Raw genomic sequence first — 115343 nt, 5'->3', positions numbered from 1 at the left:
AGGACTTAATGTTTAGCACGAAAGTCATTTTTGACAAGAAAGAGGACTTTTACGAGTTCTTAGAAAGCCTTGTGGAGAACGGCTTTTATGAAATGTCCATCTCCTACATTGAGAACATGCGCGAGCTCTTGTGGTATGATGAGCGCGTGAGTGCGATTTTACAAAAAGCCCTAGAGTTAGAAAAGCAAGCCGCAAAATGAAACACTTTCACCCCCTCACCCACAACGCCCGGAACTTCACCCACTTAAGCGAGGACACAAGAGAGCTTGACAACAGCACCCTCTTAGTGCAAACCCCAAGCAACGCTCCCTTCGTGCAGGCGCATTTAGCCAAAGAGCCCAAAACACCCACCATACAAGCCCTAGAACTCTATAGGCTTTTAAATTTATCGCTTCAAATTGTGGGCGTTACGGGCACCAATGGCAAGACCACCACCGCAAGTTGTATTTACTCACTGCTCTTAGATTCGGGGTGCTCTTGCGCTTTGCTTGGCACAAGGGGGTTTTTCATCAACGACAAGCGGGTGAAAGAAAAGGGTTTAACCACGCCTAGCCTACTAGAAATTTACATGGACTTAGTCACAGCACAAGCTCAAGGGGTGGAGTATTTCATTATGGAGGCAAGCTCACATGCCCTCGCCCAAGAGCGCATTGTGGGCTTGGATTTTGTGGCAAGGGTACATACAAATATCACCAGCGACCATTTAGACTATCACAAGGATCTAGAGACCTATAGAACCGTGAAAAATTCCTTTTTTCAAGGCGAGGGACTAAAGATCATCAATCGAGACGACCCTGTGGTGCGCTTCAACCCCAGCAACGCCTATGGCTATGGTTTGGAGCATAAGAGCCATTTAAGCGTGGATGCTTACAGCCTGAATCCGACTTTAAGCGCACATCTAAACTTCAAGCTAACCCCCAAAACCCCGGCTGAAAACTCTTTACTGCACTCCCCGCTTATCGGCCGACATAACCTTTACAACCTTCTAGGGGCTGTGCTTTGTGTGCGCTTACTCACCGATAAACCTCTAGAAGACATTTGCGCCCTTGTGCCAAACTTCTTAGGCGTGAAGGGGCGTTTAGAAGTGGCGCACACAGACCCCCTTGTAGTGGTGGATTTTGCCCACACCGCCGATGGTTTCACGCAGATTTTTAACAGCTTTAGCGGGCAGAAAATTAAAGTTGTCTTTGGCGCAGGGGGCAATCGGGATAAAAGTAAACGCCCTTTAATGGGGCAAGTCGCCACCACCCACGCCCTTAAAACCTACATCACCAGCGACAACCCAAGACACGAAGACCCCCTAGACATCATCAAAGACATTTTAGGGGGCATTGCTGAAAATAAACGCCCCAGCGTGGTGGTGGAGGCAAACCGCCAAAAGGCGATTGAGCTAGCCCTAAGTGAGCTTAAAGCAGACGAGATTTTGCTGATTTTAGGCAAGGGGGACGAGAACATGCAAATCATCGGCGACAGCTTACACCCCTTTGAGGATTGCCAAGTGGTGCGGGCATTTTACAAGGATAAAACATGAAAGACTTTTACTTATGGTGTGATTTTATTGAGCGGGATTTTTTAGAAAGCGGGTTTCAAACTCTCCTAAAAAAGGGGCAGATTGTGGGGGCGACCTCTAACCCGTCTATTTTTGCTAAGGCTTTGGAGTCTCAAGCCTACCAAGCGCAAATCACGGAGCTTAAAAACGCCAAAATGGGAGCGAAGGACATTTACGAGCATTTAGTCATCGCCGACATCAAAAGGTGCGCTGAGATTTTACTGCCCTTTTGGGAGAAAAACAAAGCTACGGGCTACATCAGCCTAGAGATCGACCCCTTTTTAGCCGACAATGTGGGGGCAAGCGTGGCGGAAGCGCGGGCATTGTTTGGGCGCATTGGCATGCCAAATGCCATGATCAAAGTCCCCGCCACCCAGGCAGGGCTAGAGACCATGGAGCATTTAGCCAAGGACAAGAACATCCCGCTGAATGCAACTTTAGTCTTTGATCCTAAGCGCGCTGGGGATTGCGCCCTTGCGCTTAAAAAAGCTCCCATGGGTGTGGTGAGCATCTTTGTCTCTAGGCTAGACACCTTAGCTAACCGGCTTTTACAAGACAAAAACAACCGTCTAAGCCAAAGCACCCAAGCCACGCTTTTAAACCAATTTGGCATCGCCAACGCCCTAGAGTGCTACCATAGAATCCAAAGCGTGGGGGCAAGCCGTGTCTATCCGCTCTTTGCCAGTGTTGGCACAAAGGACCCCAATTTACCTAAAGACTACTACCTACAAGCCCTAAAGCTAGAGCACAGCATCACCACCGCCCCCCTAGAGGCTCTAAAAGCCTACCACGAAACCCCCAGCGCGCCCACAACCTCCATCAAGCACATCAAAGAAACCATGCAAGATTTGGGCTTGGACTTAGAAAAAACGCGGCCAAACTCAGGTTATAACCCGGGCAGACATTCTCTTTTATTGCCGGGACTTAAAGCCTTTGAGGACGCTTTTAGCAAACTCTTAAAGGCTTTGACTTAATAGAGCTTCTATCAAAGCCATCCGCATTGCCACGCCGAGTTTCACCTGCTCTAGGATTTGACAGCGCGGATCGCTTAAAAGCTTGTCTTCTATGTCAATGTTTCTATGCACGGGGCCTGGGTGCAACACCACGATTTCTTTTTTGAGCATGTCCGCCTTGAGGCAATATTTATAGGCGTAGTCTTTCAAAGAGCCATAGGTTTGCAAAGAATGCCGTTCGGTTTGGGTGCGTAAGCTCATCACAATGTCCGCCACTTCTAGGGCTTCTTGCAGTTCGTGGGTGTAGTCAAAGGAAGTCTTGGGCAAGAAGTGGGGCGGAGCGACTAAAAGGGGCTTTAGCCCAAATCTAGGTAGAAGTTGTAAATTGCTGTTAGCCACCCTTGAGTTTTTAATGTCGCCCACAAAGGCAATGGTTTTGCCCTTAAGTTGCCCTTTAAAATGCCTATGTAGAGTGAGTAAGTCTAGGAGAGCCTGCGTTGGGTGGGCAAACGCTCCACTACCCGCATTGATTAGGGGGGTTTCTAGGTGCTTGGCTAAATAGGGCAGGGCACTAGAGTGGTGGTGGCGGATGATGAATAAATCGATCCCCATCGCCTGCAAGTTATAGAGCGTGTCTAGCAGAGTTTCGCCCTTTTTGGCAGAGCTGGTTTGCACGCTAAAGGCGTTGAAGTGGGCGTTTAGGCGGGCTGTGGCGGTTTGAAAGCTCGCCACCGTGCGGGTGGAGTGCTCAAAAAAGAGGGCTGTAACGCTCTTGTGGCTGAAATTTGGGGCTTTAACACTCTTGTCTAAAAATCCATTTGCCCGATCTAGTAGGGCTAAAACCTGCGCATTATCTAAATCCTGTGTGCTGATGAGGTGTTTTAACATAGGAGTAATTGTAGCAAAAAAGCAATGAAAGCACAGATCACCGATACAGACACAAAGCGTTTACAAGTTCCATAAAAGGCAAAATCTTTTTGCAAGGTTTCTTTATACAACAAGCCTTGCATACAAGAGGTGTAGGGGGCTTAGGGCTCTAATTTTAGCTTGCAGTTTGCCTAAGGTGTCCTTTTAAGTTTTCTAGCCCATCTTTAAGCGCACCAAATTTGAGTTGGTAAGCCTCTCTGCTAAGCCCCTTGCAAAGCTTTGGTTTCCCCTCTTCTATCCCGTTGGAGCACATAAGTTTGTTCTATATAGAGAACTTGCAAAACTTGTAAAATGTGTTTAAGAGTGTGGTATTCATCTCTTGTTGGCTTGGCATGTCGGTGCAGTGGGTGAAGTGTGGGTCTAGCTCCCTAGCCATGACCTCTGGGGTTCTTGCTATACCTAAGTGGGAGTATTTTACAAAGCTCGCCTCATCGGCTAGGCCGATGATGGCAACTTTGCTTGTGGTGCTGTAGGTGGTGGGCGTTGTGTGGCGGATTTTATCTTGGCATGGGATGGATGGGGTTTCCAATGCATACCCCTACCTTACACAGCGTGCCCAATGGTGTGCCATTTAGATGTGGAAAGCATGCGACCTTTTGCCCCGGGCAAAATTGCGACACCACGGCGGTGCTCACTGCAAGCCATAAGACGTTGCTTTGCTTAAGGCACGCGGCGATTTGGCTAGGGACTTGTTTTTTTGTGAAAAGCAGGTTTTTAGTGGTCTGTGAGTTTGCCTGGCACGCTGACAACCCCCTTTGGATGGCAAGATACCTCTTATAAGGCCGTTGGTAAACTACAAGGAGCAAAAGTTAATGGCGGATTACACCCGCCAAATATTAAGATAAGAGGGTGTAAAAAATGAGGAACTTTAAGCGTAGTGTTTAAGCGTTTCTTAGAGATTTTTATATTAAAGTTCTAGCCGTCAATGAAAGCTTACCATGAAATCTAAAACCACTAAACCCACCGGTTCTATCCAAAAGGCCTTTAAAGAACTCCAAAGAGACAATGTCAAGATCACTCTGGCTGTTGTGTTTGTCGTGGCGGCGGCGGGCTTGGCGCTCATCTGTAGCCACACGCCCATACACCTACCCTTGCTCGCTTTAAGCGCAGTTGTGGGTGGGTATATGGCGATGAACATCGGGGCGAACGATGTCGCTAACAATGTCGGTCCGCTGGTGGGCTCTCAGGCAATCACCTTAGGCATGGCGCTTTTGACGGCGGCTCTGTGCGAAGTGCTAGGCGCAGTGTTAGCAGGCAGTGAAGTCGTGCAAAGCATTAAGGGCAAGATCATCGATCCCGAGCACATCCAAAACACCACGGTTTTTGTGGGGATGATGTTTTCAGCACTGCTCTCGGGGGCGATTTGGTTGCATTTAGCTACGGCCATTGGCGCGCCGGTTTCTACCACACACTCCATTGTGGGGGGTGCTTGGGGCGGGGCTGGTGGCTGGGGGGCTGGGGCTGTGGATTGGCCCTTTTTGGGTGGGATTGTGGCTAGTTGGGTCATCTCGCCTGTGATGGGCGGGGGGATTGCGATGGGGCTTATGGTCTTGTTTAAGCAGAGCATCAGCGATCGAGAAGACAAGAAAAACGCCGCCCTAAAGGCGATGCCCCTAGTGGTGGGGGTGATGGGCTTGGCGTTTAGCTGGTATATGCTGGCAAAGGTTCTACGCACGCCGCTAGGCTTGGTTAACGAATTTCTCTTAAGCGTGGGGGTGGGACTACTCGCCTACCATGTCTTTAAAAGTTATGTGGCTTCTAAGTTAAACAGCCTAGAAAACACCAAAGAGAGCGTGCACACGCTTTTTACCCTGCCCTTAGTCTTTAGCGCCGCCTTGCTTAGCTTTGCCCACGGGGCTAATGATGTGGCTAATGCTGTGGGGCCCCTTGCGGCGATTGTGCAGAGTTTGCAAGAGTGGGGACACCACGCCATCCCCACAAAGGCGTATGCCCCCTTGTGGATCATGTTGGTTGGGGGGCTTGGCATCGCCACGGGGCTTAGTTTATATGGTCCCCGCTTGATTAAAACCGTGGGCAGTGAGATCACCGAGTTAGACAAAATGCAAGCCTTTTGCATCGCAATGGCGACTGTGATCACGGTCTTGCTCGCCTCAAAGCTTGGCTTGCCCGTGAGCTCCACGCACATCACCATCGGGGCGGTGTTTGGGGTGGGCTTTTTGCGCGAGTTCTTGCAAAAACGGCTCTTTGAGATGAAACAAATGATCTTGGATGCGCACCATGGCGAAGATGCGGGCGTGATTAAAAACTTCCTAGATCGCTTTGAAAAGGCCAACCCCAAACAGAAAAAAGAGATGCTCACCTACTTAAAGACCTTGCAAAAGGAAAACAACACCCTAGAGTACACCGTGGGCCTTAGTAAAAAAGAGCGCAAGCACCTAAAGAAGGCTTATAAAAGTGAGCTTGTCAAGCGCTCGGTGATCAAAAAGATCATCACCGCATGGCTCATCACCGTGCCTATTTCCGCCCTACTTGGAGCTTTAGGATACTATTTAATAGACACCTTTAACATTGTTGAGAGACTTTAGGCTGGTTGTCCGTTAATTATTCTTTGTGGAATAGACTATAGACTAGGGTTTATTAGGCTAATTTTAAGGAGAGTAGTTGGAAGTTTATGAGTCGCTTGCGATGTGCGCTCTCGCCCTTGTTTTGGTGTTGTGCAACGCCTTTTTTGTGCTCTCTGAATTTGCCATTGTCAAGGTCAGGCGCTCCAAACTTGAAGAACTAAGCCTTCATAACAACCCCAATGCCACCCTTGCCCTAAAAATCAACGCTTCAGTGAATACCTATTTAAGTGCCACGCAGCTAGGCGTTACTCTAGCTTCTTTGGGGCTGGGCTGGCTGGGTGAACCCGCCCTAGCACATTTAATCACGCTTATGCTGCATAAATGGGTGCATTTTTCCGCCCTGCACGCCATTGTGCATGTCCTAAGCGTGGTGCTCGCCTTTTGTTGCATCACTTTATTGCATGTGATCTTGGGCGAAATTGTGCCTAAGTCGGTTGCCATTGTGCGGGCAGAGAGCGTGGTTTTGTGGATAGCTCGGCCCTTGCATGCCTTTTGGATGCTCTCTTATCCCATCGTCAATCTCTTTGACTTCTTGGCGCGCTTGGTGCTCAAACTCTTTGGTATTGAGCCGCAAAAGGACAGCGCACACTCGGAGGAAGAGATTAAAATCATCGTGGGGGAGAGTTTAAAAGGGGGGGTGATCGACTATGTGGAGGAGGAGCTGATTAAAAACGCCGTGGATTTTTCAGACACAAGTGCCAAAGAGATCATGACCCCGCGTAGCGACATGGTTTGTTTAGACACCAAGCAGACCCATGAGCAGCACCTGCAAACGATTTTAAAGCACCCCTTCACCCGCTACCCTTGTTGCGAGGGGCATAAGGACAATATTTTAGGCGTGGTGCACATCAAGGACATTTTATCCACCCCCCTCTTGGAGCGTAAAGAACCTGACCTAAAGCATTTATTGCAAGAGGTGTTGATTGTGCCCGAGAGCGCGTCCATTTCGCAGATTCTCATTAAAATGAACCAACAGCAAAGGCGCATGGCGTTGGTGGTGGATGAGTATGGGGGGACTTCGGGGGTTTTAACGATGGACGACATTTTTGAGGAAATCATGGGCGACATTTTTGAGGGACAAAATGAGAGCAAAGAGGGGATTAAAAAGGTCGATGAATACACCTTTGAATGCGACGGGCGGGTGGATTTAGAGAGTGTGGAGGAGCTGTTGGGCTTTCGCTTTGAGCATAACTACGAGCAGGTAACTTTGGGGGGGTATGTTTTTAGCTTGCTAGAGAGGTTACCCGAGGTGGGCGATGTAGTGGGCGATGAGCGGTGTATTTTTGAAGTGTTGGACATGGACAAGACGCGGATTCGCAAACTCAAGCTCGTAAAAAAGGATTTATGATGCGCAATGATCGGTTTGGGGTGTTGGTGGGGCTACTTAGCGGCGTGCTGGCGGCACAAACGGAGCTCAGCCCCTTGCAAATAGAAGCTAAAAACTCTACAAGTTTAAGCACTCTGCAGACGGATAAATCCACGAAAATCACGCTCAAGCAGGCGTGGGGTATGGTGTTGGCCAACTACGATGGCATCAAGGCGCAGGACTACGCCGAGAAAAAAGCAAAAAAATTAAGCACAGCCGCCAAGCTCTCTTTCTTACCTGAAATTGATTTGAGCGCCTTTTATGTGCACTTAGGCAAGACCATTGAGATCCAGCCTGTGAGTGCAGGGCAACGCACCCAAATCCAAAACAATATTAACGGGTTGGAAAATTCCCTAAAACCTTCACTCGAACAGATCGCCCAAATGGGCGCACCTTTCCAAAGATTAGCGGGCACGCTGAGCGGGGTGATGGCACAGGGGACGGCGGGGCTAATGGGGGCGTTGAATCAGCCTTTTTTGTTCTCTAAACAAAACATTGTGATGGGGGCTTTGAGCATCATTTATCCGCTGTATATGGGCGGAGAGCGTTTTTATATGACTAAATTAGCGTCTTTGGCACATAAAGAGTCGATGGAGGTGTCCCGGCTTAAAAGGCTCTCCACCTTTCAAGAGTTGGTCAAAATTTACTATGGCTTGGTGCTGAATATGGAGGTGGATGAGGTGCTTAAGGGCGTGCAAGCGGGGCATTTAAAGCACTACCAAAATGCCCTCAAACGCCTAAAAGCGGGGCAAATCGCCAAAGTGGAGGCCTTAAGCGCGCAGGTGGCGTATGAAAAGAGCAAAACCAAGTCTATGCAAGCTGATGATGCGCTAGAGGTGGCGACTTTGGCGTTTAACACCATTTTAAGCAGCCAAAACATTCCCGTGGCCAAAGCCCACTTTGCCCCCACAGCGCATTTAAACATCCGCCCCAAAGCCCTGCCTAGTTTGGACTTTTTTGTGCAAGAAACCTTGAGCTCTTACCCTGTGTTAAGAAGTCTGGCGATCAAACAACAGAGTGCACAGCAAATGACAAAATTACAAGTAGCAAAGTTTCTCCCCCATTTTAATTTTTTTGGGGCGTACTTGATGAAAGAGAACAACTCCACAATGATGAATATGATCCCCGAGTGGTTTGTGGGCGTGGGCGCGAGGCTGCCCATTTTAACCCCCAATGGGCGCATCATGCATTACCAAGCCGCTAAGATTGACGAGCTACAAACCTCCGCCTTGCAAAGCCAAGCCAAAAAGGATATGGAGCTGTTGGTGCATAAAACCTACCTGCAATGCCAATCCTTGCTCAAAGAGTATAAAAGTTTAGATACGAGCGTGGAGCTGGCTAAAGAAAATTTAAAATTGCAAGAAGAGGCGTTCAACCAGGGCATGGCGACCAACGCGATGGTGGTGGACGCGCGCAACTCTTTGGCGGGCATTTTGGTAGAGCAAAAGACCCACGCCTACAAATACATCAGCGCATTGGTGGATTTAATGGTGCTTAGCGGCCATACAGACCTATTTTACGACTTTGTTTACTAAGGAAGTGGAGTGAAGACAGCAAGAACCCCGGTTATTGTGGTTGCTTTGGCAGCGGTGGGGATTTTAATTTGGCTCGGGCAGGTGTATTACAGCGCCTACAACCACAAACAGCAACGCCTACAAGGCTTTATAGAGGCTAGAGAGTACAGCGTGAGCTCCAAGCTTGCCGGGCGGGTGGAGAGCGTTTTAGTCAAAAAGGGCGACTTCATTAAAAAAGGGGATTTGGTTTTTACGATCGACAGCCCCGAAGCGGAGGCAAAACTACTACAAGCCAGCTCCAGCCACAAAGCCGCCAAAGCCTTGAGTAATGAAGTGCTTAGGGGTAGCCGCAGCCAAACCATTAAGAGCGCAAAAGATGTTTACCAAGCTGCCAAGGCGCAAAGCGATTTAGCCGAAGAAACCTATAAACGTATCCAAAGCCTATATGACAAGGGCGTGGCGAGTTTACAAAAGCGCGATGAAGCCTACGCAGCCTTTCAAAGCGCAACCTTTAAGAAAAACGCCGCTTACGAGCAATACCAACTCGCTCTAGAGGGTGCGTCCAATGAGAGCAAGATCGCCGCTAAAGAGAAAGAGCAGGCCGCTTTAGGGCAACTCAACGAAGTGCAGGCGTTTTTAAGGGATAAAAAGGCCTACAGCCCTATCGATGGCGAGGTGAGCAATGTCTTGCTTTATGGTGGAGAGTTAAGCCCCAAGGGCTTTCCTGTGGTGCTGGTTACCGACACTGCGCATGCGTGGTTGGATTTAAGCGTGCCTGAAAAGTATTTGAGCCGCTTTAAAAAAGGGGCGCGCTTTACAGGCTACATCCCCGCCTTGAAAGAGAGCGTGGAGTTTAAGGTTACGCATATTGCGGTGATGGGCGATTTTGCGACTTGGAAAAGCACGAACAGCAGCCAAAGCTACGACATGAAAAGCTTTGGGATTGAAGCCACGCCCCTAAAGGACATGCAGGCTTTGCGGGTGGGCATGAGCGTGTTGGTGGACATCCCTAGCGACTAAGATGTGGGCAAAGTTTTTCCAATCGCGCTTTGCAATGGCGGTGTGCGTAGCCCCACTTTTCTTTGGGCTTCTTATGATCGCCTTGTTTTATCAACAAATCCCTACACAGCTAAACATCGGGGTGGTGGACTTGGATAACAGCCAACTAAGCCACGAAATGGTGCGCTCGCTTAATGCCAGTAGTGCGCTTAATGTGGCGCATTTTTACAGCAATTTAGACCAAGCCAAGCCTTTTTTGGCCTCTAAAAAAATCTATGGGGTGGTGGTGATCCCTAAGAATTTAGAGCGTCAGGTCAAACTGGGCGTGCAAACCCCCATAGCCCTATACTACAACGCCACCTATGTGCTGGTGGGCAAGACCTTGCTAAACGCCTTTTTATACACTCTCTCCGCCCTAGAAATCAAGCAAGATGTCGCCACGAATTTAAAGCTGCACAGCGATTTAAACACCGCCAAAGCCCTAGCCTTCCCCATGTATGTCGATTTACACACCCTATTTAACGAGCACAACAACTATGCGCAATTTTTGCTGATGGCGATCTTGCCTTGCATGTGGCAGATCTTGGCGGCTTTGGGGATGTTTAACTTTGTGCAGATGTGCCAAAATGGTCGTGAAGTGTGGGTGGCTTTGGGGCTCAACACGCTCATTTTTAGCGCATGGGGGGCGTTGATGCTCTTTTACTTGAAGCCTTACAACGCCCACTGGGGACTATTACTGTTCTCTTGTGTACTGTTGGTTTTGGCGATCTCTAGCGTGGTGGTGGGTTTCTTTTTCTTGCTGAAAGAGCCGATGCGCGTGGCCTCTTTCATCGCCCTTTATACCGCCCCCTCTTTAGCGTTTGTGGGCGTCACCTACCCCACAGACAACATGCCCGCCCTAGCGCAATTTTGGAGCGCGCTCTTGCCCGCCACTTACTTCATAAAAGCCACCATTGCCCTAGACTATTACCAAGCCCCCCTAGATTTAGCCTTAAAAGCCATCGCCCACTTGCCGGTCTTTTGGCTCTTTTATGTACTAGGGCTTGCCCTTTTTGCCAAAAGAGAGCGGGCATGCTAAAGGTATTTGCAGACGAACTTAAGGGCATTTTTAGCCACCTTGGGGTGCTGATGGTGATCATCGGTGGGCCGCTCTTTTATGCCATGCTCTACCCCCTGCCCTATAAAAACGACATTGTAACACGGCAAGCCATCGCCCTAGTGGATCACGACCACAGCCACTTGTCCTATAGGTTTACCCAAATGCTAGAAAGCACGCAGGGGGTGAGGATCACCTACCGCCCAAGCTCCATTCAAGAGGCCAAGAAACTCTTAGAAGAAGAAAAAGTCTTTGGGATCGTGCTGATCCCTCGATTTTTTGAGCGGCATGTATACACGAGCGTTCCTGCAAAAATTGAGCTGTATGCCAACGCCAACTACTTTCTCATCTACAGCACCATCGCCCACGCCACGCTAGAGACTCTGCAAGCCCTAAGCCAAAGGGTCAAAATCTACAAGGATTTATACCTAAGCGAGCGCACCACTGAGCACAATCTCTTTGATCTGCAAACCATCCCACTTTACAACCCCTCCCTTGGCTATCTTAACTACGCCATCGCCCATGTCTTTATTTTCATCTTGCACCAAACGCTTTTGATCGGGGCGGGGGCGATCACCTGTGCCAACCCTAGACGCTTTAAGGGCTTTGGGGAGGCTCTAAAAATCTGCTTTGTGCGTGTCTTGTGCTTCACCTTGATCTACATTTTCCATTTACTGCTCTACTTTGGAATGCTCTTCCCCTACTATGGCGTGCACATCCACGCCAACCCCACACAATTACTGATCTTTGGCGTGGTCTTTCTCTTTGCGGTGGCAAGCTGTGGGGTGTTCTTTGGCTCGTTCTTGAGTAAGCCTGCCCAAGCCACGCAAATTGTCCTTTTCAGCTCTTTGCCCTTAATTTTTATGATGGGCTTCATTTGGCCCACCGAGCTCATCCCTGCTTTTTTGCGCCTGCCTCTGCAGCTCATCCCTGCCACGCATGGCATCTCGGGTTTTGTGATGCTCAACCAATTTGCCGCTCCCTTTAACGCAGTGCGTTACGACCTGTGCGCCTTGGTTATTTTAGCCCTTGGCAGCCTAGTGGCGGGGGCGTGGCGGCTTGCAAGGGCAGATTTTGCTACAATGAATCAACTTAAATTAAAGGATTAAAATGTCTAGGCGTATCGCTTTCATCTTAGCTAGTGCATTCATTTTAGGAGCGTGTAGCTCAGGCCCCAAACAAGCAGTCTTTTTACAAGACATGCCCAGTTGGATGGTGCAGGACATGAGTGGGTACACCACACAAGGGATCGACAGCTCCCATGTGATCGATGGACAGGTGCAGCGATCGGAGGTGATCGCTAGAGATCGCGCCCGCTTTAGAGTGGCGATCCACATTGCCGACAAGCTCAAGGCAACTTACACTGCTAGCCAAAACGCCCACCAAAAACCCTATGATGATGCGATCTTTAATCAAATCATCCAAGCCATTGCTGCCAGCTTAGGGCATGGGGTGCAACTGGGCGAGTATGTCAACCCCAACAATGAAGAGGTCTTCATGTTGGTGCAAGTGAACTTCTACGACCAAGCCAAACTCCAAGCGGCCCTAGAGAAGATCAAACCCTTAGCCTCTGAAACCATCCAACAAATCGCGGCAGGTATGAAAAAGATTTTTGATGAATTGAATTTAGAGAACGCCACAAAAAACCATCACGATTTCACAAAAGATCGCGGGGGGCGTTAAAAACGACTAGGGGAAAAGAAGGGTTTAAGGAGCACTTCTAAAGGGGTTTTAAAATACGCCTCCAAGCGGAGCGTAAAGGGGTTTATTTCACCTTTTCGAGGTATTCGCCCGTTTGGGTGTTGACTCTAATCACCTCGCCCTCGAGCACATGGAAGGGCACTTGCACCACCGCCCCAGTTTCAAGCGTGGCGGGTTTTTTGCTGGCACTGGAGGTGTCGCCCTTGAAATTGGGGGGGGTCTCTGTGATCTTCAACTCCACCACTTGGGCGACCTCCACAGAAATTGCCTTTTCATTATGAAAGAGCACCTGTACTTGGGAGCCATCGAGCATCCATTTGGGCGCGTCCCCCACTTGATCCTCGCTCAAAGCGATTTGCTCATAGGTTTCTGTGTCCATGAATTGGTAGCTGCTGCCGTCAAAATAGAGAAATTGCATGGGTTTTTGCAATAAATTGGGCTCATCGCATTTGTCGCCGGCGTGGAAAGTTTTTTCAATCACCTTGCCGTCTAAAAACGATTTGATTTTCGCCCGCACAAAGGCCGCACCCTTGCCCGGTTTGACATGCTGGTATTCCACGATGCGGTAAGGCACGCCCTGTATTTCAATTTTCAAATTCTTTTTTAATTCGCCCATGCCAATGGCCATTGAGTTCCTTTAATCCTTAAATTTTACCCGCACTGCCAAGCACACGCATGCGCTCCACAATGACGGCTTTCACCGCCTCTATGCCGGGGGTGAAGTATTTACGCAAGTCAAACTCGCTGGGGTTTTCGTTTGCCATTTTACGCACTTGGCCGATGAAGGCTAGGCGTAAATCTGTGTCGATGTTGATTTTATTGATCCCACCCTTGATGGACTGCTCGATGAAGTCAAAGGGCACGCCTTTAGAGCCCTTTAAATCCCCGCCCGTGCTTAAAAAGGCTTGGCGCACGCTTTCAGGGATGGAGCTTGCCCCGTGCAAGACTAGGGGGATATTGGTGCGTTTTTTCACCTCCACAAGGCGATCAAAGTCTAGTTTGGGCTCGCCCTTGAACTTAAACGCCCCGTGGCTCGTGCCAATAGCCGGGGCTAAATAATCCACTTGGCTCACTTTCACAAACTCTTCAGCCTCATTAGGATTGACCAAGACTGCGTCTTTTTCATCTACGGAGATATTATCCTCAATGCCCATCAGCCGTCCTAGCTCTGCCTCCACGCTCACCCCCTTGGAGTGGGCGTAATCCACCACTTCTTTAGTGAGATTTAGATTTTCTTTGAAGGGGTGATGCGAGGCGTCGATCATCACAGAAGTGAAGCCCGCATCCACCGCCTTTTTACAGCTCTCAAAGCTGGTGCCGTGATCAAGGTGCAAGGCGACGGGGATGTCCGAGTAGCGTTTGCTCATGGTATAGACCATGCTAAGCACCATGTCAATACCCAAATACTTGATCGCCCCCTCGCTGGCTTGCACGATGAGGGGCGATTTGGCGGTGTCGGCTGCCTCAAAGATCGCGCGCAACATTTCAAAATTGACAAAGTTAAACGCCCCAACTCCATAGCCCTCCTTATGGGCTTTGCTTAAAATCTCAATGCCCGTAACTAGCATGTAAGCCCCCTAATCTTTGGTGATGTTTATTTGTACATGTTTGCGCAACTTCTCGAGCTCTCCCTTGACATATTCTTGAAACTTGTGCTCTTTTAAGATACCGATGATGGTTTGCCTAGCTTGCTCAAAAGTAGGGGTTTTTGGCTCATTTTTGCTATTAAGATAAATCACATGGTAGCCAAACTCAGTTTTAACGGGGGTTTTTGTGTAGGTGCCAGGTTTGAGCGCAAAGACAGCGTTAGAAAACTCGGGTGCCATTTGGCTTTTTTGGAATTTGCCCAAATCCCCGCCATTTTTGCTGTTTTTAGTGTTGGGGTCGATGGATTCGCGGTTGGCAATTTCGATAAATTCTTTTTCTACACGGGTTTTAGGCACTTTGTTGAGCTCGGAGATCACCCGTTTGGCATCCGCTTCGGTTTTTACTAAAATGTGGCGGGCGTGGGCTTCTTGTTGCACGAATTGCGCTTTATTTGCCTCGTAGTATTGTTTTAATTTAGCTTCGGGGATGTCCTCTTTACCGATCGCCTCAGCTTGGCGTTTTGCCCAAGTTTCAACCAAAAGTTGTTTTTTATAGCTCGCCATCCTTTTGGCAAAGTCAGCGGTTTCGTCTAGTTTCTCTCTTTTAGCTTCTCTTTCAATCAACAAATTGTTGATGGCTTGTTCTAGCAAGGCTTCTTTTTGCTCGGGTTTGAGTTTGTCAAAGTCAAAGTTTGGGTTGCGCTGCTTAATCACATTAAAATCGCTCTCTGTGATGTCCACCACTTCGGGTTTAGCAGGGGCTTCTTTGTGTTTTCTGTGGTGTTTACCCTTAGTGGGTGTGTCTTGAGGGGCGGGGAAAGTCACGGTGGCTAAAGTCTTTGCCCCCACAAAACCCACACCTAACGCCCCCATCAAAACCAAACTCACGATGCTTCTCTTAACCATAAAACTCTCCAGACTATTGTAGAATTGAAACTTTGCATTTGCAAAGGCATGAAAGGATTATTTTAGCATGCTAAACTTAATATAACCACTAAACCACAAAGTGAACTATCTTAACAATGGAAAAGGAAAATGGAAACACCGCTACAAAACATCCATAAAAGCTGGAAAGACTTCTTAAGCTGGAAAATGTTGTTTTTAAACTTAGGACCCGTATTCTTAGGGGTGCTGTTTTGGGGAGTGATTTTGTTCCACTTCGGGGGCAATATGGTGCGCATCATTGAAGGCTTTTTACCCACGAGCTGGGATCACTACGCCCACACCAATGGGCTTTTGCCCGCCATGTTCTTGCTCGCCATTAAGATTTTTGCCTATGTGCTCTTGTTGCTCTGCGTCTTAATGTTGAGTTTGATCGGCAATCTCTTCATCTCGCTCTTTTACACCCCTGTGGTGATTTGCTACTTACACAAGCGCGATTACACAAACCTACCCCTAGAAAACTTCGGAGATTTCATGGGCTGTATCCAGCATTTCTTAAAGCAACTCGCCTACTTGTGCATGTTCTTGGTGGTGTGTATCCCGCTGTACTTCATCCCCTTCGTGGGGGTGTTCGTGTCCCTGATCCCGCATTACTTTTTCTTTAAAAACACGCTCTCTTTTGACATCGGTAGTTCCATTTACAACCAAGAAACCTATCAAGAAGTGCTCAAGGAATACAAAGTCCCCCACCACAAAGTCGCCATTGTGGCTTACTTATTCTCTTTGATTCCTATATTTAACTTTTTTGCCACGCTTTTACAGACCATCATCCTTGCCCGCTTCTTCTTAGACATCAAAGCCCAAAAATCTAATGCACGAGTTTAGCTAAACCCCAGCCAGCCACTACGCAGAGCAACCCTAGTAGGTTGCTTCCCACCACATAGGCGATCGCCTCGCTAAAGGCTTGCTTTTGTAAGAGCTTTAAAGTGTCTAGCCCAAAAGAGGAAAAAGTCGTAAAACCCCCCAGTACCCCCGTGATAAAAAACACGCTCATTTTATCGCCCAAGATGGATTTAGCCGCCAAATGCCCCGCAAAGCCGATCACAAAGCAGCCGATCAAATTCACGCTAAAAGTGCCTACAGGAAAACTCTGCCAAATCCATAACTTCGTGGGCGCGATCTTGCCCACAAAATAGCGCAAACTAGCCCCCACAGCCCCGCCCAGTGCCGCTAATAAAAACATCAAATGCATGCCAATCCTTTAAATTTTTAAAAATGTTAGCAAAGATTTAAAGCGTTTTGGCTAACTCTAGGCAGGCTTCAAGGCTCGTTTCTGGGCTTAAATGGGCGCAAATATGCGGATCAAGAGCGTTTAAGGTGCTTTGCCCGATGGCTACGGCCACATAGCTAGAATCCCAAGCAAAATTTTTTAAAAAATGCCTATAACTGCTAGGGGCAGTGAACACCAGCACGGAGTGGGGCTTGGGCTTTTGCGTTTGCGCTAGCATTAATGGGATGTTTTTGTAGGCAACCAAAGAGGGTAAAAAGTCTAGGGCATTTGTGGCGACACTTTGAGCGCGCACGAAGAGCGTGGGCTGTGGCAAAAGGTCTTTAATTTCTTTAACAAAGCCCTTGGCATGTCCGCTTTGCCCCACAAAGGCAACATTAAAGCCTAGACTTTTTGCCATTTGTGCGCTTTTTGGGGCGAGCACAAAGGTGGGCAAGCTTTTTAGAAAGGCGAGGGTATTGGTGTTTTTTAAATTGTGCTCTAAACTCAAGGGGGCGTGTTTAGAAGTAAAAAGCAAAGCTTTTAAAGAAGGCAAGGGAGGGGTTAGATTGTCCAAATTTAGGGGCAAATAGACAATTTGACTACAAGCTAGGTAGCTGACACGGGGCCCTAGTGCTGCTTTTGCGTCCCCTGTGATCGCACTGCCGATCACAACAATCGGGCGCACTAATTTTCTAGAACTTCTAAGCCCGAAGCCTTAAAGTCTTCAAAATTTGCTTTCAAAAAGTAAATGTTGGATACACCCACGCCGTGTAAAGCGTTGGCATACTGGGCGGCGGTGTTACCTCGCCAGCATTGCAACAAAACCTTATCTTGGGGGTGTTCTAGGGCAAACCTTTTAATGGCGTTCAGGTCGTCCATATGGATCGCCTCTTTTAAATGCGATTTGTGGTAACTCTCTGCATCCCTGACATCAATCACGCAATAATCTTTGGGATTGAAATGTCCAAGCTCCACGAGCTGGTGTGTGTAAGCACTTTCCATAACTATCCTTTAAAAATTTTGAGGGGATTTTAGCACATTTTCACACACAAAGATAAACAACCAAGAAAAGTAGTAAAATGCTTTTTGTATTTTGAAAAGCTTAATTTGAGGATATTTTATGTCACACAATTACACCGCCTTTTACCAAGAAGCCCGAGAGTTTTTAGGCGATCGCGTCTATAAGGATTATTTACGCCGTGTGGTCTATGGCATCGATGCGTCATGCTATCGCTATGTCCCCGAATTGGTCGTAAAGGTGCGCCACGAGAGCGAGGTCATGCGCCTTTGTGATCTAGCCAAAAAGCACAACACTCCTCTAACCTTTAGAGCGGCGGGCAGCTCTTTGTCGGGGCAAGCATGCGGCAGTGGGGTGCTTGTCATGGCAAATTTAGGCTGGCAGGAGATCACGCCCCAAGATGCGGGGGCGAGTGTGCGCCTTGGCTGTGGGGTGATTGGAGCACAAGCCAACAACGCCCTAAAAGTCTATCAAAAAAAGATCGGGCCTGATCCGGCGACCATTGCGACCGCCATGGTGGGGGGGATTTTAGCCAACAACGCCAGTGGCATGTGCTGCGGGGTGGCGCAAAACAGCTATAAAACCTTAAAATCGATTCGTGTAGTTTTAGCCGATGGCACGCTCTTAGACACGAGCAAACAAGAGAGCGTGGAGGCATTTAAACAAAGCCACGCCCCCCTTTTAGAGGGGTTATTGGCTCTGCGTGAGGAAGTGCTAGAGGACAAAGAATTACACGCCTTGATCCAAAAGAAATACAAAATCAAAAACACCACGGGTTATAGCCTAAATGCCCTCATAGACTTTGAAGATCCCATAGATATTTTAAGCCATTTATTCATTGGCTCGGAGGGGACTTTGGGCTTCATCTCTAGCTGTGAGTTGCATTGTGTGCCCGACTACCCTTATAAAACCTGCTTCTTGCTCTTTTACGAGACTTTGGCAGAGGGCTTAAAGGGGGTGCAAATTTTGGCACAAAATGCGGATAAAATCAGCGCCGCCGAGTTAATGGACTATGCGTGTCTAGCCAGCGTGAAGGGGGCGGAGGGCATGCCTAGCGTGCTAAATGAGGTGAAGCCGGGGTATTCGTGCATTTTGGCGCAGCTTGAGAGCACCAATCTAAGCACCCTTGAAGCCAACAGCGCCTTTGTGCTCGAAAAACTGCAAGCCGTCCCCACCGTTTTACCCCTAGAGCAAAGCACAGACCACAAAGTCTACAACGCATGGTGGAAAATTAGAAAAAGCATTTTCCCCATTGTGGCGGGGCGGCGGCGCAGTGGGGCGAGTGTGATTACAGAGGATTTATGTTTTGACATGGAGCATTTACAAGAGGGAATTGCCAACTTGCAAAGCTTGTTAGAAAAGCATGGCTTTAAAGAACATAGTGTGATTTTCGGGCATGCTTTAAGTGGCAATTTGCACTTTTTAATCACCCCCCTACTAGAAAACCCCACTGAGAGGACGCAATTTAGTGCGCTCATGGAGGATTTGGCCCAAATGGTCGTGTCCTTGCAAGGTTCGATCAAGGCCGAGCATGGCACAGGGCGCATGGTCGCCCCCTTTGTCAAATTAGAGTGGGGTGAGAAGGCCTATCAAATTTGCGAGCGCATTAAAGCCTTGTTTGACCCGGACAAACTCTTAAACCCCGATGTGATTCTCTCCAACGACCCGCAAATCCACGCCAAGAACTTAAAAGAGAGCGTGCCCATTGCCCCCGAGATTGAGCCTTGCATGGAGTGCGGGTTCTGTGAGCGCATTTGCCCTAGTCGGTATTTGTCCTTAACCCCCCGCCAGCGCATAGGTTTACAGCGCGAGATCGCCTACTTAAGCCAAAGAGCAGCGCAGGGACTAGCCACGGATAAAGTTTTACTAGAAGAGCTTTTGGAGGGCTATAAATACCTGAGCGATGAAACTTGTGCGGCGTGCCATATGTGCTCCACGCTCTGCCCTTTAGGCATTGACAGCGCCACGATTGCACTCAAAACCCGCACCAAAGAAAAAGCCCCCCTAGTGGCAAAAGAAATTTTAAAGCACATGGATGTTGTGGTGGGAGGGCTAAAAGTGGGGCTTGGCGCGGTGCAAGTGGGGCAAGTAGCATTAGGGGCAAATTTTATCCACAAGTGCAGCCAAAAGTTGCACACCAAAATCCACACGCCCATTGCCCCAAATTACATGCCAAGAAGGAATAAATTTAAACTCACCAGCAAGCCTAGCGACCAAAACGTGCTGTATTTTTCCACTTGCATCAACCGTGCCTTTGCGCCTTCAAAACTCATGCCCGATCCGCGTAGTTTGCAAGAGGTGTTCGAGTCGCTGTGTCAAAAGGCAGGCTTTGGGGTGATTTATCCTAAAGAGTTGCCCAAGTTTTGTTGTGGCAAGGCGTTCATTGACTATAAAGATTTAAGTGTGCAAAACACCGAGAAAAATGCCAAACTTCTAAAAGAGTTGTCTAATAATGGCCAAATCCCCATTGTGCTAGACCACAGCGCATGCAGCGCGTATTTGATCGAGCAATTAGAGCACACGGGGCTAAAAATCTATGACATGCCCATTTTCATCCAAGAGTTTTTACTGCCCCATTTAAAAATCACGCGCTTAAACGAGGATATTGCGCTTTACACCATGTGTGCGGCCAAACGCTTAGGCTATGCGCAAAACATGCGGGATTTGGCTAAGGCATGCGTGAGCGGCAAGGTTGTGGAGCACACCGACACGGGTTGTTGCGGTTTTGCGGGCAACAAGGGTTTTTTAACGCCTGAACTCAACGACCACGCCTTGTTAGACTTCACTAGCTTTTATCAAGATAAAAAACTTAAAAAGGGCTTTTGCAGCTCCAGCACCTGCGAAGTGGGCTTAAGCCAACACTCTAACATCCCCTTCCAGCACATTGCCTACTTGGTTGATTCGTGCAGCGATGAATAACTTAGCGCATTTGGCCATCATCATGGATGGCAATGGGCGGTGGGCAAGATTGCAGGGCAAGCCTAGAACGCACGGACACCAGCAAGGAATCAATGCTTTAAGAAACATCACCATTTGGTGCGCCAAAGAACACATCGCCTATCTCACGCTTTACGCTTTTTCTACTGAGAATTGGAGTCGCCCTAAAAGCGAAGTGGATTTTTTAATGCGGATGCTCAAAAAATACCTCGTGCAAGAGCGCCCCACTTACTTAGAGCATAAAATCCGCTTCAAGGCGATCGGCAATTTAAAAAAATTCAGCCCCGCTTTGCAAAAAACCATTTTAAATTTGGAACAAGAAACCGCCAGCCACACCGCCCTAACGCAGGTGTTGGCCCTGAACTATGGGGGACGCGATGAGATCGCTAGGGCATGTGGGCAGGTGCTGGAGTTGGGGCTAAAGGGGGATTTGCAAGAGCTCATCGGGGCGCATTTAGATACGGCGGGGTTACCCGATGTGGATTTGTTGATTCGCACAGGTGGGGAGATGCGCTTGTCTAATTTCTTGCTGTGGCAATCCAGCTACGCCGAGCTGTTCTTTAGCCCGGTGCTCTGGCCCGATTTCACGCCCACACATTTGGCCAAAATCATTGCTTCGTTTAACCAAAGACAGCGTAAATTTGGTAGGGTGTAGCAGAAAGGGGCTAGCATGGCGCTAAAAGTTGTGGTGTGGGATTTTGATGGAGTGGTGTTTGATAGCATGCACTTAAAGGGGGAGGGGTTTAAGGAATTGTTTAGGCGGCACACCAAGGCAGATGAGACTGCCCTAAAGGCGTTTGAGGATTACCATTACGCTAATGGGGGGGTGAGCCGCTTTGATAAAATTGCGCACTTTTACACCCAAATTTTAAAGAAAACCATAGATGCGGACAAGATCAACGCCCTAGTGGAGGAGTTCGGGCACATCATTGAAAAGGACTTGTTCTCAAAAGAGCATTTAAATTTAGAGGTGATGGACTTTGTGAAAGCCAATCACGAAAAGTATATTTTCCATATCGCCTCGGCGGCTCTGCACACTGAGTTGCAGGCACTCTGCGCGTTTTTGGGGATTTCGCCCTATTTTAAGAGCATCGAGGGTGCGCCCCCGTCTAAGGCTAAAGTCTTAGCAAATCTTTGCACCAAGTATGGCTATAAGCCTAGCGAAATGGTCTTGATCGGAGATAGCAAGAGTGACTATGAGAGTGCAAGGGTAAATAAAATCACCTTTCTAGGCTACAACAACCCCACCTTACAAGCTCTCTTGCCACAAGCCTATATTAGTCGCTTCGCCAACTTAGATTTAGATTATATTTGCCAGCATAATCAAATAAACTCAATTTAAACAAAGTGGGTGGTTTAGATGTATTAGGGGTAGCCACCGGCAGTGTGGGCTTGGCTACTATCTAGCTTAGCAAAATGGGTAAATGCCATCGCCCTCGCACGCACACCAAAGGGGACATATTGGCAAAGTCTTGGCAAGAATTTAAGCATTTCGCGCTCTACAGCTCATCTTCGGGCAAAATCTTAGACCAATTTTTAATGAAGCGCAAAAAGGGGGAGGTGTCGGGGGGGTTGGTGTGGCGCACCACCTGCCCATCCTCCACGCCCTCCCAAATCAATTTAGAGTGCAAGGCGTGCCTTTCTAAAATCAGGTGCCAGCTATCGCGCATTTGCTCTTGCATGCGGCGTTGCAAGTAGGTGGCAAAGGCGGGGTTATCAAAGACCACGACCGACTCAGTGTTGATTTGCGCCGAGCGTGCGTCTAAGTTGAAACTGCCAATCCAAGTCAGTTGGCTATCAAAGATTAAAATCTTGCTGTGCAGAGAGTTTTTAAGCCGACCCTTGATTTTAAAGTGCACCCCCCCCTTACGGGTGTATTTAATGTAGCGGGAGAGTTCGCTCTTGGTTTCGTAGACATTAGCCCCTGCCTTGACTAACTTTTTGGCGTATCTCTCCCACGCCCCATAAACCACAATTGCATCTGTGGAGGCGAGCGAGTTGGTTAAAATGCTAAGCTCTAGTCCCTCGCTTAGTTTCTGTTTAAAGGTTTTAAGCAGGGCGGGGCCGGGGATTAAATAAGACGAGGCAATGTAGAGGCTGTTTGTGGTGTGCTTTAAAATCTCTTGCAGGGCGTGGTTGATGGGGGATTTAGGGTTTAGGGCGTAGATTTTTTCAGGGCGATCGGCAACAAAGTAAGCCCGCCCTAGGTAGCCCTTGTTTCGTTTATTGATGAACTTTTGGATGAAGGCTTGTACTTCCTTGTCATAGGTGCTCTGATCGTTTAGTAAGAGTTTAGAGAGGCTCTTGGCGTAGGTTTTGGCGTATTTCTTTAGTTTTCTGTGGCTAGGCAGTAAATTAGCCGGGATCGCGCCTTTAAAGTTCCAATATTCTAAAAAACTCTGCTTGGCTTTTAGGCTCACCGCCCCCAAAAAGAGCGCGTCCGTGTCTAAAAAGTTTTCTTCTAGGTCGTTGTCAAAGTAGACATCGGCGATGTTGCGCCCCCCAATCACTAGAGCTACATTATCCACAATGAAAATTTTATTGTGCATGCGCTTTTTAATGCGGTCGTAGCACGCCATCATTTCTAAATAGCGTAGTCCCTTATTGCGGACACGATAGGGGTTAAAGATTTTGACATCAATATTGGGGTGGGTGTTTAGCATGATGATGTCGGACATGTCCGAATCTAGCCCATTGTCATCAATCAAAAGGCGCACCTTCACCCCCCGATTGGCCGCCTTGTAAAGCTCCGACATCATCACCCGTGAAGAAATGTCGTTCTTGTAAAGGTAGGTCTGTATGTCTATGTTGTGCGTGGCTAGGCGGATTAAGGCGATGCGTTGTAACAAGGCTCTGTCCCCATCTTGCAAAATGAAGCCCAAACTCTGCTTAGGATTTTGGTTCAAGGTTTGGGCGTACACCTGCCCTAGGGGGGTTTTTAGGGGTTGGTAGCTTTCTAAAAGGTGGATGTGATCGGGGCGTTTTTTGGCAATGGTGGCAAGACACCCGCTGAAAAACAGCGGGCATACAAGCAGACAAATGCACAAAAAGCGTTGCAAAAAAACCCTTAATCAGTCCAAAATGGGTTTTTTAGGCAAACACATGGCGGCGGCAAACATGCACGCCATCATCACGGCAACATAGACAAAAAAGCCGTTTTCTATGTGGTAGTGCTTGAATTGCAGAGCAATGTAGGGAGTAGAGCCCCCAAAGATCGCATTGCCTAGCGCAAAGCTAAAGCCCGTGCCAAGCGCACGCACATGCTCAGGGAAGAGCGAGGCTTTAAAGATCCCAGATACCGAAGTGTAGAAACTGAGGATTAAAAAGAGAGCGAGCACGGCTAAAAAGGCGATCGTGGTGTTGTGGGCGTACATAGACATGACCCTAAAGAGCGGAGCGATGCCAAAGAACGCCAAGATTGAAAAGGTGATGACCGCCCGTCTGTGGCTGATTTTATCGCCAATGTAGCCAAAGAGCGGCTGGATGAGCATGAGGATTAAAAGCCCAAAAACAAAGACATCATTCACCACAGGTTTAGCCATGCCGGCATTTTCTAGGTAGGTTTTGGCGTAGGTGGTGATCGTGTAAAAGGCGAGCGACCCGCTTGCGCTGATGACAAACACAATAAAACAAGTCTTAAAGTGGGGTAAGAGTGCCTTTAAAGTCCCCCGATCTTGATGCTCTTCTAACTCGCTCGAGCTCTCATCCATTAAACGCCGCGCTACTAAAGAGCCCAAAGCGAGTAACCCACCCAGCACAAATAAAATCCGCCACGCAAAGGCACTCACCTGCGCTAGACTAAAGAACATCATCAAGACGCCAATGCTCGCCACCGCTAAAAACTGCCCCCCGATTAAGGTGCTGTATTGAAAGGAGCTGTAAAAGCCCCGATTGCCCTTAGAACTAAGCTCAGACAAATAAGTCGCCACAATGCCATACTCCCCGCCCACGCTAAGCCCCTGCACCATGCGCGCCAGCAGTAAAAATAAGATCGCCAAATCCCCCACACTATCCTTAGTCGGCAGGGCGGCGATCATAAAAGAGCCAATGGACATCAAAACCACGGACATGATCATGGACTTTTTGCGCCCGACTTTATCGGCTAGAGAGCCAAAAATCCACGAGCCCAAGGGGCGCATGAAAAAGCCCACTGCAAAAATCCCAAAAACTTGGATTTGTTGGATGATGAGGTTGTTCGACTCGCTAAAAGAGTGGGCGAAGTAGGTTGCGCTAAAGGCATAGATATAAAAGTCAAACCATTCTACCAAGTTGCCGCTTGCCGCTGCGATGACTGAGCGGATTTTCTTACTCTGTGTCATTAGCGTTTCCACAACCCTTTCGCTTTGTCAATCAAACTCGGCTTTTGCTTTTTGGCAAAACGCCTAAGCGTGGCTAGGAAGTGGTGCCACTCGTGGATCTCCATTGCCGGAATTGCCCCTGCGTAGTTGGTGTGCGGGGGTAAGTCTTTGCCCACCGCCCCCTTGCCCCCAATTTGGGTAAATTCCCCGATGTGCATATGCCCCCCTGTGCCCACCTGTCCGCCCAAAACCACATTGCGCCCCATAGTGGTCGAACCTGAAAGCCCCACTTGAGACACGATGATCGAATGCTCGCCCAGCACGCAATTATGCCCCACTTGCACCAAATTATCGATTTTCACGCCTTGTTTAATATGGGTTGTGCCAAAAACAGCGCGGTCGATCGTGGTGTTTGCCCCAATTTCCACGAAGTCGTCGATCTGCACAATGCCCGTGTGCTCAATCTTGATGTGTGCGCCTAGCTCGGTATGCGCGTAGCCAAAGCCATCGCTGCCGATCACGCTGTTGGCGTGGATGATCACTTCATTGCCAATTTGCGTGTTTTGATAAATGGTAACATTGGGGTAAATCTTGCAATTCTTGCCAATTTTCACCCCGTCTCCTAAAACCACATTTGCCATAATAATCGTGTTGTCTCCAATCTCAACCCCTTCGCCCACCACGACATGGGGCATGAGCGTTACATTTGCGCCCAAATTGGGGGGGGTTTTGGTGCTGGGGGTTTTGAACATATCCACCTTAAAGGCGTGCGAGATTTTAGCAAAGGCTAAATGGGGGTTTTGTGTGATGATGGCTTGGCTCGCACTTGGGACCTTGCTTGCATATTCGGCACGGATGAGCACCCCCCCAGCTTTGGTGTCTTTGAGTTTTTTGACATAGGATTTTTGATCCACATAGCTTAAGTGATTGGGAGTGGCTAGCTCTAGGGGGGCAACCCCGACAATCTCAAAATCCTTAAAATTTGGGGGCAGGGTGGCTTCGATGGAGTAGATTTCTTTTAAAGTGTTGAAAGTCATGCAAACTCCTTTGTACTGCTGATTTTAATAATATCCAATAACACTTGAGGGTCTAGGCACGCCTTGCCAATGAGCACACCATCCACTTCTGGTAGGCTTAAAATAGCCTCAGCATTGCTTGCTTGCACGCTCCCCCCATAGACTACACGCACACGGGACTTTAGGGCTTGTTTTAGCCCGCCTATGGTGCTAGCAATGTCGCTATCTCGTGCACTCACCCCCGTGCCAATCGCCCAAATCGGCTCATAGGCGACAATGAGCTTAGGATACTCCAAGTCGATCCCCTCAAGTTGTGTTGAAAGGTAATCCAAAGTCGCCTTTTGTCCTAAATTTCTTGTATCCAGCGATTCGCCAATGCAAAAGACAATTTGAAAACCCTGTTCTCTAAAGAAATGAAACTTTTCTAAACAAAAGCTAGGCGTTTCGCCCAGCAACAAACGCCTCTCGCTATGCCCAATTAAAAGTGAGCTAATCCCCCACTCTTGCAGGGCGTGCAAAGTAACTTCGCCCGTGAAAGCCCCCTCAAGAGCAGGATAGGCGTTTTGTGCGCCCAAAGCCACACAAGAGATTTTGCCCGCTCCAAGGGCACTTAAAGAGGGAAAAAGCGTGATGAAAGGGGCTAATTCTTGAGGTAGATTTTTCTTTAAACGCTCCAAATAGGGCAATAAATCAAGCGCATAGGATTTAAAATTAGCCAAGATAAATTTCACGATGTACTCCCAAAATTTGCTATATCTTAGCAAAACATGGCAAAAATCGCTAAAAAGTTACCATAATTTTGCTATCATTTTTCAATCGTAATCATCTTAGGAGTGTTGCATGCAACAAGAGGAAATCATTGAGGGTTATTATGGCGTGGGGGCGGAGCGCAAAAAAAGCGGGATGTATGCCAAGCTCGACTTTTTGCAAAGCGCGACAGGGCTCATTCTAGCCTTGTTTATGATTGCGCACATGTTTCTAGTCAGTAGTATTTTAATCAGCGATAAAGCCATGCTTGCGGTGACAAAATTCTTTGAGGGAAGTCTGTTTATCAAAGCAGGCGAGCCGGCGATTGTAAGTGCGGTGGCGGCAGCGGTGATCATCATCCTAGTCGCCCACGCCTTTTTAGCTTTGCGCAAGTTCCCCATCAATTACAGGCAGTATAAAATTTTCCAAACCCATAAGTATCTAATGAAACACGGCGATACGAGCCTATGGATGGTGCAAGTGGGGACGGGCTTTGCGATGTTCTTTTTAGCCAGTGTCCACCTATTTGTGATGCTCACCGCCCCGCATAGCATCGGTCCGCACACCTCTTCTTACCGCTTTGTGAGCCAGCATTTTTGGTTACTTTATATTTTCTTATTAATTGCTGTAGAGCTGCACGGCTCGATCGGGCTTTACCGCCTCGCCATTAAATGGGGTTGGTTTAAAGACTTAGGGATCGATCAATTACGCAAAATCAAATGGGGCATGAGTGTGTTTTTTATCGTGCTAGGGCTGCTCACCTATGGCTCTTATGTCAAACACGGGATCATGCAAAAGGGCGAGATTGCTAGCATGCAACAAGCCGTGCAAGCGGACGAACAACTCCATAAAGACTAAAGGACAAAAATGAAAGTAGTTTATTGCGATGCGTTGGTTGTGGGCGGAGGGTTGGCGGGACTGCGCGCTAGCATTGCGTGCCGCCAAGTGGGCTTAGATGTGATCGTGCTCTCCTTAGTGCCTGTTAGGCGCAGCCACTCAGCAGCCGCCCAAGGGGGCATGCAAGCCAGCCTTGGCAACGCCAAAATGAGCGAGGGCGATAACGAGGATTTGCACTTTTTGGACACAGTGAAAGGGAGCGACTGGGGTTGCGATCAGCAAGTGGCTAGAATGTTTGTCACCACCGCCCCCAAGGCGATTAGAGAATTAGCTAGCTGGGGTGTGCCTTGGACGCGCATTAAAAAGGGCGATCGCCCCGCAGTGATCAATGGCGAGCATGTGACGATCACCGAGCGAGAGGATCGGCACGGCTATATCCAAAGCCGCGACTTTGGGGGGACAAAAAAATGGCGCACCTGCTTTACTGCGGACGCGACCGGGCACACCATGCTTTACGCCGTGGCCAACGAAGCCCTGCACCATAAGGTGAAAATTGAGGATCGCAAAGAGATGATCGCCTTGATCCACCACGGGGGCAAGTGCTACGGAGCGGTGGTGCGCGACTTGATCACCGGCGAGCTCGTGGGTTATGTGTCTAAGGGCACACTTTTAGCCACAGGCGGCTATGGGCGGGTGTATAAGCACACCACCAACGCCGTGATCTGCGATGGAGTGGGCATTGCGACCGCTTTAGAAACGGGCGTGGCAAAACTGGGCAACATGGAGGCGGTGCAATTCCACCCCACTGCTTTAGTGCCTAGCGGGATTTTGATGACAGAAGGGTGTAGGGGCGATGGGGGGATTTTGCGCGATAAATTCGGGCGGCGTTTCATGCCCGCTTACGAGCCAGAGAAAAAAGAGCTAGCCAGCCGCGATGTGGTGAGCCGCCGCATTTTAGAGCACATTAAAAAGGGCTATGGGGCAAATTCGCCCTATGGAGACCATGTGTGGCTAGACATTGCGATTTTAGGGCGTGCGCATGTGGAGAAAAACCTACGGGATGTGCACGACATTGCCCACACCTTTGCGGGTATTGACGCAGCCGATGACAGCCTAGAGACCGAAGAAAACATGAAGGGCATGCCCGCTGATGAGCCGGATTTTGGCCCCGGTGCGCCCAAACAAAAAGGTTGGGTGCCTATTAAGCCCATGCAACACTACTCTATGGGGGGGCTACGCACCGATTACAAGGGGCATAGCCACCTAAAAGGGCTATTTTGTGCGGGCGAGGCGGCGTGTTGGGATTTGCACGGCTTTAACCGCTTGGGGGGCAACTCCGTGAGCGAGGCGGTTGTGGCGGGCATGATCATCGGGGATTACTTCGCTGAGTATTGTAAGGGTGCAGAGTTAGATATTAGCACCCACATTGTGGAGCAGTTCATCCAAAAAAGCCACGATCATATCCAAGAGTTGCTCCACAACGATGGAAAGGAAAGCGTCTATGAAATCAGGGAGCGCATGCGCGAGATCATGGATGAGAAAGTTGGGGTGTTTAGAGAGGGGCACTCCCTAGAAGCCGCTGTAAATGAGTTAGAGGAACTTTATAAACGCTCTAAACATATCCATGTGAAAAACGAAAAGACGCATAACAACCCCGAGCTTGAGGACGCTTACCGCACCCAAAAAATGCTCAAAATCGCCCTTTGCATCGCTAAGGGGGCATTAGATCGCACCGAAAGTCGGGGCGCACACACCCGCTTAGACCACCCCAAAAGAGATGATGCAAATTGGTTAAACCGCACCCTAGCCTCTTGGCCTGATCCTAACCAAACCTTGCCCACCCTAGAGTATGAGCCCTTAGACATCATGAAAATGGAGCTCAGCCCCGACTTTAGGGGCTATGGGGCAAAGGGTAACTTTATCCCCCACCCGCTTAAAGAGCAAAGGGACGCTGAGATCAAAGAAATCACAGAACGCATCCAAGCTCAAGGGGGGATCGCTACGCCTTGCAAGAGGCTTTAATGCCCTTTGATTTACAACCCAAATACAAGGCGCGCAATGTCCGCCTAGACGACCAAAGAAAAGGAGAATAAATGGGACGCCAGATCACCATCCGTACCTTAAAATTTGACCCCCAAAGTGCGGTGTCTAAACCCCACTTTAAGGATTATCAGCTAGAGGAAATCCCCTCAATGACGCTCTTCATTGCCCTAGGGATGATTAGAGAACAGCTAGATCCGGACCTTAGCTTTGACTTTGTGTGTCGGGCGGGCATTTGTGGCAGCTGTGCGATGATGGTTAATGGGAGACCCCGTTTGGCGTGCAAAACCTTAACCTCGAGCTTTAGCGAAAATGTCATCACACTCATGCCCATGCCCTCTTTTCCCTTGATTAAGGATTTGAGCGTGAATACGGGCGCGTGGTTTGCGGGGATGAACGCAAGAGTTGAGAGTTGGGCGCACCATAAAAAGGAAGTGGACATCACCAAGCCCGAAGAGCGCATTGATCCCGATGAAGCGCAAAATGTCTTTGAGCTCGATCGTTGCATTGAATGCGGGTGTTGCATTGCGGCTTGTGGAACAAAGCTCATGCGCGAAAACTTCATTGGGGCGGCGGGGATGAACCGCGCCATGCGCTTTTTGATCGACTCGCATGACGAACGTAGCGATGACGATTTTTATGAATTAGTGGGCGATGATGACGGGGTTTTTGGATGCATGAGCCTCATTGGTTGCCACGACACCTGCCCTAAACAAATCCCCTTGCAAGGCACTTTAGCTGAGCTACGCAATAAAATGGTGAAAGTGGGTAGAGCCCGCTAGACTGGGTCTTTGCTCGTTGTGGCAAGCAGTTGCTCTGCGGGCAATTGCTTTGCGATTGCTCCCATAACCACCATCCCCACAAAAAAGCTGCCCTCAATGAAAAAATCAAAGGGGTCAAAACCGATCCCCAAGACAATATAAAAGACCAGCATGGCGCAGATGAACACCCCGATGTTGTCTTTTCTCTTGGCAAAAAAGCGCCACAGCACGCATAAAAACCACAACAACGCCACTAGCCCCAAGACCCCCCTATGCGCTAGGGTGTTGAAAAACTCATTGTCGTATTTTTCCCGACAATCGATTTCACTCGCTTTTCTATAAGAGTGGGAGAGGCTCAAAATCTCATCTAGGCGTTTGCACTTCGTGCTAAGGCTCATGCCAATAAGGGGCGAGAGCTTAGCGATAGCTAGGGCTTCTTGCCAGCGGGCAAGGCGCGCACCAATGCTCGAATCGGGGTTTTTTTGGGCATAGAGTTGCAGGTCTTGGCTAAAGCTCTCGTCTTTGGTCCTTGCTGCATGTAAAAGGGCGTGCTGCTCTAGGGCTTGGTTTAACAAGAATAACCCCCCAAAGCACAGCGCCATAAACCCCATGTAGCGCCATTTCTTGGTGCGCCTTAAGAAGAAGCAGAGGGCTAAAAAAGTAACCACAAAGGCGATCAAGGCACTTCTAGTGGCGCTAAAGAGCACCACCAAAAACCCACAAAGCATGGCAGCGCTAAAGAGCCGTTTTTCTTGGCGTTTGTCTGTCTGCAAGGCGTAGATAAAGCAGCCAAAAAGCGCCATAGAAGTGAGCGTTACAAAGCCCACAATCGTGCTAAAGCCCATCACCCGTGCCATGTCTAAAAAGACCTTTTGCACGAGCGCAAACCCCCCATTGAAAAAACAGGCAAAGGCCATGCTGTAAAATAAAATTTTGGTGTTGAGGCGCACTTGGGTGCTGCTTAGGCAAACAATCGCAACCACACCCAGCACATAGACTAGGGGCATGTTTAAAGAGCGCAAATTGTAATGCCACGCTTCCAAATCTTCACCCACAAATAAGTTGGGCAACACCACCAAGAACATGGCGAGCATGGAGGCGATGAGCCATTTAAAGGGTTTTAGTTGCAACGGGGGTTTGTAGGCCTTGTAGTAGAGTAGGGCTCCCACTGCCAGCACCACCATTAAAATTTGGGGGCTTGGCTTTTTAAAAGAAAGGATGAAAAAAAGGGAGAAAAAGAGGGTCGCTAGCTTGTGGCGATCGAGTGAGAGCCACATCGGGGGCTTAACGATTCTTAATACCTAATGCTTCAATAAGCACTACATAGCGATCATGCTGGGTTTCTTTGAGGTATTTGAGCAGGTTTTTGCGGTGCCCCACGAGTTTTAAAAGCCCCAAACGGCTAGAGTGATCCTTGGGATTGTTTTTTAAATGAGCGGTTAAATCCGCAATCCTTTGGCTCAAAAGGGCGATTTGCACCTCGCATGAACCTGTGTCGTTGTCTTGTCGGGCGAAGCGTTTAATGATCTCTTGCTTCTTCTCCGTACTTAAAGCCATGAAGACCTCCTAATAGGAAATTTTTACATAAGCTCGCATTATAACCTAAAAAAGTCAAATTTTACATGAAAAATTGTAAAATGCTAGGATTTTAACGCAATTTAATTCAAGGCAGTTAGTGGCGCGTAACAAGCAAAAGAGCATTTTAAAGCGGACTTTCCCTTTTTTAAGGCAACTCACCCAGTCTAAGGACTTGACCGTTGTCGCCTTTGTGATCGCAATTTTGGCGATCATCATTGTGCCCCTACCCCCCTTTTTGCTCGACTTCTTGCTGACAATTTCTATTGCCTTATCAGTGTTGATTATCTTAATCGGGCTTTACATCACCAAGCCCACAGACTTTAGTGCCTTCCCCACTTTACTCTTGATTGTGACGCTTTACCGCCTTGCGCTCAATGTCGCCACCACCCGCATGATTTTAACGCAGGGCTACAAGGGTCCCAGTGCCGTGAGCGACATCATCAGTGCCTTCGGCGAATTCACGGTGAGCGGGAACTATGTCATCGGCACGATCATTTTCAGCATTTTAGTGTTGGTGAATTTATTAGTGGTTACCAATGGTTCGACCCGTGTTACTGAAGTGCGCGCGCGTTTTGCTTTGGACGCGATGCCCGGTAAGCAAATGGCGATCGATGCGGATTTAAATTCGGGGCTGATCGACAATGAAGAGGCCAAAAAACGAAGGGCAGCGCTTAGCCAAGAAGCGGATTTTTATGGCGCAATGGACGGGGCAAGCAAATTCGTTAAAGGCGATGCGATCGCGTCCATCATCATCACCCTAATCAACATCATCGGGGGCTTTTTAGTCGGGGTGTTCCAAAGGGACATGACGATGGCTTACAGCGCATCCACCTTCACCGTCCTAACCATTGGCGATGGGCTGGTAAGCCAAATCCCCGCTTTGATCATCGCCACGGCTACGGGCATTGTCGCCACCCGCACCACCCAGCACGAGGAAGAAAACTTCGCCAGCAAGCTCATCACCCAGCTTACCGACAAGAGCAAAACCTTAATCATTGTGGGCTTTATTCTCTTGCTTTTTGCTAGTGTGCCCGGGCTGCCCACCTTTTCGCTGTTCTTTGTGGGGAGCTTGTTTTTATTCATCGCATGGCTCATCTCCAGAGAGGGCAAGGACAATTTATTTTCTAAGTTTGAGGCGTGGCTGAGTAAAAAAACGGGCATTGACTTGAGCCACAAGCCCACCGCCACCGCCGATCAAGCCCCCACCACCCGCCCCCAAAAGAGTGCAGAAGAGATCAAAAAAGAGGAAGAGCAAGCCATCAATGAAGTGCTAAAGATCGAGTTTTTAGAGCTTGCTTTAGGCTACCAGCTCATCTCTCTTGCCGATGTCAAACAGGGGGGGGATTTGCTAGAGCGCATTCGGGGTATCCGTAAAAAGATCGCCAGCGATTATGGCTTTTTGATGCCACAAATCCGCATCCGCGATAATTTGCAACTGCCCCCCACGCATTATGAGATCAAATTAAAGGGGATCACGATCGGCGATGGGAGCGTGATGCCCGAGCGCTTTTTAGCCATGAACACGGGCTTTGCGGGCAAGGAGATCGAGGGCATCCCCACCAAAGAGCCCGCCTTTGGCATGGACGCTTTGTGGATCGAGCCTAAGGACAAAGAAGAAGCCATTATTCAGGGTTATACAATCATCGATCCCTCCACCGTGATCGCCACGCACACCAGCGAATTGGTCAAAAATTACGCTGAGGAGTTCATCACCAAAGACGAGGTGAAATCGCTTTTAGAGCGGCTGGGCAATGACTACCCGGCGATTGTGGAGGAGGCAAAGAAGATCCCCACAGGGGTGATCCGCTCGGTGTTGCAAGAATTGTTGCACGAGAAAATCCCCATTAAAGACATGCTCACAATTTTAGAAACCATCACCGACATCGCCCCCAGCGTGCAAAACGATATCACCATTTTAACCGAACAGGTGCGCGCACGGCTTTCAAGGGTCATCACCAATATTTTTAAATCTGAGGACGGGAGCTTAAAATTACTTACGCTAGGCACCGCCACCGAGCAGTTTTTATTAAACAAACTCAAGGACCAAGCTTCGGGCAAATTCTTATTGTTAAACGCCACTGAAATGCAACAGCTCATCGAACATGTGTCTGCCGAGTCTATGAAAATCTTACAGCGGGGGATCGCGCCGGTGATTCTCATCGTCGATCCCGAGTTGCGCCGTCCGCTCTCCACCAAAATGGAACAGTTTAAAATCGACATTGTGGTGCTCAGCCACGCCGAGCTAGACACCAACGCTAAATACGAGGTGCTAGGCACCATCAACATTAATTTTTAAGGACCAACATGCAAGTTTTCCACTTATCCCACATTGATTTAGACGGCTATGGATGCCAATTTGTCAGCCACCATTTTTTTAAAGACATTAAATTTTACAACGCCAATTATGGGCGAGAGGTGAGCGCAAGGTTGCACGAAATCTTGGATGACATCAGCAAAGCCCTAGAGCCCAAGCGCAAGATTTTAATTTTGGTAACAGATTTAAATCTAACCCTAAATGAGGCGCAGTTTTTGCAAGAGCAAAGCGATGCCCTGCGTGTGCAAGGGCTTGAGGTGCAACTCTTGCTTTTAGATCACCATGCCACCGGCCAAGATGCAGCAAAAATCTATCATTGGTATCATTTAGACACGGAGCGCAGTGCGTCTAAAATCACCTTTGAAACTTTGCAAAAGCTCTACTCCCCTTTAGAAAACATAGAAAACCTAGCCCCAATGGTAGAGATGATCAACTCCATTGACATTTGGCAAGAGGGGGGCTTTGGCTTTGAATTTGGCAAGGTGTGCATGCGCATGATCTCTAGCACCCACGAGCTCAACCGCTTCATGTTTGACGAGGAGCATAGGGCATATAAATTCGCCCTTTTAGAGAAAGTGCCCGACTATCTGCACCAAGAAAGGGGTGAGGTTGCCTTTGATAACGATTTATTTAGGCTCAAAAAAATCGCTCTAGGGGGCAATCCGGATTTAGAAACGATGGACAACATCGCCTCCAACGCCCAAGTCGCCCTACTCTCACAGAAAAAAGAGGAATGCACCCTGGAGTGTGAGGGCAAAAAGGGGTTTTTGAGCTATAGCATGGGGGGCATTAGCGTGTTGGCCAATCTCTTTTTAGAGCAGAACCCCGAATTTGACTTTTATATCGATGTGAGCCCTAAGGGGTCTGTGAGTCTGCGCTCTAATGGAAAATGCGATGTGAGTAACTTAAGTAAACAATATTTTAATGGAGGGGGGCATAAAAACGCCAGTGGGGGCAAAATTGAGGGCTTTAAAGAAAGTTTTAGCTACTATGACATTAAGGAGCAGTTAGAAAAGGTGTTTCACAAGGAAAAGGGGGCTGATTACAGTTTCTTTGGGAATCGCTTTGAGTTCTAAGCTAAGCCCAAAGAAAATTGAAAGGAGAGTCCATGAAAACCCAATCTGCATCATATTTCCTTGCTCTAAGTTTATTGACAGGTTGTGTGAGCTACCAAGTCAAACCTGAAAAAATCACTAGTTACAATAATGGCATACAGGTTTTAACCTCAGCCAAGCCCGATTCTAAAGTCCAAATTGAGGTTGCCCAAAAGAAATTAAAAGGTTTAGACAATCCACCCCTTGTGATCTATGTGGGTGCACAGATTTTGAGCGGTAACCCCGTGAACTTCGATACCTCTAACATCTCTGTGAGCGAAAAAGGCAACCCTTTACCCGTGCTGGGCTTTCAAGCGATGATGAAGTCTAGCTACGATTTTGAACCTGTGTTGCAAAAATTCAACATCGCCACCCCCAATAGCAATATTGTGGAAGATGGCATCGGCCCCTCGATGTTTTACTATGGGCAGGGCAGCTTCTTGGCCTATGACATGATGTTTGGCATGCCTTTTATGATGATGGACGATGTGCAAACCCAAGAGATCATGCAAGAGGAACGCCAAGCCTTTAAAATCATGGCGATCAACTACCTCAAACGCTCCACCCTAAGACCCAATGGCAAGGCGAAGGGGGGCTTTGTGGTGATCGACCCCAAACCCATTAAGCCGGGCACTCTTGTGGTGAAAGTAACCCTACACAATGAAACCCACACCTTTAAAATAGACATCCAAAACCAACAACCATAGAAAGGCAGGCATGCAGGCATTACAAGCGGCTTTAGAAAAACTAGAGGAGGTAAAGGATTTACACACGCTGGAGGAATTGCGCCTATTAGTGCTAGGTAAAAAGGGCTTGCTTGCCCACGCCTTTGCAGGTCTCAAAGAATTAGAGCAAGAGGAGAAGACGAGATACGCTCAAGAGCTCAACCGCTTTAAAGAAAGCTTTAGCACTCTACACGCCCAAAAAAAGCAAGCCCTGCAAGCTTTAGAATTGCAAGTGCGCCTAGAGGCTGAAAAAATCGATGTGAGTTTAGCCAACACCCATTCAGGTGGGAGCTTAGGGCATCCCTTAAACTACACTAAAGAGCGCATCATCACCCACTTCACCCAAAGGGGCTTTAAATTGCACTTAGGTGCGCTTGTAGAAGATGATTTTCACAATTTTAGCGCGCTCAACATCCCCCCCCACCACCCCGCCCGTGCCATGCAAGACACCTTCTACTTTAAAGACCACAAGCTCCTACGCACCCACACATCCCCTAGCCAAATCCACGCCATGCAAACACAAACCCCCCCGATCAAAATGATCGCCGTGGGGCACACTTTTAGACGCGATTACGACACCACCCACACCCCCATGTTCTCGCAGGTGGAGGGGCTAGTCGTGGATACAGGCGTGCATTTTGGGCATTTAAAGCAAGTCTTAGAAGAGTTTTTAAACGCCTTCTTTGGCTCTGTCAAGGTGCGCTGGCGCTCCAGCTTTTTCCCCTTCACCGAGCCTAGTGCTGAGGTGGATATGAGTTGTGTTTTCTGTCAGCAAAAAGGGTGCAAGGTGTGTAAAAACACGGGCTGGCTCGAGGTGCTAGGTGCGGGGCTCGTGCATCCAGAGGTCTTTAAAAATGTCGGGCTAGAGGGCATGCAAGGTTACGCCTTTGGGCTAGGTATTGAAAGGCTTGCCATGCTCTCTTGTGAAATCAACGACTTACGCAGTTTCTTTGAAACGGATTTACGCATGCTGGAGGCGTTTTAATGTTGCTACACACCGCCCATTTGGCACATTTTTTAGACATCTCTAGCTTATCCATCCCCACCCTTTGCACGGACTTAAGCCGTGTGGGCTTAGAAGTCGAAGGCACACACCCCTTTAATTTGCCCGAAAAAGTCGTGGTAGCCAAAGTGCTCTCTAAGGATAAACACCCCAACGCTGAGAAGTTGAGCGTTTGCCAAGTGGATAGCGGGCAAGGGGTGTTACAAATCGTGTGCGGGGCGAAAAATGTCGCCGCAGGGCAGTTTGTGGCTCTAGCCCTAGAGGGGGCGTATTTGAGCGATTGCAACTTACACATTAAGCCTAGCACACTTAGGGGGGTGGAGAGTTTTGGCATGCTTTGCTCCACCACAGAGCTAGGCTTACCCAAGCTAGAAGAGGGGATTTTGGTACTAGATAGTAGTATCAACGCCCACCAGCCCCTAAAACTAGGCGCGCCCTTAAAAGATTTGCCCTTTTTTGCCGGCACACTCTTAGACATCGGCTTAACCCCCAATCGGGGGGATTGTGCCAGCGTCTTAGGCGTGGCTAGAGAAATCGCCGCCCTTTATGGCTTAAGCTTAAACACCCCCCACACACCACCCCCACAAAGCACACCCCCCCTAAAGTTAGCCCAAAGTGCCCAGCATTTAGCCCTAGCTTACGCTAAATTGCACGCCACGAGCTTAGATTTGCCCCTAGAAATCCGCCTAAGCCTAGCCTTACAAAACGCCTTAAGCCAAGACCCCCTAGACAATCTCTTAGCCTATGCAACTTATCTTAGTGGTGTCATCTTAAACGCTTACCCCAGCACGCCCCTAGAAATCAAAGAGGACAACTTAGGCTTTGTGAAAGTCTATTCTCAAGGCGTGGAGCTTAGTAGCATTGCCCTAAACCCCCCCAAAGATAAGGGGCAAAGAAACCTAATTGAGGCAAGCTTTTTAGACCCCACCTACACCGCCACAAGACTAAGCCAGCACGCCACAAAGCACGCCTCAAGCCTAACGCAACGCACCACTAGGGGGAGCGAACCGCAAGTCTTGCTCGGCTTTGGCGTGTTGCAAGAGGTGTTACAAACCCTAAACGCCCTAGCTTTAGAGATTGAAAGTCTTTACAGCAAACTTGAGCCCCAAAAAGTCGCCTTTAGCTTAGGCGACATAGAGCGTCTTTTAGGGCTGACGCTAGACACGCGTCAAGTTAAGGGCATCTTAGAGAATTTGGGCTTTAGCGTCCAAGTGCAAGCAGAGCATTTTAGCGTCCAAGTGCCCTTATTTCGGCATGACATCGCCAACATTGCCGACATCGCCGAAGAAGTCTTGCGTTTTATCGGCATTGAGAATGTCCCCCCCGTGCTCTTGCCCCTAAATGAGCCCACCAGCCACAACCCCCATTACACCCGCTACAGCTTTGAAAGAACCCTTGCCACCAAAGCCCTAAGCCTAGGCTTTAAAGAAGTGGTGCATTATCTCTTTGCCAAAAAAGAACAGCTAGAAAAGCTCGGCTACCCCACTTTGCAAGACCCCCTAGACCTGCAAAACCCCATCAACAGCGACCTAAACACCCTACGCACCTCTTTAATCCCCGGACTCTTGCAGGCGGTGGTACAGAACAAAAATCTAGGCTTTAAAAGCGTGGCGTTGTTTGAGCTAGGCAGTGTCTATAGTGCTGACAGAGAAGAAAGCCAAAGCCTAGCCTTCATTGCCAGCGGCCTTAAAAACCCCCCACTACCCCCACCCTAAAGGCATGGCATGGGATTTTTACGCCTTTGCCACCACCCTTAGCCACATTTTAGGCTCTTTTAGCTTGCAAGCTCTAAGCCCCAAAGAGCAACAAGAAAACTCCTACTTAAGCACCGCCTACCACCCTTATGCCAGTGCGTGGCTTGTCATGGGGGGGCAAAAAGTGGGGGTGATGGGGGCGATTAATCCTATTTTGGTGCAAGAAGCGGACTTGTTAGAGGGCTTTATCGCCGAAGTACAGGGCAGTGTGTTAAGCCCTAAGCCCTATAAAGCTAAGGAGTTTTCAAAACTCCCCACCAGTTTTAGGGATTTGACCTTGATTTTAGACAAAGATTGCCCCTTTGCTGCCTTACAAGAAGCATTAATGCAGGCACAAATCCCCCATTTGCAAGAAGTCATCGCCCTTGATCTTTATGCCGAAAATGCGAATCAAATCGCCCTAAGTTTGCGTTTAAAAATCCAATCACACACCGCCTTAACGGATAAAGAATTGCAAGAAGTGGTGCAGGGGGCATTAGGCGTTTTAGAAACCCGTTTAAACGCCAAACTCAAATGAAGCTAGAAGTTAAGCCCGCCAAGCCCTTTAGCCTAGAGTTAGAAGGCTTGCCTGCCGATAAGTCCTTAAGCCACCGGGCGTTGATTTTCGCCCTTTTGTGTGAAAAGCCTTGTTTTGTGGGTAATTTATTAATGGGGGCGGATTGTTTAAGCACGCTAAAGATTGTCAAAACTTTGGGCTTAAAGGTGCAAAAGAGCAAGGACAACACCCTAAAACTCACACCCCCTAAAAAGTTTTTACACTTTAATGAGCCTACAAAGCCCCTAAATTGCAACAACTCAGGCACGAGCATGCGGCTATTTAGTGGCCTGCTTAGCTCTAGCCAATGCCAGCAAAACCATTATATTTTAGTGGGCGATAAATCCCTAAGCCAAAGACCTATGGGGCGGGTGGTAAAGCCTTTAGCACAGATGGGGGCAAAAATCCACGCAAGGGTACAAAACTTCGCCCCCTTAAGTGTGCTAAGTAGCCCTTTAAAGGGCTTAGATTATGCTAGCCCCATCGCATCCGCCCAAGTTAAAAGTGCCCTGCTTTTAGCGAGCTTACAAGCCAAAGACCCCCTAAACTTTAGCGAACCCCACTTAAGCAGGGATCACAGCGAAAGGGCACTGCTCGCTTTAGGGGCTTCAATCAAGCTTACCCCACCCAAGCTCACGCTAGAGCCCCTGCAAAAGCCCTTAGAGTCCTTTGCATGGCATATCCCTGCCGACCCATCCAGTGCCTTTTACTTTGCCTTAGCGGTTATGCTAGTGCCGGGTAGCTCTGTGCTTTTAAAGGGGGTGCTACTCAATCCCACACGCATCGAAGCCTTTAAAGTCTTGGAGCAAATGGAGGCAAGTGTGCGTTATGAGTTTAAAGGGCAAATGGGGGCTGAGCCTGTGGGCGATATTTATGTCAAGCACAGCCCACTAAAAGCTCTAAATCTTAGCCAAAACACCGCCAGCCTGATAGACGAATTGCCCGCTTTGGCAGTGGCTATGGCGGTGGCTAAGGGGGTTAGCGTGGTGAGTAATGCTAAAGAATTGCGTTTTAAAGAGAGCGATCGCATCGCCACGACCTTAGCTAACTTAGAAAAAATGGGGATAGAGTGCCACGCTTTAGAAGACGGCTTTAAAATCATAGGGGGCAGTTTAAAACGCCCCAAAGAGCCTTTAGAGAGTTTTAAAGACCACCGCATTGCTTTAAGTTTTGCTATGGCACTGCTCGCCTGTGGGGGGGATTTAAGGGGGGTAGAGTGCGTCAGCGTTTCTTACCCGAATTTTTTAGAGCATTTTAGACACCTCAATTCTTAGAGCTTGACAATCTGCCAAAGTGTGCTAAGATGTTTAAGAGGGGGTCATCAAGGCGTTTTACGCACAACAAGGAGAAATCAATGAAAAAAATATTAGTCATCGTAACCAATGTTTCCAAGTACCCTAACGATGAAAAGCCCACGGGTTTGTGGCTTGGCGAAGCCGTCCATTTTGCCCATGAAATCGAAAAGGCTGGCTACGCCATAGATTACGCTAGCCCCAAGGGTGGTTACACGCCCATCGACCCTAATAGTCTAGCCAAGGATTTTATGAGCCCTATAGATTGGCAGTACTACACCAACCAAGCCTTCATGGATTTACTAGGCAATACGCTGCCCGTGTCCGCGCTCAATCCTAAAGATTATGCCGCCATTTACTACGCTGGTGGGCATGGCGTGGTTTGGGACTTCCCGGATAACACGGCATTAGCCCAAGTTGCCCTAGACATCTACAACCATGGGGGCGTGGTGTCCTCTGTTTGCCACGGTGCGGCGGGGCTTTTAAACATCAAAAACCAAGATGGGAGCTACTTGATTGCGGGCAAAAAAGTCACCGGGTTTTCCAACAGCGAGGAGAAGGCGTTGCAATTAGACAAACTCGTGCCCTATTTGACTGAGGACGTGCTTGTGGCAAGGGGGGCTAAGTATGAAAAAGCAGCGGACTGGGCTCCCTTTGCCCTCAGCGACCAACGCATCGTTACAGGGCAAAACCCTGCTTCTAGCGCCCCAGTGGCTAAACAAGTTTTGGAGTTAATTTAAGGCGGTTATGCAGGAGTGCCTATGCAAGTGAAAATGGCAAAGAATTACGGCTTTTGTTTTGGGGTGAAAAGGGCGATTGAGATCGCCCAAAAGAACAAGAACAGCCTAACGCTAGGCTCACTCATCCACAACCCTAAAGAGATCAAACGGCTAGAGCAAGATTACAATGTGCGGGTGCAAGAGGAGGTGCAAAGTGTGGGGGCGGATAAAAGCGTGATTATCCGCACACATGGCATCCCTAAAAACGATTTGGCTTTGTTGAAAAACAAGGGGGCACATATCATTGACGCAACTTGCCCGTATGTCATCAAGCCCCAGCAAATCGTGGAAAAAATGAGCGACAAGGGGTATCAAATTGTGATTTTTGGAGATGCCAACCACCCCGAAGTGAAGGGGGTGATTAGCTACTCTAGCACCCCCCCTTTGATCGTCAATTCTCTAGCCCAGTTGCAAGACCAAAACTTGTCTAAACGGGTGGCTTTAGTCTCGCAAACCACCAAACAAACCCCCAAACTCTTAGAGATCGCCAGCTTTCTCATCGCTAGGTGCGCTGAGGTGCGTATTTTTAACACCATTTGCAACGCCACCTTTGACAACCAAGAAGCGGTGCGGGAGCTGAGCCAAGAAGTGGATATTATGGTGATTGTGGGGGGCAAGACCTCCTCTAACACCAAACAGCTTTTCAACATCGCCAAAGAGTTTTGCATGGACAGCTATTTAGTGGAGGACTTTAACGACCTTGAAGAGTCGTGGTTTCGCTCTAAAAAACTCTGTGGCATTAGCGCAGGTGCGTCCACTCCAGGCTGGATCATTGAGGGGGTTAGAGAAAAAATTTTGGGGTTTTAGGGGCTTTGGCGCGCCTTATTAGCCGTCCATGAAAAAAGAAGTGCTAGAACACAAGCACATTTTTTAATGGAGGTTTTTATGGCAAGTAAGTTAGAAATGAGCACTTTACAAATGGATATTTTAGACTATTTGTCTAAAAATAAGTTTGTAGTGCCAGAGTATCAAAGAAATTATGCGTGGGGACTAGGGGAGTGTGCGCAGTTATGGGAGGACATTGTGGCGTTTTTTGAGGGGGGGTGGGGGGGTGAAAGCACCGATCAAAACCCCTATTTCTTAGGTTCGGTCGTCTTTTACCCCATTAAAGATAAAAAACACATTGTGGATGGGCAACAACGCACCACGACTTTAATGTTGTTGCTTAAAGCCATGCACGCCAAGCTCATGCGTGAAAATAATGGCAAAATGCAACGCTTGCTAGACAATCTCGCCTCTTGTCTGTGGGAGATTGACGGGGTTACGGGCGAGCCAGACCCCACTAAGCCCCATTTAATCAGCCACGCTATCAGCGATGACAAGCACCAAGTCTTGCAAAATATCCTAGAAAACGGACTAGAGCAAGACGAAGCAGAGGACAGCTCAAATTACGAGAAAAACTACCGCTACTTTGTAACGCAGCTAGATGAATTTAGCGCAAACCACGCCACGACTTTTCACGAGTTTTGTCTGTGTGTGTTGAAATCTTGCATTGTGTTGTCGGTGGAGTGTGGGGGGCAAGATGAAGAGAACCGCCTAGAGTACGCCTTAAGGGTCTTTAATACGCTCAACACTAGGGGACTCCCTTTAGTGGATACGGACATTTTTAAAAGCGTGATTTTCTCTTACAGAACCCCCCAAGAGAGAGAGGCGTTTGTAACGCAGTGGCAGGAGCTAGAACAAGAGTGCGACATTGATTGGCTCTTTAGGCTTTGCATGCATGTCTTAAGGGCACAAAAGGGGGATAAAAGCCGAGAGATCGGCTTACGCCCCTTCTTTTTAAACAAGCACCGCGACCTACTCAAAGACGGCTCTATCATGCAAGAAATTGCAAAAATGCAAGAGTATTGGCATAGCGATGAAGTCAGCTCTAAAGTTTCGCACCGCGCCTACCAGTTTTACAATGTCCTTTATACTTTAGATAGTGGGTATTGGGAGTTCCTAGACGGGGCTTACTACGCCTATTGTCAGCAGAAGGGCAAGGATTATTTTAAAGGGCTTGAGGAGGTTTTAATGCGGACATGCGCCCACTTCTTGATTTATACCATTGCACGCCACCCCGGGCAGATTAAAAACTTGGTGTATAACGCCTACACTTCACTTTACAAAACGGGCAACATAGACTTTAAAGCAGAGAGTCAAGAGATTTTAAAAAGCGTGGTTACTACCCAAAGGCGTGAATACACCTTCCGCACTTTCTTTGAAGCCGCCCAAACCAAAAGGCTCACTAAAACCCTTGTGGCTCTCAACATGTATTTAAAATACCCTAAGCAAGACACAGGGGTTTGTGAAAAACCCGAGATCGAGCACATTTTCCCCAAAAAGTGGCAGACAAATTATGTGAAGCTTGATAAAAAAGAGGCGAATGCCTTAGTCGAGTCCATTGGCAATAAAATCCTTTTAGAAAAACCACTCAACATCAAGGCGAGCAATGGCTACTTTGACGCCAAAAAGCCCAAATACGCTAAGTCCAAGTTTTTAGAGGCGCAGGATTTAGCCAAGTTCCCCAAAAGCGATTGGCTACTAGAGGACATTAAAGCCCGCACAGAGGAGATTTATCAGCGGTTGTATGTGTTCTTTAAAGAATACGCCGTTTGAGGAGGCGCGATGATAGAAAGAGTGGCTTTAGGGTTTAAAGAGAGGCAAGAGCTTGAAGAATGCCTTGATGCCTTTGATAAGTGCGTCAGCAAGGAGGATTTTAGCTCTGCTAAGAACATTGTTAAAAAGTTAAACAAACTCTTAAGGGGGATCGAGTGGGTGGGGGCGTTTTGTGAAAAGCCCTTTAAAATCCTAAACCATAAAGGGGTGAAAGAGGAAATTAGGGGGGTGCTCATCTTTGCCCCCCAAAATCTCTTGCAAGAGGATTTGGTGAATACCAGCAGGCTAGAGAGCGCGCATGGCTTTTATATATGCTTTGCGCCCTTAAGGCGTCGTGAATACCGCTGTTCTTTTTTAATCACCTGCGGGGTGCAAAATCTTAAAGAGGCGCAAGCTTGCCCGGCTTTTAAAAAACTCTTTGAGAACGACAAAGCCAAATACCACAACAAATGTGGCAGAGAATTTTACTTGGATCGCTACGACTATCCCCTTAGTTTGTTAAGGCTGGTGGCGTTGTTTAACGATTTGCCCGTGCAGGATTTTAAAGTGGGGGGTGTTAACTCTAGGCAAGTATTCCCCAAAAAGGCAGATATGCTGTTCTTAAGGGGCACGCAAGCACGCGAGAAAGGATACATTAATGAAGCCATAGAGTGCTATGAAAAGAGCGCAAAATTAGGCGATGTGGAGAGTTTATATGAATTAGGCAAGATCTATGGCGATAAGACGCTGAGGCGTTCTTTTAAGGGGTGTCCTAACTTCACCAAAGCCCTAGAATACCTGAAAAAAGCAGGGGACATGGGGGACACGAGGTCTTATACCTTAACTGGGGATTTTTATTTAAATGGTAGGGGGGTGCCTGTGGATATAGAAAAAGGCTTAGAATACCTAAATCGGGCGGTGGATATGGGTTCTATCAGTGCCTGTTTTGACTTAGCTGACTTTTATCTTGAGGGTATCTGCATGCCCGACCCTAAAAGAGCTGAGGAGTATTACAATAAAGCTCTTAAAATGGGTCAAACCAAGCTAGAGAAGGCGCATATTTGTTATATGGTGTCTCGGCAATACATGAAGCGTAGTGAGGGTTATAGTGAGGGTTTTGGTTCTATCGGTTCTAGAAGAAATCATAAAAAGGCGGTGGCTCATTACAAAAAGGCGATAAGCCTTGCCGAAGAAGTCTTTGGCACAGAGGCTTATGCCCGCTTAGTGTCGCTGGACTGGACGCATAACAACACCCAAATTTTAGAATGGTGTTTAAAAGCCATAGAGCTAGGCAACACACGCCTTTATGGCTATGTGGCAGAAATGTATGTTACGGGCAGTGGGTGCGTCAAGGACGAGCAAAAAGCCCTAGAATACCTTAAAAAGGCGATAGAGATGAATGCTGAGGATTACCAAGCCCACTTTAATTTGGCCGAGCTGTATTTTGATGGCGGCGATGTGGTGCAGCAAGACTACGCCAAAGCCCTAGAGCATTTCACCATAGTTGCCAACGGGGCGCATTGCGAAGAGTCTTGTTATGATGAAGCTTTGCGTCGATTAAGTAAAATCTATGACAAGGGCTTGGGTGTAACACCCGACCCCCTAAAGGCGTTTGAATACTTAAAAAAGGCTTGCGACTCATTCGATTGGGAGGATTAGCCCCCTAGAGCTTTTACAACCGTCCTAAGAGCTCTTGGCTGATGGACTTACGCAAATGCAACAAGGGTTCAGAGCCACAAGCGAGGGCTTTGAGGCATAGGCTAAAGTAGCCGTCTGGCAACTTAGAAGCTAGGGTGCTCACACCCACTTGCCCTTCAAAGCCTTCTAAAAAGCTTAGCAAGCTGTCTTGATCTAGGTGCTTGGTGAAAGCCACTAAATTTAAATAATGGGTGTAATTGCCAAACATGCACGGGTTTTTTAAATCCATTTTGGCTGGCTCTAAAAGCGTGTTATCCACAAACAAGGGGTGTTCGCTGTTTTCTTTGGAGTAAGAGATGCTTAGCGTAGAGTGCAACCGCTTAAAGGCAAAGCTTTCGCCCATAGCAATCCGCCCTGCCGTGATGATTTCGCTGTAAAGCAGTTGGGCGTTTTCGTGCAACACAATATGGCTGTGGTTTTGAAAATGGGCGTTAGCAAAGGGGATGATAGGCAGGGGGCTAAAGTCTAGCAGGGCGTTTTCTTTGATGGCAATGTGCGTTTTGCGGCTCGCATAGCCGTCTTCAGTGTCTTGCACTTTCTCAAAGCTTTGGCTAGAGAGCTTGAGCTGGCAATCTTGCCCCACTTCAATGCCTATCTCGTGTGCGTCCCCTTTTAACATGCCCGGACTTACAGCAATCAGCATAATCTCGGCTAGGCTATCTCTAGCGTAAAAGGGGGGCATGAGCTTAAAGGGGGGGGTGAAATAATTGTCGGCGATGACGCACTTGCCATTGAGCCCCATTTTGGTTTTGAGCTTCAGCCGTGAGGCTTGGGCGTAGCTAGTCTTGTGCTCCATTTTAATCTTCTAACAAGGCGTGTTTTTGAATCCAAGAGATCACGCTGTCTAAGCCGTCCTTGCTTCGAATGTTGGTGAATAAAAAGGGCTTGTCCCCACGCATTTTTTTAGAGTCTCGCTCCATCACGCCCAAATCCGCCCCGACATGGGGGGCTAGATCGATTTTATTGATGATGAGTAAATCCGAGCGGGTGATGCCCGGCCCGCCTTTTCTGGGGATTTTATCCCCTTCAGCCACATCGATCACAAAGATCGTAAAGTCCGCCAATTCGGGGTTAAAGGTGGTGGAGAGATTATCCCCCCCACTTTCAATAAACATTAACTGAATGTCGGGGAAGCGATGTAGCATTTCTTCCACCGCTTCTAAGTTCATGGACGCGTCTTCTCTAATGGCGGTGTGCGGGCAACCCCCAGTTTCTACCCCAATGATACGCTCTCTTGGCATGACAGAGTTTTTACACAAAAACTCGGCATCTTCTTTGGTGTAAATGTCGTTGGTGATCACGCCTATGCTGTAATTTTGGCTCATCGCCCGAGTCAGGGCTTCGATCAAAGCCGTTTTTCCACTGCCCACAGGGCCACAAACACCGATTTTTACCATTCTAATCCTTTATAAAAAGTTGAAATTTAAGACATATACAGGCGGGAGTATAGTTGCTCGTGTTGCATCGCCTTGATGTCGTTTTGGATACTTGCCGCACACAAATAGCTTATATCTAGGTTTTCTAAAGTGCTAAGCAGGTCGCTAAAGGTTTCTTGCAGGGCGAGTAAAATCCTTTGCCCGTCATTTTGGGCTAGGGGGATGGTCTTAACGCAGTTAATCACCATATTCGAGCTTTGGGCGTAAAGGTAGTGCTTTAGAGCGGTCTCTAGGGCAATGTTAAAGCACGCACAAAACACCCCATAGCTGGTGGCGTGTGTGGGCGTGGTGGTGGCTTTAGCATAAGCTCTAAAGAAACGCACAAAGGGCAAATCCAGCTGTAAAATCGTTTTTAAAAAGCGGTTGCCCAGCTTTTGGTTCGCGTTGCGTAATTCTAAGGGGGGGGTGGCAAGGCTTACTTTTTCTTCAATGTCTAAAATATGCCCCAAGTGGGGGTCTTGGCTCTCTAGCCCTGCCTTAGCGTGCTGGTAGCAGAGTTTTAAGCTCAGTAAATCGCTGTATAAAAATTGTGTGCTTAGGTTAGCTTTGAGATACTCTAACGCACTCTCTTTGTCGCAAACTTCTTTGTCTTGGATATAGGTTTCTAGCCCAAAAGAGTGGGTGTAAGAGCCGATGGGAAACATGGCATCGTTGATTTGGAGCAGTAAAAAGTCGGTGTGCATGGAAGTCCTATTTTTTAATCAAAATCTGTAAGTCTGTGCTGTCGGTGAATTTCAATACAGGGGTTTCAGTGTGTGGCGATGCGTTCACAGAAATGCGTTGCAAAGCGTCTAATTTGCTTTTTAAAACCGCATGCTTCACGCCCAATCTTTCAAACAAAACTTGCATGGGCTTGTCATATGGGGTTTTAAAACTCAAATTTTCTTCACCATAGTAAAGCGAGGCGTGGCGGTTACCCACTTCATAGCAGATTTGCGCCACTTCGTGCATGTTAGAAGCGTAAGCACAAAGGACTTTAGTGGGCAGAATGTTGATGGCGATGGTGGTTTGTGCGTCTTGAAACAAAATGTCCCCATCGGCTAGCCCCATCTTTGGGGGGGTTTCTAACTTCATCACCACTTCCTGCCCGCTTCTGGTCTTAAAACGCCCCATGCGCTTTTGGCTATCAAACCATTCAAGGTCGATAAAATCCACCGCCCCTTGCGGGGCTTTGGTATGGAGATTGCCTAGGATAGCCACAGCGCGCATTTTATGCCCAGTGTTGGATAAAGAGCAACCAAGCAGGGATCCAAGCGGTGATGATCCCTTCGATGATGGCAAGCCAAGGCACGAAGTTACCGAGTTTAATTTTAGCCACTTCTTCAATCCAGCCAGTTAACCAGAGCACACCCCAAGCGAGCCAAATGAAAGCCCACCAGTCGCCTTCAGTGATGCCTAGCATTTTGTGATCGTCTAGGACATCGGAGTAGTGAGAAAGAATGGCCGCGGGGATGGTGTTGATGGTTACAAATAAACAATACCAACCATAGGGTTTCCAATCCAAGTTAAAGGTATTGTTGATGGCGGCATAAAGGTAGGTAAAGCCGAATAATAAACCTGTGGCAGGGCCATAGAAGTTAATCAGGTGGTGCGCCACTTGCTGGATATTCTCTGCCCCTTCAACCATAGGGGTGGCGTGGAAAGTGGAGTAAATGATCGCCACCACATTACATACAATGGAGAGCCCACCCACAAAGTAGTTCATGACTGCTTTGCTTTTGGCATCCACGCCTGTGAGCCCACAAACGCCGTTGCTGATCAACACGATCGCAACATACAATAACACAAGTCCTAACATTCCTATCCTTATTGTGAAATAACCAGAGCGTCATCGTTTTATAACGAAAACCCCAAGGAAGCCCCATTATAAAACAATAAAGTAAATCAAACCCCCCCTAAACGACAAAAGCCCCGCTAAAAAGCAGGGCAAAAACCTCCCCCCTTGTATCGGCACTAGAATAGGTTGTAGAGTTGTGCCAAGCTCAATTTGTCCGCAGCGTGGGAGGTAACCTCGTTGCCATCCACTTTCACTTTGTAGGTTTCAGGGTTGACTTCGATGTGTGCGGTAACATCGTTGAATTTGAGGTCTTTTTTGGTGATGTTGCGGCAGTTTTTCACAGGCAACACGATTCTTTGCAAGCCCAACTCGTGTTTAATGCCGTTTTCATAGGCGACTTGAGACACGAAAGTGATGTTGGTGTCATATTTGGCTTTGCCATGGTGGCCGAACATTTCACGGTAATAAACGGGTTGGGGAGTGGGGATAGAAGCGTTGGCATCGCCCATTTGAGAAAGCGCAATGAAACCGCCTTTGATGATCATGTTGGGTTTAATGCCAAAGAACGCAGGGCTCCAAAGCACGAGGTCGGCGAATTTACCCACTTCTACAGAGCCAACATATTCAGAAATGCCGTGGGTGATGGCGGGGTTGATGGTGTATTTGGCAATGTAGCGTTTAATGCGGAAGTTGTCGTTGTCGCCTTTTTCTTCAGGCAAGCGACCAAATTCTTTTTTATTTTTGTCGGCTGTTTGCCAAGTGCGGGTGATGACTTCGCCCACACGCCCCATAGCTTGAGAGTCGGAGCTGGTGATAGAGAAAATCCCCATATCGTGGAGTTTGTCTTCAGCTGCGATGGTTTGAGGGCGGATACGAGAGCCGGCAAATTCCACATCTTCCTTGATGTTTTTATCCAAGTGGTGGCACACCATCAACATGTCCATGTGTTCGGCTTCGGTGTTTTTGGTGAAGGGGATGGTGGGGTTTGTAGAAGCTGGGAGGATATTAAATTCGCCAGCCATTTTGATCACATCGGGAGCGTGTCCGCCACCAGCACCTTCAGTGTGGAAGGTGTGGATAGTGCGGCCTGCGATGGCTTGTAAAGTGTCTTCTACACAGCCGGCTTCATTTAGGGTGTCGGTGTGGATGGCAACTTGCACATCGTATTTATCGGCGATGTTTAGAGCGTGGTTGATAGCAGAGGGTGTGCTGCCCCAGTCTTCGTGGATTTTAAAGCCAATCGCACCGGCTTCTAGCTGGTCAATGAGAGCAGGTTCAAAAGACACATTCCCTTTACCAAGGTAGCCAAGGTTCATGGCGTATTCTTCAGAAGCGCGGAGCATTTCTTTGAGGTTCCAGCGTCCGGGAGTGATAGTGGTGGCGTTAGTTCCATCAGCAGGTCCAGTTCCGCCCCCAATCATAGTGGTGATCCCACTAGCAAAGGCCGTGGGGATTTGTTGGGGAGAGATGAAGTGGATGTGTGTGTCGATCCCACCAGCGGTGACGATCAAACCTTCCCCAGCAAGAGCTTCAGTAGCAGGGCCTACGCAGAGCCTGTTGCAAACGCCATCTTGAAGGTCTTTGTTGCCCGCTTTACCGATGCCGTGGATTTTGCCGTTTTTAATGCCGATGTCGGCTTTGTAAATGCCGGTGTAGTCCACGATCAAAGCGTTGGTGATGACAAGGTCAAGCTCATGGCTGCTGGGGCTGTTGGTTTGACCCATACCATCGCGGATGGTTTTCCCGCCCCCGAATTTGATTTCTTCACCATAAGTGGTGTAGTCGTGTTCAACTTCTAGGATTAGGTCAGTGTCGCCTAGTCTCACTTTATCGCCCGTAGTGGGCCCATACATAGAAACATATTCTTTGCGAGAAATTTTTTTCATCGGTCTTCCTTTCCTTATTTATTGTCGCAACCGCAGTTGATGGTGCCAAAACCATGGGCTTTAGCGTGTTTCAAAGCAAGTTTTTTGCCATCGTGGTCAGCTTGACGATCCACAAGAGCGTTGAAGCCGTAGATGCGTTGGTTGCCACCAATTTGGATCAAATCCACGGTTTTTTCTTCACCAGGTTCAAAGCGCACAGCAGTGCCTGAAGCGATGTCTAGGCGTTTGCCATAGGCTTTTTCGCGATCGAAGTCTAGAAGTTTGTTGACTTCAAAGAAGTGGAAGTGTGAACCCACTTGCACGGGGCGGTCGCCTTTGTTTTTGACTTTAAGTTGGATAGCGTGTTTACCGGCATTCAAAGTGATGTCTTCGTTTTTAAGGATCACTTCACCGGGATTAAGTTTTTCGCTACCGGCTTCTACTGGGGTATGGATGGTTACAAGTTTTGTCCCATCGGGAAAGCCTGCTTCAATCCCCACTTCGTGGATCATGTGCGCCACACCGGGCATCACATCATCGGCTTTAAGAAGTGTCCTGCCTTCTTGCATTAAATCTGCCACGCTTTTTTTACCAGCGCGGGCTTCTTCCATCACATGCGCACTGATCAAAGCCACGGCTTCAGTGTAATTTAACTTAATACCTTTGGCTTTGCGTTGTTTGGCTAGTTCTCCCGCATAGTGGAGCATCAATTTATCTAGCTCTTTAGGGGTAAGCTTCATCCTAAACTCCTCTTGTAAAATGGTGTTATTGAATAGCGCAAGCTATCAACGGGGTAGATTTTAGTATCTTTTGGCTAATGGTTGTTAATATTTTGTTAGCCAAAGATAATATTATTTATTCTTTGTTAATCTTATTCACAAAAAACATAAAAATGGGGGAAAATGGCGGAGAGAAAGGGATTCGAACCCTTGAAGGCTTGCACCTTACACGCGTTCCAGGCGTGCTCCTTCAACCACTCGGACATCTCTCCAAGAAAAACCCCTATTTTAGCACATTTTGCCTAAAAAATCTAAAGTCCTAAAAATGCCCCAAACACCACCCCGTCTATTCTTATTTTCAAAGCTTGCTCGATTTGTTCTTCCTTGTCTATCACCCATAGCACTCGCGCATCGCTCAAATAATCGTCTACTAAACTTTGGTAGGTTTTGGGCTCATTTTCTACCAAAATATAACTAGGTTTGAAATTCACCATCAACGCCCACTCCAAAGGGCTAGCCACCCAAACGGCGTATTTTACCCCGTTTTCACTGCAATGGGCGGACAACTCAAAAGCTTTTTCATCTGTGGCATAAAAATACACAACAACGCTTGCCAAGCTTTGGGCGATTTGGTGGATTTCTGTAGCCCGCACAAAGGGGTTTGTGGGAATTTGTGGATGTCCAAAAATCAACATGCACTTTCTTTCAAGCACGCCCTAGAGCAGTAGACACGATCCCCAGCATACACCGCCTCCTCTGGCGTCACATAGGTTTTGCAATGGGCGCACTCAAGCATGTCTAGCCCTGCATTGGGGTCATTTTGAGGCGGAGCGACTTTCACTTTGGGCCTTAGCCACAAAAACAACCCCACCACAATAGCTAATAAAAATAACAATCTCAATTTGCCCCCTTGCGGTAAAAATACACCCGTTTGCCATAGGTGAAGCACTCCCCGGGCAAACAGGCGATCTCTTGGTTTAAATTGCTCCCCTTGTAAAAGAGAAAATGCCCGCCTTTTTCCAAGAAGTGGGCACTTAAATTCAATAAGTCTTGTGCGTTCATCAGTGCCCTAGAGGTGATTAAATCCACCTTTAAGGGGGGCAGCTCTTGCAAGCGCAAGCGTTTTAAAAGCACATTGTCTAAGCTTAGGCTCGCCTTTAAATGGTGCAAAAACGCCATTTTTTTAGCATTGGGCTCTACAAGGATAAAGCGAGCATTGGGGCATTCTAGGCTTAAGGGGATAGCAGGAAAGCCTGCCCCACTGCCGATGTCTAAACAGCTTTGGAAGGGGGCGATAAAATCCAAAACCTGCAAGCTATCTTGTATGTTGCGCTCAATGTCTTGGCGGCTCTTAGCTCCGCTCAAATTATGCACCCCGCCCCAATCCAAAAGCAAATTAGCGAATAAATCCAATTTTGGACTCATAAGATCAACATCCCATCTCCATAGGAATAAAAGCGGTAGTTATGCGCTATGGCGATTTGATAAAGTTCTAGGCATTTGTCTAGCCCCACCATAGAAGCCACGAGCATGATTAAAGTGGATTCGGGCAAATGAAAATTTGTAAGCAGTGCGTGGGCGTGCTTTACCGGGTTGCCTGCGTGTAAAAAGAGAGTGCATGGCGCATTGCCAAAACCCCTTTTATAATGCTCAGTTGCTCTTAGGGCGGTGGTGCCTACACATAAAATATATTGCGCCCTATCTAGGGCTTGCCTCGCTTTTGGGGACACCTGCACAAACTCGGCGTGCATGGGGTGCTCTCGAATGTCTTCACTCTCCACACTTAAAAAAGTCCCCGCCCCCACATGCAGGGTGATAAAAACATGCTGATAATGCTTAAGTAGGTGGTCCCTTGCGCTTTCTGAAAAGTGCAAGGAGGCGGTGGGTGCGGCGATCGCCCCTAAATTTTTAGCAAACACGCTTTGATAGTCTTGTATGTCTGCGCTTGTGTCGGGGCGTTTGAGATAGGGGGGGATGGGCATATGCCCTAAAAGCTCAAGCATGGCAAGCACCCCGCCCCACTCTAAAACTTCTCCCCTATGTCTAAACTCAAGCACCCTTAAACCATTGTCTAACACTTCTAAAACCTCGCAAGAATAACCCTGTTCTAGCTCTAGTGCCAGCCCGGGGCGCACTTTGCCCTTCATTTGGGCTAGGCAAGTTGTCAAGCTTTGGGGGCGGTGTAATAAAATCTCCACTGAGCGTTTTGTAGGGGTGTGGGCAAATAGCCTAGCCTTCATCACCTTTGTGTCATTCAGCACCACTAAGGCGTCTTGTGGAAAAAAGCTAAAGATTTCTTTAAAAGTGGCGTGGGTGAGTTTATCGCTAGCCCTTTCATAAACCATCAATTTCGCACTCTCTTTGGGCTGTATGGGGTGCGTGGCGATCAAATGCCCTGGTAAATCGTAGGCATAACTTGCGCGGTTAAACTCTTTGGGGATACTAGGCATCTGGGGTTTCTTTGGGTGCGTCATCGGGGGCAATATCGAGGGCTTCTTTAGAGGCGGGATTGACCATTTTAGCGATCAAAATAGAGAGTCCATAGAGCCCAATTAAAGGCAACGCCATCAGAACTTGGCTCATCACATCGGGGGGGGTGATGATCGCCGCCACAATGAAGATCGCCACAATGGCGTATTTGAAATGGGCTTTAAGCGTGGCATCGGTGATTAAACCCACCTTAGCCAAAAAGAACGCCAACACGGGCAGCTCAAAGGCCAAACCAAAGCCCAAAATCAGGCGGGTAAAAAAGCTCACATAGCTGGAGGCTGAAATGTTTGCTTCAAACATCGCCCCCCCGAAGTTTGCCAAGTAGTGCATCACAAAGGGGAAGACCACATAATAAGAAAAACACGCCCCTGCCGCAAACATCACACTCCCAAAGAACACGAAGGGCAAGACGACCTTTTTTTCGTTTTTATAAAGCCCGGGGGCGACAAAGAGCCACGCCTGCCAAAAAATCACGGGCATGGACACGGCTAGGGCGGTTAAAAAGCTCACCTTGATCGCCACCATCACCCCCTCAATGGGCGAGATTTGGATGAGTTTACCATGGTAGGACGCTTTGATCCAACCAAAAATCTCTTGCCAAAAGCTAAAGCACAGCCCAAAAGCAAGCACCAACACCAACACTGAGATCAAAAGGCGTTTGCGCAAATCTTGCAGATGCGGTTTTAAATCTTCAAGCATCGGGGGGGCTTTTTGGGGTTTTTTCTAGGCTCACTTTTGGTTTTTCTGCTTGCTTTATCTCTAGCTCTGGGGCGTTTAGGCTCTCTAAAGGATTGCTCTTGGCAAGGCTTTTTACGCTCTCTTGCAAGTCTTGCACTTCGGGCATTTGGGGAATATTTTCTAGCTCTTGCTTTAAATCCCCGAGGGGCTTGGCTTGTTGTTTCAAGAGCTCTTGGTATTCAAGGGCTTCCTTTTTCAGCTCTTCAATGTGGATTTCTTTATCTAGGCTCTCCTTGGCATCGTTTAGTGTCTTCTTCACCGCCCTAAAAAAGCGGGCTAAATCCAGCATGGCTTGAGGGAATTTGTCCGGCCCTAAAAAGATGATGGCGACCACCACGACCACCACTAACTCAAAAAATCCCATCCCAAACATTTATTGACCCTACCTTAACAAAAGCCCCATTATAGCACAAGCAATTTTTAACCTTTTATACATTTGTAAGCCATATTTTGCTATAAAGCCTTTCCACGAGTAGGTTTCAACCATCTAAAGCGAGGACACATGGAAAACAAAGATAATAAAGCCCCAAACCCCCCCAAGGTTTCTACAAAACAGCCCACTATCCAAGAAGAGTTAGAACAGCTCTTTAAAGCAGAGCAACCCGGTGTTGCTTACGAACGGGTCATTGACATCTTGCAAAAGATCCCTAGTGTTTCTCAACTCAAAAAGCTCAAAGAGTGGGCGCAAAAATACAATAAAACCTTTGTCCACTCATTTGGGTACGCCCACACTTCCTTATCCTCACTTGAGCGTAAAGTGGGTGGGCGTAAAAAATCTAAGCTTGTTGAGGAAGAGCCTGAAGAAAACCTAGACTTTAAAGAAAAAGAATTACCCGAATGGTCTAGGAGCGATAGTCCCGTGCGCATGTATTTGCGCGAAATGGGCGAAATCCCCCTTCTTAGTAAGGAAGAAGAGGTGTATTTAAGCAAACAGATTAAGCTAGGCGAAAACATCATTTTAGATGCGATTTGCTCTGTGCCTTATCTCATCGACTTCATCTACAACTATAAGGACCCCCTAATCAATCGCGAGAGACGGGTTAAAGAGCTGTTTAGAAACTTTGACGATGAAGGGAGTGTGCCCAAAAAGGATGAAGAGGTCGAGATGGAAGAGAGCGAGGGCGAGGAAGAGGACAACCCTGAAATGAAAAAAAATGTATCCGAAAAGGATAAAAAACGGGTAGAAAAAGTCCTAGAGAGCTTTAAAGCCCTAAGCAAGGCGAAAAAAGATTGGCTCAAATTCCTAAACACCCCCAAGGAGGAGCAAGAAGACCCACTTTTGCACGAGTTGACCCTAGCCTACAAATGCCGTGTTTTAAAAGAGAAGCTCTATGACTTGGGACCTACAAGTAAGCTCATTAGCGAACTTGTGAAAGCCATGGAGACTTCTTTAAAAAGTGGCGATGGTTTTGAAAAAGAGTTAAAACGCTTGGAGTATAAGCTGTCTTTATTCAACGAGGCTTTGATAGAGAACCATAAAAATATCTTAAAAAATATCACCACCATGAGCCGTGAAGAAATCGCCACCATGGTGCCTGAAGCCACAATGATCAATATTTATATGGAGATTAAAAAGCTCTTCCAAACCAAGGAAGCGAGCGAGGATGGCTTTAATTTAGAACCTAGCAAGCTCAAAGAGATTTTAAACCAAATCAAACGGGGCAAACTCATTTCCGACAAAGCTAAAAACAAAATGGCACGCTCCAACCTACGCCTTGTGGTGAGCATTGCCAAACGCTACACCTCTAGAGGACTACCTTTCTTAGACTTGATCCAAGAGGGTAACATCGGCTTAATGAAAGCGGTGGATAAGTTTGAGCATGAGAAAAATTATAAATTCTCCACTTACGCCACTTGGTGGATCAAGCAGGCGATCAGCCGTGCGATTGCCGACCAAGCCCGCACTATCCGCATCCCCATTCATATGATCGACACGATCAATCGCATCAACAAAGTCATGCGTAAGCACATGCAAGAAAATGGAAAAGAGCCGGATTTAGACCTGGTGGCTAAAGAAGTGGGCTTGCCCCTTGATAAAGTCAAAAATGTCATTAAAATCACCAAAGAACCCGTTAGCCTAGAGTCGCCCGTAGGTAATGACGATGATGGCAAGTTTGGGGACTTTGTAGAGGATCGCAATGTGGTGGGGTCTATGGACCACATCATGCGCGAGGATTTAAAGGCCCAAATTGATGGTGTGCTAGACCAGCTCAATGAGCGCGAAAAATCCGTGATCCGCATGCGCTTTGGCTTGCTAGAGGACGAGAGTGATCGCACCTTAGAGGAGATAGGCAAAGAGCTCAGTGTTACGCGTGAAAGGGTGCGCCAAATTGAAAGCAGCGCGATCAAAAAGCTTAGAAGCCCCCAATACGGGCGCTCACTAAGAAGTTATTTGCGTATATGAGCCTTTTGTTTCTGTGCCTGGGCAACATCTGCCGTTCCATGCTCGCTAGGGGGATTGCCACTGACATTATCCAAAAACAAAAGTTGCCTTTAGTTGTAGATGGGGCGGGCATTTCTAGCTACCACGAGGGTGAGCTAGCCCACCCACCCATCATTGCCTTAGCCAAGAGTCATGGCATCGATTTAACCCCTTTTAGGAGTAAACCCATCACCCAAAAGCTAGCAAATAAGTTTAATTGTATTGTGGCGATGGATGATAGCAACATTAGATCTTTAAAAGAGTTGGGTATTTCACATCCTAATATCTGTAAACTTGGGGATTTTGGTCTAGGGGGTGTGGACATCCCCGACCCCTACACCTATACACAGGAGAAAGATTTTGAGGAGGTTTATGCCTTGATCGATTTAGGGGTGCAAAATCTCTTAACCAGTTTGCATGCTTAAGGTGTTTCTTGCCCCTTTAAGCCTTATTGTTCTTTTACCCGCCAACCCCCCAAGTCTTCTAGGTTTACCCCAAGAGGCGAGTCGCTACTTGCCAAAATTTAAACTCCCCATTCCCTCAAGAACTAAGCTCAAAAAAGCCTATTTAAAACAGTGGTATGCTCCTTGGATGGGCATGCAAACAATGGAGGATTTAGACAAGGTCTTTTGGATACAAGAGACTTTGCATGAGCCAGGCTACGACAAGCACCTACAACCCTACACCAACGCTAAATTACAAGAGATTTTGGCGGACATGGACATCGCCCATTACCCAAGCGTGGGGATTAGAGCGGTTGTGATCGCTGATGCCAATGTGCGGGCTGTGCCTACAGATGCACCCTATTATTTAAAAGACGGCTACCCCTTTGATCGTTGGCAAAACTCTATGATCTTTGCGGGCACGCCCGTGCTCATCACCCATTACAACAAGGCAAAAACCTACGCCCACATCCAAAGCTCTTTTGTCTTTGGCTGGGTGCGTTTAGACAAACTCGCCGCCGTGAGTTCTAAACAAGTGCAAACTTTCTTGCACTTCAGGCACTATTTAACCCCCACAAGGGACAAGATCCCTTTGGCTAATAGGGGTGTGGCGCACATGGGCGAGATTTTCATTAAAGTCCCTCACCACTTTAGGCAGGTCTACACCTATGCTAAGGATACTGAGGGCTTTGTAAAATTAATCCCAACCCCTTTGCACTCCCCCCACTTCACTCCCTTTCCTCGCCCCTTCACCCAAAGAGCGATGGCGGTGGTGATCGACACTATGCTTGGCCAACCCTATGGTTGGGGCGGGGCAGATCAAAAGCGTGACTGCTCGGCTTTTACAAGGGATAGCTTTGCAAGTTTTGGGATATTGCTCCCCCGCAACTCTTTAGCCCAAGTGCGCTATGCCAACAACATGGTGGATTTAAGCCACCTACCCCCAAGAAAAAAGGAAGCCTACATCATCAGGCACGCCACCCCCTTTGCCACGATTTTGTGGCTAAAAGGGCACATCATGCTCTACTTGGGCGTAAAGCACCATAGGGCGATCGTGGCGCACAATGTATGGTCTGTACTGGTGTCTAAGAACAACACTTACAACATTAAAAAAGCAGCGATCACGACCTTAGACATTGGGTATAAAAACGCCAAACATCCCCCCGCCTTTTCGCTCTTAGCACGGATTTTGGGCATGTCGGATTTATACCGCTATGCGCTTAAACTACCCAACAAATTTTAAAGGGCTTAAAGGTTTTCATAACTAAATGTGCTAAAATCGACCTTTACTGCTGGTAAAAAAGGACAAGAATGAACCATGAATTTGATGTGGCAATCATCGGGGGCGGGGTGTCTGGCTGTGCTGCCTTCTGGGTGCTTAGCCAATACACCGACCTTAAGAGAATCGCCATTGTAGACAAAAGAGAGGCTTTGGCGAAGGTGAGTTCTAGCGCAAAGGCCAACTCCCAAACCATCCACGATGGCTCAATTGAAACCAACTACACCGCCCAAAAGGCGCGTAAGGTTAAGCTCTCAGCCGATAAAGTCCGCCACTACGCCTTTAACAAGGGCTTGCAAAACAAGGCGATCTTTGAGTGCCAAAAAATGGCGATCGGCGTGGGCGATGTGGAGTGTGCCTTCATCACCCAAAGGCATGAAGAGTTCCAAGAGATCTATCCGGGCCTTACCTTCTTTGACAAGAAAAAAGTCAAAGAGATCGAACCACAGGTGATCTTAGAAGACCACGGGCTAGAACGCCCTGAAAATGTCGTGGGGAGTGGGTTTGAAAAAGATTGGTGTGCGATGAACTACGCCCTGCTGAGCGAAAACTTCGTGAGCGAAGCGATGGCGATCAAGCCCCATAACCAAGTCTTTTTAAACTTCCATGTAGAAACCATTGAAAAACGGCTAGGCGACTGGGCGTTGATCTCCGATGAAACCGATGAGATTTACGCCAAATATATTTTGGTCAATGCCGGCTCTTACGCCCTGCCTCTAGCGCAATCGCTAGGCTATGGCTTGGATTTGGGCTGTATGCCTGTGGCGGGGAGTTTCTACTTTGTGCCCGACTTGTTGCGCGGCAAGGTCTACACCGTGCAAAACCCCAAACTGCCCTTTGCCGCTTTGCATGGCGACCCCGATGTGGTGATTAAAGGGCGCACCCGCATAGGGCCCACCGCTCTAGCCATGCCCAAGTTAGAGCGCAATAAAAAACTGCTCAAGGGCATCAGCTGGGAGTTGATGAAAATGGACTGCAACGCCGATGTACTGAATATCGTCTTTGACTTGTTTGTGGAGCGCGACATCCGCAACTATGTCTTTAAAAACATGATCTTTGAAGTCCCCTACATCGGCAAGCGCAAGTTTTTACACGATGCGCGAAAGATCATCCCCTCCCTCTCTCTTACCGATCTGCACTACGCCCATGGCTTTGGCGAAGTGCGCCCGCAGGTGCTCGATCGCACCAAGAGAAAGCTCGTGCTAGGCGAAAAACGCATTAAAACCAATCAAGGCATCACTTTTAACATGACCCCCTCCCCCGGGGCGACCAGCTGTTTACAAAACGCCTTGATTGATGCACAAGAAATTGCTAAATACTTGGGTGTGGATTTTGCGCTCGAGCGCTTTTATGAAGATTTGTCCCCCGAAGAGCTAGACACGCTTTAAGGCTTTGAGGGCTAGTGGTAGATACAAACCTCTTCCTCTAGGGCGATGCCAAAGGCGTTAAACACCCGCTCTTTGGCTAGGGCGATGAGCTTTAACGCCTCGTCAAAGTCCCCTCCCCCAAGATTGATTAAAAAATTGGCGTGCTTTTGGCTAAAGCCCACACCCCCTAAGCGAAAGCCTCTAAGCCCCACCGCCTCTAACAGCCGGCCAGCAAAGTCACCCACGGGGTTTTTAAAGCAACTGCCAAAGCTAGGTTTTTTGGGGTGAAAGCGCAAGCGCTGACACTCTTGAAAAACGCTTTCTCTAAAGCCCTTCACTTTTTTAAGGCGGGCTTTAAACACCACGCCTTGGATATTGCTGGTGCGGTAAGCAAAGCCCAAATCCGCCGCTTCCACCCACTGCCCATTGATGTTCAACGCCTCCACCACTTCCTTCATCTCATAGGCTTTCATGCCTGCGTTCATTTTCATAAGACCGCCCACGCTGCCGGGCAGTGCGTTTAAAAACTCCAAGCCCTGCAAATCGTGGTTTTTGTAGTAGCTAAAGAGCTTTTGGGCGTTTGTCCTTGCCCCCACTTCTAAATGCGTGCCCAAGTCGGCAATGTAATCAAAATTCTTAGATAGAATGGCTAGGTTTTTTGCCTCTGGGGCGACTAGAAGGTTGTTTGCCAAGCCCACCATCTGCACGCCCACATAAGGGGCGCACTCATCCAACACTCGCACCTGCACGGGTCCGCCGATCTTCACGCTGGAGTAGCGGGAGAAGTCGATCAACACTAAGAGATCACCTTGGGGATCAGTTTAAAAAGGGTGTGTGTGTAATCTAAGAGCATGTTGAGCATCCAAGGCATGGTAAAGATGATCACGGCGATCACGGCTAAAATCTTAGGCACAAAGGACAAAGTCATCTCATTGATTTGGGTTGTGGCCTGAAAGATGCTCACAAGTAGCCCCACCACCAAGCCCACCAAGAGCACAGGCAAAGAGATCATTAAGGTGATTTTATAGGTTTCAATGGCAAGTTTCATTAGTTGCGCTTCCATTAGATCCCCTTACATAAATTCTTGCAGTTGATTCGCACGCCCCATCCACGCCTCTAACGCCTCCCAATCCTCGCTCTCAAGCAAGCCCTGCACAGCCCCCATTTCCTCCAAAAACGCCCCCATTGCCTTTAACACTTGCTCTTTGTTCTGCTTAAACACACTGCGCCACATCACGGGCGAGCTTTTAGAAAGGCGGCTCATGTCCTTAAAGCCCCCGGCAGCTAAAGATAAAATCGTCTGTGGGCTCTTTTGCGACAAAACGACATTGGCTAGGGCGTAGCTAATGGCGTGGGGCAGGTGGCTCACAAAGGCAATGTGCGCATCGTGGCTTTTGGCGTCCATTTTGACAAGTTGCATGCCAATTGCGCTAAAAATTTCTTTTGCCCTCTCGACATGTTCGGGCGCACTCTTGTCGCAATCCACGAAGATCACGATTTTATGTTGGTAAAGCCCCCTAAGGGCGGCTTTGGGACCATAAAACTCCGTCCCACACATCGGATGTGTGGCGATGACTTGGGGGCGTAGGCTTAAGGGGATGGCGCTCACGATCTGCTCTTTGGCGGAGCCAACTTCAATGATGGTGGTTTGCAAGCTGGGCTTGAAACTTTGCAAGACTTGGACAATGCCATCTAAGGGGATCGCCAAAAACACCACGGCGCAATTCTGCAGGGCGTGCAAATCCACGCACTCCTCCACAAGCCCTAAGCTGAGTGCCATTTGGGCGTGCAAGGGGTTACTATCACAGCCTAAAATGCGCTTGATGCCTAGCTCGTGGCGCACCTCTTGCAAAGCAAGCCCCAAGGACCCGCCCATAAGCCCTAACCCAACAATGCCTACCTGCATTAGGGCACCAACGCCACGCCGAGCACATCTTCGATCGTCTGCACGGCTTTGATTTCCATGTGCTCTTGCACCTCTTTTGGGATGTCTTTTAAATCCCTCTGGTAGTTTTTCTCAGGGATCAAGGCGGTTTTAATGCCTGCCTTAAAGCTGGCAATCAATTTCTCTTTAAGTCCGCCAATGGGCAAAACCCGCCCACTTAAGGTGAGCTCGCCCGTCATCGCCACATCGGAGCGTACCTTTTTTTCACACAAGATCGATGCAATGCTAGTCGCCATCGTGATCCCCGCACTGGGTCCGTCTTTGGGGGTCGCCCCCTCTGGGACATGTAGGTGTATGTCGTAAAGATTGTAGATTTTCTCTTTTTCTTTGTCCTTCTCTTTGGGGCGCTTTTTCTTGGCGATCAGCACTTCCTCATCTAAAAGGGTTTTGACCACCGAGTGGGCGATTTGGGCGGACTCCTTCATCACCTCGCCTAAACTTCCCGTGAGTTTTAAATTTCCCTTGCCCTTGATTTTCACCGATTCGATTTTGAGCACATCCCCACCCACGCTTGTCCACGCTAGGCCGTTCACGATGCCCAACGCATCCTCTTTATCCACAGGGTCGATCTCAAACACGATTTTTTCTAAAAAGTCGGGGATTTTCTCAGGGGTGATCGTGGTTTTGCGGTTGCGTTTCTTGCCATCCTCTTGGTTGTTGACAATGTTTTTAGCGCATTTACGCATGATTGTGGCGATCGTGCGCCTTAAGCCCCGCACCCCCGCCTCTCTGGTGTATTTCTCAATGATGAGCTGCACCGCCTCGGGCGTGAACATCACTTCGCTAGGCTTTAGGGCGTGTTTTTTCAACTCTTGGGGGATCAAGTAATTGATAGCGATTTGCTCTTTCTCTTGGGGGGTGTAGCTAGACACACTGATAAATTCCATGCGATCCTTCAAAGGTGGGGGGATCGTCGAAATGTCGTTGGCGGTGGCGATGAAGATGATCTTAGAGAGGTCAATGTTGAAGTTGGTGTAATAGTCCCTAAAGCTGGTGTTTTGCTCGGGGTCTAAAATCTCTAAAAGTGCACTGGCTGGATCCCCGCGCATGCTCTTATCCACCTTGTCAATCTCATCTAGCACCATCACGCAGTCCATTTTTTTAGCCTCAATCAAGCCTTGCACGATGCGCCCGGGCATAGAGCCCAAATAGGTGCGCCGATGCCCCCTAAGCTCATTGACATCCTCTAGCCCGCCTAGGGCGATGCGCACAAGTGGGCGTTCTATGGCTTTAGCAATGGAGTTAGCCAAACTCGTTTTACCCACCCCGGGGGGACCATAAAAGCATAAAATTGTGCCCTTGGTCTCTTTGTTCTCTTGCTTGCGTAGGCGCATCAGCTCCATAGTCGCAAAATACTCCACAATGCGCTCTTTGGGCTTTTCTAGGCTGTAGTGGTCGGCGTTTAATTGCTTCTCCACCTCTTTAATGGAAAGCTTTTTATCGCTGTATTGCCCAAAGGGGATGTCGAGCACCCATTCAATGTAATTTTGCAAAATCCCCACATCCGAGCTGTCTTGGTGCACACGGCTTAGGCGTTCGATCTGCTTTTTGATCTCTTTATGCACTTCTTTGGTGATGAAGGGCTCAATGGCACTCAATTTTTGGAAGTACTCTTGGATTTCCTCATCTCTTTGCTTGTCAATGCCCAACTCTTTTTGGATTTGCTTGAGTTGTTCTTTTAAAAAGTACTCTTTGTTGACCTGCTCCATTTTGCTATGGACTTTGCTTTTGATCTCTTTTTGGAGTTTTTGGGTTTTGATCTCCTCCATGACCAGGTCGATCAGCCCTAATAATCTCTCTTCGGTGTCATCGCTTGCAAAGAGTGTGTAAGCTTGGTCTTTTTTAAGGCGCAAGGCAGATGCGACTAAATCTACAATGCGGTTGGGGTCGTTATTGTCCTCAATTGCCTTTAGCAAATCGGGGGGGAAAAGCTGACTGATGTTTGCCAAGCTCCCCACTTTTTCTTTGAGAATATCTACAACGGCGTTGATTTTGTCGCTGTCTTGTTCTTTGTAAGTAATCACATCCACCATCGCCTCTAGGGGGTCAGTGGATTCAATGTTTAAAATCCGCCCTTTGCAAATGCCTTGAAAGAGGATTTTCATGCGGTTGTCGGGCAGGACCACTTTACGCACAATTGAGCCAATCACCCCCACATCATAAAACTTATCTTTGTCGGTTGTGTTGGAATTTGTCTTAGCACAACTCACAAAGATCAAGTCGTTTCTTTCTTGCGCAGCTTTGTTTGCCGCTCTAATGTTTGCCTCGCTGTTGATGAAAATAGGCACAATCATAAAGGGATACATAAACGAATCTTCCTCTACGATCACAGGTACGACACTTGGAAACTTATCTGTCATTTTGACCCTTACCAGTTAAAGATAGCTACATACCAAGGCATGTAGGATTTTTTGGGGTGGGTTTCTTTCTCTAAAACCTCATCCACCCTCTCTAAATAGCGTTTCACGCCCTCTTTTTGGTGGCGTTTTCTGTACACATTGGCGATCGCCCGATTCAACTCGTTTTGCCCCAAAATGAACTTGACTTGCATGTACTCCACTTGGTTTAAAAAGCGACTGCTAGGATATTTGTCCACAAAGTCATTGAGCATGCCGATGGTGTTGGACATGAACTCTTGGTCCTTGCTGTGGTTTTTAAAAGCGTAGTAACGGGCTTGCAACTTCATGAACTTCAAATAGTCGATGTTGTCTTGATTGCCAAAGCGTTTAATGTATTCATCAAAGTAGTATTCTGCCAAAACAAATTCTTTTTTCTTTAAATGGGCTTGCCCTAAAGCAAGCATGGCATCGGGCACTAAAGGCGAGTTGATGTGCTCGCTTTGCAACGATGAATAATAATTATCCGCTGTTTCTAAATTTAAAAACAAAATCTCACGCAAAATCCCTTGATACCAAAAGATCGCCGGTCGGTTATAAATGGACTCTTTTGTCTTTTTAGCACATCCAAAAAACAAGGCTAAAACAACAGCTGAGAGTAAAACTACACGCATCCTGATCCTTAAAGCTAAAACCGCATTATACCAAAAACCCTAAATTAATTAAATTGATTTTTTGGAGTAGTTTTAGTAGAATCAAACCCTTAAGTTACACAAATTCAAGGGTTGGTATGGTTTTTAGTGTAAAATCCCCCATTTTGGGGTTTGAAGAAGTCTGCCAAATGGACTTAGAAAAGATCGATGAAGTGTTCATGCGCTTGCGCAACGCCGATGCGCCCACGCCCACCTTTACTCTAGTGAACCCCTTTGCCTTGCGCCCTTATGAATTTGAAATCCCTATGCCCTTACAAACGCTCTTAAACCTAGACCAAGCCCAAAATATCCTTATCGCCAACATCATGGTGATCCAAAGCCCCCTTAAAGAATCCACCATCAATTTTCTAGCCCCTTTAGTCTTTAACTTTGATCACAAACTCATGGCGCAAGTGATTTTAGACAGCACGAAATACCCCCAATACAAAATCTCAGAAAAAATCTCTGGTTTCTACCAAGAAAGGCAACCCGTCCATGACAAGTAAAATTTTATTCATCGGCTATGGTCAAATCACTAAGGCAATTTTAAAGGGCATGCAAGGTGCACTAGTGGGGCGAGTAGTCAGCATTGTGGGCAAAGACCCGAGCAAAATCGCCCCCTTTTTAAAGCAAGAGGGGTTAGACTTTGTCAACCTACAAGCCTGCGACAAAAGCATTGACATTACAGATAGCGTGGTGTTTCTCACCCTAAAGTCCCATGCCCTAAGCGCATTCACCTACATAGGGCAAGCCAGCGCCGTTTTAAGCGCACTTGCCGGCATGTCCCTTGAGATTTTAAAGGCCCACTTACAAGCCCCCCATTTTGTGCGCTTCATGCCAAATGTTGCCGCCTTTTTGGGGCTCTCAGCCACGACCTACTACAGCCCCAACCCCACTCCAAAGGAACTCATAGACCTACTCGCGAGCTTTGGCACAGTCGTACAAGTGGATAAGGAAGAGTTGGTGAACGCTTCTATGGTTACTAATGGGAGTGTGCTCGCTTTTTTGAGCCTATTTACCCAAGCCTTGATCGACTCCGGTGTTCGGGCGGGCTTAAAACACACCCAAGCCGAAGAACTCATCATCCAAAGCTTTAAGGGCTTTAGTGCCTTGCTTGCCACCCAAAGCCCTCAAGAAATCAGCCAAAACATCTGCACCCCTGCGGGCGCGACCATCGAGGGCTTAAGCGTGCTTGAGGAAAAGGGCGTTAGGGGGGCGATCATGCAAGCTTGCCACGCCATAGCCCAACGCTACAAATCTAAATCTTAACCCGCTATCTGTTACAGAATGTAAAACTCTGCGTCTTTTTTAAGTAAAATTTTTACTTTCGTTAGCGTAATGCGTACTTTTTGTGTGTAATAATGCCCCCATAATAACACGAGGAGCAAACATGCACGAAGTCCACATTTACAGCGCCAAGCGCACGCCGATCGGGTCTTTTAACGGCACTCTAGCCAGTGTCCCCGCCACAAAGTTAGGTTCTTTGGTGGCCGAGCAAGCTCTGCACGCAAGTGGGTTTGATGCCAGCTTTGTAGACAGCTGCATTGTCGGCAATGTATTAAGCAGTGGGCTAAAGCAAGCCCCCGCTAGACAAGTCGCCCTGGGGGCGAACTTGCCTAAGTCTATTGCTTGTTGGCTAGTCAATGAGGCTTGTGGATCGGGCTTAAGGGCTGTGATGCTGGGGGCTAATGAAATTGCTTTGGGACGCAGTCGGGTCGTCTTAGTGGGGGGCATGGAAAACATGAGCCTTGCCCCACACTTGTTGATGAAAAGCCGGGCGGGTTTTAAAATGGGTGATACTGCCCTAGAGGATAGCATGCTCAAAGACGGCTTGCAAGATGCCTACAAAAAAGTGCGGATGGGCGACTTTGCGGAAAATTGCGCTCGCTTGAACCACCTCAGCCGTGCCGAGCAAGATAACTTTGCCAAAAATAGCTACGAAAAAGCCCTCAAGGCCATTGAAAACCATGTCTTCAAACCCGAAATGATCAGCGTGTCCATGCGCGGACGTACGGGCGAAATCGTGGTGAGTGTGGATGAAGAGCCTACGAGGGTGAACTTTGACAAGGGCTTAAAGCTCAAACCCGCCTTTGACCCCGAGGGCACCATCACCGCCTTTAATGCCAGTAAAATCAGCGATGGGGCGAGTATGTTAGTCTTAGGTTCAGCCGACTTGTCTAAAGACACGCATACAAAAGCCCTAGCTAAGATCGTAGATTATACATCCTTTAGCCACGACCCCCACCTTTTCACCACTACCCCAGCCCCAGCCATTAGAAAACTCTTAAAGAATAACAATAAACAGCCCGGCGACATTGACTTATACGAAATCAGCGAAGCATTTGCGGTGGTGGGGGTGTTGACCCAAAAAGATTTAGGTTTGAAAGATAGCCAAGTGAATGTCAATGGGGGGGCGATCGCTTTAGGACACCCCATTGGGACCAGTGGGGCTAGGATTTTAACGACCTTGGTGCATGCCTTGCACACTTATGATAAACAGCTGGGTGTGGCGTGCTTGTGTGTGGGCGGGGGCGAGGCGTTGGCGATGCTCATCGAGCGGTTGTAAAAGGTTTGTCTGTGGATAAGGTCGTTAAGAGCATAGGAGAGGCGATCGCGGGCGTGCAAGATGGCATGACTCTCATGTTTGGGGGCTTTGGGCTGTGTGGCATCCCTGAAAATGCCATTTTAGCCTTGAGCCAAAGTGGGGTGAAAAACATCACTTGCATTTCTAACAACCCCGGGGTCGATGATTTCGGTTTGGGCCTACTCGTAAAAAACAAACAGATTAGAAAAATGATCGCCAGCTATGTGGGCGAAAATTCTGCGTTTGAGCAGCAATTTTTAGCCGGAGAGATCGAGGTGGAGTTTAACCCGCAGGGCACTTTAGCCGAGCGCATTAGAGCGGGCGGGGCGGGTATTCCCGGCTTTTACACGCCCACGGGGGTGGGCACAATCATCGCCGAAGGCAAAGAACATAAGGACTTTGAGGGGCGCACCTACATTTTAGAAACAGCCCTAAAGGCGGACTTTGCCTTCATCAAGGCGCAAAAGGCGGACACCTACGGCAATTTGATCTTCAACAAAACCGCCATGAACTTCAACCCAATGATGGCTAAGGCGGCAAAAGTTACGGTCGTTGAGGTGGAGGAGATTGTCCCTTTAGGTGCTCTTGATCCTAACTTCATCCATGTCCCCGGAGTATTTGTGGACCGCATTTTTAAAGGGCAGTTTGAAAAACGCATTGAGCAACTCACGCTAAAGAAAGGGGAATGAATGCCAAGCGGTTGGAGCAGAGAAGAAATGGCTAAAAAGGCGGTAGAGGACATTAAAGACGGCTATTCTATCAATTTGGGGATTGGCATCCCCACTTTGGTTGCCGACTACATCCCCAAGCACATCAATGTCATGTTGCAGAGTGAAAACGGCTTGCTTGGCATGGGTCCATTTCCTACCAAAGAGCAGGTGGATGCGGATTTGATCAACGCAGGCAAGCAAACCATTACAGAGAGTTTAGGGGCGAGTTACTTTAGCTCGGCTGAGAGTTTTGCCATGATTCGTGGGCAACACATCGATTTAACGATTTTGGGGGCGATGGAGGTTTCGGCACAGGGGGATTTGGCTAGTTGGATGGTGCCGGGCAAATTAGTTAAGGGCATGGGGGGGGCGATGGATTTAGTGGCGAGCGCAAAAAAGGTCATTGTGCTGATGCAACACACCGATAAAAAGGGTAACTGTAAGCTGGTTAAAGAGTGCTCCTTGCCCCTGACCGGCCCTAAATGCGTGTCTAAAGTCATCACCAATTTAGGCGTGTTTGCCTTGCAGGGGGGCAAGTTTGTCCCCCTAGAACTAGCCCCCGGGGTTTCTAACCCCCCCCTGCCTTAAGTAGGTGTGCGTGATGCATAAGTTTTTGGGCGCAAATAAGCTAAAAAATTGAAAGGATACCCAATGAAATACTTAATCAATCTAGACAATGGCGGGACACTCACAGACATTTGCGTGGTGCAGGGCTCTGAGGTGCGCTACACTAAGACCCTAACCACTCCTGTGGATCTTTCTGAGTGTTTTTTTAAGGGAATCACCAAGGCGAGTGAAGAGATTTTTGGCCCCGATGGCTTTGTCAAACTCTTGCACAGCACGGATTTGATCCGCTACTCCTCCACGCAAGGCACAAACGCTTTAGTGGAGCGCAAGGGGCCTAAACTAGGCTTAATCACCAACGATGCCTCTTTAGAAAACAAGCTCACCAAAAGCGCACAGCAGCAAGAGTTATTTAGTAGTTTGGTGGGCGATCGGGTCTTTGTGATCGCCGATTTGGCGGGTGAGGACTTTGAAGCAGATTTGGCCAACGCCGTGAACACGCTCACCAACAAGGGGGCGGAGCGGCTCGTGGTTGCCATTGAAAACAAGGATGATGAAAAGGACTTTAAACATGCCTTTTTATTGCAATTTCCTAGACACCTACTAGGCTCTGTGCCCGTGCTCTTTTCGTGGGAGTTCACCAACGACACGAGCCGCACTAGACGCATTTGGTCGGCTCTTTTAAACAGCTTTTTACACCCCACAATGGAGCGCTTTTTATACTCTGCCGAACACCGCTTACGCGCCCACAAGGTAAAAAACCCACTTTTGATCTACCGCAACGATGGCGCGTCTTCTCGGGTGGCTAAATCGGTCGCCTTAAAAACCTACTCTTCGGGTCCTAGAGGGGGGATTGAAGGCACCAAAGCCCTAGCCAAAGCCTATGGCTTTAACCATGTGCTGATGGTGGATGTGGGGGGCACAACTTCGGATGTGGGCGAAGTGGAGGCGCATAAGATCAAAACCGAAAGACGCGGCCACATTGGGGGGGTGCAAATCTCATTTGAGCTCAGTGATGTGAAATCCTTTGGCGTGGGCGGGGGGTCAATTTTTAGGCTAAACGACAGAGGCGAGATTTTAGTGGGGCCTGAGAGCGTGGGGGCAGCCCCTGGCCCGGCATGCTTTGGCTTTGGGGGCAAGGAGGCGACCATCACCGATGTCAATGTAGCTTTAGGTATCATTGACCCCGACACCTACTTAAACGGGCAGCAAAAGCTAGATAAAGAGCGTGCCATCCAAGCCATCACCGAGAACATTGCCAAACCTTTGGGCTTAAAGTTTGAGGAGGCTTTGTTTAAAATGGAGGAAGCCTACGCCGAAAGGCTTGCTGCGTGTTTGAAAAAACAGGTGCAACAGGACACGGTCCTAGCTGCCTTTGGGGGTGGGGGACCGATGAGCGCGTGCTTGGCCGCTAAAAAAGCGGGCATTAAGCGGGTGATTGTGCCTAAGCTTGCGGCGGTGTTCTCTGCCTATGGAATCAGCTTTTCGGATGTGGCGCAGACCTTTGAGCACGACATCACGGGTTTAAATAAACACGAGATTGAGAAAATCAAAACCCAGATACAAGAGCGCGCCAAACGGCACATGTTCCAAGAGGGTTATAATTTTGAAGATTGCAAGGGTGCGTGGCGGGTGATTGTGGAAAACACCGATGGCTCTGAAAGCCACAGCACCACCCTAGAGGACACCGCCCAAATCAATAAAGACCAAAAACGCATTTTAGCCTACCACATCCGCTACGAACTCTCACACCCGAACTTGCGGGCGAGTTTACCTAAACGCAAGATCGGGGCGAAAGTGAGCGGGACAAGAAATGTTGTGGGCTTGGATGGCATGCACCAAGAGGTGGTGTTGGTATTAGAGAAACAAGAAATGGGGGCTTATATGGAGGGTCCGGCGATTGTGGAGGGACCCTTTTTCACCGCTAGGGTGCCAGAAGGGTGGAGCCTAGCCGTGACCGACAATGGCGATTTGATTTTAGAAGACTTGAAAGCATAAGGAGAAAACATGCGCGTTCCTATGACCGAATACCTGATGATCGATTTAAACAGCGAGCGGTGGCTCTGCCGTGTGTGTGGGCATGACTTTGGCGATGCTAGAGATACTTACAAAAAGGGCACTCTTATTTACGACAGAAACCCCGAGGAGATCCATCCGCCCATTTTAGACCCCAAACGCTACCAATACACCTTTTCGCCCGACCCCAAGTTTTGCCGTATTTACGAATACTATTGCCCCACTTGTGGGACACAGATTGAAACCGAGTATGTCCCCCCAAACTACCCCCCACCGTTGACATGCTTTGGGACATTGACGACCTTAAAAGGCGTTGGAAAGAGATCGGGCAAGACCCCGAAACCAGCGTGCATTATGGACCCGGTGAGAACGCCCAAGCCGATTTGCGGGCTAAGTTTGACAAAAAGTAAGGAGAGAGCATGAAGCGCATTTCTGTAGACATTGGCGGGACTTTCACGGATTGCTTCTTTGCGTGGGATGGCAAATACATTGAATCCAAGTCCTTAACCACCCACCACAACTTGTCCTTGGGCTTTAACGCCGCCTTGGACAATGCTTGTAAAATCGCAGGGCTCACTAGGGAACAGGTGCTAAAAGAGGTGGATAGCGTGCGTTACGCCACCACTTTAGGCACAAATGCCTTGATCGAGGGCAAGGGGCCTAGAGTGGGGGCGATTGTTACACATGGCTTTGAGGACACCATCCACCTATCACGGGGCAAGGGCTATGGTGAGGGACTAGATGTTACCGAGCAAGGCAATATGCCAAACGCCCAACGCCCCGATCCCATCGTGCCTAGGCGTATGGTGCGCTCCGTCAAAGAACGCGTGGATAGCGTGGGCGAAATTTTAGTGCCCTTGCAAAAAGAGGATGTTAGAAAGCAGGTGCGCGACTTGGTGGATAATGGGGCGCAGGCGATTGTGGTTGCGCTCACCAATGCCACCGAAAACCCCAGCCACGAGCAGCTCGTGCTTGAAACAATCTTAGAGGAATACCCCGCCCACGAACTTGGGGCGATCCCCGTGATCTTAAGCTCGCAGGTTTCGGGGCGCAAGGGCGAATATGTGCGCGCCAACACCACGATCATAGACGCTTTTTTGTATGAAATCATGTTCCACGCCCTAGGGCAGCTCAGCTCTAACCTGCGTGATAGTGGGTATGGCAAGCCCATGCTCGTGATCCACAACAGCGGGGGGATGGCGCAGAGCAACTCCACAGATAGCCTACAAACCATCCACTCCGGACCCGTTAGTGGCGTGAGCGCATCCCAGCACTTGGCCGAAACCACGGACATTGGCAATGTGGTGTGTATGGACATGGGCGGAACTTCCTTTGACATCGGGATTTTGCCTAAGGGTGGGGTCAAACACTACGACTTCCAGCCCGTGATCTGCCGCTGGCTGGTAACCCTGCCTATGATCCACCTAAACACCCTAGGGGCTGGGGGTGGGTCGATTGCCACTTACGATCGCATCCACCAAGCGGTGAAAATCGGGCCTGAGAGTGCGGGCTCAGATCCGGGCCGGCGTGTTATGATCGGGGCGGGTTAAACCCCACGGTTACCGATGCCGACTTACTCTTAGGTTACCTTGATCCGGACAACTACGCCAACGGGGTGATCAAGCTCAACCCCAAACGCTCTAAATTCGTGATTGAAGACAAGCTTTGCGACCACTTGGATTTGGATGTGATCGAAGTGGCTAAGGTGATTAAGCGCACTGTAGATGAGCAAATGGCGATCGGCATTGAAATGGAGCTACGCAAAAACGGGGGCAATGTGGATGAATTCACCATGGTTGCCTATGGGGGCAATGGGCCTTTGCACGCTTGTGGGATCGCCTACCATGCAGGCATACAAAAAATCCTATTCCCCCCCTTTGCCTCTGTCTTTTCGGCTCTGGGCGCGGGCAACATGAAGCCCCTACATATCCACGAGCGCAGCGGCTATATTGTGCTGTATGAACCCATTGAGCGCAAACTCTTTGATGAATACGAGCGCATGAACGAATACATTGAGGAGTTGGAGCGCAAGGGCAAGGAGGATTTGAAACGCCAAGGCTACGACACCACCCATGTGCAGCACCGCCTAGAAATGGACATGCGCTATGGCAACCAACGGGTAACAACTTCTGTGGTGCTTGACATCAACCGCTTTAACCATGTGGGCGATGTTTTGCGTGCGATCCGCACCTTCTCGGATGTGTATGCCAAACGCTACGGCAAGGGGGTGGAAGCTCCAGAAGCGGGTGTGCGGGTGCAAACCGTGCGGGTGGCGACCTTCATTGACACAGATGTGGTGCATTTTAAAGAGCTCTACACCAATCACAAACGCACCATCCCCCCGGCTAAAAGCCACCGCAAGGTCCATTTCGTGGATGAAAACGAGCCCATTGAAACACCCATTTACGATGAGAGCGTGCTGAGTGCGGATTATGTGATCCACGGACCTGCCATTGTCACGACCAAAAGCACAACCTACCTCGTGGAGAAGAATTGGCGGATCGAGCCCACCCCACAAGGGGCGGTTTGGTTGCTTAAAGAAAATGTCAAAGCCAAATAAGGAGAACACGATGCCAAAGAACAATCAAGGGACGCATGTCCACGCCCACAACCACCCCCACGCCCACAACCACCACACCCATGGGGGCGATAAAAAGGTGCTCAGTGCTGAAGAGCAGGCGTGGGTGGATGATTTTATGAACGAAACCACGCTCTTTTTAGGGCCAGACCCGGCGATCATGCGCCACCACTCGATCGCCACGCGCACGCCTTTAGAGGAAGAGGTGCTTAAAAAAGGGGGCGATCCACTTTTATACGATAGGATTCGTCGCCGCCTGAGTGGCTCGCTCGATGAGGCCTTTGAAATGTGCGAGAGCATGGGCGCAGCCCCCGGGGCGAAGTGGGCGGACTTGTCCGTGGCGGTTTATACAGCCAGCGGGGATGTGTGCTACATGTCCAATCGGGGCGTGATCGCCTTTGCCGCCGTCTTGCACCACCCGATCCGCTACATTATGAAGTATTGGAAAGATGAACCCACCGTGGGGATCCACCCAGGCGATGGCTTCTTCCATAACGATGCGCGCTTTGGGTGTGTGCACAACACGGACCAGTCCATGCTCACCCCCGTGATTAGAAATGGCGAAATCATCGCATGGGTGGGGGCGACGATCCACGAGGGCGAAAACGGGGCGTGTGAGCCCGGCGGGATGCCCTCTGGCTCTGAAACCCCCTTTGACGATGGTCTCAGGGGCAGCCCGATGAAAATCGTGGAGAGGGGCAAGTTGCGCCGCGACTTGTTGACTTTCTTACAGCACTCCACGCGCGATCCTAAACTCATGCTCGCCGACATTAAGGTTAAAATGGGGGCGGTGCGCCGTGTGATGGACATTGTGGATCGCATGATCGATGAGTATGGGATCGATGCCTTTGTGGGGGCGATCCGCATGACTGTGGAGGATGTGGAAAACGAGGTGCGCCGCCGCATCGCCGCCATGCCCGATGGCATGGTAACTGTGGAGCAGTTTGTGGATTCCACGCTCAAAGAGAATATCTTGATCAAGTTTGCTTGTAAAATCACGGTCAAGGGCGATCACATGACCGTGGATTTAAGGGGCTCGGGCAAAGAGATCATCAACCGTGCGATCAATTCACCCCTAGCTTCCACAAAGGCATTCTTTGCCCAAGCGATCTTAAACCACTGGTGGCCCGATCTGCCCCGCTCCACAGGCGCGCTCTCTCCCATTGAGATCATCTCCGATGAAGGCACTTGGGGATTGCTCTTATGACGCGCCTAACGGACAGAATTTGCAAGCTTCTTTCCGCGCCTTTAGTGCCTTGCAAATCGCCTATGCCAAATTGCAATTTTCCATGCACACCAAATACGCCAATGTGCTCGCTCCGTGGTTTAACCAAATCAACGACTTCTTATGGGGCGGAGAGACGCAACATGGCGAGCAGGTGGGGAATTTATGCGCCGACTTGAATGGCATGGGTGGAGGGGCGAAAGCCTTTAGAGATGGCGAGGACGCGGTTGCTCCCCTATTTTGCGCCATGGCAGACATCGGCGAGCAAGAGGTGATGGAAGAAGAAGTGCCTTTCTTGCAATTAGTCAGTAAGCGTGTGGTGCGCGATAACCAAGGCTTTGGCAAATATCGAGGGGGCATGGGCTATGAAATGATCGTGGCGGCACGCAACACGCCCGAGTGGGGCTTTATGACCGTTACCTCTGGGGCAAAATTCTCTAGTGTGCCCGGGCTCTTTGGGGGCTATGGGTGTGCCACTTATCCGCTGGCAATGGTGAAGGGGATCAACATCTTTGACATCATCAAGAAAAATCCCGAAGAGTTTGACTTGTCTATGGAGCGGGTGATGAATGAGCGCCCATTTAAAGGCGGAGTTTATACAACCTACCATATGGGCTTGCAATTCGACCGCTCCCAAGAGGGTGAGCTGTACATGATCGCGCAGGGGTGCGGGGGGCTATGGCGATGTCTTAGAGCGCGACCCTGAGCTGGTGATGGAGGATTTACAAATCGGGCGCATCTCTGAGCATGTTGCTTCAAATATTTATAAAGTCGTGTGGGATAAGGAAACCTTTGTTGTGGATGAGCAAGCCACCGCCAAGTTACGCGCCAATGAGCGCAAAGCCCGCTTGAAAAGGGGCTTACCCTATGATGAGTTTGTAAAAAAACATGTCAAGGACGAGCCACCCAAAGACCTTTACTACTACGGCTCTTGGGGCGAGGAAAACCCCGAGGAGCTCATCGCCACCGTGTGGGATCACCACGGGCCCAAGCGCGTGAAGGGTAAACTTGAGGACATTCCCCTTGTGGTGATGCCAAATCGCCATGTGGTGAAAATCGCCCAGCTTGAAAAACGGGTGGAAGAGTTGGAGATCAAATACGAGGGGGGGGTCAAACCTAAATTAGTCTAGCCCTCTTTGCCAAGCCACCTTGCTTGGCTGGCCCCAATTTAATTGCCTCGACTGCCCGGCTTAATGGGTTTGCTGTGCTGACATAGGGGGCAGGTCTCTGGCGGATACATTTCAAAGTTAAAATCCGCTAGGGCAAAAAAGGGCAAATTTGGCAATTTGCACGCCCCCTTATGTGTGGGCTTTAAGCCTCTTTCACAAATACCCCGATTGGCAAGGCTGGCAAAGCCCACGACTTTTGCCCCTAAGCTTTCCACGCACGCCTTAGCCTCCATCGCCGATCCGCCCGTAGTGATAATATCCTCACAAATTAAAATCTTTTCGCCCTCTTTAACGCTAAAGCCCCGTCTTAAAACCATCGCCCCTTGCACCCTCTCGGTGAAGATAAAACGCACGCCAAGAGCCCGTGCCAGCTCATAGCCGGCTAAAATCCCCCCCAAAGCCGGGGAACAAATGGTTTCAGCCCCTAATTTTGCTTTTTGGATTTCTTGGGCTAAAGCTTGGGCTAATTTTTCGGCAATTTTAGGCTCTTCTAAGACTTTGGCAGATTGCAAGTAAAAATTAGAGTGGTTGCCGCTAGAGAGCAAGAAATGCCCCTCTAAGAGTGCGCCGCAATCGGTGTAGATTTTACGAATATCCATAGCCTTACACCTTTAGCACTTCTTCTTCTTTGGCTTTGGTGTGCTCGTCTATTTTTTTAATGAAGTCATCGGTGTATTTTTGCACCTCAGCCAAAGCCCGTTTGTTCTCATCCTCGCTAATGGCTTTGTCTTTCTCTAGCTTTTTGATTTGGTTGTTCGCCTCTTGGCGGACATTGCGGATCGCCACCTTCGCCTTTTCGCCCATCGCCTTCGCGTCTTTGGCGATCTCTTTACGCTGCTCCATCGTCATAGGGGGGAAGAAAAGTTTGACATTTTCACCATCATTGCTAGGATTAACCCCAATATTTGCTTCTTGCAATGCCCTTTCAATGTCTTTAAGCAGCCCTCTCTCCCAAGGGGTGATTGTGATTGTCGAAGCGTCTGTGGCGATCACGGAAGCGACTTGGTTTAAGGGCGTGGGGGTGTTGTAATACTCTACGCGGACATGATCGACTAAGCTGATTGAAACCCTGCCACTTCTTAGGGTGGTGAAATCCTTACTCAAGGCCTGCAAACTCTTTTGCATTTGCTCTTTGGTGTGCTTGTAAATGTCTTCTAACATGGCTAGTCCTTTTTCTCTTTTTTAGTTTCTTTGCTGTCTTTCTTGCTCTCTGTGTGTGGCTTGTGCTCGGGTAGGGGGATCACATTGTGTTTTTCGTGCTTGTAGGGTACGGCTAGGGGGTGGTTTTCGGTTTTAGGCAACAATAAGGGGTTGCTTAGGGGGTTGTTCTGTGTGGGGTTTTTAGGCACTAAGGGCACAAGGGGGGCAGATTTAGGGGCGTTGTCAATCAAACTAATGTTGTATTCTTTATTGTAGAAATAGCCCAAAGTGATGGTGTTTGTGAGAAACAAAAAGCCCAAAACCATAGTCGCCTTTGCCATGAAGCTTGCCGGGCCCTTCGCCCCAAAGAGCGACTCATTGCTCCCACTATACGCCCCCAGCCCAATGCTTGAGCTTTTTTGCAACAACACCACAATGACAATCAACACAGCCAGCACAATCTGTAAGACCAAGAACAGACTACTCAACACACGCTCCAAAGTGCAAGGATTAAATGGCGATTTTAGCAAAATTTTATTAAAATTAGGGTTTTAGCCATGAAAGGGGGCTTTGTGGGTGAAGCGGTGTGCCACTCTTTTAGCAAGAGTGCCAAAACTTACGCGCGCTTTTCAAGCGTACAAGATCGCATGGTGCAAGCTCTGCTTACCCCTTTGGCTGATAGGTTTTACGCTAAGGTTTTAGATTTGGGCTGTGGGAGCGGCAATGTGTTAAAAGCCCTGCCATCTTTGGGCTTAAAAGTGGGCGAATTTGTGGGGCTAGACATTTCTAGCCAAATGCTCGCCTTACACCCCACAACCAGCCCAAACGCCAAGAGTGTCCGCCTAGAGTGTGGCGACTTTGAGAGCGTTAAGCTCACCCAAAGTGATTTAGCCATTGGGGCATCGTCTTTGCAATGGGCGGACAATCTAGGCAAGTTGTGTCGGCACTTGTCGTGCTGTTGCCAGCGTGTGGCGTTAGCCATACACACCGCTGCCAGTTTGCACGAGTTGCACGCCTTCTTAAACACCCACTCGCCTTTAAGGGGGGCTAAAGAAGTGCAGGACATTTTAAAGCAAAGTTTTAAGGGGTTTAAACAAACCATGTGGGTTGAAACATTCAAACAAGAATTTAACGACAGAGAGAGCTTTTTACAACAGCTCAAAAAAGGCGGACTTTTAGGCGGCGGTAGCTTGCCCTTTTCTAAGGCGAAAGCTTTAAAATTGCATGCCCCCTATGCCAGCCTAAGCTATGAAGCTATATTTTTTATTGGGGAGCTTATATGAGTAAGGCCAGAGTGTTTTCAGGCATTCAGCCCACCGGGGGGGTGCATTTAGGCAACTATCTAGGGGCAATCAAGCAATGGGTAAAAGCCCAAGATATTTATGAAAATATCTTTTGTATTGTTAATTCACATGCCATCACCATCCCCAAAGACCCCAAAGAATTGCACGCCCAAAGCCTAGAAATGGCAACTTTACTTTTAGCTTGTGGCATTGAGCCTAGCAAGTCTAGTTTATTTATCCAAAGCCAAATAGACGAGCATGGGGCTTTAGCGTGGCTGTTAAACTGCATAGCAGGCATGGGCGAGCTTAATCGTATGACCCAGTTTAAAGACAAGAGTGCCAAGCAAGAGCAGGTGAGTGCAGGGCTCTTTGCCTACCCTGTGTTAATGGCTGCGGACATTCTGCTTTACCAAACCAACGCCGTGCCTGTGGGCGAAGACCAAAAGCAACATTTAGAGTTGGCAAGAAATTTAGCCCAACGCTTTAATCGAGATTATGGCGCGTGCTTTGTCGTGCCTGAGCCTTTGATCGCTGCAAGTGGGGCTAGGGTGATGGGGCTAGATGACCCCAGCATTAAAATGAGTAAATCACATAAAGCCCCCTTGCACGCCCTGTTCTTGCTAGACACCCCGGATTTAATCGCTAAGAAAATCAAAAAAGCCACCACCGACTCTATGGGTGTGGTTGCCTTTGATGCCACAAGGGCAGGGCTGTATAATTTACTTGGCATTTATGAGAATTTAAGCGGGCAAAGCCGAGCACAAATAGAAAATGACTTTCAAGGCAAGGGTTACGGGCATTTTAAAAATGCCTTGATTGAGCTTTTGATTAGCACCCTAACGCCCATACAAGAGAATTATAAACGGCTACAAGAAAGCCCTGATTATGTCTTAAAGGTGCTAAATGATGGGTGTGCAAAAGTGCGCCCCCTAGCACAAGCGACCTACGGCAAAGCCAAAACGCTCATGGGCTTGGTGTGAAATTTTTAGCGTTTGTGCTATGTGGGGTGTGGCTTTGGGCTAGCCCCTTTATCGCTCTAGGCGAAAAAGCCAAATACCAAAGAAACTTCACGCATTTTGACTACGCCAACCCCAACGCCCCCAAAGGCGGACTACTCAAAAACTACGCTTTAGGGACTTTTGATAGCCTAAATCCCTTTTTACTCAAAGGCACAAAGGCAAGCGGTTTAGAGCTCGTCTATGACACGCTACTAGCCCAAAGCCTAGATGAGCCCTATGCTGAATACGCTTTAATCGCCAATGACATAGAAGTGGCTAAGGACAATTCGTATGTGATTTTTGGGATCGACAAAAGGGCGAAGTTCAGCGATGGCGTGCCGATTTTAGCCAGCGATATAAAGTTTAGCTTTGACATTCTCATGCAAAAGGGCAGCCCCGTTTTTAGGCAGTATTACAGCGACATTAAAGAAGCCATTGTGCTGGATAAATGGCATGTCAAATTCAGCTTTAAAAACACCCATAACCGCGAATTGCCCCTAATCTTGGGGCAGTTGCAAATCCTGCCTAAACACTTCTTCACCACCCACGATTTCAACAACCCCCTTTTAGTACCCGTGTCTAGTGGCCCTTACACGATTAAAAACTTTGCCATTGGTAAGCAAATCACCTATCAACGCAACAAAAACTATTGGGCGAAGGATTTGCCCGTGCAAAAGGGTTTTTATAATTTTGACTTGGTGCGTTTTGACTATTACAAGGACGACTCGGTGGCTTTGCAAGCCTTTTTAAGTGGGGCGTATGATTGGCGGTTTGAGAGCACGGCGAAGGTGTGGGCTAGGGGGTATGTGGGTAAGGGGATTTCTAGCGGGCGTATCCATAAGGTGCTTTTTAAACACGCCCTGCCTTCTGGCATGCAAGGCTTTTTTATGAATACTAGACGCGAGCTTTTTAAAGACATAAGAGTGCGCGAAGCCCTATTTTACGCCTTTGACTTTGAATGGGCGAATAAAAATCTCTTTTTCTCACAATACAAACGCACCACCAGCTATTTTAGTAACTCTGTCTTTGCGTCTAGCGGTTTGCCTACAGGGCAAGAATTGCAAGATTTAGAGAAATTTAAACCTGAGCTAGAAAAGTACAACCCAAGGATTTTCACCACGCCCTATTTAGTACCACGCACAAACGGGGCGGTGAAACTCGGGCAAAATCGGCGGGAGAATTTAAAATACGCCCAAGCCCTTTTAAAGCAAGCCGGTTATGTGGTGCAAGACAACCAACTCATCAACGCCAAAACCAAAGAACCCTTTGTTTTCACCATGCTTTTAAATAACGAAGCCTTTGAGAGATTAGCTTTAGCTTACGCCAAGAATCTAAAGGTTTTGGGGATTAATATGCAAGTGCAAAGGGTGGATTTGAGCCAGTATATGGGGCGGGTGAAGAAGTTTGATTACGACATGGTGGTCGGCAGTATCGGGCAATCGCTGTTCCCGGGCAATGAGCAACGCTATTTTTGGGGGAGTAAGAGTGCCACACAAGCGGGTAGCCAAAATTACGCCGGCATTGCTAACCCAGCGATCGATGGCTTGATTGACATGGTGATTAAAGCCAAAGACCGCCAAAACCAAATATCCGCCGTGCGTGCCCTAGATAGGGTGCTTTTGTGGGGCTTTTATGTGATCCCCCACTTCCACGCCCCCTTTTGGCGCATCGCCTATTGGGATAAACTCGCCATGCTTAAAAACCCCCCCTATGGCTTTTCGCCCTATCTGTGGTGGGATAAAAACCTAGAGAGAAAGCCCTAATGCTCTTTTACACCCTAAAACGGCTCTTGCTTTTAATCCCCACTCTCTTCGGGATCATCACCCTAAATTTTTTCATTATCCAAAGTGCCCCGGGCGGTCCCGTGGAGCAGATGATGGCAAAGCTCACAAACGCCACCAACCAAGAAAGCAAGAGTCTAAGCCTAAAAGAAGCCCAACTGAATGAAAGCCGTTACAAGGGGGCACAAGGCATGGACAGTGCCCTTTATAAGGAGCTTACTAAACTCTATGGCTTTGACAAACCCCTTTGGCAACGCTATGTCCTCATGCTTAAAAAATACCTATGCTTTGACTTCGGGCAGAGTTTTTACCGCCAAATCAGCGTGGTGGATTTGATTAAAGAAAAACTGCCCGTGTCGATTTCTTTGGGTTTTTTTAGCACGCTACTCATTTATCTCATCTCTATCCCGCTAGGGATTTTAAAGGCAAGACGCAACAATTCGGGCTTTGATATTGCCAGCAGTGTGGCGGTGGTGGTGGCTAATGCGATCCCCTCATTTATCTTTGCCCTTTTATTGATTGTGCTTTTTGCGTCCGGCACTTATTGGCACATTTTCCCCCTAAAGGGGCTAGTGAGCGACAACTTCGACACCCTAAACACCTTTGGCAAAATCAAGGACTATCTATGGCACATTGCCCTGCCCGTGCTGTGTATGAGTATCGGGGGCTTTGCAAGCTTGACTTTGCTTGTGAAAAACTCGTTTTTAGATGAAATGGGTAAGTTGTATTTAATCACCGCAAGGGCAAAGGGGGCTGGTGAAAACCGCATTTTTTACGGGCATGTCTTTAGAAATGCCATGCTCTTAGTCATTGCAGGTTTTCCTAGTGCCTTTTTGGGGGTGTTTTTCAGCGGGAGTTTATTGATTGAGATTATTTTTAGTTTAGACGGGCTAGGGTTGCTTAGTTTTGATAGCTTGATTAATAGAGATTACCCCGTGGTCTTTGGTTCTTTATATATTTTTACGCTACTTGGGTTATTGGTTAATCTTATTAGCGACTTGACCTATGCCCTTGTTGATCCGCGCATTGACTTTGAGAAACGCTAGTGCAAGTTAGGACTTACCAGCAAAGCGGGGTGGATTTAGACAGGGCACAAGCCCTAATCCGAGCCATTGCCCCTTTAGCCAGCCAAACCTATAATGAAAGCGTTTTGCAGGGCGTGGGGGGGTTTTTTGGTGCTTATGCCATGCCTAGTGGCTATAAAGAGCCCGTGTTGATCTCTTGCACCGATGGCGTAGGCACAAAATTAAAACTTGCCAAAGAAGCAAGGCAACTTTACAACTTAGGGCTGGATTTGGTGGCTATGAATGTCAATGATTTGATTTGTGCTTTTGCCAAACCCCTATTTTTCTTAGATTACTTTGCCACCAGCAAGCTAGAGCCAAGCCAAACCTTAGCCTTGATTGAAGGCATGGCAAAAGGGTGCAAAGAAGCGGGTTGTGCGCTCATAGGCGGGGAGAGCGCACAAATGCCGGGGGTGTATGCCCCTAGGGAGTTTGACTTGGCAGGCTTTTGTGTGGGCGTGGCGGAGAAAAGCGACTTAAATAAGAAAGATAACATACAAGCAGGGGATATTTTAGTGGGTTTTAAAAGCAGTGGTCTGCATAGCAATGGCTTTTCTTTGGTGAGAGAAATTTTAAAGAGCAAGCCCAAGAGTGCTCCAAGTTTAGACACCTTGCTAACCCCCACAAAACTTTACACCCCCCTACTTGCCCTAAAGGACAAAATCCATGCCCTAGCCCACATCACTGGGGGCGGATTAAGGGGTAATTTAGAGCGTGTTTTGCCCCCGACTTTAAGCGCGCAAATAGAGTTAAAAGCCTTGCCAGATATGCCCGTCTTTAGCTGGCTTAAAGAACATTTAGAGCTTGCCGAGTGTTTAAAGGTTTTTAATATGGGTGTGGGGATGGTGGCGATCGCCCCTTGTGAAAACTTAAAGGTGTTAGAAAAGGCAGGGGGCTTTTACTTAGGCACACTTAAAAGTGGGGCGCAAGAAATTATATTTTTGGAGTGAATATGGCAGTGAGATTTTTTAAATTGTATGGCTATGGTTTGGGGGTGGTGTTGCTTTGTTTGGGCATGTATGTGGGGGTGTTTGTGGCTGAGGTCAAACCCAAAGGCACAGAGCAGGCGCAAATAGAGCCATCCAAAGTACAAGAACAAGAGAAAAGCATAGAACAGGCTAAAGAAGCCTCTAAAGGGGCAACCCCCATGGGGGGCACAGAGAGCAAAGAAAACAAGGAGGCAGCAGCCCCCAAAAGCGAAACAAAAACCCTAGAGAACAAAGAGGCGAGCAAAGAAGCTAAAACCATAGAAAACAAAGAGGCGCAAAAAACCACCACCCAAGAGCAAGTCCCCAAAGAGCATGCTAAAGAGGCAAAAGAGGGGACAAAAGAGCCCCCCTACACACTTTATCGTGCGAGTGTGAGTGTCATCAATGTCCGCATTAAGCCGAGCACCCACGCCCCTGTGGTGGCAAAAGTTCTAGGAGGTCAAGAGGTGCGTGTTTTCGAGGTAAAAGAGGGTTGGGGTCGGATAGAAAAAGGTTGGGTGTATTTACCACTTTTAAAAAAGGATCAATAAATGCGCCTTTACGCCGTCTTTGGTAACCCCATTGCCCACTCCAAATCCCCCCTTCTTCACAATGCTGTGTTTGGGCACTATGAAAAAGAACTTGGCTTTAAGGGGGAGTACCGCCCCATTTTGCTAGAAAACCCTGCAGAGTTGAAACATCGTTTTTTAGAGCTCGGGCTCTATGGGGCAAACATCACCACGCCCTTTAAAGAAGCGGCGTTTAGTTTAAGCGACAAGGTGGAGGGGCTCGCCCAAGAAATCCAAGCGGTGAACACTTGGGTGTTAAGAGAGGGGCTAGTGGTGGGTTACAACACCGACATAGAGGGCTTTTTAGCCCCCTTAAAGGGGCTTAAGCTTGCTAGGGCGTTGGTTTTTGGGGCTGGGGGCAGTGCGCGGGCTGTGGTGTGCGCCTTACAATCAAGGGGCGTTGAAGTGGTGGTGTGTAATAGAAGTGCAGAAAAATTAGCCTATTTTCGAGCCCAAAATGTGCCTTGTTTTTTATCTAAAGATTGCCCCTCTGCTGCTTATGATTTAATCGTCAACACCACAACCGCCGGGCTAAAGGACAATAGTTTACCCTGCGAGAAGAGTCTATTAAAAGCCTTGTTTAGGCAGGCTAAATATGCCTACGATCTCATTTACCACCAAACCCCCTTTTTAAGCCTAGCACAAGAGCACAACCTACAAACCTTTGACGGCAAGGCGATGCTCATCGCCCAAGCGGTGCTGAGTTTCGCCCAATTTGCCCCCCATTTAAACAGCTCCTTAGTGCTAAAAACCATGCAAGAAACCCTTGCTTGAGCCCTTTAAGCCCGCTTGAGAAAATCAATTTAGGCAGTTTTTACACCCCCCTTTCTTGGTGCAAGGGGCGTTTTCTATGCTTAACGCCCATTTACAGCCTAAAGAGCATTGCCTACTAGATAGTGCCTGTGGGGCGGGGGCGTTTCTCACTCAAGGGGGGTTTAAAAAGGTGATCGGGGTGGATAGGGATTTAATCGCCCTAGCACAAGCCAAAATAAACGCCACAACCGCCATTTGATCCACACAAATGCCCTAAAGGGGTGCAATCGTGCCTGCTTGGAGTTAATAGAAAGTGAGAATCTCGCCATTATAGTCAACCCCTCCACAACGACACCACCTCCCAGGTATGCCAAGCTCTAAAAACCGCCCCCCAAGTATAGCCCCCTCTTTAAAAATCTAGGGATTTGGAGCTTAGTTTTTTGCGCTCTTATGATTTGTTAAAAGTGGATTCTGTCTATATCTTGCACCCTTATATCTTATCTCATCAAAAAGGCAAATTTTAACCCTACACAATCCCCCTTTACCAAAGGGTGTATTCGTGGAAAGAAAAGCACTGGAAACAGTTTTTAGTGGATTTGGAGGAAGCCACAAAAAGGGGACAACCCTTATTTCTTTGGCAGTGTCTTGCTAGAAAACATGCAAGATCACCCGCACATAGATATCATTGATGGGCAACAACGGATCACCACGATTTTAATTTTTATCTGTGCCATGCACCATGTGCTCAGCAACAAGGCTAAAGATGGGGCATTGAGCGAGGGGGCTACAAATGAAGAGTTTTTGCAATACCTCAAGGAAGATTTTCTCATTTTTAGGCAAATCCCAAGACTGCAGGCGGTGGAATACGACCGCGATTACTTCCACGATGCGATCATCCGCAACGATGATAACAAACATGCCCCCCAAACCCCATCTCAAGAGCGCATCAAAAACGCCAAAGCGTTTTTCATTAAAAGCTTGGATGCTTGCCCTCTTTCTAAGCTCTTAGAAATGGTGGACACCCTCAAGAAAGCCAGGTTGCTCTACATGGATTTTGGCAATAAAAAAGATTCTGTGTTGATGTTTGAATTGCAAAATAACCGCGGCGAACACCTGACTCATATGGAGAAACTTAAAAGTTATCTCACCTACCAAATCTACAGCTACAGCGACTCGCAAGGTGCAGAAATCAGACTCAAAGAAATGGCAGGCATTTTTGAAGAAATCTACCGCATCCTCAATGGCATGGCAAATGCCGATGAAGATAAAATTTTAGATTATTTTAATGTGTCTCGCTCGGGACTTGGGTTTAATTACCGCGAAAATGAGGATGATCAAAACTATAAACAGGAATTGAAGGGCATTGAAGCGGGCGAGAAAAAACTGGAGTGGATTTCTAATTACACTAAGGAACTCAAAAACGCCTTTTTTGATTTAAAAGAGTTTTACCAACAACCAAGTGTGTATAAAAATCATCTCTTGGAGTTAGGGGTTACCTTCCCCTATCCCTTTATCCTCAAAGCCTACCGACTCTTTAGAAATGAGGGGGATAAGGCGCAAAAGCTAGAACAGGTTTTTAGAGCCTTAGAAATCGTGGCTTTTAGAGATGAAGTCGTGCGGACGAGAGCCGATTTACGCTCAAAACTCAACTGGGTTTTAAAAAGTTTTACGAGTGTTGCGGATTTGGTGGCGGGGATTAAAAATGTCTATGAAAACATGGGTTATTGGACAGACAATGCCATGCGCTCCGCCCTCATGCCAGATAGCTACAAACTAGGCAACATTGCCCCTTATATCTTCAAACGCTATGAAAACCATTTGCGCCAAAGGGATGTGCGTGCAAAAAACCACACCTTGCAGATCACAAAACCCGAGATCGAGCACATCGCCCCACAAACTGAAACCAACCAATACCCAGCTAGTGGTTATTGCGCCTACGATGAGGCGTTTGTTGCAGGGCGTTATCTGCATAAAATAGGCAATCTCATGCTCATCGGCGAGTCGCATAACATCTCCATAGGCAATCAACCTTTTGAAGAGAAATTAGCCAGTTATGAAGCCTCTCCCCTCTTGCAACACCAAGAAATCAAAAACTTTGCAACCAACAGCACTTGGGACAAAGAAACCATAGACAAACGCCACGAGGCGTTGCTAGAATTTATTTTCCAAACTTGGAGCTTGGCTTAAATCAACCCCAACACTTTTTGGGCATGCCCTTTGGCGTGGACATTGTAGAGAGCGTGGGCGATTTTACCCTCTTTGTCAATAACAAAGGTGGAGCGCAAGATGCCTAAGCTCACCTTGCCATAGAGATTTTTCTCCCCATAAGCCCCGTAAGCCTTTGCCACTTCTAGGTTAGGGTCGCTCAAAAGTTCAATGTTTAATTTTTCACTCTCTATAAAGTGACAATGGCTTTTAGAATCGTCCGCACTCACACCTAAAATCACCGCCCCCTTTGCCTCAAATTCAGGTTTTAAGGCGGTGAAGTCTTGCGCCTCAATGGTGCAACCCGGGGTGTTGTCCTTGGGGTAAAAGTAAAGCACCACGACTTTACCTAAAAAGTCTTGTAGGTGGATTGTTTGCCCTTTGGCATTTTTTAAAGTAAATTGGGGAGCTACGCCCCCTTTGTCTAAACGCATATTTGCCTCCTAGTATAAGATGACATGGGTTGCCATGGGTCCATGCACACCAAAGACGGTTTGTAGTTCAATGTCCGCCGTGCGGCTAGGTCCGCCCACAAAAAGCATATTGGTAGGCAAACGCCCCTCCCCGGCATTTTTAAGAGCCTCGAGCCCTTGGGCTAAATTCTGCACGATTTTAGATTTGTCTAGCAAAATCACGCATTTAAGGGTGATGAGAGAAGTTAGGCGGGGAGCAAATTTTGAAGACGCGATGCCGACAATGCCTAAGTTTGCCACGCCACAAGCCGCCTCTAAAATGGCGGTGTCGATGTTGAAAATCTCTTGTTTAAAGTCCTCCACGGGCTTATTGTAGGGGATTTTGGTGTAGAGATTTTGGGGGTCTAGCTCCTCTAAGGAGCAGGGTAAATTCGTGGCACACAAGAGTTTTTGGGTTTCAAAGCCCTTTAATGCCTCTTGGATGGCTGTGGCTAAGTCCTCTTTGGCACACTCGGTGAGTTGGGAGCGGTTGAGCTCTTGTAGGTGCTTGTACTGCTCGATTAAGTCCGCCTTAGCGTCTGTAATCATGTTTTGGTAAGGCAGATTTTCATGGGCTATTGGGTGCCGTTTTAAGGCGTTTTGAATCCGCTCAATCACCACTTGCTTACTCATAAATCACCCCCGGTAAATTTTTAATTTTAGCGTGCAAATTGCCCTGCACTTTAGGCATTTCTCTATATCTTAGCCACTTTTGCAACACGGGCGTGTAATGCCCGAAAAGCTTGCCAAGGGGGGCAAAAGTCCCACTCAGTGCCATAACAGCCCGCCATAGCGTGCCATTGCTGGCGATTTTGGCAAAGGCTTTCATGCCTAGCTCTTCTAATTTGCTGTGCTTGGTGTCCTTGTAGCCTCTCACCACCCCTCGCCCCTCGTGGGTTTTCTCCGCCCTTAAGTCCCTGATGAGCTCAGGCAAGGGGATTTTCACGGGGCAAACCTCGCCACAGCGCCCACAAAGGCTACATAAATTGGCGATGTGGGCGTAATTGTCTAGCCCAAACAGCTGGGGGGTGATGACAACGCCGATAGGCCCGGGGTAGGTCGCCAAGTAGGCGTGTCCGCCAATTTTGTCATACACGGGGCAGTGGTTTAGACAAGTCCCACAGCGGATACAGCTTAGGGCTCTGTAGTATTTTTCGTCTGCTAAAATGTTACTGCGGTTGTGATCTAATAAAATGATGTGTGCCTCTTTAGGCCCGTCTAGCTCGCCCTCTTGGCGGGGGCCCGTGATGATGTTTTGGTAGCAGGTGATTTGTACGCCCACGGCACTAGGGCAAAGCAGATTGTTTAAAATGGATGCGTCTTCAAAGCTTTCAACCATTTTTTCAATCCCACAAATGGCGACATGGATGTCGCAAGCAGTGGTCGTCATACGCCCATTGCCCTCATTCTCCACAAGCCAAATCGCCCCCTCATTGGCAATGGCAAAATTCACCCCAGAAATCCCCATTTTAAAGCCCTCAAACTCGCCTCGCATGTGTTTTCTCGCAATGCCATTTAATTTTTCAGGCTCGCTTTCAAGGGGGGCACCTAGCTTTTCTTGAAAAATCTTACCCACTTGGTGGCGGTTTTTGTGGATGGCGGGCACCACAATATGCACGGGGTGTTCGTCAATGAGCTGGATGATGAGCTCGCCCAAATCCGTTTCTTTGGCGACAATCCCCTTTTCTTTCATGTATTGGTTCAGCCCGATTTCCTCGCTTGCCATAGATTTGCCCTTTAAAATCCGCTCCACGCCCCGCTCTTTGGCTAGGTTGTAGATGATTTCATTGGCGTCTCTTGCTGTGCTAGCGTAATGCACCACAAAGCCGTTTTTCGTGGCGTTTTCTTCGAATTGTTGCACGAAGCTATCTAGCTTGGATAGGACTTTTAATTTGGCGTTTTGCCCCATAGTGCGTAATTGCTCCCACTCGGGGTAACGCTCTTTTAATAAGTCTTTGCGTTTATGGATGAGCGTATCCATAGCGGAGCGTAAATTTGTGCGTAGCTGGGCATCGTTTAGCTTTTCGCCGATGACTTGTTCGTAATCGTGGTCGGTGTGTGTGTGTGTCATGTTAAGCTCCTAAGCCCACTCTTTGGGCTAAAAAGTCGTAAAAGTGCATAGATTTGGTCTTGCTTCTCATCTTCGCCATTGCCCCGCTGATGTTTAACAAACAGCCCGCATCGGCGGAGAGGATATACTCCACTTGGCGGCTCTCGATGTCGTGGATTTTCTCTTGCACCATAGCGTTAGAAATCTCGGGCTCTTTCACCGCAAAAGTCCCCCCAAACCCGCAACACTCCTCCTCTCTTTGCAAGGGCACTAGCTCTACATTAGAGAGTTGAGAAATGATTTTTTTCGCACTTTCAATCACCTTAGACACCCGCAAGGCGTGGCAATTAGAGTGCCAAGTAACCTTAATGGGGGCACCTAGGTCGGTGTAATGCACCTCTAGTTTTTTATCCAAAAACTCGGCAAGCTCATACACTCTAAGAGAGAAGTTTTTCACTTCATCGTATTCCTTGTGTCCCTCAAAGAGTTCTAAATAATCATGCGCCATCATGCCCACACAAGAGCCGCTAGGCACAATCACAGGGTAGTCCTCTTTAAACAAGCGGACATTGTGGAGCACAATCTGGCGGGTTTGATCGTAGTAGCCGGAGTTGTAGCTGGGCTGTCCGCAACAGGTTTGGTCTTTTTTAAAAACCACCTCCACCCCCTCTCTTTGCAAAAGTTTAATGCAATTTAATGCCGTTTGGCTAAACACCGCCCCCCCCAAACAAGTGGCAAAAAAATAGACTTTCATAGGTATCCTTACAAGCTCAAATCAAAAGCCGTATTATACAAAATTCCCACAAATATACCGACAATAATAAAGCTAAAAACGCTTGTTTAAGGCGGGCTGTGTTTAAAAAACTTAGCCACCACCTCCCCCTCTCTTGGCGTGGGGAAGAATATGTCTAAATTGGGCGAGATAAACACCCGTGAACCCTCCCTAATGATGATAATGGGCTTTAAATTGCTCTTATCTTTTAGGATTTGGGTGATGATTTGGTTTAAGCCTAAACCCGTTTGGCGTGTGAGTTGCATGAGTAAAAAATCGCCAAAGAGATTATTTTTACCCGTTTTGTTGGCAAGGGCAGAAGTTAAAGCGATTAAAAGCCCATTAGAGAGCGTAGAAACAAGTAAGGGCATGCCATAGCGTTGGAAGTTGTGTGTGATCATTTGCCCCACAAGTCCGCTATAACCCTTAATGTCCGCCCCTTTGGCGTTGGTGAGCGTGATATTCACACCTTGCGGGGTGATGATACGGCTCCACACGATGTCTAGGCGATATTCGCCGATTTTATTGTTATTGCTGTAATAGCCGATGACCTTTGAGCCTTTGGGGATCAAAACCGCCCGCCCCATGTTGGCGAAAATGTCGCTCTCCACTTGTGCCACGACTTTACCCGCCAGTTGGGAGCTAATGGGTGTAACTAAAAACGCCGGGATCATTTTATCGGCGGTGATGGTGCGTAATAAGCGGTTTTCATGTGTAGCGGTGTCGTGGGTTTTTAAATTTTCAAAGTGGCTTGCCCCGTAATCGATCTCTTGCTCTTGGGGCTCTTCAAAGCCTTGAATACGCTCACTTAAAGCGTCTTTGGCGTCTAGCTCCTCTTGGGTGGGCTCTTGCTCTTGTGGGGGCTGGGTTTCTTGTGGGGGTTCTTGCACCTGTGGCTGGGGTGGTGGGGCTTTTTTAGCTTCCTCTAATTGTGCCTTTAGGCTGGCGATCTCTTTGGCGTTCTCTTGTAAGAGGGCTTGCAAATGGGCGAGCTCGGGGTTCTCTTTAGGTGGGCTAACTTTTGGTGGGGTGAAGAGATAGTCGGCTAGAGGGTAGTTGGTGGATTTAAAATCCAAGACTTCGGGGACTTTTTTGGGCTTGTTTAGCATTAAGGAAGTGATAAAAATACCAACCATAGCACCCCCAAAGAGTAGGGCTTTTTTAACAAAGGGCTTCATGGGGCTTTGCTGACTCTACGCACACAAGCGTGCACCTTGCCCTCCCTTAAAGTCCATTTGGCGGAGATGTCCTCAGCGATTAAATAATCTCCCACAATGCGGGTGTTGATCGGGTTATCATAGCCATCCACGACTTTATAGGCTACGGGGAATTTCACGCTGGAGCGGTGGCTGTCAAACTTAAAGTAAGTGAAATGCTTGTCGTTAAAAATGTCAAGGGGTTTAATGGGGGCTTTAAAGGCGATCTTACACAGCCACAGACAAAACCACGCCCGCCTCTTGCCCCCAAGCACCTTATAGCCCCTCTCAATTTGGCTTTTATCCACTAAAAGCACATTGCCCCCCGTGCCGATCTTTAAAAATTGCGTGGGGGTTGTAGAGATTTGGGATTTGTTTTCAAGCGTGGCTAGGGGTTGGTTTAGGGCTTGTTTGTCAGTAAAGAAGTGCTTGTTAGACACATAGACATTTAAAATAGGGTTTTTAGGGCTGGTAAAAGTCGTGGAGAAAATATAAAAGGCATAAATTTTACCGCTTGTGCCGATGACATTTAAATTCGAGTCGATGCCCACTTCTAGGGGCTTGATTAAAAGCACATTGCGCCCTAGGGTTTTGGTGCTAAAACCGATGTCATCGCCTAGCACCACCTCAGCAATCGGCTCGCTAAAAATGAGGGTCGTAACCATGGCGTAGCGTAGGCGCAGTTTTGGCATTTGCCCGAGTTTGTAGTCAATAAACAAAGTGTTGTCCAAGGCGTTGCGCTCTTTGTTGAAAAAGCTGTTTTGGATGGCGTGTAGGTCTTGGATAGTGTGCTCTTGGGGGGTGTCCTCTTGCGTGGCTAGCTCGTCCACCTCCTTGGCTCCCAAAGCGCACACAAGAAAAAGCAAAATGAAAAGCCTAAAAGCCCACATAGAGGGCATTATAGCAGAGTTTAGATCCAAGAGCGCACCAAAGATAGGACACTTCACATGTAACGAATATAAGGGATGTGTTTACAACGCTACACACCTTAATCACAAGATTTCTAAAAGGTTACAAAAATTTTAACAAATCGTTGGATGGCTGGGATGTCTCCAGTGTGGAGACTATGAGATAATTGTAAAAACTCCAACCAACCCCTGGATGATTAGGATGTTTGATAGCTGTAAGCGTCTTTAACCAACCTTTGGATGATTAGGACACTTCCAATGTTATAAATATGCCGCAGATGTTTAGCGGTTAGAGCCGTTTTAACTAAAATACCGATTGCTGGAAAATCTCTAAGGTTAGAGAGGCACATTCCATGTTCTCTGTTATGATAGCCCAGCCAAACGACCCCGCTTGTATCCAAACTAAAACTTAAAGGGCTTGGGTGGTGTTGACATGCTCCCCACAACTAAAGTTAGGGGACTCTAAGTGGAGATCGCGGCTTCAAATAGGACAGCGTCCGCCTAGCTAGACTTTAGGCTTTAGGGTGGGGGTGGTAAATTTAAGCCTTTTTAGAACCTTTAAGCTACAATACCCTATTTAATTAAAGGGACTTGGTGATCACAGAACATAACTTAAAAGACATCTTAAAGACTCTAGGCTTTAAAACACCCGAGGGCGAAGTCTTTGAATGCAATTACCCCAATAACGCCCAAATTTGCGTAGATTTCAAACACAAAAAAATTACCTACGCCCCACAGGATGAAAGCTTTAAAGAGGGCGACTACCCTAGTAATGATGATCCTAGCACGGGCTTTATTATCCATCGCAACACCACCACCAATTTTAACTCCAATGAAAACTTTGTCTGCTTAGTGGCGGTGCATAAACTCTTAGAAAAAGGCTACGCCCCCGAGCATATCATTTTAGAACCCACTTTTAAGGTGGGGCATGGGCAAAAAGCCTATGGGGATATTTTAGTCTTGGATCAAGAGTTTAAACCCCTCGTGCTGATTGAAAATAAAACCTACGGGGAGGAGTTTAACAAAGAGTGGGACAACATGCAAAAAAACGGGGGGCAACTTTTCAGCTACTACGCCGTGCATAAAGTCCCCTATCTGTGCTTGCTCGCCTTTGTGGATGCCAACGAGCATGCCATGTATCTCATTTGCACCAAGGATAACCAAGAGCACCTCAAGAGACGCAACGAAGATCGCAAAGAGAGTGAGAAACTGCGCGGTTTTGACGACCCCGCCAATGGCAACGCCAAGGATTATTTTGAGGTGTGGAGCCAGACCTATTCGAGTGCCTATGTGGAAAACGGGATTTTTGAACCAGATATCCAAGCCTACCAGATCGGCAAGGAAAAATACCGCCTCAAGGATTTAAAAAAGGTTTCTATCAACCAAATCAACCGCATTTACCACGAATTTGCCACGATTCTACGCCACCACTCCATTGGCAATTACGAAAACAGCTTTTATATTTTGGTGGATTTGTTCTTATGTAAGGTGGTGGATGAGATTCAAAATGGAGAGGATTTACAATTCATATATAAAGGGGCGCACGCAGACAACCCCATCGCCTATTGCGACCGCCTTCTAGACCTCTATGCAAGGGGAGTTGAAAACCTCTTTAATAAAAAAGTGGTGAATGTTAAAAAAGATGAAATTGCTAAACTTTTTGACAAAGCTAAGCGTTACACGGGTAAATTTAAAAAAGAGCTCGATGCCCTTTTTGACAAACAAAAATACTTCAACATCAAAAAGTTTAACTTTTTGGAGGTGGAAAACGAAGAGGAATTTTACTTAAACTTTAAAGTCTTGGTGCAGGTGGTGGGGCTCATCCAATCCCTGCACCTGATGGAAAGCCAGACCAACCAATTTTTAGGCGACCTTTTTGAAGGCTTTTTAAACCGCCACATCCACCAAACCGAAGGGCGTTTTTTCACTCCAACCCCCATCACCAACTTCATCATCCACTCTTTGCCCACCCTGCCCCCCACCGCTAAAATGCTCGACTTTGCCTGTGGAGCGGGGCATTTCTTAAGCGAGTTTATGGTGCAACACAAGGACGCTAAAGTCTATGGTATTGAGAAAAACAAAGACCTCTCCAAAGTCTCTAAACTGGCTTGTATTTTTAACAGCAAAACCCACGATAACCGCCAATCCACCATCATTTTTCAAGACGCGCTTGACAAAATCACCCCCACCCACAAGGACGACTTTGCCCTAGAAAGCTTTGATTTGATCCTTAGCAACCCGCCCTACTCTGTCAGTGGCTTTTTAAGCACCCTAGATGCCAGCGTCATCAAAGACTTTAAAGTGTCTAGCTGTGTGGAGAGCAAGAGCTATAAAAACAACGACAACATCGAATGTTTCTTTATTGAGCGGGCGGGGCACTTTTTAAAAGAGGGCGGGCTGTTTGCCCTCATCTTGCCCGTAAGCATTTTAGACACCACTAGCGAAAAGCTTTTTATAGAAACCCGCGCCCTCTTGCTCGAGCATTTTAAAATCCTTAGCATTGTAAGGCTCAATTCGCGTACCTTTGGCAGCACGGGCACGGAAACCATCATCCTCTACGCCCAAAAGACCAAAAAATTCCACAACGACCTCGTCAACGCCCTAGTGGAGGGCATTAGACTAGATGATGACTTCAAGCAACACACCTTTTTACAAGAGTATTGCGCCTTTAGGGGTTACCCTTTAGAGGATTTTAAAGTCTTCTTAAAAGAGCAGAGTCTAGGCCCAGAGCTTAAGACAAGCTTTAAAGAGTATTTAGACGACTTGAATGCCGACAAACCCAAAATCTTTAAAAAACCCCTCCCCCAAGAGAGCCTAAAACAAGAGTGGTTCAAGCTCTCACCCTTTTTTAACACAGACCTTAAACAAGCCCATAAGACTAAGCAAAGTGCCTATTTTAAAAGCCAAGACTACCAAGAGAGGCTACAAGCATGGCAAGAGCAAGAGGCGTTTAAACAAATCCACGCCCTAGAGCTAGAGAAAATGCGCCTCTTTGCCAGCGTGCAGGGTGAGGAGGTGTTGGTGTTAAAAAGCCCACAACAAGACAAGGACAAAGACAAAGATAAAAAGGAGAAAAAGGACAAGAGAATGAAGGCGTTTTTGGGCTACAGCTGGAGCAAGCGCAAGGGCGATGAGGGCATTAAATACAACGCCTCAAATAACCCCAACAATAAAGACAATGCCAACAAAGATCCCTTAGAAAAGCTCCAATCGGCTAAAGACATCCAAACCCCCCTATATAACCCCAAAGACGCAGACGACCCCACCAAACTCGCCCACGCACTTAAAAGTTTTATGGGCTCTATCTTAGCAAACACTCCTATTCTAGATTTATCGCGTGATTTAGACAAAGATTTATCGGGCTATTTAGAAAAATACCCCGCAGGGTATCAACTTTTTAGCACCCCTTTAAGAGAGATGTTAGACTTTTCTAAAGCCACTTTAGACAAAGTGATTAATTTAAACCCAAAACGAGAAGCGGTTACCCTCTTTATGGGCAGGTGGGAGGAGGCAATTAATCCCTTTGAGGGGGGCAAGTGGGAGCTAGTGCCGTTGGGGGAACTCTTAACGAGCGTTGGCAAGGGCAAACGCCCCGCATCTTTTGAAAATGCCAATGGGGCTTTTGACTTTTACAAGTCGTCCCTAGAAGTGTCTAAATGCGAGAGCTACGATTTTGACATGGAGGCGTTAATCATCGGGGACGGGGGGAGTGCCAATATCCACTACACTAAGGGCAAGTTTGCCAGCTCAGACCACACTTATATTTTTGGAGGGGGTCGCCCCGATTTGCACTTAAAATACGCCTATCTTGTGTTGCGCCACCATTTGGAACTTTTAGAGGCGGGGTTTAAGGGGGTGAGTGGTAGGAAAAACATCAGTAAAACATTCATGATGGGGATTAAAATCCCCCTGCCCCCCCTAGAAGTGCAAGAGCACATCATCGCCGAGTGTGCTAAAATCGAAAAACGCTACCAAGAGGTGCGTATGGGTATCGAGCAATATAAAGCCTTGATTCAAGCGGTGCTAGAGGCTTGCGGGGTGTGCGGTGCGAAAAATGGGGGGGGGGTAGAAAGTGCCCTTAAAATCCTAGAGACCCTAGCCACCCTGAGCCTTGAGCCCGTGCCCACAGACCCCAAGCTAGAGGAGCTCAAAAACTTAGTGCAAACCCTACCTAGCCTCCCAGCTAGGGGGTGGGACTTAGTGAAATTGGGGGAGGTGTGTAGCCTAGAATATGGAAAAGCCCTACAAGAAAACAAGAGAAAAGAGGGCGCATACCCCGTAATGGGCTCAAATGGGATTGTAGGCTACCACAATGCCTACCTTGTCAAAGCCCCTTGTATCATCGTGGGACGCAAAGGTTCAGCAGGCAAGGTAACCTATAGCGAAAAAGATTGTTACCCTATTGACACAACCTTTTATGTGGAAACAAAGCTGCCCTACAACATCAAACTACTTTACTTCGTGTTGCAAGGTTTAGAGCTAGAAAAGTCAAAGATAGGCATAGGCGTGCCCGGGATTAACCGCAGCGACATTTATAGCCTTAAAATCCCCTTCCCACCCCTAGAGGCACAAGAGCAAATTATAAGCGTATTGACCCAAATCGAGCAAGAAATCGCCTGCCTAGACCAAGAGATCGCCGCGCTTGAGGGCAAAGAGCAAGAAATCTTAAAAGAGTTTTTAGGCAAAGAGAGAGAGAGAGAGAGAGAGAGAGAGATCGCAAAAACTTAAGCCAATCTTAGACAAACTAAAGCGCGCCAAAACCCTCAAAGAGTCTTGCCTTGCCCTCCTCACCCACGCCTTAGAAAAAGTAGGGCTTAAGCCCGCTCTAGCCACGCTTTTACAATCTCTTACTAAACCCCACGCTAGTGGGTGGGATTTTGTCAAATTGGGGGCGCATTGTCTCATCAACCAACACAGCCACAACCCAAGCCAAGAGAACCAAGAATACCGCTACATCGATATTGATTGCGTGGAAAAAGGCACGGGCAAAATCCATCTAAACCCCCCATAGCGGGCAACCAACTCCCCACAAGAGCGCGCCGTCTAGCCCCTAGTGATAGCGTGGTTATATCCAGCGTGCGCCCCTATCTTAAAGGTTTTGCCTACATTGAGGAGAGCATGCCAAACACCCTATTTTCTACGGGCTTTGCCATTTTACAGGGCAAAGAGGGCCTAAACTCTAAATTTCTCTACCTTTTGTTTATGTTCTCAGCGGATTTAATGCGCCAAATGGAGGAGCGCATGCCTAAAGCCTCTTACCCAAGCCTCAATACAGAGGACTTTAAAGAATTTAAAATCCCCCTCCCACCCCTAGAAGTGCAAGAGCAAATCACCCACACCACTGCCCACATCGAACAAGAACGCACCGCCCTAGAAAATACTATAAAGTCTTTAGAGGGACAACAAGAAGTCATCCTAAAAAAATATCTGAACCGAAACATATAGCTATGGCTACAAAGACCCAAGCAACCCCCAACTTCTGCTATAATCCCCCCATTATTTGACATAGGAGGTAACCATGCGACAAGCATTAGAAAAGTTAGAGCAAGAGATCAAGGCGGTTAAAAGGGCGGGGCGGTTGGCTAGGGGGGTGTTAGAGGAGGGCTCAAGCGTCAAAGAGGAGGCACAAGAGTTGCACGCTAAATTCAGTGCGTTAGTAGAAGCCTTGAGCCATTTAAGCCAAGCCCTAGACACGCATTACGCCAGCCTAGAGGATGACACTAAATTAGAACAAGCGTTGATCAGCCTAAAACGCATTAAGGCTAAATGTGCCACACCTTTAGCCAGCCTAGAGAGAGCCAGCACAGCTAAAGAGGTGTTGGAGCTTTTAGCTAGCTTAGAGCAAAGCGTGTTGGATTTAGAGGGGGTGCTAGCTAGTCTAAAAAGAACACCCCGCCTTAAATACTCCAGCCACCCCCAAAGCCACGCCTAAAGTGGCTAAAAAATATTGTCCTCAGAGCAAAGAGGAGCTGAAAAAATTAGTCGCCGATGAGAGCGTGCATTTAGGGGAGATTGATATTAGTCAGATTACGGATTTAAGTTTTGTGTTTTCTAATGGGGATACGGAATATGAAGATGATGAAACCGAATCCTTTGCACGCCGAGATTTTAAGGGACTGGAAGAGTGGGATGTATCGCATGTAACTAATATGGAGGACATGTTCTACAAAGCCACCCACTTCAACCATGATATTTCTAGCTGGAATGTGTCTAATGTCAAAAACATGCAGGCTATGTTTAGGCATGTAAAAACTTTAACCAGCCCTTGAATAGTTGGTATGTGTCTAGGGTAGAAAATATGAAGTGTTTGTTTGTGTGGTGTGAAAATTTTAACCAACCCCTAGAAAATTGGAATGTATCTCGAGTTGTGAATATGTGGGCTACATTTTCTGGTTGCACTAGCTTTAATCAGCCTTTAAATAACTGGGATGTGTCTAGAGTAGAAAATATGACAGCCTTGTTTGCTAATTGCAAGAGTTTTAACCAGCCTTTGAATCGTTGGGATGTGTCTGGGGCTGTGCGTATGAATCTAATGTTTTCTGGCTGTGAGAATTTTAACCAACCCCTAGAAAATTGGGATGTGTCTAGGGTTACAGACATGGGAAGCATGTTTGGGAGTTGCAAGAATTTTAATCAGCCTTTAAATAACTGGGATGTGTCTAGTGTGGAAGACATGGAGGGTATGTTTAGGGGTGTAAGAATTTCAATCAGTCTTTAGATGATTGGGATGTTACTGGCGTTAAAAACATGGCAGCGATGTTTGCTGGATGTGAAAATTTTAACCAACCATTAAACGATTGGAATGTGTCTAGTGTGAAAAACATGGAAAGCATGTTTCAGAATTGCTACACCTTCAACCAACCTCTAGATGATTGGGATGTGTCTAGAGTAGAGAACATGGAGAACATGTTTCAGAATTGCAAGAATTTTAACGGGTCTTTGGAGGATTGGGATGTGTCTAGAGTAGAGAACATGAAAGGGATGTTTTTTTATTGCGAGAACTTTAACCAGCCTTTAAGTGATTGGGACATGTCTAGTGTCAAAGATATTTCGTCGATGTTTTCGGGTTGCAAACGATTCAACCAGCCTTTAAGTGATTGGGACACTTCTAGCATTACAAGCATGTATAGCGTGTTTTGTGATTGCACTAATTTTAACCAACCCTTAGAGAACTGGGATACTTCTAATGTAGCGGGGATGAGCTATATGTTCCAAAATTGCATAAAGTTTTAACCAAAACCTAGACCGCTGGAAAGTCTCTAAGGTCGGAAATGTCGGAAACGCAACCCTTATGTTCTCCGGCTGTGATAGCCTAGCTAGACGCCCCCGCTGGTATCCAGACTAAACTAGCCCACTCAAGCCCTTACATTTTAGCTTTGTCTTGGGGGCTATGCCCCCAACTTTTGCTATAATCCCCCTTATGCAAAACTTTAAGAAGATTCTACTCATTGGATCGGGTCCCATTGTCATAGGGCAGGCGTGCGAATTTGACTACTCTTCTAGCATTGCCCTTAAAACGCTTAAAAATTTGGGCTATGAGGTGGTGTTGTTAAACTCAAATCCCATCACCATCAACACAGACAAAGCCCTAGCCTATAAAACCTACATTGAGCCTATCAACACGCACAATGTGCTTAAAATCGTCCAGCAGGAGGGCATCGAGGCGATTTTACCCACAATGGGGGGGCAGACGGCTCTTAATATCATGGTGGAGTTGCACCAACAAGGGCATTTTGAGGGGGCGCTAAAGCATGTTAAACTCTTAGGGGCAAAGATTGAGAGCATTTTAAAGGCGGAAGATAGGCGTGCGTTTAAAGAGTGCATGCTAGGCATTGGACTAGATTTACCCAAAGGGGGGTATGCCTACAGCGAAGAGGAGGCTTTAGCTGTGGTTAAAGAGGTGGGTTTTCCTTGTATTATTCGCTCTAGTTTTACTTTGGGCGGGGAGGGGAGCAGCGTTGCCTTTAACATTGAGGAGTTTAGAGACTTAGCCAAATTCGCCCTAGAGGCTTCGCCCATCAGCGAAATCCTCATTGAAGAGAGTTTGCTAGGCTGTAAAGAGTTTGAAATGGAGGTGGTGCGCGATTGCAAGGATAATTGCGTGATTGTGTGCTGTATTGAAAATGTCGATCCTATGGGCATACACACAGGCGATAGCATCACCATCGCCCCCGCTTTGACCTTGACAGATAAAGAATACCAACGCATGCGCGATGCCAGCTTTGCGGTTTTACGGGCGGTGGGCGTGGATACGGGGGGGGCGAATGTGCAATTTGCCATTAAAGATCGGCGTTTATTAGTCATTGAAATGAACCCTAGGGTTAGCCGCAGCTCAGCCCTAGCCAGCAAGGCAACCCTATTTCCCATCGCCAAAGTCGCCACGCTCTTAGCACTAGGGCACACCCTAGAGGAGATACAAAACGACATCACCCAAAGCACGACCTGTTTTGAGCCGACTTTAGATTACATCATCACCAAAATCCCGCATTTTGACTTTGAGAAATTCCCCCAAGTGGATACGACTTTAGGCACTTCTATGAAAAGCATCGGCGAGGTCATGGGCATCGGGGGGAGCTTTAAAGAAAGCCTAATGAAAGCCCTAGAGAGCGATTACCGCCTTAAAAACCTACGCCCCTTCTTAGAAAGCCCCCTAGATTTGGCGTTTTTAAAAAAGGAGCTACGCCGCCCTAACCCTAACAGGATTTTATACGCCATGCACGCCTTCGCCCAAAACTTAAGCGTAGATGAGGTGTATGCTCTAAGTTACCTTGACCCCTATTTTTTAAACGAGATACAAGAAATCGTGCAAGCCCTATTAGAGCTCAAAGAGGCGGATAAACAAGCTATTTTAAGCGACAAGTCCGCCTTATTTAGGCTTAAGAGCATGGGTTTAAGCGATTCACTCATTGCCAGCTTTTTAAGCGTGAGCGAGTCAGAGGTGCGCCAAGCTAGGGATACCCTAGACTTGCACCCTAAAATGTACCAAGTGGATTTGAGCGCAAACGAGTTTAAAAGCCCCACGCCCTACCTATACAGCACCTACGCCCCCTTTTTCCCAACCCACAACAACCCCCCCAAATCCACCCGCCAAAAGGTGATTTTAATTGGCTCAAGTGCGAATAAAATCGGGGTGGGCATGGAGTTTGACTACGCCTTGACGCATGCCAGCCTTGCGCTTAAGAAAATGGGGCTAAGCCCTATCATCATCAACAACAACCCAGAGACGATTAGCACCGACCACGACACCAGCGACACACTCTACTTTGAGCCCATCACTTTAGAGCATGTCCTAGAGATTGTTGCCCGCGAAAAAGCGCATTTAATGGGCGTGGTGGTGGGCTTTGGGGGGCAAACGCCCTTAAAAATCGCCAAAGACTTAGAAGCCCTGCACATCCCCCTGCTTGGCACCGCCTTTAAGAACATTGAAATTGCCGAAGAGCGGGATTTATGCCATAAACTTTTAGACCGCCTCAACATCGCCTACCCCAAAGGGCTATGTGCCAACTCCAAAGAACAAGCCCTAGAGTGTTTAGACCAGCTAGACTTGCCCCTAATCTTACGCCCCAGCTTTGTGTTAGGCGGGGCAAAAATGCGGATTTTACGCACCAAAGAGGAGTGTTTGGAGTACATAGAAAACTACAGCTTTGAAACTAGTTTGCTTATGGATAGCTTTTTAGAAGACGCTTTGGAGCTCGATGTAGATGCCATTTGCGACCAACAAAGCGTGTTTGTGTGTAGCGTTTTAGAGCACATTGAGCCCGCCGGTATCCACTCGGGCGATAGCACCTGCTTTATCCCCCCAAGTTTAAGCCCACAGGTTTTAGAAGAAGTCTATAGCCAAACGCAAAAAATCGCTTTGGGCTTGCAGGTGCTGGGCTTAGTCAATATCCAATTTGCTTATAAAAATAACCAACTCTTCGTGCTAGAGATCAACCCTAGATGCTCCCGCACCGTGCCCTTTGTGTCTAAGGCTTTAGGGCTAGACATTGCCGCAATGGCGATCGGGGTGATGGTGGGACAACACCTAGAGGACTTTAAGGGGCTAGAGAATAAAGGCGGAGGGTTATACTTAGCCAAGCCTTTAAACTATGTCTTTGTCAAAGAAAGCGTCTTCCCCTTTAATAAACTCTATGGGGCGGATTTGGTGCTAGGACCTGAAATGAAAAGCACGGGCGAAGTGGCGGGCGTGGGCTACACTTTAGCCGAAGCCTTTTATAAGTCCCAACTTGCCTGCAACAACCCCATCAAGCACAGCGGGCATGTCTTTGTGTCGCTCAAAGATGCCGACAAGCAAAGGGCAATGCCTTTAATGCGCGCCTTTGCTAGCCTAGGCTTTAAGCTCTACGCCACGACCGGGACGCATAAAGCCTTGCAAGCTGAGGGGCTAGAAAGCGTGCAGGTGCTTAAAATCTCTGAAGGCCGTCCCAATATCTCGGATTTTATGCTAAATCACGAGATCGACATGGCGATCAACACAAGCGACCGGGTGAGCGAAGATTCTAAAATCATCCGCATTCAGGTGCTCAAAAACAAAATCTCTTATTTCACCACACTAAAAGCTGTCGAAAAGGTGCTTTTAAGCCTGCTTGAGTACTCCAAATTCAAGCACAACCCCCCCGTGAGTTTGCAAGAGTTGCAAAAAGCTTAAGTTTAAAAGCTGGGCTTTGGGTGAGAATAAATTTTTATGCCAAAAGGGTTTAGGATTCTTTGGATTAGTCGTTTTTGTGTTTCCTAAGATATTCAATCACCTTTTTTTAAAAACTAAGGCTTCTTTGCCGTTTGTCATGCCGCCTAGCCCCACGGCGTAATGCCAAAAACCCGATTTCTTGGAAGTAAAAGGCGTGTTTAAAGCTAGTGAGGCTCTTGTTGCCGTTTTTGATTTTTTGCACACCACCCAACAGCCAACCACCCTTGCGGCCAAAAGGTTACAAAGGCACTTTATTGGCTTTGAAAAAAGTATTACCAAATCACCACAGAGAAGCTAGGGGCTGAAAACTTTGTTTCAAAACTAGAGGATGTTTGTGAGCTTTTATTAAAGAGATTGTTATTCAGGTTGAGGAAAACACCTTGAGGCAGTGCCTTTTGCGGCTCGAAAAAATACTTGCTAAGTGATTGAAGGGCGTGGCTGCCCCTACTTTAGTGCAACAACTCTATTTGCACGCCATAGAGCAAGTGGTCAAATAAGTGCCGGTGCTGGGTAGAGAAGTGGTATTGCGTGTGCACGAGTTGGCGGATTTGCTCGATCACCGCGCTATCCACAAGCAACACCATTAAAGTTTTGTCGTAGTGGGCGAGGGGGACTAGGGTTTTTTCTTTATAGATTTGGGGGCTGTCTATGGCTTTGTCAATGGTAAACAGCAAGACATTGCGTAGGTGCTCGGATCTTAAATGGTATGCGCTCAAAGCTTGGCTTAGGCGGTTGTAAAGGGCGAAGGTGAGTTGCCGTCTAGCGTTGAAATAGGCACTATCTCTAGCATCTTCAGGGGTTTTAGCACTAACATCGCTCACCCCATAGCCTATCAAAAAGTGTCTGCTTATGTGTATGGTGGTGGATTTGGTTTTAAAGGCTGGGGGGGGAGGTGGTGTGTGGGTCTGGACTTGGGGGTGGTTGAGGTTGTGGCTGTAGATGGGCTGGGGGCTGGGGGTGTGGTTGGGGCTTGGGCTCTGGTTTTGGGGGTTTTTGAACTTGTGGTCTAACGCGTCCATTTTGCGCTCGTTGGTGGCCACGGCGTTTTTAAGCTGCTCAATTTGTTGCTCTAGGGCGTGGTTTTCTTTGGCTTGCGCTTTGGCTTGTTTGTTGGGCTTCTCTTTTTTGTAGGGTGGGGGGGTGGTGTCGGGATCCGAGCTTTGGTACACACTACAACCCAAAAACACACCCCCGCACAACACCCCCGCTAAAATCGCTCTCTTTGACAAAGTGTCTCCTTGGCTTTAATAAAGAAACATTATAGCACAGACCAAAACATGCTAGAATAGGGGTTATTTTTGAAAGGAGTATTTGTGGGAAGCAAAGACACAAAAGATTTGGAACACCGCTGGGATTTGAGCGCGCTTTTTAAAGACCAAGACGCTTTAGATAAACACCTAGCTGCTTGGGATAAAAAAGTTGCTGATTTTGAGAAAAAGCATGCCGGGACTTTTGCCAGCATAGAGCCCGAAAAGTTTGGAGGTGTTTTAGCAGAGTATGAAAGTTTGAGCGAGGGCATTTCACGCGCCATGAGTTATGTCTTTTTGATTTTCTGTGTAGACGCTAAAAGGAGCGATTTATACGCAAAGTACCAACTTCTATGTGCGGACATGAGCAAGCATTTGCTCTTTGTGGAAAACGAGTTTTGCGCCCTAGAAAGCGAGAAACAAGAGGCGTTGATCTCTGCCACGCCCAAATACGCCTATTTCTTGCGCCTGCTCTTGCGCCAAAAGCCCCATATGCTGAGCCTGCCTGAAGAAAAGGTGCTTTTAGCCACTTGCGGCGTGGGCGTGGAGGCGTTTTCTAACTTGTTTGACCAAGTCATCACTTCTTTAAAAATGCCTTTTCAAAACAAAATGCTAAGCGAAGAGGAGATTTTATCCGAGCTGCATAACCCCGATCGCAAACTGCGTAAACAGGCGCAAAAGACCTTGACAAAGTCGCTAAAAAAGCAGGAGTTGGTGCTCACTTATGTCTTAAACATGGTGCGTAAAGACCTACACATTGACACCAAGTTGCGCCACTACGAAAAACCCGAAACCTTTCGGCATTTGAGCAACCAAATCCCACAGGCTAGCGTGGATAGCATGGTTGAGATCGTACAAGAGCACTACCCCCTAGTGCACCGCTACTACAAAAGCAAGGCAAAAATCTTAGGCCATAAACTCAAAGACCACGATCGCTACGCCCCCATTGAGTCCAAAGAAACCCCCTTAAGCTACAAGGAGGCCCTTGACTTGGTTTGTAAGGCTTACCAAGACTTTTCGCCTAAATTTTATGAGATCGTGAAACAAGGCATTGAGGGGGGCTGGGTGGATTCACACCCTAGAGCCGATAAAAGAGGCGGGGCGTTTAGCGACAGCACGGTGCCCAGCGCCCACCCCTTCGTGCTTTTAAACTTCACGGGTAATAGGCGCTCTGCCTTTACCATTGCCCACGAGTTCGGGCATATGATCCACCAGTCTTTAAGCCGCCAAGTGGGCTATTTAAACACCAACACCCCCCTAACCACCAGCGAAACCGCCTCTGTCTTTGGCGAAATGCTCTTGTTTGAGAATTTAAAGAAAGACTTAGACAAGAAAGAGCTTAGGGGCATTTATGCGGGCAAATTGGAGGACATTTTCTCCACTATGTTTAGGCAAGTGGTGATGACGAATTTTGAAAGGCGCATCCACCAATGCGGGGATCATTTTGAAGAGTTGAAGGCAAAAGACTTTGACAAAATTTGGCAAGAAGAGAATGAAAAAATGTTTGGCAAGAGTTTAAAGCTTAGCAAGAATTACGCCCGCTGGTGGAGCTACATCCCCCACTTCATCCATTCGCCCTTTTACTGCTACTCTTACAGCTACGGGCAGTTATTAGTCCTCGCCCTTTTTGGGCTTTACCGCTCGAAAAAAACGCCCAAAGAGAAACAAGAATTTGTGGACACCTACACCACCTTTTTAAGCAAGGGGGGCAGCCAAAGCCCTGAAGAGTTGGTGGGCATGTTTGGCTTTAACATCGCCGATAAAGAGTTTTGGCAAATTGGCATGCACGAAGTGGAGAAAATGCTGAAAGAATTTGAGGACTTGCTTTAATGGACATTTTGCAAAGATACAAGGCAATGACGAACCAACATTGCTTGGATTGTCTCGCCTTTTTGCACCAAACCCACACGCATTTTAGCGTCTTCTGTGCCCTAGAGCATGTGCACTTTGACCCCCCCCTGCCCGAAGAGCAGCGCGCCGACTTTGGGGCGTTTGTGCTCTTTGTGTTGGCTGGCTACACCTTTGAAAGCTTGAAGATCGTCAAAGACCCCGCCCATATCAGCTTTGAAGCGGGGCTGGGCGACAATTTTGAAACCACGGTGCGCATCGCTTTAGAGGGGATCGTGCAAATCATCGTCAAAGATAGAAACGACTCGAATGTCGTGCTGTTTAACCGCTGCGAGGGGCATATGATTTTTGCCGACAGCACCGCTGAAGCCCTGCAAAACTCTAAGGACGCGATTTTATCCGACCCTAGAAATCAAGAAGTCATCGCCACTTTACAGAGAGAACCTTAATGAGCCTACTCACCTTAAAAATCCGTGCCTTTAAATTCAACCCCGCTTGCGATTACAACCCCGCCTATGTGCTCTATAATGTGGGCTACAACCCCAAGGGGCGTTTAAGCGAGGTGCTAGAAAACATCCCTAATCTTGCCTACGACCCCGTGCATTTGGGGCTGAAGATCAACCAAATCGCTGTGTTTGAAAACTTAGAGATCGCCGAGCTGATCGCCCGCTTTGGCAAAGAATGGGTGCTTGAGCCTTTGTCCATCCCTTACGCTAAACAAGATTTGTTGTTGAATGAAGAGGCGTTATTAGAGCCTTATGCTAACTTCTTTAAAAGCACGCCTTTTTTAACCCAAGAAGAGAGAGCCGAGCTAGCCAAATACACCAACATCAACACCCTAACGCCCAAAGAACATGCGGGTTACTTTGGGGATGGATTTTTCTTGTATGCCAAGTGGCTGATGGAACGCTATCCACATAGAAGCCTTGAGATTTTAGGCAGCATTGCCGACAAGCAGCATGGCGTGATGCACTTTGTACCACTTAAGCACCGCATTTATCCTAAGAGCGATGCGCTAGACATAGAGATTTACAGCCTACAGCAAATGCTTTTAAATGGCTCTAAATGCCCGCTTGCCAACAATCCATGGGCGCACTTAGGCAACATTGCCTACAACTTCTCTAAGCCCGACATAAACAAGCAAGCCCCCTACTTGCTCTACACCGCCTACCCGCAGACCTACAACTTGGCCCCGCTGCTTGCAAGCACGCGCCTTTTATTGCAAAAGTTGCATTTAAACTTTGTGGAGTTGCCCTGTGTCTTTGATGGTGGGCATTGGGGGCGTTTGGCGGATTTAGAAAAATTTTTAACCGCCAACGCCTATAACCTTGCCCTAGCGCATAAAGTCGGGGGGGTTTTGCTGTGCGCTGACGAGGACGCTTACACAAACGCCACCTACGCCAAAGCCTTGCTAGATAGCGAGCCTAGCCTATTAGAAGCAGTGAATAACAACCTTGCCGCCTATGAATTGAGCTATAGCCAGCAGGCACAAGTGGTCTTTTTAAACGACTTGTTGGCAAAAGAGATCTTGCAGCTTGAGCCCCTAACCCCCTTTAAGGGCTTTAGTGCGGTGTGGTTTAAAGAGAGCGCACAAGAGCACCCCGCCCTCTTAAGGTGGCTGGATCTGCACACCCACAGCCCCCTATTTGCCAAAGAGTCCTACGCCCATTTGCTAGACATTGACAGCCAGATGGCACTTAAAGAGTCAGCGCGTATCCGCTATGCGGGCATTGATTTGGGTGCGGATTTTTTAATGGTGGATGCGCTCAGTCAGTTTCATATGTTTGACACCCTAGCCGAGCAAGGCTCAAACGCCTACCAAAGGGATCACGACCGCACAAGTGTGTTGTTCTTACCCCAGTTGATACTCTTAGCTTTAGGCGAAAGGGACATTAAAGCTTTGGGGCTAGAGAGCCATAAAAATGCCGTTAACTTCTTATAAAGGAGTGTGTTGAAAACAGGGCTAAAACTTTTCTTTGCAATGGTGCTAGGTTTGGCGTGGTATATCGTCAATGGCGAGACTTCGGGAGATATAGCCCTCATGATTTTCTTTTTTGTAGCTTTTTTATTGCTGACAAAGCCCATATCTTTCCAGCCCCCAGAAAAACGGGAGGACTACATACAACAACTCAAAAGGAGCTACGAGCGTAAAATGGACTTAAGAAAAAAACAGAAGGAAGAAAGACGACGTTTGAACCAAGCAGTCACGGAACGGGATTTTAAAAAACGCGACAATGCGAGTTTGCTTTGATGTTAGAAGTGGTGTTGGTTGTAGGCGTGGCTGTGGTGTTGATCTATTTATACTACACCTTGCAAGAGTATTTGAAAAACCCACTCAAAACTCTCCCCGAGCTTACAAAACAAGAGTTTAGCCCACCTGAGCCCCACGCCCTGCCCACGCCCCTAGAAGTGCTCAAAAGCAGCGAAGCGGGGTTGTTTGCCAACTTAATGGGGGTGTTTAGCAAACATATCAAAGAAACCCCTTTAAGCCAAGCCCTAAGCCAAGTGTTCTTGCAGGATTTAAGCCAAGTGCAAAACAAAGACTTAGACTTGCTCACAGGAATTTACAAAGAAGCCGATAGACCCCTTGAAGAACTCTGCCACGAGCTCTCTAACCTAGCGCATGGGGAGTATAAAAAACGGGTGAAGTGGGTGGAGCTCTTGTTTGTACTCGCTTACAGCGATGGGATACTTGGCGATCAAGAGAAAGAAGCCTTGCTAGACATAGGGGCGTTCTTAGGGTTAGAGAATGCGGATTTTAACCAACTTTACGAGGGCTTTGCAGGCTTGACATTTGAGCCATTAGAGAGCCTAGAGGTGGCGGACTTTGAGGGTTTTAAGGCACAGGTGCAAGAAAAGCATCTAAACCTGCTTGACCCCAAGAAATGGAATAAAAGCTACTTGCCCCAAGTTATGCTAGAGCTGTGGCAGTTTCTTAAAAATCCTCAAAAAGAGAGCGGATCATTCTAAAATAGTTTTATAAATAAAAAGAAAACATGCTAGAATACCCCTTAAATTTTTGATGAAGGGAGAGATGGCAGTGAAAAAAACCTTAGTTTTGTGCGCCTTGGCTTGCAGTGGCGTGGAGGGTTTAGAGTTTGGCGAAATGGGGGATACGAGTTTTGGCATGGGCGGGGCGGGCGTTGCTCTGGAAAACTCCGCTTGGGGGCTGTATTACAACCCTGCGTTGCTCGACATAGACGCACGCAGTAAGCTAGGCTATAGCTTTGGAGTCGGGGTGCGGGAGAAAAATATTTTGCCTTTGGCTTCTAATGCCCTGCAAGTTTTTAACCAAAGTGACACCATCGCCCAATCCTTACAAGGTCTCATGTCTAGCTCTACCCTACAAACCCTCGCAGATGGGGGCAGCATTAGTATAAACGCCAATCAAGGTCCAAATGAACGAACAATTGTCAATGCCGGCAACGCCCTTAAAGACTTTTTGAATTTAAATGGCTTGCATGTCGATTCGCAAAACGGCATCGTGGTGCAAATCCACCCCAAAATGAAAAAAATCAAGGGCGGGATTGGGACTTTTGGCATCGGCGTTTTTGCTAGCCTTTTTGCTGGGGCGAGCGCAGTGGTCGATCCACGCCACAACAAACTCATCTTCCCTTTTACTATAGACGGCAACAATGTTTACACCAGGGCACAAATCAACGCCAACAGCATCTCTTTTCAACAAAGCACCCAAAGTGCATATTTGAACTCTTCTTTGCTTTCCTCCAACGCCAACAACGCCGCAAGGGTGCAGGCTTTGGCGATTGGTTCAGTGCCTATTGGCTATGCCAAGGGTTTTGATTTAAAAAAAGCGGGGCGCATTTCTGTGGGTGTAACCTTTAGGTATCTTTACACCTTGAGCTATGGGCTTGGAATTTCTGGTAACGTGGACCAAGTCATCACCAAAGCCCAAAACTTATTTTCAAATTTTTCTTTCAGTATGCAGGACATGGTGCGCCAAAGCCACTTTGGGTTGGATTTGGGCGGGGCTTACCGCATTAAGGGTTTCACTCTAGGGCTTGTGGGTAAATATTTAAACGCCCCCAAAATCCGCTACGCCCATTTGCCCGACATGCGCATCGACCCACAAGTGCGCTTGGGGCTTGGTTATCGCTGGAAGTGGCTAAATTTGGCGATGGACTTTGACTTAACCTCAAATAAAATGCTCATGTTAGACAAGCGTAGCCAAATGATCGGGGGTGGGGTGATGTTTAACTGGAAGTGGTTTGCGCTCAAACTAGGGGCGATGGGCAATGTCGCCCAAGCGGGCTTGCACCAAGGGGTGATTTTAACGGGGGGTATCCGCTTGTTTAGGGTGTTGGATTTCTCTGTGCAATCGGGTTTACAAACTGTGGCTTTAGGAGGCTCAGCCGCAAGTGGAATCTTAGGCTCCCTAGCCGACATGAAACTACCTAACTACCTAGCCTTCCGTGTGGGCGGAGGTTGGGAGTGGTGATTTAGAGGGCTTGCACCACTTGCATGGTCGCCTTAGCAATCGCTAACTCTTCGTTTGTAGGCACTCTTAAAATGGGAAGCTTGCGTGCTTGGCTTAAAAGCGCAATCCCGGGGCGTGGGTTGCTATTGACCTCTTCATCTAAGAAAATGCCAAAGTTTTCAAGCTCGCTACACACGGCTTTACGCAAACGGGCGCAATTCTCTCCCACGCCTCCCGTGAAAATGATCGCATCCAATGCCCCCAGCACGAAGGCATAAGCCCCGACATATTTTTTAATGCGGTGGGCGTAAATGTCAAAGGCAAGTTTTGCCCGCTCATCTTTGGCATCGATGCGCTTTTCAATGGCGCGCATGTCGTTGTCCCCACAAAGCCCTTTTAATCCGCTCTCGTGGTTTAACATATGCACCACACCGGCGGTGTCCTTATTTGTAAGTTGCCCGATATAGCCGAGCAAGGCGGGGTCTAAATCCCCCGAGCGTGTGCCCATCACCAATCCCTCTAAGGGGGTGAGCCCCATAGAAGTTTCGACACTTTGCCCGTTTCTAATGGCACACACACTCGCCCCATTGCCAAGGTGCAAGGATATGGCGTTGAAATTGCGGTAAGGGATATGTAAAAAGCGTGCGGCTTCTTGGGCGACAAAGTTATGAGAAGTCCCATGAAAGCCATAACGGCGCAATTTATGCCGTTCGTAAAGCTCATAGGGCAAAGCATAGGTGAAAGCGTGGGGGGGGATTGTTTGGTGGTAAGCGGTGTCAAACACCGCCACTTGGGGCAGATTTGGCACCTGCTTTTGCATAGCTTTAATCCCGGCTAAGTGGGCGGGGTTATGCAAGGGAGCTAGGGGACACAAATCCTCCAAATGCCCGATCACCTCGGGCGTGATTAAAGTGGGCTTGATGAATAAATCCCCCCCTTGCACGACCCGATGCCCCACGCCATCAATGTGTTCCAAACTCTTTAAAACCCCCATCACTTGCAATTTTTCTTGCATTTTTAACAGCCCGTGGGCGTGGTCGGTAATGTGTAGGCTCTCGGTCTGGGAAGCCTTAGCACTCGTGCTGATACTAATTCTACCCTCAGGCTCGCCGATTTGCTCCAAAAGCCCCTTAGCAAGCACCATACGCTTTTCCATATTGAAAAGCTGAAACTTAATGGACGAACTGCCTAAATTTAACACTAAAATCCGCATTACAGCCCCTGCGCCTGAATGGCGGTGATGATGATTGTGTTGATCACATCTTCAACTAAACAGCCCCGACTCAAATCATTGACCGGCTTTTTAAGCCCTTGCAACACGGGACCTATGGCTAGGGTGTTGGCGCAGCGCTGCACGGCTTTATAGGTGATATTGCCTGCATCCAAATCGGGGAAGATGAAGGTATTTGCATGCCCGGCTACAAGGCTACCGGGCATTTTCTTAGAGCCCGTAGCCACATCCACGCTTGCATCAAATTGTAGCGGTCCATCTAGGGCTAAAGTGGCGTCCAGCTCTTTAGCAATCTGCACGGCTTTAGAAACTTTATCCACATCAGGACCCTTGCCCGAAGTGGCTGTGGAGTAAGAGAGCATGGCGACTTTAGGTTCAAAGCCAAAGGCTTTAGCAGTTTTGGCAGAAGCTAGGGCGATTTGGGCGAGTTCAGCGCTGTTGGGGTTAGGGTTGATTGCACAATCGCCAAAGACATACACTTTAGTGTCTAAACACATGAAAAACACGCTAGAAACTAAATTATTACCCGGGGCAAGTTTAATGATTTGCAAAGCCGGGCGCACGGTGTCGGCGGTGGTGTGTGTTGCGCCCGAAACCATGCCATCGGCATGCCCGAGATAGACAAGCATTGTGCCAAAGTAAGTGGGGGTTTTGACAAGCTTTTGCGCCTCTTCTAGACTTAAGCCCTTATTTTTGCGTAGCTCGTAAAGCGTGTTAGCAAAGGTGTCCAAATAGGCAGAAGTGCTAGGGTCTAAAATCAAAGTGTTTTGCAAATCAAGCCCTAAAGCCTCAGCATCCTTATGCACTTTGTCCTTTTCCCCAAGCAGAATTAACTTTGCCGCCTTTAATTGCAAAATCGCGTGCGCTGCCCTTAAAATCCGCACATCCCCACTCTCAGGCAGGACGATCGTTTTCACATCGCCCTTAGCCCGCTCTAAAATTTGGTGCTGAAACGCTAGGGGGCTTAAACAAGTGGGGGTCGCCTTTTCAAGGGCTTGGTAACTTTCTTTAGCTTGCTCGGGGGGCGTGTTTAAATCTAGGATTTCTGGGCTTACCTTGCCTTTGGCAAGGAATAGGGGGCAGAGTAGCCCGGCTTGTTGCCATGTGTGGGTGGCAAGTTTAGCTTCTTTTAGATCTTCTAGGGCTTGCACCACGATTAAATTTAAATGTCTTGCCAAATCCACATGTGCGTAGGGATAAAAGGCTTGCAAGGGGCTTAGATCGCCCACTAAAATATAATCGTGTGCGTCGCCTAAGGCGGTATAAAGGCTTAAAAGTTTGGTGAAAAACGCTTCCTTGTTCTCAGCGCACAATTCTAGGCATGCGCCGCCTAGTTGCTCCATAGGCTCAAAAATAGCCACGCTGTGTTGATGGTGTTTTAAAAGGGTTTGTAAAAACTCTAGGGCTGGGGCTTTTAAAGCCCGTGGAGCTACGACCAGAATACCTTTTGCCATGTTTCTCCTTTACGAAAGGGGCATTATAACCCATACATGTTAATAAGCCTAGTTACTAGGGGATTTGGTTCTTAAGAGTGTTACAAGCTGTAATGTTAAATCTTGGGGTGTGGCATTAGCATCTAGCTTTAAAGTCGCCATTTTTGCATAAAGCGGGCTTCTTTGGGTGTAAAGGGCGTGCAAACCCTCTTTATCTTTAAAGAGCGGGCGGGGGTTTGGATCGTTGAAAAGCCTTGTGTATAGGCTTTCAAAGTCTAGGGCCAGATAAATGATTGTGCCTTTTAAGGGGGTGTAAAGAGGCAGTCCGCCCCCTGTGGCGATGACTAAGGGGCTTGGCACTTGCTCTAAATTTGCCACTAAAGCCCTTTCTAGCTGCCTAAAATACGCCTCCCCCTTTTCTTTAAAAATCCGCTCAATGCTCAAATTCTCTTGTGTGGCGATTTGTAAATCCGTGTCTAAAAAGCGATAACCCAACACCTTAGCTAGACAAGCCCCTAAGGTGCTTTTGCCACAGCCCATAAAGCCGATGAGCCAAATTTTATTATTTAAAGAGAGTGGGTCCAGCATAGGGGGCGTTAGTCGCCATTTCAATTTCTAGTAAGCGGTTGTATTTAGCGGTGCGCTCCCCCCTTGTAGGCGCGCCCGTTTTAATCTGCCCTGTATTGAGCGCTACACTAAAGTCGGCAATAAAGCTATCCTCACTCTCTCCGCTCCTATGACTCATCACGCAAGCATAGCCCGACTTTTGTGCTAGGTGCATGGTTTGCATGGTCTGTGTCAAACTACCAATTTGGTTAGGCTTGATTAAAATGGCGTTAGCTAAATGCTTGTCTATACCCTCTTTTAAAAGTGTCGCATTGGTGACAAATAAATCATCACCAACTAACTGCACCTTATCGCCCAACTTTTGCGTGATTTCAGCCCAACCGCTGTAATCCTCCTCACCCAAAGCGTCCTCAATAGATACAATGGGGTATTTTTCTACAAGGTTTGCATAATACTCAATGAGTGCGCTAGCTTCTAGCTCTTTATTCTCCCCGGCTAGCACATAGTTACCATTAATGTTTAACAGCTCGCTACTGGCAATGTCTAAAGCTAGGGCAATTTGTTCGCCCGGCTTATACCCCGCCTTTTCAATGGCTTTTAATATCCACTCTAAAGGCTCGGTGTTGTCCTTAAAATCGGGGGCAAACCCGCCCTCATCGCCCACGCTGGTAGGTTGCTTGGCATCGGCAAGCATGGCTTTTAGCGTGTGATAAACCTCTACGCTTGCCCTGAGTGCTTCTTTAAAGCTCTCAAAGCCTAGGGGCATAATCATATACTCTTGAAAGTCTAGGCGGTTATTGGCATGCGCTCCGCCATTGATGATATTTAGCATGGGAGCGGGTAATAAGCTAGCATTTAGCCCACCTAAGTAGGCATAAAGGGGCAGGTTTAAAGAGCGTGCTGCCGCCCTTGCTAATGCCATAGACACACTAAGCACCGCATTCGCCCCTAAATGGCTGTAATTAGGCGTGCCGTCTAAATTTTGCGAGAGTTGATCTATCTTGGCTTGGTTATAGGGGCATTGCCCCACAAGGGCTTCTTGAATTTCTTGATTGACAAAGTTGCACGCCTTTAAAACCCCCTTGCCTAAAAATCGCCCCGGCTCTTTATCCCTAAGCTCTAGGGCTTCTTTTTTACCCGTGCTTGCCCCGCTTGGCACAATGGCGTGTCCCAAAAAGCCCCCACTAAGCTCTACTTGCGCCTTGAGCGTGGGGTTGCCCCGACTATCCAACACCTCATAAGCCTTTACCGATTCGATCTTCATATTTCTCCTTTAAAAGGGAACATGTTAGCAAAATAAAAGGGATTTAAAAAGCAGTTAGGTCGACTTAAGTGTGTTCATTGTGTTGCATATGTTACTTGACTTGGGATAGTGTGTGGGTCAAATTTGCTAGTGCGGACAACGCTATCCATATCGTTTAAGATTGCACTAGCCTCATGAGGATCTATCTTAGTTAACTCAGCAATGAAATCTAAAACATCTTTTCACAATGTTTATGCTGTGGGTTGCTCTAATTTGATCTCAGGGGTTTTAGGCGCAAGCGCATCATATAAGCTTTGTGGAGTTGGGTGAATATGAGCGGGGTATACAAGCCATCGATTGTATGCCATACCCAAGCTCATGTAACAAACGACTAAAACTATCATTTGCTTTTTCTAAATTGTCAAAGGACAGAGATTTGAGACTTTGGATTAACTCGTTTATCTATCATCTCTTCTAAGTGTGCCTTTAACCTTTTACCATTGGCATCATCCATCCAAAACACCCACTCTTTACATACAAAGCCGTGTAAGCTTGCATCTTTGTGTTCTTTGGAGTGATTTTCAAAGAAAGCTTTAGCTTTTTGTTTTGTTGTTGCCCCCCTCTCTTGTGTTTTAGCTTCTTGTTTCTGTGGAGTGCTTAGGGTGTTGATTTGTTCTTTAAGCGTTTCGATTTCTATGTCCTTAGCCTTTTGTGCGTAGTTTATAGA

At 47.9% G+C, this 115343-nt stretch carries 110 protein-coding genes, 1 tRNA gene and 4 pseudogenes (1 of these 115 only partly in view); 66 read left to right on the top strand and 49 right to left on the bottom strand.

Annotation, left to right across the window (positions count from 1 at the left end):
* The 3 genes in view from K6J74_RS03205 to tal are tightly spaced (each overlapping or abutting the next) and all read left to right on the top strand, a layout consistent with a single transcriptional unit that may run on beyond the window.
* Positions 1-200, top strand: partial view of a histidine kinase gene (locus K6J74_RS03205; protein ID WP_221272432.1) — the 3' portion only. 409 nt of this gene lie to the left of the window's left edge; 200 of the gene's 609 nt are visible here — the last part of the coding sequence; the start codon falls outside the window, past its left edge; its stop codon occupies positions 198-200.
* Positions 197-1531 (top strand): UDP-N-acetylmuramoyl-L-alanyl-D-glutamate--2,6-diaminopimelate ligase, encoded by a 1335-nt coding sequence (locus tag K6J74_RS03200; RefSeq protein ID WP_221272431.1) that lies wholly within the window; start codon positions 197-199, stop codon positions 1529-1531. Before K6J74_RS03205 ends, K6J74_RS03200 begins: the two co-directional genes overlap by 4 nt.
* The gene (tal, locus tag K6J74_RS03195; RefSeq protein ID WP_221272430.1) at positions 1528-2523 is read left to right on the top strand and encodes a transaldolase; all 996 of its coding nucleotides are present in this window, start codon (positions 1528-1530) and stop codon (positions 2521-2523) included. Before K6J74_RS03200 ends, tal begins: the two co-directional genes overlap by 4 nt.
* On the opposite strand, the gene K6J74_RS03190 is transcribed toward tal, so the two are convergent.
* Together K6J74_RS03190 and K6J74_RS03185 are read right to left on the bottom strand one after the other, a co-directional pair.
* A complete protein-coding gene (locus K6J74_RS03190) occupies positions 2506-3390 on the bottom strand; it encodes an aspartate carbamoyltransferase catalytic subunit (protein ID WP_221272429.1) in 885 nt (294 codons plus the stop codon). The genes tal and K6J74_RS03190 overlap by 18 nt on opposite strands.
* A gap of 301 nt (positions 3391-3691) precedes the next feature.
* Positions 3692-3958, bottom strand: coding sequence for a hypothetical protein (locus K6J74_RS03185; RefSeq protein WP_221272428.1), 267 nt, complete (start codon positions 3956-3958; stop codon positions 3692-3694).
* Between the two features lie 409 nt (positions 3959-4367).
* On the opposite strand from K6J74_RS03185, the gene K6J74_RS03180 reads away from it, so the two are divergent.
* From K6J74_RS03180 to K6J74_RS03150, 7 genes are all read left to right on the top strand, one after another.
* On the top strand, positions 4368-5975 hold the full coding sequence (locus K6J74_RS03180; RefSeq protein WP_221272427.1) for an inorganic phosphate transporter: 1608 nt from the start codon (positions 4368-4370) through the stop codon (positions 5973-5975).
* Between the two features lie 100 nt (positions 5976-6075).
* Complete coding sequence (locus K6J74_RS03175) at positions 6076-7362, top strand: hemolysin family protein (RefSeq protein WP_221272564.1); 1287 nt, start codon at positions 6076-6078, stop codon at positions 7360-7362.
* On the top strand, positions 7362-8915 hold the full coding sequence (locus K6J74_RS03170; protein WP_221272426.1) for a TolC family protein: 1554 nt from the start codon (positions 7362-7364) through the stop codon (positions 8913-8915). Before K6J74_RS03175 ends, K6J74_RS03170 begins: the two co-directional genes overlap by 1 nt.
* A 9-nt stretch (positions 8916-8924) precedes the next feature.
* Positions 8925-9914 (top strand): HlyD family secretion protein, encoded by a 990-nt coding sequence (locus K6J74_RS03165; protein WP_221272425.1) that lies wholly within the window; start codon positions 8925-8927, stop codon positions 9912-9914.
* 1 nt (position 9915) lies between these two features.
* Complete coding sequence (locus K6J74_RS03160; RefSeq protein WP_221272424.1) at positions 9916-10971, top strand: ABC transporter permease; 1056 nt, start codon at positions 9916-9918, stop codon at positions 10969-10971.
* On the top strand, positions 10965-12098 hold the full coding sequence (locus tag K6J74_RS03155) for an ABC transporter permease (RefSeq protein ID WP_221272423.1): 1134 nt from the start codon (positions 10965-10967) through the stop codon (positions 12096-12098). The genes K6J74_RS03160 and K6J74_RS03155 overlap by 7 nt, the downstream gene beginning before the upstream one ends.
* Position 12099: 1 nt before the next feature.
* Positions 12100-12672, top strand: a complete 573-nt coding sequence (locus K6J74_RS03150; protein WP_221272422.1) for a hypothetical protein — start codon at positions 12100-12102, stop codon at positions 12670-12672.
* 82 nt (positions 12673-12754) lie between these two features.
* Here the strand turns inward: K6J74_RS03150 and efp are convergent, their stop codons facing one another.
* The 3 genes from efp to K6J74_RS03135 are packed head-to-tail and all read right to left on the bottom strand — an operon-like array spanning position 12755 to position 15182.
* Complete coding sequence (efp, locus tag K6J74_RS03145; RefSeq protein WP_221272421.1) at positions 12755-13318, bottom strand: elongation factor P; 564 nt, start codon at positions 13316-13318, stop codon at positions 12755-12757.
* A 16-nt stretch (positions 13319-13334) separates the two neighbouring features.
* The gene (locus K6J74_RS03140) at positions 13335-14258 is read right to left on the bottom strand and encodes a class II fructose-bisphosphate aldolase (RefSeq protein ID WP_221272420.1); all 924 of its coding nucleotides are present in this window, start codon (positions 14256-14258) and stop codon (positions 13335-13337) included.
* A gap of 9 nt (positions 14259-14267) precedes the next feature.
* Complete coding sequence (locus K6J74_RS03135) at positions 14268-15182, bottom strand: peptidylprolyl isomerase (protein ID WP_221272419.1); 915 nt, start codon at positions 15180-15182, stop codon at positions 14268-14270.
* 129 nt (positions 15183-15311) lie between these two features.
* Between K6J74_RS03135 and K6J74_RS03130 the strand changes: the two genes are divergently transcribed.
* Positions 15312-16043 (top strand): EI24 domain-containing protein, encoded by a 732-nt coding sequence (locus tag K6J74_RS03130; protein ID WP_221272418.1) that lies wholly within the window; start codon positions 15312-15314, stop codon positions 16041-16043.
* Here the strand turns inward: K6J74_RS03130 and crcB are convergent.
* The 3 genes from crcB to K6J74_RS03115 are packed head-to-tail and all read right to left on the bottom strand — an operon-like array spanning position 16027 to position 17430.
* Positions 16027-16410: a fluoride efflux transporter CrcB gene (gene crcB, locus K6J74_RS03125; RefSeq protein WP_221272417.1), complete on the bottom strand. Its 384-nt coding sequence runs from the start codon at positions 16408-16410 to the stop codon at positions 16027-16029. The two genes, K6J74_RS03130 and crcB, sit on opposite strands and share 17 nt — an antisense overlap.
* A gap of 37 nt (positions 16411-16447) precedes the next feature.
* Positions 16448-17113 (bottom strand): uroporphyrinogen-III synthase, encoded by a 666-nt coding sequence (locus tag K6J74_RS03120; protein WP_221272416.1) that lies wholly within the window; start codon positions 17111-17113, stop codon positions 16448-16450.
* Positions 17113-17430 carry a rhodanese-like domain-containing protein gene (locus K6J74_RS03115; RefSeq protein WP_221272415.1) on the bottom strand — a complete coding sequence of 106 codons (318 nt, stop codon included), beginning with the start codon at positions 17428-17430 and terminating at the stop codon, positions 17113-17115. The genes K6J74_RS03120 and K6J74_RS03115 overlap by 1 nt, the downstream gene beginning before the upstream one ends.
* Before the next feature lie 118 nt (positions 17431-17548).
* Between K6J74_RS03115 and K6J74_RS03110 the strand changes: the two genes are divergently transcribed.
* The 3 genes from K6J74_RS03110 to K6J74_RS03100 are packed head-to-tail and all read left to right on the top strand — an operon-like array spanning position 17549 to position 21725.
* On the top strand, positions 17549-20365 hold the full coding sequence (locus tag K6J74_RS03110; protein WP_221272414.1) for an FAD-binding and (Fe-S)-binding domain-containing protein: 2817 nt from the start codon (positions 17549-17551) through the stop codon (positions 20363-20365).
* A complete protein-coding gene (locus tag K6J74_RS03105; RefSeq protein WP_221272413.1) occupies positions 20358-21038 on the top strand; it encodes a di-trans,poly-cis-decaprenylcistransferase in 681 nt (226 codons plus the stop codon). Before K6J74_RS03110 ends, K6J74_RS03105 begins: the two co-directional genes overlap by 8 nt.
* A 15-nt stretch (positions 21039-21053) precedes the next feature.
* On the top strand, positions 21054-21725 hold the full coding sequence (locus K6J74_RS03100; protein ID WP_221272412.1) for an HAD family hydrolase: 672 nt from the start codon (positions 21054-21056) through the stop codon (positions 21723-21725).
* Between the two features lie 23 nt (positions 21726-21748).
* On the opposite strand, the gene K6J74_RS08495 is transcribed toward K6J74_RS03100, so the two are convergent.
* From K6J74_RS08495 to K6J74_RS03080, 5 genes are read right to left on the bottom strand one after another with little or no spacing between them, the layout of a single operon-like run.
* Positions 21749-21874 (bottom strand): hypothetical protein, encoded by a 126-nt coding sequence (locus K6J74_RS08495; RefSeq protein ID WP_260321685.1) that lies wholly within the window; start codon positions 21872-21874, stop codon positions 21749-21751.
* 8 nt (positions 21875-21882) lie between these two features.
* Positions 21883-23442 carry a phospholipase D family protein gene (locus K6J74_RS03095; protein ID WP_221272411.1) on the bottom strand — a complete coding sequence of 520 codons (1560 nt, stop codon included), beginning with the start codon at positions 23440-23442 and terminating at the stop codon, positions 21883-21885.
* A 12-nt stretch (positions 23443-23454) separates the two neighbouring features.
* Complete coding sequence (locus K6J74_RS03090; RefSeq protein ID WP_221272410.1) at positions 23455-24702, bottom strand: MFS transporter; 1248 nt, start codon at positions 24700-24702, stop codon at positions 23455-23457.
* Complete coding sequence (gene lpxD / locus K6J74_RS03085; RefSeq protein ID WP_260321684.1) at positions 24702-25718, bottom strand: UDP-3-O-(3-hydroxymyristoyl)glucosamine N-acyltransferase; 1017 nt, start codon at positions 25716-25718, stop codon at positions 24702-24704. Before lpxD ends, K6J74_RS03090 begins: the two co-directional genes overlap by 1 nt.
* Entirely contained in the window at positions 25715-26431 is a 717-nt protein-coding gene (locus K6J74_RS03080; protein ID WP_221272562.1) for a triose-phosphate isomerase, read from the bottom strand. The genes lpxD and K6J74_RS03080 overlap by 4 nt, the downstream gene beginning before the upstream one ends.
* Positions 26432-26537: 106 nt before the next feature.
* Between K6J74_RS03080 and K6J74_RS03075 the strand changes: the two genes are divergently transcribed.
* The 3 genes and pseudogenes from K6J74_RS03075 (at position 26538) to K6J74_RS03065 (ending at position 30103) form a co-directional block, all read left to right on the top strand.
* On the top strand, positions 26538-27302 hold the full coding sequence (locus tag K6J74_RS03075; RefSeq protein WP_221272409.1) for a fumarate reductase cytochrome b subunit: 765 nt from the start codon (positions 26538-26540) through the stop codon (positions 27300-27302).
* A gap of 9 nt (positions 27303-27311) precedes the next feature.
* A pseudogene (locus K6J74_RS03070) lies at positions 27312-29374 on the top strand (fumarate reductase flavoprotein subunit).
* Positions 29375-30103, top strand: a complete 729-nt coding sequence (locus K6J74_RS03065; RefSeq protein ID WP_221272408.1) for a fumarate reductase iron-sulfur subunit — start codon at positions 29375-29377, stop codon at positions 30101-30103.
* Here K6J74_RS03065 and K6J74_RS03060 read toward each other — a convergent pair.
* Both K6J74_RS03060 and rpsO read right to left on the bottom strand, forming a co-directional pair.
* Positions 30100-31359, bottom strand: coding sequence for an O-antigen ligase family protein (locus tag K6J74_RS03060; RefSeq protein WP_221272407.1), 1260 nt, complete (start codon positions 31357-31359; stop codon positions 30100-30102). The two genes, K6J74_RS03065 and K6J74_RS03060, sit on opposite strands and share 4 nt — an antisense overlap.
* A 7-nt stretch (positions 31360-31366) precedes the next feature.
* Entirely contained in the window at positions 31367-31639 is a 273-nt protein-coding gene (gene rpsO, locus K6J74_RS03055) for a 30S ribosomal protein S15 (RefSeq protein ID WP_221272406.1), read from the bottom strand.
* Positions 31640-31757: 118 nt separating this feature from the next.
* On the opposite strand from rpsO, the gene flhA reads away from it, so the two are divergent.
* The 11 genes from flhA (at position 31758) to K6J74_RS03005 (ending at position 45392) form a co-directional block, all read left to right on the top strand.
* Positions 31758-33956 carry a flagellar biosynthesis protein FlhA gene (gene flhA / locus K6J74_RS03050; RefSeq protein WP_221272405.1) on the top strand — a complete coding sequence of 733 codons (2199 nt, stop codon included), beginning with the start codon at positions 31758-31760 and terminating at the stop codon, positions 33954-33956.
* A gap of 8 nt (positions 33957-33964) precedes the next feature.
* A complete protein-coding gene (locus tag K6J74_RS03045) occupies positions 33965-35050 on the top strand; it encodes a DHH family phosphoesterase (protein ID WP_221272404.1) in 1086 nt (361 codons plus the stop codon).
* Positions 35051-35082: 32 nt separating this feature from the next.
* Positions 35083-35775, top strand: a complete 693-nt coding sequence (locus K6J74_RS03040; protein ID WP_221272403.1) for a hypothetical protein — start codon at positions 35083-35085, stop codon at positions 35773-35775.
* A 10-nt stretch (positions 35776-35785) separates the two neighbouring features.
* Positions 35786-36778, top strand: coding sequence for a phenylalanine--tRNA ligase subunit alpha (gene pheS, locus K6J74_RS03035; RefSeq protein WP_221272402.1), 993 nt, complete (start codon positions 35786-35788; stop codon positions 36776-36778).
* On the top strand, positions 36778-38511 hold the full coding sequence (gene ytpR / locus K6J74_RS03030; protein ID WP_260321683.1) for a YtpR family tRNA-binding protein: 1734 nt from the start codon (positions 36778-36780) through the stop codon (positions 38509-38511). Before pheS ends, ytpR begins: the two co-directional genes overlap by 1 nt.
* The gene (locus tag K6J74_RS08490; protein ID WP_260321682.1) at positions 38471-39067 is read left to right on the top strand and encodes a phenylalanine--tRNA ligase subunit beta-related protein; all 597 of its coding nucleotides are present in this window, start codon (positions 38471-38473) and stop codon (positions 39065-39067) included. The genes ytpR and K6J74_RS08490 overlap by 41 nt, the downstream gene beginning before the upstream one ends.
* Positions 39064-40359 carry a 3-phosphoshikimate 1-carboxyvinyltransferase gene (gene aroA, locus K6J74_RS03025; RefSeq protein ID WP_221272401.1) on the top strand — a complete coding sequence of 432 codons (1296 nt, stop codon included), beginning with the start codon at positions 39064-39066 and terminating at the stop codon, positions 40357-40359. Before K6J74_RS08490 ends, aroA begins: the two co-directional genes overlap by 4 nt.
* Positions 40360-40439: 80 nt before the next feature.
* A complete protein-coding gene (locus K6J74_RS03020) occupies positions 40440-41117 on the top strand; it encodes a type 1 glutamine amidotransferase domain-containing protein (RefSeq protein WP_221272400.1) in 678 nt (225 codons plus the stop codon).
* Between the two features lie 21 nt (positions 41118-41138).
* Positions 41139-41963, top strand: a complete 825-nt coding sequence (locus K6J74_RS03015; protein WP_221272399.1) for a 4-hydroxy-3-methylbut-2-enyl diphosphate reductase — start codon at positions 41139-41141, stop codon at positions 41961-41963.
* Positions 41964-42041: 78 nt separating this feature from the next.
* Entirely contained in the window at positions 42042-43754 is a 1713-nt protein-coding gene (locus K6J74_RS03010) for a DUF262 domain-containing protein (RefSeq protein ID WP_221272398.1), read from the top strand.
* A gap of 9 nt (positions 43755-43763) precedes the next feature.
* Positions 43764-45392 (top strand): tetratricopeptide repeat protein, encoded by a 1629-nt coding sequence (locus tag K6J74_RS03005; protein ID WP_221272397.1) that lies wholly within the window; start codon positions 43764-43766, stop codon positions 45390-45392.
* A gap of 13 nt (positions 45393-45405) precedes the next feature.
* Here the strand turns inward: K6J74_RS03005 and K6J74_RS03000 are convergent, their stop codons facing one another.
* The 14 genes from K6J74_RS03000 to tatB form a co-directional block, all read right to left on the bottom strand.
* Positions 45406-46227 carry an urease accessory protein UreD gene (locus tag K6J74_RS03000; protein WP_221272396.1) on the bottom strand — a complete coding sequence of 274 codons (822 nt, stop codon included), beginning with the start codon at positions 46225-46227 and terminating at the stop codon, positions 45406-45408.
* A gap of 1 nt (position 46228) precedes the next feature.
* Positions 46229-46828, bottom strand: coding sequence for an urease accessory protein UreG (ureG, locus tag K6J74_RS02995; RefSeq protein ID WP_221272395.1), 600 nt, complete (start codon positions 46826-46828; stop codon positions 46229-46231).
* A gap of 26 nt (positions 46829-46854) precedes the next feature.
* On the bottom strand, positions 46855-47550 hold the full coding sequence (locus tag K6J74_RS02990) for an urease accessory protein UreF (protein WP_221272394.1): 696 nt from the start codon (positions 47548-47550) through the stop codon (positions 46855-46857).
* Positions 47551-47557: 7 nt separating this feature from the next.
* Positions 47558-48076: an urease accessory protein UreE gene (locus tag K6J74_RS02985; protein ID WP_221272393.1), complete on the bottom strand. Its 519-nt coding sequence runs from the start codon at positions 48074-48076 to the stop codon at positions 47558-47560.
* A gap of 1 nt (position 48077) precedes the next feature.
* A complete protein-coding gene (locus K6J74_RS02980; RefSeq protein WP_053829598.1) occupies positions 48078-48665 on the bottom strand; it encodes an AmiS/UreI family transporter in 588 nt (195 codons plus the stop codon).
* Between the two features lie 155 nt (positions 48666-48820).
* Positions 48821-50530: an urease subunit beta gene (ureB, locus tag K6J74_RS02975; protein ID WP_221272392.1), complete on the bottom strand. Its 1710-nt coding sequence runs from the start codon at positions 50528-50530 to the stop codon at positions 48821-48823.
* Positions 50531-50544: 14 nt separating this feature from the next.
* On the bottom strand, positions 50545-51249 hold the full coding sequence (gene ureA / locus K6J74_RS02970; RefSeq protein WP_221272391.1) for an urease subunit alpha: 705 nt from the start codon (positions 51247-51249) through the stop codon (positions 50545-50547).
* Positions 51250-51412: 163 nt separating this feature from the next.
* A tRNA-Ser gene (locus tag K6J74_RS02965) sits at positions 51413-51500 on the bottom strand.
* Between the two features lie 39 nt (positions 51501-51539).
* Positions 51540-51923 carry a hypothetical protein gene (locus K6J74_RS02960; protein WP_221272390.1) on the bottom strand — a complete coding sequence of 128 codons (384 nt, stop codon included), beginning with the start codon at positions 51921-51923 and terminating at the stop codon, positions 51540-51542.
* Entirely contained in the window at positions 51917-52129 is a 213-nt protein-coding gene (locus tag K6J74_RS02955; protein ID WP_221272389.1) for a PP0621 family protein, read from the bottom strand. The genes K6J74_RS02960 and K6J74_RS02955 overlap by 7 nt, the downstream gene beginning before the upstream one ends.
* Positions 52126-52653 carry a 16S rRNA (guanine(527)-N(7))-methyltransferase RsmG gene (gene rsmG / locus K6J74_RS02950; RefSeq protein ID WP_221272388.1) on the bottom strand — a complete coding sequence of 176 codons (528 nt, stop codon included), beginning with the start codon at positions 52651-52653 and terminating at the stop codon, positions 52126-52128. Before rsmG ends, K6J74_RS02955 begins: the two co-directional genes overlap by 4 nt.
* Positions 52650-53678, bottom strand: coding sequence for a tRNA preQ1(34) S-adenosylmethionine ribosyltransferase-isomerase QueA (gene queA, locus K6J74_RS02945; protein ID WP_221272387.1), 1029 nt, complete (start codon positions 53676-53678; stop codon positions 52650-52652). The genes rsmG and queA overlap by 4 nt, the downstream gene beginning before the upstream one ends.
* Positions 53671-54417 carry a twin-arginine translocase subunit TatC gene (tatC, locus tag K6J74_RS02940; protein ID WP_221272386.1) on the bottom strand — a complete coding sequence of 249 codons (747 nt, stop codon included), beginning with the start codon at positions 54415-54417 and terminating at the stop codon, positions 53671-53673. The genes queA and tatC overlap by 8 nt, the downstream gene beginning before the upstream one ends.
* Entirely contained in the window at positions 54410-54829 is a 420-nt protein-coding gene (tatB, locus tag K6J74_RS02935; RefSeq protein ID WP_221272385.1) for a Sec-independent protein translocase protein TatB, read from the bottom strand. The genes tatC and tatB overlap by 8 nt, the downstream gene beginning before the upstream one ends.
* 129 nt (positions 54830-54958) lie before the next feature.
* On the opposite strand from tatB, the gene rpoD reads away from it, so the two are divergent.
* The 4 genes from rpoD (at position 54959) to K6J74_RS02915 (ending at position 59988) form a co-directional block, all read left to right on the top strand.
* The gene (gene rpoD, locus K6J74_RS02930; protein ID WP_221272384.1) at positions 54959-56860 is read left to right on the top strand and encodes an RNA polymerase sigma factor RpoD; all 1902 of its coding nucleotides are present in this window, start codon (positions 54959-54961) and stop codon (positions 56858-56860) included.
* Positions 56857-57303, top strand: coding sequence for a low molecular weight protein-tyrosine-phosphatase (locus K6J74_RS02925; protein ID WP_221272383.1), 447 nt, complete (start codon positions 56857-56859; stop codon positions 57301-57303). The genes rpoD and K6J74_RS02925 overlap by 4 nt, the downstream gene beginning before the upstream one ends.
* Positions 57296-58564 (top strand): C40 family peptidase, encoded by a 1269-nt coding sequence (locus K6J74_RS02920; RefSeq protein WP_221272382.1) that lies wholly within the window; start codon positions 57296-57298, stop codon positions 58562-58564. Before K6J74_RS02925 ends, K6J74_RS02920 begins: the two co-directional genes overlap by 8 nt.
* Positions 58565-58632: 68 nt before the next feature.
* Positions 58633-59988, top strand: coding sequence for an FAD-dependent oxidoreductase (locus K6J74_RS02915; protein ID WP_221272381.1), 1356 nt, complete (start codon positions 58633-58635; stop codon positions 59986-59988).
* Between the two features lie 11 nt (positions 59989-59999).
* Here the strand turns inward: K6J74_RS02915 and K6J74_RS02910 are convergent, their stop codons facing one another.
* From K6J74_RS02910 to bamD, 5 genes are read right to left on the bottom strand one after another with little or no spacing between them, the layout of a single operon-like run.
* Positions 60000-60764 carry a UDP-N-acetylmuramate dehydrogenase gene (locus K6J74_RS02910; protein ID WP_221272380.1) on the bottom strand — a complete coding sequence of 255 codons (765 nt, stop codon included), beginning with the start codon at positions 60762-60764 and terminating at the stop codon, positions 60000-60002.
* Positions 60764-61030, bottom strand: a complete 267-nt coding sequence (gene fliQ, locus K6J74_RS02905; RefSeq protein WP_221272379.1) for a flagellar biosynthesis protein FliQ — start codon at positions 61028-61030, stop codon at positions 60764-60766. The genes K6J74_RS02910 and fliQ overlap by 1 nt, the downstream gene beginning before the upstream one ends.
* Before the next feature lie 9 nt (positions 61031-61039).
* Positions 61040-61873, bottom strand: a complete 834-nt coding sequence (locus K6J74_RS02900; protein WP_221272378.1) for a prephenate dehydrogenase — start codon at positions 61871-61873, stop codon at positions 61040-61042.
* On the bottom strand, positions 61873-64272 hold the full coding sequence (lon, locus tag K6J74_RS02895; protein WP_221272377.1) for an endopeptidase La: 2400 nt from the start codon (positions 64270-64272) through the stop codon (positions 61873-61875). Before lon ends, K6J74_RS02900 begins: the two co-directional genes overlap by 1 nt.
* Before the next feature lie 8 nt (positions 64273-64280).
* Positions 64281-64922, bottom strand: a complete 642-nt coding sequence (bamD, locus tag K6J74_RS02890) for an outer membrane protein assembly factor BamD (protein WP_221272376.1) — start codon at positions 64920-64922, stop codon at positions 64281-64283.
* Positions 64923-65038: 116 nt separating this feature from the next.
* Between bamD and fliW the strand changes: the two genes are divergently transcribed.
* The 11 genes and pseudogenes from fliW to K6J74_RS08460 all read left to right on the top strand — a co-directional run bounded on the left by fliW (position 65039) and on the right by K6J74_RS08460 (position 75747).
* The gene (fliW, locus tag K6J74_RS02885) at positions 65039-65446 is read left to right on the top strand and encodes a flagellar assembly protein FliW (RefSeq protein ID WP_221272375.1); all 408 of its coding nucleotides are present in this window, start codon (positions 65039-65041) and stop codon (positions 65444-65446) included.
* Entirely contained in the window at positions 65436-66209 is a 774-nt protein-coding gene (locus tag K6J74_RS02880) for a pyrroline-5-carboxylate reductase dimerization domain-containing protein (protein WP_221272374.1), read from the top strand. The genes fliW and K6J74_RS02880 overlap by 11 nt, the downstream gene beginning before the upstream one ends.
* A gap of 121 nt (positions 66210-66330) precedes the next feature.
* On the top strand, positions 66331-67506 hold the full coding sequence (locus K6J74_RS02875) for a thiolase family protein (protein ID WP_221272373.1): 1176 nt from the start codon (positions 66331-66333) through the stop codon (positions 67504-67506).
* An 11-nt stretch (positions 67507-67517) separates the two neighbouring features.
* Entirely contained in the window at positions 67518-68213 is a 696-nt protein-coding gene (locus tag K6J74_RS02870; protein ID WP_221272372.1) for a CoA transferase subunit A, read from the top strand.
* On the top strand, positions 68214-68822 hold the full coding sequence (locus K6J74_RS02865; RefSeq protein ID WP_221272371.1) for a 3-oxoacid CoA-transferase subunit B: 609 nt from the start codon (positions 68214-68216) through the stop codon (positions 68820-68822). It begins immediately after the preceding gene.
* Positions 68823-68885: 63 nt separating this feature from the next.
* The gene (locus tag K6J74_RS02860; RefSeq protein WP_221272370.1) at positions 68886-70796 is read left to right on the top strand and encodes a hydantoinase/oxoprolinase family protein; all 1911 of its coding nucleotides are present in this window, start codon (positions 68886-68888) and stop codon (positions 70794-70796) included.
* 9 nt (positions 70797-70805) lie between these two features.
* Positions 70806-71237, top strand: coding sequence for an acetone carboxylase subunit gamma (locus tag K6J74_RS02855; RefSeq protein ID WP_260321681.1), 432 nt, complete (start codon positions 70806-70808; stop codon positions 71235-71237).
* Positions 71234-72663: pseudogene (locus K6J74_RS08485) on the top strand (hydantoinase/oxoprolinase family protein); the annotation flags it as partial. The gene K6J74_RS02855 and the pseudogene K6J74_RS08485, both read left to right, overlap by 4 nt.
* Positions 72664-72726: 63 nt before the next feature.
* Positions 72727-73374: a hydantoinase/oxoprolinase family protein gene (locus K6J74_RS08475; protein ID WP_347709914.1), complete on the top strand. Its 648-nt coding sequence runs from the start codon at positions 72727-72729 to the stop codon at positions 73372-73374.
* Positions 73358-75323: pseudogene (locus K6J74_RS08985) on the top strand (hydantoinase B/oxoprolinase family protein). Before K6J74_RS08475 ends, K6J74_RS08985 begins: the two are co-directional and overlap by 17 nt.
* A 7-nt stretch (positions 75324-75330) precedes the next feature.
* A complete protein-coding gene (locus tag K6J74_RS08460; protein WP_260321677.1) occupies positions 75331-75747 on the top strand; it encodes a hypothetical protein in 417 nt (138 codons plus the stop codon).
* 38 nt (positions 75748-75785) lie between these two features.
* Here K6J74_RS08460 and pyrE read toward each other — a convergent pair whose 3' ends face one another.
* The 3 genes and pseudogenes from pyrE to secG form a co-directional block, all read right to left on the bottom strand.
* Entirely contained in the window at positions 75786-76385 is a 600-nt protein-coding gene (gene pyrE / locus K6J74_RS02840; RefSeq protein WP_221272369.1) for an orotate phosphoribosyltransferase, read from the bottom strand.
* A 4-nt stretch (positions 76386-76389) separates the two neighbouring features.
* Positions 76390-76947: a ribosome recycling factor gene (gene frr, locus K6J74_RS02835; protein WP_221272368.1), complete on the bottom strand. Its 558-nt coding sequence runs from the start codon at positions 76945-76947 to the stop codon at positions 76390-76392.
* Positions 76948-76952: 5 nt separating this feature from the next.
* Positions 76953-77414, bottom strand: a pseudogene (secG, locus tag K6J74_RS02830) (preprotein translocase subunit SecG); the annotation flags it as partial.
* Between the two features lie 84 nt (positions 77415-77498).
* Here secG and K6J74_RS02825 point away from each other — a divergent pair.
* The 9 genes from K6J74_RS02825 to K6J74_RS02785 all read left to right on the top strand — a co-directional run bounded on the left by K6J74_RS02825 (position 77499) and on the right by K6J74_RS02785 (position 86529).
* A complete protein-coding gene (locus K6J74_RS02825) occupies positions 77499-78209 on the top strand; it encodes a methyltransferase domain-containing protein (protein ID WP_260321676.1) in 711 nt (236 codons plus the stop codon).
* Positions 78206-79189: a tryptophan--tRNA ligase gene (trpS, locus tag K6J74_RS02820; RefSeq protein ID WP_221272365.1), complete on the top strand. Its 984-nt coding sequence runs from the start codon at positions 78206-78208 to the stop codon at positions 79187-79189. Before K6J74_RS02825 ends, trpS begins: the two co-directional genes overlap by 4 nt.
* Complete coding sequence (locus tag K6J74_RS02815; RefSeq protein ID WP_430886783.1) at positions 79186-80970, top strand: extracellular solute-binding protein; 1785 nt, start codon at positions 79186-79188, stop codon at positions 80968-80970. Before trpS ends, K6J74_RS02815 begins: the two co-directional genes overlap by 4 nt.
* A complete protein-coding gene (locus tag K6J74_RS02810) occupies positions 80970-82034 on the top strand; it encodes a microcin C ABC transporter permease YejB (RefSeq protein ID WP_221272364.1) in 1065 nt (354 codons plus the stop codon). Before K6J74_RS02815 ends, K6J74_RS02810 begins: the two co-directional genes overlap by 1 nt.
* Positions 82034-83002: a phosphoribosylformylglycinamidine cyclo-ligase gene (gene purM, locus K6J74_RS02805; RefSeq protein ID WP_221272363.1), complete on the top strand. Its 969-nt coding sequence runs from the start codon at positions 82034-82036 to the stop codon at positions 83000-83002. The genes K6J74_RS02810 and purM overlap by 1 nt, the downstream gene beginning before the upstream one ends.
* A gap of 2 nt (positions 83003-83004) precedes the next feature.
* Entirely contained in the window at positions 83005-83571 is a 567-nt protein-coding gene (locus tag K6J74_RS02800) for an SH3 domain-containing protein (RefSeq protein ID WP_221272362.1), read from the top strand.
* Complete coding sequence (locus K6J74_RS02795) at positions 83572-84363, top strand: shikimate dehydrogenase (RefSeq protein ID WP_221272361.1); 792 nt, start codon at positions 83572-83574, stop codon at positions 84361-84363. It abuts the gene before it with no gap.
* A 76-nt stretch (positions 84364-84439) separates the two neighbouring features.
* The gene (locus K6J74_RS02790) at positions 84440-84601 is read left to right on the top strand and encodes a hypothetical protein (protein ID WP_221272360.1); all 162 of its coding nucleotides are present in this window, start codon (positions 84440-84442) and stop codon (positions 84599-84601) included.
* 386 nt (positions 84602-84987) lie between these two features.
* Positions 84988-86529 carry a DUF262 domain-containing protein gene (locus tag K6J74_RS02785; protein WP_260321674.1) on the top strand — a complete coding sequence of 514 codons (1542 nt, stop codon included), beginning with the start codon at positions 84988-84990 and terminating at the stop codon, positions 86527-86529.
* Here the strand turns inward: K6J74_RS02785 and bcp are convergent.
* The 6 genes from bcp to K6J74_RS02755 all read right to left on the bottom strand — a co-directional run bounded on the left by bcp (position 86526) and on the right by K6J74_RS02755 (position 91919).
* Positions 86526-86981 carry a thioredoxin-dependent thiol peroxidase gene (gene bcp / locus K6J74_RS02780; protein ID WP_221272359.1) on the bottom strand — a complete coding sequence of 152 codons (456 nt, stop codon included), beginning with the start codon at positions 86979-86981 and terminating at the stop codon, positions 86526-86528. The two genes, K6J74_RS02785 and bcp, sit on opposite strands and share 4 nt — an antisense overlap.
* A 9-nt stretch (positions 86982-86990) precedes the next feature.
* Positions 86991-87632, bottom strand: a complete 642-nt coding sequence (locus tag K6J74_RS02775) for a LutC/YkgG family protein (RefSeq protein WP_221272358.1) — start codon at positions 87630-87632, stop codon at positions 86991-86993.
* Positions 87625-89070 (bottom strand): LutB/LldF family L-lactate oxidation iron-sulfur protein, encoded by a 1446-nt coding sequence (locus K6J74_RS02770; protein ID WP_221272357.1) that lies wholly within the window; start codon positions 89068-89070, stop codon positions 87625-87627. Before K6J74_RS02770 ends, K6J74_RS02775 begins: the two co-directional genes overlap by 8 nt.
* A gap of 1 nt (position 89071) precedes the next feature.
* Entirely contained in the window at positions 89072-89803 is a 732-nt protein-coding gene (locus K6J74_RS02765) for a (Fe-S)-binding protein (RefSeq protein WP_053830054.1), read from the bottom strand.
* Between the two features lie 86 nt (positions 89804-89889).
* Positions 89890-90999 carry a DNA type IV secretion system protein ComB10 gene (locus K6J74_RS02760; protein ID WP_221272356.1) on the bottom strand — a complete coding sequence of 370 codons (1110 nt, stop codon included), beginning with the start codon at positions 90997-90999 and terminating at the stop codon, positions 89890-89892.
* On the bottom strand, positions 90996-91919 hold the full coding sequence (locus K6J74_RS02755; protein ID WP_430886790.1) for a TrbG/VirB9 family P-type conjugative transfer protein: 924 nt from the start codon (positions 91917-91919) through the stop codon (positions 90996-90998). The genes K6J74_RS02760 and K6J74_RS02755 overlap by 4 nt, the downstream gene beginning before the upstream one ends.
* 600 nt (positions 91920-92519) lie before the next feature.
* On the opposite strand from K6J74_RS02755, the gene K6J74_RS02750 reads away from it, so the two are divergent.
* The 8 genes from K6J74_RS02750 to carB all read left to right on the top strand — a co-directional run bounded on the left by K6J74_RS02750 (position 92520) and on the right by carB (position 102573).
* On the top strand, positions 92520-96653 hold the full coding sequence (locus K6J74_RS02750; RefSeq protein WP_221272354.1) for a restriction endonuclease subunit S: 4134 nt from the start codon (positions 92520-92522) through the stop codon (positions 96651-96653).
* Positions 96654-96810: 157 nt separating this feature from the next.
* Positions 96811-96936 (top strand): hypothetical protein, encoded by a 126-nt coding sequence (locus tag K6J74_RS08455; RefSeq protein WP_260321673.1) that lies wholly within the window; start codon positions 96811-96813, stop codon positions 96934-96936.
* On the top strand, positions 96891-97370 hold the full coding sequence (locus K6J74_RS02745; protein ID WP_221272353.1) for a restriction endonuclease subunit S: 480 nt from the start codon (positions 96891-96893) through the stop codon (positions 97368-97370). Before K6J74_RS08455 ends, K6J74_RS02745 begins: the two co-directional genes overlap by 46 nt.
* A 73-nt stretch (positions 97371-97443) precedes the next feature.
* Positions 97444-97857, top strand: a complete 414-nt coding sequence (locus K6J74_RS08450) for a hypothetical protein (RefSeq protein ID WP_260321672.1) — start codon at positions 97444-97446, stop codon at positions 97855-97857.
* 1 nt (position 97858) lies between these two features.
* Positions 97859-98194 carry a BspA family leucine-rich repeat surface protein gene (locus tag K6J74_RS08445; protein ID WP_260321671.1) on the top strand — a complete coding sequence of 112 codons (336 nt, stop codon included), beginning with the start codon at positions 97859-97861 and terminating at the stop codon, positions 98192-98194.
* A 29-nt stretch (positions 98195-98223) separates the two neighbouring features.
* Positions 98224-98643: a BspA family leucine-rich repeat surface protein gene (locus K6J74_RS08440; RefSeq protein WP_260321670.1), complete on the top strand. Its 420-nt coding sequence runs from the start codon at positions 98224-98226 to the stop codon at positions 98641-98643.
* Between the two features lie 29 nt (positions 98644-98672).
* Positions 98673-99158 carry a BspA family leucine-rich repeat surface protein gene (locus K6J74_RS02735; protein ID WP_260321669.1) on the top strand — a complete coding sequence of 162 codons (486 nt, stop codon included), beginning with the start codon at positions 98673-98675 and terminating at the stop codon, positions 99156-99158.
* A 178-nt stretch (positions 99159-99336) separates the two neighbouring features.
* On the top strand, positions 99337-102573 hold the full coding sequence (gene carB / locus K6J74_RS02730; RefSeq protein ID WP_430886789.1) for a carbamoyl-phosphate synthase large subunit: 3237 nt from the start codon (positions 99337-99339) through the stop codon (positions 102571-102573).
* Between the two features lie 106 nt (positions 102574-102679).
* Here carB and K6J74_RS08435 read toward each other — a convergent pair whose 3' ends face one another.
* Positions 102680-102823, bottom strand: a complete 144-nt coding sequence (locus K6J74_RS08435) for a hypothetical protein (protein ID WP_260321668.1) — start codon at positions 102821-102823, stop codon at positions 102680-102682.
* 238 nt (positions 102824-103061) lie between these two features.
* Positions 103062-103841 (bottom strand): hypothetical protein, encoded by a 780-nt coding sequence (locus K6J74_RS02720; protein WP_260321667.1) that lies wholly within the window; start codon positions 103839-103841, stop codon positions 103062-103064.
* An 84-nt stretch (positions 103842-103925) separates the two neighbouring features.
* On the opposite strand from K6J74_RS02720, the gene K6J74_RS02715 reads away from it, so the two are divergent.
* From K6J74_RS02715 to traF, 6 genes are all read left to right on the top strand, one after another.
* Complete coding sequence (locus K6J74_RS02715) at positions 103926-105689, top strand: M3 family oligoendopeptidase (RefSeq protein ID WP_260321666.1); 1764 nt, start codon at positions 103926-103928, stop codon at positions 105687-105689.
* A complete protein-coding gene (locus K6J74_RS02710; protein WP_221272351.1) occupies positions 105689-106156 on the top strand; it encodes a hypothetical protein in 468 nt (155 codons plus the stop codon). The genes K6J74_RS02715 and K6J74_RS02710 overlap by 1 nt, the downstream gene beginning before the upstream one ends.
* The gene (locus K6J74_RS02705) at positions 106156-107649 is read left to right on the top strand and encodes a DUF5644 domain-containing protein (protein WP_221272350.1); all 1494 of its coding nucleotides are present in this window, start codon (positions 106156-106158) and stop codon (positions 107647-107649) included. The genes K6J74_RS02710 and K6J74_RS02705 overlap by 1 nt, the downstream gene beginning before the upstream one ends.
* A 9-nt stretch (positions 107650-107658) precedes the next feature.
* Positions 107659-107958, top strand: a complete 300-nt coding sequence (locus K6J74_RS02700) for a hypothetical protein (protein WP_221272349.1) — start codon at positions 107659-107661, stop codon at positions 107956-107958.
* Complete coding sequence (locus K6J74_RS02695) at positions 107958-108677, top strand: TerB family tellurite resistance protein (RefSeq protein ID WP_221272348.1); 720 nt, start codon at positions 107958-107960, stop codon at positions 108675-108677. The genes K6J74_RS02700 and K6J74_RS02695 overlap by 1 nt, the downstream gene beginning before the upstream one ends.
* Positions 108678-108741: 64 nt before the next feature.
* Positions 108742-110163, top strand: coding sequence for a conjugal transfer protein TraF (gene traF, locus K6J74_RS02690; protein WP_221272347.1), 1422 nt, complete (start codon positions 108742-108744; stop codon positions 110161-110163).
* Position 110164: 1 nt separating this feature from the next.
* Here the strand turns inward: traF and K6J74_RS02685 are convergent, their stop codons facing one another.
* From K6J74_RS02685 to eno, 4 genes are read right to left on the bottom strand one after another with little or no spacing between them, the layout of a single operon-like run.
* Positions 110165-111355: an acetate kinase gene (locus K6J74_RS02685; RefSeq protein ID WP_221272346.1), complete on the bottom strand. Its 1191-nt coding sequence runs from the start codon at positions 111353-111355 to the stop codon at positions 110165-110167.
* Positions 111355-112827 carry a phosphate acetyltransferase gene (pta, locus tag K6J74_RS02680; protein WP_221272345.1) on the bottom strand — a complete coding sequence of 491 codons (1473 nt, stop codon included), beginning with the start codon at positions 112825-112827 and terminating at the stop codon, positions 111355-111357. The genes K6J74_RS02685 and pta overlap by 1 nt, the downstream gene beginning before the upstream one ends.
* A 48-nt stretch (positions 112828-112875) precedes the next feature.
* Positions 112876-113394, bottom strand: a complete 519-nt coding sequence (locus tag K6J74_RS02675; protein ID WP_221272344.1) for a shikimate kinase — start codon at positions 113392-113394, stop codon at positions 112876-112878.
* Positions 113369-114637: a phosphopyruvate hydratase gene (eno, locus tag K6J74_RS02670; protein ID WP_221272343.1), complete on the bottom strand. Its 1269-nt coding sequence runs from the start codon at positions 114635-114637 to the stop codon at positions 113369-113371. Before eno ends, K6J74_RS02675 begins: the two co-directional genes overlap by 26 nt.
* Between the last annotated feature and the right edge of the window lie 706 nt (positions 114638-115343).

This window comes from Helicobacter sp. NHP19-012, from assembly GCF_019703325.1.
GTDB lineage: Bacteria > Campylobacterota > Campylobacteria > Campylobacterales > Helicobacteraceae > Helicobacter > Helicobacter gastrofelis.
Note: the sequence above shows the minus strand (reverse complement) of the source record. Positions and strands in the feature narration are given on the sequence as shown.

Excerpts from the sequence above, each read along its gene's own strand:
- K6J74_RS03005 (WP_221272397.1), top strand. The coding sequence starts at position 43,764 with ATGATAGAAAGAGTGGCTTTAGGGTTTAAAGAGAGGCAAGAGCTTGAA.
- trpS (WP_221272365.1), top strand. The coding sequence starts at position 78,206 with ATGAGTAAGGCCAGAGTGTTTTCAGGCATTCAGCCCACCGGGGGGGTG.
- K6J74_RS03160 (WP_221272424.1), top strand. The coding sequence starts at position 9,916 with ATGTGGGCAAAGTTTTTCCAATCGCGCTTTGCAATGGCGGTGTGCGTA.
- K6J74_RS03010 (WP_221272398.1), top strand. The coding sequence starts at position 42,042 with ATGGCAAGTAAGTTAGAAATGAGCACTTTACAAATGGATATTTTAGAC.
- K6J74_RS02710 (WP_221272351.1), top strand. The coding sequence starts at position 105,689 with ATGGACATTTTGCAAAGATACAAGGCAATGACGAACCAACATTGCTTG.
- K6J74_RS02985 (WP_221272393.1), bottom strand. The coding sequence starts at position 48,076 with ATGCGCGCTGTGGCTATCCTAGGCAATCTCCATACCAAAGCCCCGCAA.
- K6J74_RS02960 (WP_221272390.1), bottom strand. The coding sequence starts at position 51,923 with ATGTTGATTTTTGGACATCCACAAATTCCCACAAACCCCTTTGTGCGG.
- K6J74_RS02990 (WP_221272394.1), bottom strand. The coding sequence starts at position 47,550 with ATGCACACCGACTTTTTACTGCTCCAAATCAACGATGCCATGTTTCCC.
- K6J74_RS03060 (WP_221272407.1), bottom strand. The coding sequence starts at position 31,359 with ATGTGGCTCTCACTCGATCGCCACAAGCTAGCGACCCTCTTTTTCTCC.
- K6J74_RS02675 (WP_221272344.1), bottom strand. The coding sequence starts at position 113,394 with ATGCTGGACCCACTCTCTTTAAATAATAAAATTTGGCTCATCGGCTTT.
- K6J74_RS02735 (WP_260321669.1), top strand. The coding sequence starts at position 98,673 with ATGGCAGCGATGTTTGCTGGATGTGAAAATTTTAACCAACCATTAAAC.
- K6J74_RS03105 (WP_221272413.1), top strand. The coding sequence starts at position 20,358 with ATGAATAACTTAGCGCATTTGGCCATCATCATGGATGGCAATGGGCGG.
- K6J74_RS02880 (WP_221272374.1), top strand. The coding sequence starts at position 65,436 with ATGACAAGTAAAATTTTATTCATCGGCTATGGTCAAATCACTAAGGCA.
- frr (WP_221272368.1), bottom strand. The coding sequence starts at position 76,947 with ATGTTAGAAGACATTTACAAGCACACCAAAGAGCAAATGCAAAAGAGT.
- queA (WP_221272387.1), bottom strand. The coding sequence starts at position 53,678 with ATGCCTAGTATCCCCAAAGAGTTTAACCGCGCAAGTTATGCCTACGAT.
- pyrE (WP_221272369.1), bottom strand. The coding sequence starts at position 76,385 with ATGGATATTCGTAAAATCTACACCGATTGCGGCGCACTCTTAGAGGGG.
- K6J74_RS02875 (WP_221272373.1), top strand. The coding sequence starts at position 66,331 with ATGCACGAAGTCCACATTTACAGCGCCAAGCGCACGCCGATCGGGTCT.
- K6J74_RS03155 (WP_221272423.1), top strand. The coding sequence starts at position 10,965 with ATGCTAAAGGTATTTGCAGACGAACTTAAGGGCATTTTTAGCCACCTT.
- tatC (WP_221272386.1), bottom strand. The coding sequence starts at position 54,417 with ATGCTTGAAGATTTAAAACCGCATCTGCAAGATTTGCGCAAACGCCTT.
- lon (WP_221272377.1), bottom strand. The coding sequence starts at position 64,272 with ATGACAGATAAGTTTCCAAGTGTCGTACCTGTGATCGTAGAGGAAGAT.
- ureB (WP_221272392.1), bottom strand. The coding sequence starts at position 50,530 with ATGAAAAAAATTTCTCGCAAAGAATATGTTTCTATGTATGGGCCCACT.
- K6J74_RS03140 (WP_221272420.1), bottom strand. The coding sequence starts at position 14,258 with ATGCTAGTTACGGGCATTGAGATTTTAAGCAAAGCCCATAAGGAGGGC.
- K6J74_RS03135 (WP_221272419.1), bottom strand. The coding sequence starts at position 15,182 with ATGGTTAAGAGAAGCATCGTGAGTTTGGTTTTGATGGGGGCGTTAGGT.
- fliQ (WP_221272379.1), bottom strand. The coding sequence starts at position 61,030 with ATGGAAGCGCAACTAATGAAACTTGCCATTGAAACCTATAAAATCACC.
- ytpR (WP_260321683.1), top strand. The coding sequence starts at position 36,778 with ATGTTGCTACACACCGCCCATTTGGCACATTTTTTAGACATCTCTAGC.
- K6J74_RS08475 (WP_347709914.1), top strand. The coding sequence starts at position 72,727 with ATGAAGCCCCTACATATCCACGAGCGCAGCGGCTATATTGTGCTGTAT.
- K6J74_RS08460 (WP_260321677.1), top strand. The coding sequence starts at position 75,331 with ATGGAGGATTTACAAATCGGGCGCATCTCTGAGCATGTTGCTTCAAAT.
- traF (WP_221272347.1), top strand. The coding sequence starts at position 108,742 with ATGGCAGTGAAAAAAACCTTAGTTTTGTGCGCCTTGGCTTGCAGTGGC.
- K6J74_RS03020 (WP_221272400.1), top strand. The coding sequence starts at position 40,440 with ATGAAAAAAATATTAGTCATCGTAACCAATGTTTCCAAGTACCCTAAC.
- K6J74_RS02760 (WP_221272356.1), bottom strand. The coding sequence starts at position 90,999 with ATGAAGCCCTTTGTTAAAAAAGCCCTACTCTTTGGGGGTGCTATGGTT.
- rsmG (WP_221272388.1), bottom strand. The coding sequence starts at position 52,653 with ATGAGTCCAAAATTGGATTTATTCGCTAATTTGCTTTTGGATTGGGGC.
- K6J74_RS03015 (WP_221272399.1), top strand. The coding sequence starts at position 41,139 with ATGCAAGTGAAAATGGCAAAGAATTACGGCTTTTGTTTTGGGGTGAAA.
- rpoD (WP_221272384.1), top strand. The coding sequence starts at position 54,959 with ATGGAAAACAAAGATAATAAAGCCCCAAACCCCCCCAAGGTTTCTACA.
- K6J74_RS03130 (WP_221272418.1), top strand. The coding sequence starts at position 15,312 with ATGGAAACACCGCTACAAAACATCCATAAAAGCTGGAAAGACTTCTTA.
- pheS (WP_221272402.1), top strand. The coding sequence starts at position 35,786 with ATGCAGGCATTACAAGCGGCTTTAGAAAAACTAGAGGAGGTAAAGGAT.
- ureG (WP_221272395.1), bottom strand. The coding sequence starts at position 46,828 with ATGGTAAAAATCGGTGTTTGTGGCCCTGTGGGCAGTGGAAAAACGGCT.
- lpxD (WP_260321684.1), bottom strand. The coding sequence starts at position 25,718 with ATGACTTTCAACACTTTAAAAGAAATCTACTCCATCGAAGCCACCCTG.
- K6J74_RS03190 (WP_221272429.1), bottom strand. The coding sequence starts at position 3,390 with ATGTTAAAACACCTCATCAGCACACAGGATTTAGATAATGCGCAGGTT.
- K6J74_RS03040 (WP_221272403.1), top strand. The coding sequence starts at position 35,083 with ATGAAAACCCAATCTGCATCATATTTCCTTGCTCTAAGTTTATTGACA.
- eno (WP_221272343.1), bottom strand. The coding sequence starts at position 114,637 with ATGAAGATCGAATCGGTAAAGGCTTATGAGGTGTTGGATAGTCGGGGC.
- K6J74_RS02920 (WP_221272382.1), top strand. The coding sequence starts at position 57,296 with ATGCTTAAGGTGTTTCTTGCCCCTTTAAGCCTTATTGTTCTTTTACCC.
- bamD (WP_221272376.1), bottom strand. The coding sequence starts at position 64,922 with ATGCGTGTAGTTTTACTCTCAGCTGTTGTTTTAGCCTTGTTTTTTGGA.
- K6J74_RS02705 (WP_221272350.1), top strand. The coding sequence starts at position 106,156 with ATGAGCCTACTCACCTTAAAAATCCGTGCCTTTAAATTCAACCCCGCT.
- tal (WP_221272430.1), top strand. The coding sequence starts at position 1,528 with ATGAAAGACTTTTACTTATGGTGTGATTTTATTGAGCGGGATTTTTTA.
- K6J74_RS02900 (WP_221272378.1), bottom strand. The coding sequence starts at position 61,873 with ATGCAGGTAGGCATTGTTGGGTTAGGGCTTATGGGCGGGTCCTTGGGG.
- K6J74_RS03090 (WP_221272410.1), bottom strand. The coding sequence starts at position 24,702 with ATGACACAGAGTAAGAAAATCCGCTCAGTCATCGCAGCGGCAAGCGGC.
- K6J74_RS03115 (WP_221272415.1), bottom strand. The coding sequence starts at position 17,430 with ATGGAAAGTGCTTACACACACCAGCTCGTGGAGCTTGGACATTTCAAT.
- tatB (WP_221272385.1), bottom strand. The coding sequence starts at position 54,829 with ATGTTTGGGATGGGATTTTTTGAGTTAGTGGTGGTCGTGGTGGTCGCC.
- pta (WP_221272345.1), bottom strand. The coding sequence starts at position 112,827 with ATGGCAAAAGGTATTCTGGTCGTAGCTCCACGGGCTTTAAAAGCCCCA.
- K6J74_RS02795 (WP_221272361.1), top strand. The coding sequence starts at position 83,572 with ATGCGCCTTTACGCCGTCTTTGGTAACCCCATTGCCCACTCCAAATCC.
- K6J74_RS02980 (WP_053829598.1), bottom strand. The coding sequence starts at position 48,665 with ATGTTAGGACTTGTGTTATTGTATGTTGCGATCGTGTTGATCAGCAAC.
- K6J74_RS02800 (WP_221272362.1), top strand. The coding sequence starts at position 83,005 with ATGGCAGTGAGATTTTTTAAATTGTATGGCTATGGTTTGGGGGTGGTG.
- K6J74_RS02810 (WP_221272364.1), top strand. The coding sequence starts at position 80,970 with ATGCTCTTTTACACCCTAAAACGGCTCTTGCTTTTAATCCCCACTCTC.
- K6J74_RS08450 (WP_260321672.1), top strand. The coding sequence starts at position 97,444 with ATGCGACAAGCATTAGAAAAGTTAGAGCAAGAGATCAAGGCGGTTAAA.
- K6J74_RS03065 (WP_221272408.1), top strand. The coding sequence starts at position 29,375 with ATGGGACGCCAGATCACCATCCGTACCTTAAAATTTGACCCCCAAAGT.
- K6J74_RS08440 (WP_260321670.1), top strand. The coding sequence starts at position 98,224 with ATGAAGTGTTTGTTTGTGTGGTGTGAAAATTTTAACCAACCCCTAGAA.
- K6J74_RS02855 (WP_260321681.1), top strand. The coding sequence starts at position 70,806 with ATGCGCGTTCCTATGACCGAATACCTGATGATCGATTTAAACAGCGAG.
- K6J74_RS08495 (WP_260321685.1), bottom strand. The coding sequence starts at position 21,874 with ATGCTTAAATTCTTGCCAAGACTTTGCCAATATGTCCCCTTTGGTGTG.
- K6J74_RS02860 (WP_221272370.1), top strand. The coding sequence starts at position 68,886 with ATGAAATACTTAATCAATCTAGACAATGGCGGGACACTCACAGACATT.
- ureA (WP_221272391.1), bottom strand. The coding sequence starts at position 51,249 with ATGAAGCTTACCCCTAAAGAGCTAGATAAATTGATGCTCCACTATGCG.
- K6J74_RS02685 (WP_221272346.1), bottom strand. The coding sequence starts at position 111,355 with ATGCGGATTTTAGTGTTAAATTTAGGCAGTTCGTCCATTAAGTTTCAG.
- K6J74_RS03200 (WP_221272431.1), top strand. The coding sequence starts at position 197 with ATGAAACACTTTCACCCCCTCACCCACAACGCCCGGAACTTCACCCAC.
- K6J74_RS03075 (WP_221272409.1), top strand. The coding sequence starts at position 26,538 with ATGCAACAAGAGGAAATCATTGAGGGTTATTATGGCGTGGGGGCGGAG.
- efp (WP_221272421.1), bottom strand. The coding sequence starts at position 13,318 with ATGGCCATTGGCATGGGCGAATTAAAAAAGAATTTGAAAATTGAAATA.
- K6J74_RS02925 (WP_221272383.1), top strand. The coding sequence starts at position 56,857 with ATGAGCCTTTTGTTTCTGTGCCTGGGCAACATCTGCCGTTCCATGCTC.
- K6J74_RS03100 (WP_221272412.1), top strand. The coding sequence starts at position 21,054 with ATGGCGCTAAAAGTTGTGGTGTGGGATTTTGATGGAGTGGTGTTTGAT.
- K6J74_RS02765 (WP_053830054.1), bottom strand. The coding sequence starts at position 89,803 with ATGAAAGTCTATTTTTTTGCCACTTGTTTGGGGGGGGCGGTGTTTAGC.
- fliW (WP_221272375.1), top strand. The coding sequence starts at position 65,039 with ATGGTTTTTAGTGTAAAATCCCCCATTTTGGGGTTTGAAGAAGTCTGC.
- K6J74_RS03000 (WP_221272396.1), bottom strand. The coding sequence starts at position 46,227 with ATGGAGCACAAGACTAGCTACGCCCAAGCCTCACGGCTGAAGCTCAAA.
- K6J74_RS02695 (WP_221272348.1), top strand. The coding sequence starts at position 107,958 with ATGTTAGAAGTGGTGTTGGTTGTAGGCGTGGCTGTGGTGTTGATCTAT.
- K6J74_RS02915 (WP_221272381.1), top strand. The coding sequence starts at position 58,633 with ATGAACCATGAATTTGATGTGGCAATCATCGGGGGCGGGGTGTCTGGC.
- crcB (WP_221272417.1), bottom strand. The coding sequence starts at position 16,410 with ATGCATTTGATGTTTTTATTAGCGGCACTGGGCGGGGCTGTGGGGGCT.
- K6J74_RS03045 (WP_221272404.1), top strand. The coding sequence starts at position 33,965 with ATGCAAGTTTTCCACTTATCCCACATTGATTTAGACGGCTATGGATGC.
- K6J74_RS03110 (WP_221272414.1), top strand. The coding sequence starts at position 17,549 with ATGTCACACAATTACACCGCCTTTTACCAAGAAGCCCGAGAGTTTTTA.
- K6J74_RS02865 (WP_221272371.1), top strand. The coding sequence starts at position 68,214 with ATGCCAAGCGGTTGGAGCAGAGAAGAAATGGCTAAAAAGGCGGTAGAG.
- bcp (WP_221272359.1), bottom strand. The coding sequence starts at position 86,981 with ATGCGTTTAGACAAAGGGGGCGTAGCTCCCCAATTTACTTTAAAAAAT.
- rpsO (WP_221272406.1), bottom strand. The coding sequence starts at position 31,639 with ATGGCTTTAAGTACGGAGAAGAAGCAAGAGATCATTAAACGCTTCGCC.
- K6J74_RS02770 (WP_221272357.1), bottom strand. The coding sequence starts at position 89,070 with ATGACACACACACACACCGACCACGATTACGAACAAGTCATCGGCGAA.
- K6J74_RS02790 (WP_221272360.1), top strand. The coding sequence starts at position 84,440 with ATGCTTAACGCCCATTTACAGCCTAAAGAGCATTGCCTACTAGATAGT.
- K6J74_RS03180 (WP_221272427.1), top strand. The coding sequence starts at position 4,368 with ATGAAATCTAAAACCACTAAACCCACCGGTTCTATCCAAAAGGCCTTT.
- K6J74_RS03175 (WP_221272564.1), top strand. The coding sequence starts at position 6,076 with ATGTGCGCTCTCGCCCTTGTTTTGGTGTTGTGCAACGCCTTTTTTGTG.
- K6J74_RS03170 (WP_221272426.1), top strand. The coding sequence starts at position 7,362 with ATGCGCAATGATCGGTTTGGGGTGTTGGTGGGGCTACTTAGCGGCGTG.
- K6J74_RS02775 (WP_221272358.1), bottom strand. The coding sequence starts at position 87,632 with ATGAGTAAGCAAGTGGTGATTGAGCGGATTCAAAACGCCTTAAAACGG.
- aroA (WP_221272401.1), top strand. The coding sequence starts at position 39,064 with ATGAAGCTAGAAGTTAAGCCCGCCAAGCCCTTTAGCCTAGAGTTAGAA.
- K6J74_RS03150 (WP_221272422.1), top strand. The coding sequence starts at position 12,100 with ATGTCTAGGCGTATCGCTTTCATCTTAGCTAGTGCATTCATTTTAGGA.